The sequence below is a fragment of the Mesocryomonas lacus genome, from assembly GCF_055730105.2.
In genome coordinates, this window is sequence record NZ_JBUZWF020000009.1 from 1 (window position 1) to 110,053 (window position 110,053).

Annotated in this window: 111 protein-coding genes, 1 tRNA gene and 1 pseudogene (1 of these 113 cut by a window edge); 45 read left to right on the top strand and 68 right to left on the bottom strand. The window is 66.8% G+C overall.

The window, feature by feature from the left end; genetic code table 11:
• The first annotated feature begins 824 nt into the window (after positions 1-824).
• The gene (locus tag ACZLZQ_RS22405; protein ID WP_472951332.1) at positions 825-2,747 is read left to right on the top strand and encodes a M23 family metallopeptidase; all 1,923 of its coding nucleotides are present in this window, start codon (positions 825-827) and stop codon (positions 2,745-2,747) included.
• Positions 2,748-2,952: 205 nt separating this feature from the next.
• Here the strand turns inward: ACZLZQ_RS22405 and ACZLZQ_RS22410 are convergent, their stop codons facing one another.
• From ACZLZQ_RS22410 to ACZLZQ_RS22440, 7 genes are all read right to left on the bottom strand, one after another.
• Positions 2,953-4,317, bottom strand: a complete 1,365-nt coding sequence (locus ACZLZQ_RS22410; protein WP_472951334.1) for an extensin-like domain-containing protein — start codon at positions 4,315-4,317, stop codon at positions 2,953-2,955.
• Complete coding sequence (locus tag ACZLZQ_RS22415; RefSeq protein WP_472951336.1) at positions 4,314-5,480, bottom strand: L,D-transpeptidase family protein; 1,167 nt, start codon at positions 5,478-5,480, stop codon at positions 4,314-4,316. The genes ACZLZQ_RS22410 and ACZLZQ_RS22415 overlap by 4 nt, the downstream gene beginning before the upstream one ends.
• A gap of 118 nt (positions 5,481-5,598) precedes the next feature.
• Positions 5,599-7,092 (bottom strand): L,D-transpeptidase family protein, encoded by a 1,494-nt coding sequence (locus ACZLZQ_RS22420; protein WP_472951338.1) that lies wholly within the window; start codon positions 7,090-7,092, stop codon positions 5,599-5,601.
• A gap of 223 nt (positions 7,093-7,315) precedes the next feature.
• Positions 7,316-8,464 carry a BaiN/RdsA family NAD(P)/FAD-dependent oxidoreductase gene (locus ACZLZQ_RS22425; RefSeq protein WP_472951569.1) on the bottom strand — a complete coding sequence of 383 codons (1,149 nt, stop codon included), beginning with the start codon at positions 8,462-8,464 and terminating at the stop codon, positions 7,316-7,318.
• Positions 8,465-8,583: 119 nt separating this feature from the next.
• The gene (locus ACZLZQ_RS22430) at positions 8,584-9,336 is read right to left on the bottom strand and encodes an amino acid ABC transporter ATP-binding protein (protein ID WP_472935771.1); all 753 of its coding nucleotides are present in this window, start codon (positions 9,334-9,336) and stop codon (positions 8,584-8,586) included.
• Positions 9,333-10,013 carry an ABC transporter permease subunit gene (locus tag ACZLZQ_RS22435; RefSeq protein ID WP_472951340.1) on the bottom strand — a complete coding sequence of 227 codons (681 nt, stop codon included), beginning with the start codon at positions 10,011-10,013 and terminating at the stop codon, positions 9,333-9,335. The genes ACZLZQ_RS22430 and ACZLZQ_RS22435 overlap by 4 nt, the downstream gene beginning before the upstream one ends.
• A 93-nt stretch (positions 10,014-10,106) precedes the next feature.
• A complete protein-coding gene (locus ACZLZQ_RS22440; protein WP_472935773.1) occupies positions 10,107-10,865 on the bottom strand; it encodes an amino acid ABC transporter substrate-binding protein in 759 nt (252 codons plus the stop codon).
• Positions 10,866-11,077: 212 nt separating this feature from the next.
• On the opposite strand from ACZLZQ_RS22440, the gene ACZLZQ_RS22445 reads away from it, so the two are divergent.
• From ACZLZQ_RS22445 to ACZLZQ_RS22455, 3 genes are all read left to right on the top strand, one after another.
• Positions 11,078-12,490 carry an APC family permease gene (locus tag ACZLZQ_RS22445; RefSeq protein WP_472951342.1) on the top strand — a complete coding sequence of 471 codons (1,413 nt, stop codon included), beginning with the start codon at positions 11,078-11,080 and terminating at the stop codon, positions 12,488-12,490.
• A 284-nt stretch (positions 12,491-12,774) separates the two neighbouring features.
• A complete protein-coding gene (locus ACZLZQ_RS22450; protein ID WP_472951344.1) occupies positions 12,775-13,479 on the top strand; it encodes a hypothetical protein in 705 nt (234 codons plus the stop codon).
• A gap of 57 nt (positions 13,480-13,536) precedes the next feature.
• Complete coding sequence (locus ACZLZQ_RS22455; protein ID WP_472951345.1) at positions 13,537-14,325, top strand: alpha/beta hydrolase; 789 nt, start codon at positions 13,537-13,539, stop codon at positions 14,323-14,325.
• A 57-nt stretch (positions 14,326-14,382) separates the two neighbouring features.
• Here ACZLZQ_RS22455 and clpB read toward each other — a convergent pair whose 3' ends face one another.
• From clpB to ACZLZQ_RS22485, 6 genes are all read right to left on the bottom strand, one after another.
• Entirely contained in the window at positions 14,383-17,004 is a 2,622-nt protein-coding gene (gene clpB, locus ACZLZQ_RS22460) for an ATP-dependent chaperone ClpB (RefSeq protein WP_472951347.1), read from the bottom strand.
• Positions 17,005-17,208: 204 nt separating this feature from the next.
• Positions 17,209-18,495, bottom strand: a complete 1,287-nt coding sequence (locus ACZLZQ_RS22465) for a DUF4167 domain-containing protein (RefSeq protein ID WP_472951349.1) — start codon at positions 18,493-18,495, stop codon at positions 17,209-17,211.
• A gap of 415 nt (positions 18,496-18,910) precedes the next feature.
• Complete coding sequence (gene prmC / locus ACZLZQ_RS22470; RefSeq protein WP_472951351.1) at positions 18,911-19,777, bottom strand: peptide chain release factor N(5)-glutamine methyltransferase; 867 nt, start codon at positions 19,775-19,777, stop codon at positions 18,911-18,913.
• Between the two features lie 6 nt (positions 19,778-19,783).
• Complete coding sequence (gene prfA, locus ACZLZQ_RS22475) at positions 19,784-20,863, bottom strand: peptide chain release factor 1 (RefSeq protein ID WP_472951353.1); 1,080 nt, start codon at positions 20,861-20,863, stop codon at positions 19,784-19,786.
• Positions 20,864-20,938: 75 nt separating this feature from the next.
• Complete coding sequence (gene ptsP, locus ACZLZQ_RS22480) at positions 20,939-23,206, bottom strand: phosphoenolpyruvate--protein phosphotransferase (RefSeq protein WP_472935925.1); 2,268 nt, start codon at positions 23,204-23,206, stop codon at positions 20,939-20,941.
• 115 nt (positions 23,207-23,321) lie between these two features.
• Positions 23,322-24,575, bottom strand: a complete 1,254-nt coding sequence (locus ACZLZQ_RS22485) for an aspartate kinase (protein WP_472935781.1) — start codon at positions 24,573-24,575, stop codon at positions 23,322-23,324.
• A 320-nt stretch (positions 24,576-24,895) separates the two neighbouring features.
• Here ACZLZQ_RS22485 and ACZLZQ_RS22490 point away from each other — a divergent pair, with 320 nt between their 5' ends.
• From ACZLZQ_RS22490 to ACZLZQ_RS22505, 4 genes are all read left to right on the top strand, one after another.
• Entirely contained in the window at positions 24,896-25,315 is a 420-nt protein-coding gene (locus ACZLZQ_RS22490; protein WP_472951355.1) for a helix-turn-helix domain-containing protein, read from the top strand.
• A gap of 93 nt (positions 25,316-25,408) precedes the next feature.
• Positions 25,409-26,152: a bifunctional 2-polyprenyl-6-hydroxyphenol methylase/3-demethylubiquinol 3-O-methyltransferase UbiG gene (gene ubiG / locus ACZLZQ_RS22495; protein WP_472951357.1), complete on the top strand. Its 744-nt coding sequence runs from the start codon at positions 25,409-25,411 to the stop codon at positions 26,150-26,152.
• A gap of 172 nt (positions 26,153-26,324) precedes the next feature.
• On the top strand, positions 26,325-26,798 hold the full coding sequence (locus ACZLZQ_RS22500) for a hypothetical protein (protein WP_472951359.1): 474 nt from the start codon (positions 26,325-26,327) through the stop codon (positions 26,796-26,798).
• A 240-nt stretch (positions 26,799-27,038) separates the two neighbouring features.
• Positions 27,039-27,509, top strand: a complete 471-nt coding sequence (locus ACZLZQ_RS22505; protein WP_472935785.1) for a Dps family protein — start codon at positions 27,039-27,041, stop codon at positions 27,507-27,509.
• A gap of 156 nt (positions 27,510-27,665) precedes the next feature.
• Here the strand turns inward: ACZLZQ_RS22505 and ACZLZQ_RS22510 are convergent, their stop codons facing one another.
• The 7 genes from ACZLZQ_RS22510 to ACZLZQ_RS22540 form a co-directional block, all read right to left on the bottom strand.
• Positions 27,666-28,544 carry a hypothetical protein gene (locus tag ACZLZQ_RS22510; protein ID WP_472951360.1) on the bottom strand — a complete coding sequence of 293 codons (879 nt, stop codon included), beginning with the start codon at positions 28,542-28,544 and terminating at the stop codon, positions 27,666-27,668.
• A gap of 122 nt (positions 28,545-28,666) precedes the next feature.
• Positions 28,667-28,960, bottom strand: coding sequence for a DUF1289 domain-containing protein (locus ACZLZQ_RS22515; protein ID WP_472951362.1), 294 nt, complete (start codon positions 28,958-28,960; stop codon positions 28,667-28,669).
• A gap of 26 nt (positions 28,961-28,986) precedes the next feature.
• Positions 28,987-29,259: a DUF1289 domain-containing protein gene (locus tag ACZLZQ_RS22520; RefSeq protein ID WP_472951363.1), complete on the bottom strand. Its 273-nt coding sequence runs from the start codon at positions 29,257-29,259 to the stop codon at positions 28,987-28,989.
• A gap of 156 nt (positions 29,260-29,415) precedes the next feature.
• Positions 29,416-29,826, bottom strand: a complete 411-nt coding sequence (locus ACZLZQ_RS22525) for a DUF1178 family protein (protein WP_472951364.1) — start codon at positions 29,824-29,826, stop codon at positions 29,416-29,418.
• Positions 29,823-30,701 carry a carbon-nitrogen hydrolase family protein gene (locus tag ACZLZQ_RS22530; protein ID WP_472951365.1) on the bottom strand — a complete coding sequence of 293 codons (879 nt, stop codon included), beginning with the start codon at positions 30,699-30,701 and terminating at the stop codon, positions 29,823-29,825. The genes ACZLZQ_RS22525 and ACZLZQ_RS22530 overlap by 4 nt, the downstream gene beginning before the upstream one ends.
• A gap of 85 nt (positions 30,702-30,786) precedes the next feature.
• Positions 30,787-31,044, bottom strand: coding sequence for a glutaredoxin 3 (gene grxC, locus ACZLZQ_RS22535; protein ID WP_472935791.1), 258 nt, complete (start codon positions 31,042-31,044; stop codon positions 30,787-30,789).
• 29 nt (positions 31,045-31,073) lie between these two features.
• Entirely contained in the window at positions 31,074-31,862 is a 789-nt protein-coding gene (locus ACZLZQ_RS22540; protein ID WP_472951366.1) for a ComF family protein, read from the bottom strand.
• A 132-nt stretch (positions 31,863-31,994) separates the two neighbouring features.
• Here ACZLZQ_RS22540 and ACZLZQ_RS22545 point away from each other — a divergent pair, with 132 nt between their 5' ends.
• A complete protein-coding gene (locus ACZLZQ_RS22545; protein ID WP_472935793.1) occupies positions 31,995-32,879 on the top strand; it encodes a methyltransferase domain-containing protein in 885 nt (294 codons plus the stop codon).
• A 156-nt stretch (positions 32,880-33,035) separates the two neighbouring features.
• On the opposite strand, the gene ACZLZQ_RS22550 is transcribed toward ACZLZQ_RS22545, so the two are convergent.
• The 6 genes from ACZLZQ_RS22550 to ACZLZQ_RS22575 all read right to left on the bottom strand — a co-directional run bounded on the left by ACZLZQ_RS22550 (position 33,036) and on the right by ACZLZQ_RS22575 (position 37,258).
• A complete protein-coding gene (locus ACZLZQ_RS22550) occupies positions 33,036-33,239 on the bottom strand; it encodes a Flp family type IVb pilin (RefSeq protein ID WP_472951368.1) in 204 nt (67 codons plus the stop codon).
• Positions 33,233-33,541 (bottom strand): hypothetical protein, encoded by a 309-nt coding sequence (locus tag ACZLZQ_RS22555; RefSeq protein WP_472951369.1) that lies wholly within the window; start codon positions 33,539-33,541, stop codon positions 33,233-33,235. Before ACZLZQ_RS22555 ends, ACZLZQ_RS22550 begins: the two co-directional genes overlap by 7 nt.
• Before the next feature lie 157 nt (positions 33,542-33,698).
• Positions 33,699-34,106: an 8-oxo-dGTP diphosphatase MutT gene (mutT, locus tag ACZLZQ_RS22560; protein ID WP_472935796.1), complete on the bottom strand. Its 408-nt coding sequence runs from the start codon at positions 34,104-34,106 to the stop codon at positions 33,699-33,701.
• A gap of 84 nt (positions 34,107-34,190) precedes the next feature.
• Positions 34,191-34,967, bottom strand: a complete 777-nt coding sequence (locus ACZLZQ_RS22565; protein WP_472935797.1) for a GNAT family N-acetyltransferase — start codon at positions 34,965-34,967, stop codon at positions 34,191-34,193.
• Positions 34,948-36,189 (bottom strand): bifunctional glutamate N-acetyltransferase/amino-acid acetyltransferase ArgJ, encoded by a 1,242-nt coding sequence (gene argJ, locus ACZLZQ_RS22570; RefSeq protein ID WP_472951370.1) that lies wholly within the window; start codon positions 36,187-36,189, stop codon positions 34,948-34,950. Before argJ ends, ACZLZQ_RS22565 begins: the two co-directional genes overlap by 20 nt.
• A 112-nt stretch (positions 36,190-36,301) precedes the next feature.
• Complete coding sequence (locus ACZLZQ_RS22575; RefSeq protein ID WP_472951371.1) at positions 36,302-37,258, bottom strand: peptidylprolyl isomerase; 957 nt, start codon at positions 37,256-37,258, stop codon at positions 36,302-36,304.
• Between the two features lie 392 nt (positions 37,259-37,650).
• Between ACZLZQ_RS22575 and secA the strand changes: the two genes are divergently transcribed.
• Entirely contained in the window at positions 37,651-40,353 is a 2,703-nt protein-coding gene (secA, locus tag ACZLZQ_RS22580) for a preprotein translocase subunit SecA (RefSeq protein ID WP_472951373.1), read from the top strand.
• Between the two features lie 77 nt (positions 40,354-40,430).
• Here secA and arsC read toward each other — a convergent pair whose 3' ends face one another.
• Entirely contained in the window at positions 40,431-40,778 is a 348-nt protein-coding gene (gene arsC / locus ACZLZQ_RS22585) for an arsenate reductase (glutaredoxin) (protein ID WP_472935801.1), read from the bottom strand.
• A 146-nt stretch (positions 40,779-40,924) separates the two neighbouring features.
• On the opposite strand from arsC, the gene ACZLZQ_RS22590 reads away from it, so the two are divergent.
• Entirely contained in the window at positions 40,925-41,446 is a 522-nt protein-coding gene (locus ACZLZQ_RS22590) for a copper chaperone PCu(A)C (protein WP_472951374.1), read from the top strand.
• A 202-nt stretch (positions 41,447-41,648) separates the two neighbouring features.
• Here ACZLZQ_RS22590 and ACZLZQ_RS22595 read toward each other — a convergent pair whose 3' ends face one another.
• From ACZLZQ_RS22595 to ACZLZQ_RS22610, 4 genes are all read right to left on the bottom strand, one after another.
• On the bottom strand, positions 41,649-42,659 hold the full coding sequence (locus ACZLZQ_RS22595) for a L,D-transpeptidase family protein (protein ID WP_472951376.1): 1,011 nt from the start codon (positions 42,657-42,659) through the stop codon (positions 41,649-41,651).
• Between the two features lie 304 nt (positions 42,660-42,963).
• Entirely contained in the window at positions 42,964-43,917 is a 954-nt protein-coding gene (locus ACZLZQ_RS22600; RefSeq protein ID WP_472951378.1) for an acetyl-CoA carboxylase carboxyltransferase subunit alpha, read from the bottom strand.
• 180 nt (positions 43,918-44,097) lie between these two features.
• Entirely contained in the window at positions 44,098-45,093 is a 996-nt protein-coding gene (gene xerD, locus ACZLZQ_RS22605; protein ID WP_472951380.1) for a site-specific tyrosine recombinase XerD, read from the bottom strand.
• A complete protein-coding gene (locus ACZLZQ_RS22610; RefSeq protein ID WP_472951381.1) occupies positions 45,090-45,269 on the bottom strand; it encodes a hypothetical protein in 180 nt (59 codons plus the stop codon). Before ACZLZQ_RS22610 ends, xerD begins: the two co-directional genes overlap by 4 nt.
• A 204-nt stretch (positions 45,270-45,473) precedes the next feature.
• On the opposite strand from ACZLZQ_RS22610, the gene ACZLZQ_RS22615 reads away from it, so the two are divergent.
• From ACZLZQ_RS22615 to ACZLZQ_RS22630, 4 genes are all read left to right on the top strand, one after another.
• The gene (locus ACZLZQ_RS22615) at positions 45,474-46,043 is read left to right on the top strand and encodes a shikimate kinase (protein ID WP_472951382.1); all 570 of its coding nucleotides are present in this window, start codon (positions 45,474-45,476) and stop codon (positions 46,041-46,043) included.
• Position 46,044: 1 nt separating this feature from the next.
• Entirely contained in the window at positions 46,045-47,169 is a 1,125-nt protein-coding gene (aroB, locus tag ACZLZQ_RS22620; RefSeq protein WP_472951384.1) for a 3-dehydroquinate synthase, read from the top strand.
• A gap of 104 nt (positions 47,170-47,273) precedes the next feature.
• The gene (locus ACZLZQ_RS22625) at positions 47,274-47,522 is read left to right on the top strand and encodes an AbrB/MazE/SpoVT family DNA-binding domain-containing protein (protein WP_472951386.1); all 249 of its coding nucleotides are present in this window, start codon (positions 47,274-47,276) and stop codon (positions 47,520-47,522) included.
• Positions 47,515-47,907: a type II toxin-antitoxin system VapC family toxin gene (locus ACZLZQ_RS22630; RefSeq protein WP_472951388.1), complete on the top strand. Its 393-nt coding sequence runs from the start codon at positions 47,515-47,517 to the stop codon at positions 47,905-47,907. Before ACZLZQ_RS22625 ends, ACZLZQ_RS22630 begins: the two co-directional genes overlap by 8 nt.
• Positions 47,908-48,011: 104 nt before the next feature.
• On the opposite strand, the gene ACZLZQ_RS22635 is transcribed toward ACZLZQ_RS22630, so the two are convergent.
• Positions 48,012-48,713: a YoaK family protein gene (locus ACZLZQ_RS22635; RefSeq protein WP_472951390.1), complete on the bottom strand. Its 702-nt coding sequence runs from the start codon at positions 48,711-48,713 to the stop codon at positions 48,012-48,014.
• On the bottom strand, positions 48,710-49,018 hold the full coding sequence (locus ACZLZQ_RS22640; protein WP_472935810.1) for a BolA family protein: 309 nt from the start codon (positions 49,016-49,018) through the stop codon (positions 48,710-48,712). The genes ACZLZQ_RS22635 and ACZLZQ_RS22640 overlap by 4 nt, the downstream gene beginning before the upstream one ends.
• A gap of 146 nt (positions 49,019-49,164) precedes the next feature.
• On the opposite strand from ACZLZQ_RS22640, the gene ACZLZQ_RS22645 reads away from it, so the two are divergent.
• The 4 genes from ACZLZQ_RS22645 (at position 49,165) to ACZLZQ_RS22660 (ending at position 54,284) form a co-directional block, all read left to right on the top strand.
• Positions 49,165-49,779 (top strand): J domain-containing protein, encoded by a 615-nt coding sequence (locus tag ACZLZQ_RS22645; protein ID WP_472935811.1) that lies wholly within the window; start codon positions 49,165-49,167, stop codon positions 49,777-49,779.
• Positions 49,780-49,972: 193 nt separating this feature from the next.
• On the top strand, positions 49,973-50,959 hold the full coding sequence (gene cobS / locus ACZLZQ_RS22650; RefSeq protein WP_472951392.1) for a cobaltochelatase subunit CobS: 987 nt from the start codon (positions 49,973-49,975) through the stop codon (positions 50,957-50,959).
• Between the two features lie 386 nt (positions 50,960-51,345).
• The gene (gene cobT / locus ACZLZQ_RS22655; protein ID WP_472951394.1) at positions 51,346-53,256 is read left to right on the top strand and encodes a cobaltochelatase subunit CobT; all 1,911 of its coding nucleotides are present in this window, start codon (positions 51,346-51,348) and stop codon (positions 53,254-53,256) included.
• On the top strand, positions 53,253-54,284 hold the full coding sequence (locus tag ACZLZQ_RS22660; RefSeq protein WP_472951396.1) for an esterase-like activity of phytase family protein: 1,032 nt from the start codon (positions 53,253-53,255) through the stop codon (positions 54,282-54,284). Before cobT ends, ACZLZQ_RS22660 begins: the two co-directional genes overlap by 4 nt.
• Before the next feature lie 310 nt (positions 54,285-54,594).
• Here ACZLZQ_RS22660 and ACZLZQ_RS22665 read toward each other — a convergent pair whose 3' ends face one another.
• Together ACZLZQ_RS22665 and rpmB are read right to left on the bottom strand one after the other, a co-directional pair.
• A complete protein-coding gene (locus ACZLZQ_RS22665) occupies positions 54,595-55,272 on the bottom strand; it encodes a queuosine precursor transporter (protein WP_472951571.1) in 678 nt (225 codons plus the stop codon).
• Between the two features lie 88 nt (positions 55,273-55,360).
• Entirely contained in the window at positions 55,361-55,663 is a 303-nt protein-coding gene (gene rpmB / locus ACZLZQ_RS22670) for a 50S ribosomal protein L28 (protein WP_472935815.1), read from the bottom strand.
• Positions 55,664-55,926: 263 nt separating this feature from the next.
• Between rpmB and ACZLZQ_RS22675 the strand changes: the two genes are divergently transcribed.
• Both ACZLZQ_RS22675 and yddG read left to right on the top strand, forming a co-directional pair.
• Complete coding sequence (locus ACZLZQ_RS22675) at positions 55,927-56,709, top strand: DUF3108 domain-containing protein (protein ID WP_472951397.1); 783 nt, start codon at positions 55,927-55,929, stop codon at positions 56,707-56,709.
• A 91-nt stretch (positions 56,710-56,800) separates the two neighbouring features.
• Complete coding sequence (gene yddG, locus ACZLZQ_RS22680) at positions 56,801-57,700, top strand: aromatic amino acid exporter YddG (protein WP_472951573.1); 900 nt, start codon at positions 56,801-56,803, stop codon at positions 57,698-57,700.
• Between the two features lie 33 nt (positions 57,701-57,733).
• Here the strand turns inward: yddG and ACZLZQ_RS22685 are convergent, their stop codons facing one another.
• Positions 57,734-58,180, bottom strand: a complete 447-nt coding sequence (locus ACZLZQ_RS22685) for a cupin domain-containing protein (RefSeq protein WP_472935817.1) — start codon at positions 58,178-58,180, stop codon at positions 57,734-57,736.
• Positions 58,180-58,944, bottom strand: coding sequence for a hydroxyacylglutathione hydrolase (gene gloB, locus ACZLZQ_RS22690; RefSeq protein ID WP_472951399.1), 765 nt, complete (start codon positions 58,942-58,944; stop codon positions 58,180-58,182). The genes ACZLZQ_RS22685 and gloB overlap by 1 nt, the downstream gene beginning before the upstream one ends.
• A gap of 216 nt (positions 58,945-59,160) precedes the next feature.
• On the opposite strand from gloB, the gene ACZLZQ_RS22695 reads away from it, so the two are divergent.
• The 3 genes from ACZLZQ_RS22695 to ACZLZQ_RS22705 all read left to right on the top strand — a co-directional run bounded on the left by ACZLZQ_RS22695 (position 59,161) and on the right by ACZLZQ_RS22705 (position 62,630).
• Positions 59,161-59,904 (top strand): class I SAM-dependent methyltransferase, encoded by a 744-nt coding sequence (locus ACZLZQ_RS22695; RefSeq protein ID WP_472935819.1) that lies wholly within the window; start codon positions 59,161-59,163, stop codon positions 59,902-59,904.
• A 311-nt stretch (positions 59,905-60,215) separates the two neighbouring features.
• Positions 60,216-61,379 (top strand): N-acetylmuramoyl-L-alanine amidase, encoded by a 1,164-nt coding sequence (locus tag ACZLZQ_RS22700; RefSeq protein ID WP_472951401.1) that lies wholly within the window; start codon positions 60,216-60,218, stop codon positions 61,377-61,379.
• Between the two features lie 267 nt (positions 61,380-61,646).
• Complete coding sequence (locus ACZLZQ_RS22705) at positions 61,647-62,630, top strand: aldo/keto reductase (protein ID WP_472951402.1); 984 nt, start codon at positions 61,647-61,649, stop codon at positions 62,628-62,630.
• A 60-nt stretch (positions 62,631-62,690) separates the two neighbouring features.
• Here ACZLZQ_RS22705 and ACZLZQ_RS22710 read toward each other — a convergent pair.
• The 4 genes and pseudogenes from ACZLZQ_RS22710 to metX all read right to left on the bottom strand — a co-directional run.
• A pseudogene (locus tag ACZLZQ_RS22710) lies at positions 62,691-62,897 on the bottom strand (BrnA antitoxin family protein); the annotation flags it as partial.
• A 6-nt stretch (positions 62,898-62,903) separates the two neighbouring features.
• The gene (locus ACZLZQ_RS22715) at positions 62,904-63,149 is read right to left on the bottom strand and encodes a BrnT family toxin (protein ID WP_472951404.1); all 246 of its coding nucleotides are present in this window, start codon (positions 63,147-63,149) and stop codon (positions 62,904-62,906) included.
• A gap of 120 nt (positions 63,150-63,269) precedes the next feature.
• Positions 63,270-63,923 carry a methionine biosynthesis protein MetW gene (metW, locus tag ACZLZQ_RS22720; protein WP_472935824.1) on the bottom strand — a complete coding sequence of 218 codons (654 nt, stop codon included), beginning with the start codon at positions 63,921-63,923 and terminating at the stop codon, positions 63,270-63,272.
• Positions 63,920-65,101, bottom strand: a complete 1,182-nt coding sequence (gene metX / locus ACZLZQ_RS22725; RefSeq protein WP_472935825.1) for a homoserine O-acetyltransferase MetX — start codon at positions 65,099-65,101, stop codon at positions 63,920-63,922. The genes metW and metX overlap by 4 nt, the downstream gene beginning before the upstream one ends.
• Before the next feature lie 164 nt (positions 65,102-65,265).
• On the opposite strand from metX, the gene pheA reads away from it, so the two are divergent.
• The 5 genes from pheA to ACZLZQ_RS22750 all read left to right on the top strand — a co-directional run bounded on the left by pheA (position 65,266) and on the right by ACZLZQ_RS22750 (position 68,913).
• Positions 65,266-66,072, top strand: coding sequence for a chorismate mutase (pheA, locus tag ACZLZQ_RS22730; RefSeq protein ID WP_472935826.1), 807 nt, complete (start codon positions 65,266-65,268; stop codon positions 66,070-66,072).
• Positions 66,073-66,117: 45 nt separating this feature from the next.
• On the top strand, positions 66,118-67,227 hold the full coding sequence (hisC, locus tag ACZLZQ_RS22735) for a histidinol-phosphate transaminase (protein WP_472951406.1): 1,110 nt from the start codon (positions 66,118-66,120) through the stop codon (positions 67,225-67,227).
• Positions 67,224-68,180, top strand: coding sequence for a prephenate/arogenate dehydrogenase family protein (locus ACZLZQ_RS22740; protein ID WP_472951408.1), 957 nt, complete (start codon positions 67,224-67,226; stop codon positions 68,178-68,180). Before hisC ends, ACZLZQ_RS22740 begins: the two co-directional genes overlap by 4 nt.
• 135 nt (positions 68,181-68,315) lie before the next feature.
• The gene (locus tag ACZLZQ_RS22745) at positions 68,316-68,606 is read left to right on the top strand and encodes a ribbon-helix-helix domain-containing protein (RefSeq protein WP_472935829.1); all 291 of its coding nucleotides are present in this window, start codon (positions 68,316-68,318) and stop codon (positions 68,604-68,606) included.
• A complete protein-coding gene (locus ACZLZQ_RS22750; protein ID WP_472951410.1) occupies positions 68,593-68,913 on the top strand; it encodes a type II toxin-antitoxin system RelE/ParE family toxin in 321 nt (106 codons plus the stop codon). Before ACZLZQ_RS22745 ends, ACZLZQ_RS22750 begins: the two co-directional genes overlap by 14 nt.
• Here ACZLZQ_RS22750 and ACZLZQ_RS22755 read toward each other — a convergent pair.
• The gene (locus ACZLZQ_RS22755) at positions 68,910-69,938 is read right to left on the bottom strand and encodes a DUF2125 domain-containing protein (RefSeq protein ID WP_472951412.1); all 1,029 of its coding nucleotides are present in this window, start codon (positions 69,936-69,938) and stop codon (positions 68,910-68,912) included. The genes ACZLZQ_RS22750 and ACZLZQ_RS22755 overlap by 4 nt on opposite strands.
• 56 nt (positions 69,939-69,994) lie before the next feature.
• Here ACZLZQ_RS22755 and ACZLZQ_RS22760 point away from each other — a divergent pair, with 56 nt between their 5' ends.
• Positions 69,995-70,513, top strand: coding sequence for a gamma-glutamylcyclotransferase (locus ACZLZQ_RS22760; RefSeq protein WP_472951414.1), 519 nt, complete (start codon positions 69,995-69,997; stop codon positions 70,511-70,513).
• 88 nt (positions 70,514-70,601) lie between these two features.
• Here the strand turns inward: ACZLZQ_RS22760 and ACZLZQ_RS22765 are convergent, their stop codons facing one another.
• The 4 genes from ACZLZQ_RS22765 to ftsE form a co-directional block, all read right to left on the bottom strand.
• Positions 70,602-71,378, bottom strand: coding sequence for a lysophospholipid acyltransferase family protein (locus ACZLZQ_RS22765; RefSeq protein WP_472951416.1), 777 nt, complete (start codon positions 71,376-71,378; stop codon positions 70,602-70,604).
• A gap of 97 nt (positions 71,379-71,475) precedes the next feature.
• On the bottom strand, positions 71,476-72,093 hold the full coding sequence (locus ACZLZQ_RS22770) for a YdcF family protein (RefSeq protein ID WP_472935834.1): 618 nt from the start codon (positions 72,091-72,093) through the stop codon (positions 71,476-71,478).
• Positions 72,094-72,335: 242 nt separating this feature from the next.
• Positions 72,336-73,322: a cell division protein FtsX gene (locus ACZLZQ_RS22775; RefSeq protein ID WP_472951418.1), complete on the bottom strand. Its 987-nt coding sequence runs from the start codon at positions 73,320-73,322 to the stop codon at positions 72,336-72,338.
• Entirely contained in the window at positions 73,315-73,974 is a 660-nt protein-coding gene (ftsE, locus tag ACZLZQ_RS22780) for a cell division ATP-binding protein FtsE (protein ID WP_472935836.1), read from the bottom strand. The genes ACZLZQ_RS22775 and ftsE overlap by 8 nt, the downstream gene beginning before the upstream one ends.
• A 199-nt stretch (positions 73,975-74,173) precedes the next feature.
• On the opposite strand from ftsE, the gene ACZLZQ_RS22785 reads away from it, so the two are divergent.
• The 3 genes from ACZLZQ_RS22785 (at position 74,174) to ACZLZQ_RS22795 (ending at position 75,894) form a co-directional block, all read left to right on the top strand.
• Positions 74,174-74,830 (top strand): hypothetical protein, encoded by a 657-nt coding sequence (locus ACZLZQ_RS22785; RefSeq protein WP_472951420.1) that lies wholly within the window; start codon positions 74,174-74,176, stop codon positions 74,828-74,830.
• Positions 74,827-75,366 carry a hypoxanthine phosphoribosyltransferase gene (gene hpt / locus ACZLZQ_RS22790; RefSeq protein WP_472951422.1) on the top strand — a complete coding sequence of 180 codons (540 nt, stop codon included), beginning with the start codon at positions 74,827-74,829 and terminating at the stop codon, positions 75,364-75,366. The genes ACZLZQ_RS22785 and hpt overlap by 4 nt, the downstream gene beginning before the upstream one ends.
• Positions 75,367-75,477: 111 nt before the next feature.
• Positions 75,478-75,894, top strand: a complete 417-nt coding sequence (locus tag ACZLZQ_RS22795) for a response regulator (protein WP_472935839.1) — start codon at positions 75,478-75,480, stop codon at positions 75,892-75,894.
• Between the two features lie 6 nt (positions 75,895-75,900).
• Here the strand turns inward: ACZLZQ_RS22795 and ACZLZQ_RS22800 are convergent, their stop codons facing one another.
• Genes ACZLZQ_RS22800 through tlpA form a run of 3 tightly spaced genes read right to left on the bottom strand, consistent with a single transcriptional unit; the run spans position 75,901 to position 77,240 of the window.
• The gene (locus ACZLZQ_RS22800) at positions 75,901-76,299 is read right to left on the bottom strand and encodes a type II toxin-antitoxin system VapC family toxin (RefSeq protein ID WP_472951424.1); all 399 of its coding nucleotides are present in this window, start codon (positions 76,297-76,299) and stop codon (positions 75,901-75,903) included.
• Positions 76,296-76,517 carry a type II toxin-antitoxin system VapB family antitoxin gene (vapB, locus tag ACZLZQ_RS22805; RefSeq protein ID WP_472951426.1) on the bottom strand — a complete coding sequence of 74 codons (222 nt, stop codon included), beginning with the start codon at positions 76,515-76,517 and terminating at the stop codon, positions 76,296-76,298. Before vapB ends, ACZLZQ_RS22800 begins: the two co-directional genes overlap by 4 nt.
• 60 nt (positions 76,518-76,577) lie before the next feature.
• A complete protein-coding gene (gene tlpA, locus ACZLZQ_RS22810; protein ID WP_472951428.1) occupies positions 76,578-77,240 on the bottom strand; it encodes a thiol:disulfide interchange protein TlpA in 663 nt (220 codons plus the stop codon).
• 36 nt (positions 77,241-77,276) lie between these two features.
• Between tlpA and argH the strand changes: the two genes are divergently transcribed.
• From argH to tam, 5 genes are all read left to right on the top strand, one after another.
• The gene (gene argH, locus ACZLZQ_RS22815) at positions 77,277-78,683 is read left to right on the top strand and encodes an argininosuccinate lyase (RefSeq protein ID WP_472951429.1); all 1,407 of its coding nucleotides are present in this window, start codon (positions 77,277-77,279) and stop codon (positions 78,681-78,683) included.
• A 58-nt stretch (positions 78,684-78,741) separates the two neighbouring features.
• Positions 78,742-79,041 carry a hypothetical protein gene (locus ACZLZQ_RS22820; RefSeq protein WP_472951430.1) on the top strand — a complete coding sequence of 100 codons (300 nt, stop codon included), beginning with the start codon at positions 78,742-78,744 and terminating at the stop codon, positions 79,039-79,041.
• Between the two features lie 71 nt (positions 79,042-79,112).
• Positions 79,113-80,381: a diaminopimelate decarboxylase gene (gene lysA / locus ACZLZQ_RS22825; RefSeq protein ID WP_472951432.1), complete on the top strand. Its 1,269-nt coding sequence runs from the start codon at positions 79,113-79,115 to the stop codon at positions 80,379-80,381.
• A 148-nt stretch (positions 80,382-80,529) separates the two neighbouring features.
• Complete coding sequence (locus ACZLZQ_RS22830; protein WP_472951434.1) at positions 80,530-83,280, top strand: TIGR02302 family protein; 2,751 nt, start codon at positions 80,530-80,532, stop codon at positions 83,278-83,280.
• 64 nt (positions 83,281-83,344) lie between these two features.
• Positions 83,345-84,133, top strand: a complete 789-nt coding sequence (gene tam / locus ACZLZQ_RS22835) for a trans-aconitate 2-methyltransferase (protein WP_472951436.1) — start codon at positions 83,345-83,347, stop codon at positions 84,131-84,133.
• A 182-nt stretch (positions 84,134-84,315) separates the two neighbouring features.
• Here the strand turns inward: tam and ACZLZQ_RS22840 are convergent, their stop codons facing one another.
• The 9 genes from ACZLZQ_RS22840 to ACZLZQ_RS22880 all read right to left on the bottom strand — a co-directional run bounded on the left by ACZLZQ_RS22840 (position 84,316) and on the right by ACZLZQ_RS22880 (position 94,029).
• Positions 84,316-85,197: a 3-hydroxybutyryl-CoA dehydrogenase gene (locus ACZLZQ_RS22840; protein ID WP_472935848.1), complete on the bottom strand. Its 882-nt coding sequence runs from the start codon at positions 85,195-85,197 to the stop codon at positions 84,316-84,318.
• Between the two features lie 185 nt (positions 85,198-85,382).
• The gene (locus ACZLZQ_RS22845; protein ID WP_472951438.1) at positions 85,383-86,312 is read right to left on the bottom strand and encodes an electron transfer flavoprotein subunit alpha/FixB family protein; all 930 of its coding nucleotides are present in this window, start codon (positions 86,310-86,312) and stop codon (positions 85,383-85,385) included.
• A gap of 25 nt (positions 86,313-86,337) precedes the next feature.
• Positions 86,338-87,087 carry an electron transfer flavoprotein subunit beta/FixA family protein gene (locus ACZLZQ_RS22850; protein WP_472951440.1) on the bottom strand — a complete coding sequence of 250 codons (750 nt, stop codon included), beginning with the start codon at positions 87,085-87,087 and terminating at the stop codon, positions 86,338-86,340.
• A gap of 247 nt (positions 87,088-87,334) precedes the next feature.
• Positions 87,335-88,066: a rhomboid family intramembrane serine protease gene (locus tag ACZLZQ_RS22855; protein ID WP_472951441.1), complete on the bottom strand. Its 732-nt coding sequence runs from the start codon at positions 88,064-88,066 to the stop codon at positions 87,335-87,337.
• A 104-nt stretch (positions 88,067-88,170) separates the two neighbouring features.
• Entirely contained in the window at positions 88,171-91,284 is a 3,114-nt protein-coding gene (locus ACZLZQ_RS22860; RefSeq protein ID WP_472951443.1) for an autotransporter domain-containing protein, read from the bottom strand.
• A 489-nt stretch (positions 91,285-91,773) separates the two neighbouring features.
• A complete protein-coding gene (locus tag ACZLZQ_RS22865) occupies positions 91,774-92,214 on the bottom strand; it encodes a DUF3291 domain-containing protein (protein ID WP_472951444.1) in 441 nt (146 codons plus the stop codon).
• Between the two features lie 2 nt (positions 92,215-92,216).
• A complete protein-coding gene (locus tag ACZLZQ_RS22870; RefSeq protein WP_472935854.1) occupies positions 92,217-92,789 on the bottom strand; it encodes a cob(I)yrinic acid a,c-diamide adenosyltransferase in 573 nt (190 codons plus the stop codon).
• 73 nt (positions 92,790-92,862) lie between these two features.
• Positions 92,863-93,054 carry a twin transmembrane helix small protein gene (locus tag ACZLZQ_RS22875; RefSeq protein WP_472951446.1) on the bottom strand — a complete coding sequence of 64 codons (192 nt, stop codon included), beginning with the start codon at positions 93,052-93,054 and terminating at the stop codon, positions 92,863-92,865.
• A gap of 81 nt (positions 93,055-93,135) precedes the next feature.
• Positions 93,136-94,029: a DMT family transporter gene (locus tag ACZLZQ_RS22880; protein ID WP_472935856.1), complete on the bottom strand. Its 894-nt coding sequence runs from the start codon at positions 94,027-94,029 to the stop codon at positions 93,136-93,138.
• Positions 94,030-94,323: 294 nt separating this feature from the next.
• Between ACZLZQ_RS22880 and ACZLZQ_RS22885 the strand changes: the two genes are divergently transcribed.
• A complete protein-coding gene (locus tag ACZLZQ_RS22885) occupies positions 94,324-95,280 on the top strand; it encodes an AEC family transporter (protein WP_472951447.1) in 957 nt (318 codons plus the stop codon).
• Between the two features lie 49 nt (positions 95,281-95,329).
• Here the strand turns inward: ACZLZQ_RS22885 and gluQRS are convergent, their stop codons facing one another.
• Positions 95,330-96,202: a tRNA glutamyl-Q(34) synthetase GluQRS gene (gluQRS, locus tag ACZLZQ_RS22890; RefSeq protein ID WP_472951449.1), complete on the bottom strand. Its 873-nt coding sequence runs from the start codon at positions 96,200-96,202 to the stop codon at positions 95,330-95,332.
• Positions 96,203-96,274: 72 nt separating this feature from the next.
• On the opposite strand from gluQRS, the gene ACZLZQ_RS22895 reads away from it, so the two are divergent.
• On the top strand, positions 96,275-96,961 hold the full coding sequence (locus ACZLZQ_RS22895; protein WP_472951451.1) for a DNA-3-methyladenine glycosylase family protein: 687 nt from the start codon (positions 96,275-96,277) through the stop codon (positions 96,959-96,961).
• Positions 96,962-97,103: 142 nt separating this feature from the next.
• Entirely contained in the window at positions 97,104-97,664 is a 561-nt protein-coding gene (locus ACZLZQ_RS22900; protein ID WP_472935860.1) for an HNH endonuclease, read from the top strand.
• A 49-nt stretch (positions 97,665-97,713) separates the two neighbouring features.
• Here ACZLZQ_RS22900 and ACZLZQ_RS22905 read toward each other — a convergent pair whose 3' ends face one another.
• On the bottom strand, positions 97,714-98,235 hold the full coding sequence (locus ACZLZQ_RS22905; RefSeq protein WP_472951453.1) for a disulfide bond formation protein B: 522 nt from the start codon (positions 98,233-98,235) through the stop codon (positions 97,714-97,716).
• A 177-nt stretch (positions 98,236-98,412) separates the two neighbouring features.
• Here ACZLZQ_RS22905 and ACZLZQ_RS22910 point away from each other — a divergent pair.
• Positions 98,413-98,497: transfer RNA gene (locus ACZLZQ_RS22910), tRNA-Leu, on the top strand.
• 118 nt (positions 98,498-98,615) lie between these two features.
• On the opposite strand, the gene ACZLZQ_RS22915 is transcribed toward ACZLZQ_RS22910, so the two are convergent.
• Positions 98,616-100,382 (bottom strand): putative bifunctional diguanylate cyclase/phosphodiesterase, encoded by a 1,767-nt coding sequence (locus tag ACZLZQ_RS22915; protein WP_472951455.1) that lies wholly within the window; start codon positions 100,380-100,382, stop codon positions 98,616-98,618.
• A gap of 594 nt (positions 100,383-100,976) precedes the next feature.
• Here ACZLZQ_RS22915 and ACZLZQ_RS22920 point away from each other — a divergent pair.
• Positions 100,977-101,771 carry a phosphodiesterase gene (locus ACZLZQ_RS22920; RefSeq protein WP_472951456.1) on the top strand — a complete coding sequence of 265 codons (795 nt, stop codon included), beginning with the start codon at positions 100,977-100,979 and terminating at the stop codon, positions 101,769-101,771.
• 28 nt (positions 101,772-101,799) lie between these two features.
• On the opposite strand, the gene ACZLZQ_RS22925 is transcribed toward ACZLZQ_RS22920, so the two are convergent.
• The 4 genes from ACZLZQ_RS22925 to ACZLZQ_RS22940 form a co-directional block, all read right to left on the bottom strand.
• Positions 101,800-102,309, bottom strand: a complete 510-nt coding sequence (locus ACZLZQ_RS22925; protein ID WP_472935864.1) for a hypothetical protein — start codon at positions 102,307-102,309, stop codon at positions 101,800-101,802.
• 45 nt (positions 102,310-102,354) lie between these two features.
• Positions 102,355-103,626, bottom strand: a complete 1,272-nt coding sequence (locus tag ACZLZQ_RS22930; RefSeq protein WP_472951457.1) for a GNAT family N-acetyltransferase — start codon at positions 103,624-103,626, stop codon at positions 102,355-102,357.
• Entirely contained in the window at positions 103,623-105,047 is a 1,425-nt protein-coding gene (locus ACZLZQ_RS22935; protein WP_472951459.1) for a flippase, read from the bottom strand. Before ACZLZQ_RS22935 ends, ACZLZQ_RS22930 begins: the two co-directional genes overlap by 4 nt.
• A 228-nt stretch (positions 105,048-105,275) precedes the next feature.
• Entirely contained in the window at positions 105,276-105,821 is a 546-nt protein-coding gene (locus ACZLZQ_RS22940) for a DUF924 family protein (protein ID WP_472951460.1), read from the bottom strand.
• A 92-nt stretch (positions 105,822-105,913) separates the two neighbouring features.
• Between ACZLZQ_RS22940 and ACZLZQ_RS22945 the strand changes: the two genes are divergently transcribed.
• Positions 105,914-106,162, top strand: a complete 249-nt coding sequence (locus tag ACZLZQ_RS22945; RefSeq protein ID WP_472951462.1) for a sulfurtransferase TusA family protein — start codon at positions 105,914-105,916, stop codon at positions 106,160-106,162.
• A gap of 75 nt (positions 106,163-106,237) precedes the next feature.
• Here the strand turns inward: ACZLZQ_RS22945 and ACZLZQ_RS22950 are convergent, their stop codons facing one another.
• Both ACZLZQ_RS22950 and ACZLZQ_RS22955 read right to left on the bottom strand, forming a co-directional pair.
• A complete protein-coding gene (locus ACZLZQ_RS22950; RefSeq protein WP_472951464.1) occupies positions 106,238-107,407 on the bottom strand; it encodes a CobW family GTP-binding protein in 1,170 nt (389 codons plus the stop codon).
• A 5-nt stretch (positions 107,408-107,412) separates the two neighbouring features.
• Positions 107,413-108,654 (bottom strand): D-alanyl-D-alanine carboxypeptidase family protein, encoded by a 1,242-nt coding sequence (locus ACZLZQ_RS22955; protein ID WP_472935928.1) that lies wholly within the window; start codon positions 108,652-108,654, stop codon positions 107,413-107,415.
• 160 nt (positions 108,655-108,814) lie between these two features.
• Here ACZLZQ_RS22955 and ACZLZQ_RS22960 point away from each other — a divergent pair, with 160 nt between their 5' ends.
• On the top strand, positions 108,815-109,984 hold the full coding sequence (locus ACZLZQ_RS22960) for a M20 aminoacylase family protein (protein WP_472951466.1): 1,170 nt from the start codon (positions 108,815-108,817) through the stop codon (positions 109,982-109,984).
• 17 nt (positions 109,985-110,001) lie between these two features.
• Here ACZLZQ_RS22960 and ACZLZQ_RS22965 read toward each other — a convergent pair whose 3' ends face one another.
• On the bottom strand, positions 110,002-110,053 hold the end of the coding sequence (locus ACZLZQ_RS22965; RefSeq protein WP_472951576.1) for a CreA family protein. Its footprint extends 443 nt past the window's final position; the window shows 52 of its 495 coding nt (coding positions 444-495); its start codon lies beyond the right edge, outside the window; the stop codon is at positions 110,002-110,004.

The following is a 110,053-nucleotide window of genomic DNA, read 5'->3' on the forward strand; positions in this document are numbered from 1 at the left end:
ACCGTCGTGGTGACGTTTGGCGTCCAGCAAGTAATTGCTATCGTCCGGTCGAGACCGCCAACTCGGCAAATCTCTTAAAATGTTCAAGCAGCAGAGGCGCCAATTCGAACCGCACCGGCTAATTCTGCCGATCCAGTTCTTCGCCAACCCGTCTGGTTGGCCCCGGCGCCGCGCCGTCTCGATGTCCGCTGTATAGGCCCCGCCCCTCGTTTCTGTCAACGACCTTTTCGCAAAATCGTCGCAGAGAACCCAAAACCCCATGTTTTGCAGGGCTTCCAGACTGTCGCTTTTTAGGGAACCCTTTCGACTCCCGGCGTGTCGCTCACCTCCAATCTGTGCGCGTCAAGCGAACGCGCCCCCCCCAAAGGTCGAACTTTTGGCAAAACCTCGCCCGTCTTTGCCGGTGCATCCGTTAGATCGCCAACGGACATTAGCCCTTCGTCTTGGGCGGTTAGAGCTGTCCGGCAATTCGCAGGAATTCCCGGACCCAGACGCCCGCCTACCTATCGGTCTCCGAAGGGAACTGCAGATCGTCTCCCAGAGGATCGGAATGGCTCCCTCTTCCCTCTTCCCTCTTCCCTCTTCCCTCTTCACTGTTCCCTCTCTCTGTCTTCGCCCCTTCCCCCATCTCATCCCGTCGCCCCTTCCTGACTGCATCCATTGTGGGAACCACCGTCGGCGCCGCTCCCAGCATTGACAGTCCCGCGCTGCGCCGGGTTAATCGCCCCATTCGTTCAGCGGCGCGGCGCCATGCCCCGGCCGCCGGTCGCGATTTCGCCACCATGATCGCCGATGGCCGGGCTGACACCCAACCAAGGAAGTGAATGAGCCAGGATTCGCCCCGTCGACCCGAGTTCGGAAACGAGCCGCCGCTTCTCGCAGATCGGCGACGGCGTCCGGACCGTCGCCAGGTCTCGGTACGCTGGCTGGCCGGAACCTTGCTCACCGGTCTCACCTCGAGCGCGCTGATGGGCATCGCGCTCTCGGCCGCACTCGACGGGCGCCATACGATGGCGAGCCCCGCCGCGGCCGCAACCGCCGCAGCCTCGCTCGACGCCACCTCGGAAAAAGGCGAGCGCGTTTTCGCCACCGCCATCCCGATGACCAAGAGCCGGCAGACCCTCGAACTCTCGACCGTGACGCGCGAGGGCGACCGCGAGGTGATCCGCACCCTCCCCTTCGCCTACGTCAACATGTCGCTCGCCGCCCGCCACACCACCAATGTCGACTATCCCGCCTTCGACGCGATGAAGGTCTTCGCCGAGGACGGCGATGCCGCCCCGGAGGTCGAAGCGGATGCCGCGCAGATCTATGGCGGCAAGACCGAGAGCGAGATGAGCCTCAAAATGGAGCCGTTCGACTTCGCCGACCTCGACGAGAGCGGCGAGATCGACGACCAGCAAGCCGAGGCGCAAGTGCGGGGCATCGCGCCGACCTTGTCTTACGATCCCGTCAAGGTCGCCTCGCTGGAGCCGGTCGACCCGCTGCGCTTTGCGCTCGAAAGCGACGCCCAGGATTACGAGCCCGGCTCGGCCTTTCGCGTCATCGAGGAGAACGTCTCGATCGCCGCGCCGAACGCACCGGCGGAGATCCCGCTCTACAACGAGGAGATCATCCCCTTCTCCACGCAGAAGACCATCCTGTCGGCGCTCACCGAGGCCGGCTACGCAGATAACGAGGCGAGCTATCCTGCCGAGAGGCTGGCCGACGTCCTCTCGACCAAGGTGCTCAACGCCGACAACGTCATCCGCGTCGGCGCCGAGACCGAGGGCGGCGTCCGGCGGATCGTCCGTCTCTCCGTCTACCGCGGCGATACCCATATCGTCACCGTCGCGGAAAACGATGCGGGGCGCTTCGAGCCGGCGGCCGCCCCGGATGTCAGTCATTCCGTCGCCGACGCCTTCGACGAAAACACCAGCGAAGGCCAGCGCGCCGACATGCCGAGCGTCTACGACGGCATCTACCAGGCGGCCCTGTCCTATGGCCTTAACGAACGCCTATGCCAGCAGCTCATCCGCATGCTGGCCTCGGAAGTCGACTTCCAGGCCCGGCTGGGGCCGAAGGATCACCTCACCGTCTTCTATTCGCTTGAAGAGGGCCAAGAGTCGGCGACCGACGCATCGGAAATCCTTTTCGTCGAAGCCAATTTCGGCGATGTCGCGAAGAAATATTACCGCTTCCGGGCGGAGGGCGACGACCACAGCGACTATTACGACGAAGAAGGCCGCAGTTCCCGCCAGTTCCTGCTGCGCAAGCCGGTCCCGAATGCCCGCATGAGTTCGCCCTTCAGCACCGGCCGCAAGCATCCCGTTCTCGGCTACACCCGGCCGCACTGGGGCGTCGACTGGGCGGCGCCGCAGGGAACGCCGATCCTTGCCGCGGGATCCGGCGTCGTCGAGACCGCCGGCTGGACCAATGGCTACGGCCGCCAGACCATTCTGAAGCACGCCAACGGCTATGAGACGTCCTATTCCCACCAGAGCGGCATCGCCAAGGGCGTTATTCCGGGCGCCCGGGTCCGGCAAGGCCAGATCATCGGCTATATCGGCTCAACCGGCCTCTCGACCGGCAACCATCTGCATTACGAGGTGATGGTCAACACCACGAAACTCGACCCGATGCGCATCAAGCTGCCCTCCGGCCGCGTGCTGCAGGGGGAGGAGCTCGAAGTGTTCAAACGCGAACGCGATCGGATCGACAACTTACTGATGGACCGTGATGACCCAGCCAAGGTCGCCGCCCGGTAGGATTTGCGCGCCTCAGCACTGGACAATGATTTTGCGCTACACCGTGTAATCGCGCCAGCCGCCGAAACATTTGAAGCGCTTCTCAGGGCTAACCATCGGCGTGCCTTGGGAGAGGACAGCAACCTCTCCACCCGATTTCAAGGTTCGGCCCGACCTTGCGGAGCCGGCCTTGTCCCCGCAACTTCCCCCGCCCCTTGGACAAACTCTACTTGCAGTAGGTCGCGCCATTGTTGCGAGCGGCGATGTCGAGGTGGAAATGGGTATCGTGGTCTGAATCGGTGCCGGGTCCGAGGACCGTCTTGAACGGGCCGCAAGCGGCGGCGCGGATGGAATCCTGGAACTTCGCCTCCGGGCTCCCCGCCGGCTTGGCCGCAACGCCGATCTCCTCACCCTTGTCGAAAACGAAGGACGCGATGTCGATCGCACTGCCGCGCGCGTGTTCGGAAATGCCCTTCTCGCTGGCACGCGGACGGCAGACATAGGTCGAGGCGTGCTTGAATTCGGTGAGCTTGCGGTCTGGAAGATCGGCCTTTGCCGCGGGGACGACGCCCTTCGTCATCCAGTCGTCCAGTGCCAACGCCGTGCGGCACAGCATCTGCGTCTTCGGCGACACCGTGATGCCGGAAGACAGGCGGGTGACGGCGACGGGCCGAAGCACGCCGCATTCGCCTTCGGAAATGCTGTCGTCGACGGTGAACTCGACGCCGCGCTTCTTCAGCTCGGTCTCACAGGCCTCGGCGTCCTCCACGGCAGCAGCGGCGAGAACCGCTGCGGCTGGACTGACCGCTGTCGTGCGCGACTTCAGCTTCTCCGTCGAATTCGGCGCCGCATCTTCATCCGCCGCTTCTTCAGTGGACGGGGTCGGCTTGGCCGGCTTCTGCGGTTCGACCTCAACTGCTGGCTTTGCCTCGCCCGGCGCGGCCGGCCGCTGGTCCGGCACCGGAATTTCATCCACCGGCTTCGCCGCCGTCGCCGCCGGGTCGGCGGGTGTCGTCGCGGCGGGATCAGTTGCCTGCGCAACGCCGGCATCGGAGTCGATCGAGGGTTTCTGCTCCGCCTTTTCGGCCTCTGCTTCCGGCTCGACGGCCACTGCCGGCTCGGCCGGTGCTTCCGATTCAACCGGGGGTGCGGGTGACGCCTCGGGCTTTGGCACGTCTTCGGCGCGTGGTACGGGCGGCGTGGCCTCAGCCGCGGCTGGCTGCACAGCGACTATCTCGGACGGCGCCTTCGTGTTGGCCGCATCCGGCACCATTGCGTCAGCATCCTTGGTGGCAACAGCGGCAGCCGTTGCTGCAGCGGCAGCGGCAGCGGGGACCGCTGCGTCTGCAGCCGTGGCCGGGCGCTGGTTCGGAACCGGCACGGCACTTCTCGCCGACGCCTTGGGCGCCGAGCGTTTCGACTGGTGACGTCGGGTTGTCGCCTTGCGCGGGGCCGGCTTGCCGAACAGACGCTCCAGCGGATTGGCGTCGGACCACGGCAGCTTTTGCGCTACCGCCGGCGCCGCATCCGTGAAACCAGCAATGCTGAGAATGGCGAGAACCGCAGCGCTGCGGCGCAACGCCGACCTCATTCGCTAAACTCCACCACGGTCTTTGCGGGCTGCACCATCTTCGACAGCGCCTGCGCATCCCAATTTGTCAGCCGAACACAGCCATGGCTTGCCGTCTTGTCGATCTTCGAGGGATCAGGCGTGCCGTGGATGCCGTAGGTCGGCTTCGACAGGTCGATCCAGACGATGCCCACGGGTCCGTTCGGGCCACCCGGCAGCGTCAGCTTCTTGTCGTTCTTGCCTTGCTGGAAATTCTTGTCGGGGTTGTACTCATAGGTCGGCTCCTGGGCACTGCCGTTCACCTTCATCGTACCCGATGGCGACGGTGTGCCTTCCGAACCGATGGTCGCGGGATCCATCAGGAGGATTTTGCCATCCTCGTCATAGGCGATGAGTTCGCCGAGGCTTTTGTCGACGACGATCTTGGCAACCTTGCCCTCGGGAGCGGCACCGGGATCGACCACCAGTACTTCCTGGCCGACGGTCGCCTGGTCGATCTTGGGATTGAGCCGGCGCAGCAGCTTCTCGTCCATATGGAAGCGCTCGCCGAGCATTTCGGCGACGTCGCGGTAGCCAAGCCACTCGAGCTTGGCGAGCTTGGCGTAATCGGTCGGCAGGTCCGGAACGAAACGCTCATCGAGATCAGCCTGGGTCAGGCGGTAGACCTGCATGCTCTTGGCGCTATCGGCCGAAAGCGCGGCCCAGAACTCAGGATCGGCTTTGCCGTCCGCCTTGAGGTCATGCATCTTCTCAAAGGCCTTGATCGCCTTTTCTGTGTTGCCACCGGGCATGCCGTCGATGACTCCAGGCGAGGCGTGCGCGCGGTCGAGGAGCACTTGCATCCGGATCAGAAATGGATCGGGAACATCCTCGGGCTTTTCGGCGATGCCGGGATCGACGGCCACGGCCTGCTGGTCGGCAGCCGGCGCATCGGCGGCCTGTTCGCGGGCCATCGTGTCGACGGTGGAGTCCGCCTCGCCCTCGATCACGTCCTTGGCTTCGGCGGCGGTTTTGACGCGGGCCTGCCATTCCTCGAACGTCGCCGTATCAATCGCACCCGGCGACAGGTCGGGCGCGCTGGTGGATGGCGGTGGCGGCGCGGCTGCCGGGTCAGGGGTCTGCGCCTGCGCCACCGAGGAAAGAAGGAGGCTGATCAATACCGAGTGGATGAACTGTGGCCGCATGTCTGTCTCCGCCTGTTTTGCAGGGGGTAACGTGCAGAAGCCTACTCCGCTCCGGGGTCTTCAGCTTATCTTATCAAACGGTGCCGGCTTCCCCTGCCGCCCCGATGGCGGCCCCGCGCTACTCGATAAACTCGACCGTGACGCCCGGCTTGACGAGCTTCGCGAGTTCCTGCGCATCGAAATTCGCCAGGCGCACGCAGCCATGGCTGTTGGTCTTGCCGATCTTCGAGGGCTCCGGCGTCCCATGGATGCCATAGGTCGGCTTCGACAGCGCGATCCAGACCGAGCCGACCGGTCCGTTCGGGCCGGGGGGGATGGTGAGGATCGACTTGTTCGAGCCTTGGGTGAAATTGATCTTCGGATTGTAGGTGTAGTTCGGGTCGAAGGCGATGCGGCTGACCTCGACCGTGCCGCTCGGCGACGGCGTATCGGACGAGCCGATGGTCGAGGGATAGGCCGCGATGAGCCGGCCCGCGGCGTCGTAGGCGCGTACTTGCTCGCGGCCCTTGTCGGCGATGATCTTGGCGACCGGCTCGGTGACGTTTGCGCCGATTGCGGTGACCTTCAGGATCGTGCCTGGCCGGTTGAAGTCGGCGCCAGGGTTGATCGCCTTCAGATAGTTCTCGTCCATATGGAAACGCTCGCCGAGCATCTCGCTGACGCGCGTATAGGCCATCGCCGGCAGCAGCGCCTTCTCGGCATAGTCGTCCGGGATGGAGGCGACGTAGGGACCGGCGATGTCCTTCTCGGTGATGGTGTAGCTGACGATCGCGGGACCGCCGGTGGAGTCCAGCTCTTCGGCGAGCGCCTGCGAATTGGTCGCGTCGAGCCTTGTGCCGAACTTCTCCTCATAAGCGGCGACCGCCTTGTCGACATTGCCGCCCATGCGCCCGTCGATCACGCCGGGCGAGATGCCGGCACGGTCGAGCAGCACCTGCAGCGCGGCGATCTGCACCGAGGCATTCTTGCCTTTCGGGCCGGCCACGGACGGAGCGGGCCGGGATTCCGGCGCGGTGGTCTCGTTGGGATAGACGATCGCCGGGTTGCCTTCGGGCATGTCGATGGCGCCGCCCGCATCGCCCGGCAACTGGGAGTCAGGGGGCAGCTGGGAGTCGCCGGGCAAGCCGGCATTGCGCTGACCGCCGGAAAGGCCGTCATCGCCGGGCTCGGGAAAGGCGGAGTCATAGGTCGGGTCCGGCAAGGCCCCTCTCTCGACCGGCGCGTCATAACGCGGATCGGACCGTTGATCGGCACGGCGGGATCTGAAGCCGGGATCGATGCCGGGAACGTCGTCCGCCGGACCTTCCAGGACAAGGTTCGGGTCGTTGGCGGGCGGCGCACCCAGCCGCGCCGATCCGTTCCCGCGCGGGCGGAAGCCGCCACGGTCCGGCTGCTCAACGCCAATGATGCGGCCGCGCGCGTCGACGGTCACCCGCCGGCCGTACTCGTCGATAAAGCTCTCGGCCCGCCGCGGGGGAGCGGCGTCGTCGCCATTCCCGTCATAGATCGGCAGATCGTTCGGCTCGTAATACTGTGCCAGCGACGGCGTGGACGAAAGCGCCGACAACGCCAGCGCCACGAGCACGGCGGACGGCACAGTGACTGACTTCATCTGAACTCTCCACGCAGAGCAAGGCGGCCCGCCCCGACACCAACGGCTGCCGTAGCACCCCAAGCTGTCCCGGGGGTTACCAGATCGCAAATGAACCCGGCATGAAGAAGGCGTCCGCGAGAGGTCCGGCGGCCCGGTCGGCTCCGCTTTCGGCGGGGCAGAGGACTGGCCACTCGACCGATCCTTCGTCTTGCCCGCCCGATGGTCTGGCAGGTGCAACCGCTCAGGCGACCTGCCCGGCGCTCCAGCCGGAGGCCCAGGCCCACTGGAAGTTATAGCCGCCGAGCCAGCCGGTGACGTCGACAACCTCGCCGACGAAATAGAGCCCGGGCACGCTACGCGCCTCGAGGGTGCGCGAGTCCAGCTCGCTGGTATCGACGCCGCCGAGCGTCACCTCGGCCGTGCGGTAGCCCTCGGACCCCGCCGGCTTGAACCGCCACTGGTTGACCGCAAGGACAACGCCGCGCAGCAGCTTGTCGGACCAGTCGGCCAGGTTCTTCGGCCCGGGATGCGCCTCGGCGATCCGCTGGGCGAGGCTTTTGGGCAGGAAGGCGCCCAGCGCCGTCTGCAGCGCCTGCCGGCCGTTTTCCGCCCGCGCGGCGCGCAGGTCCGCCAGCACGTCGCGCTCCGGCAGCATGGCGACCGAGATCTCGTCGCCCTCGCGCCAGAACGACGAGATCTGCAGCATCGCCGGCCCCGACAGGCCGCGGTGGGTGAACAGCAGCGCCTCGGCGAACGTCGTCTTGCCGTGCGAGACGGTCGCGTCGATGGCTGTGCCCGACAGCGGCTTCAGCCGCTCCAGCGTCGGCGGATCTAGCGTCAGCGGCACCAGCGCCGGCCGGACGTCGGTAACCTTCAGGCCGAACTCCCGCGCCACGTCGTAGCCAAAGCCAGTGGCGCCCATCTTCGGGATCGACTTGCCACCGGTGGCAATGATCAGCGAGCTGCACTCGACTGGCTCGGACCCGCGGCTGTCATGGCTTAGCACCGCCGAGAAGCCGTCGTCGGTCTTGCGAATGCGACCGGCCGAGGTGCCAAGCCGCAGCTCGGCGCCCGCCTCCCGCATCTCGGTCATCAGCATAGACACGATCTGAGCGGCCGAGCCGTCGCAGAACAGCTGCCCCAGCGCCTTCTCGTGATAGGCGATGCCATAGCGCTCGACGAGGGCGATGAAGGCGCTCGCCGGATAACGCTTCAGCGCCGAGATGCAGAAGCTCGGATTGGCGGAAAGGAAGTTCTTCGGACTGGTGTGCACATTGGTGAAGTTGCACCGCCCGCCGCCGGAGATTCTGATCTTCTCGCCGGGCGTTGCCGCGTGGTCGACCACGAGCACGCTCCGCCCCCTTTTGCCGGCCTCGGCGGCCGCCATCATCCCGGCGGCACCGGCACCGATGACCAGAACGTCGATTTTCACGTGAGCACTCCAAAAGGTCGGCGCTGCAGGGCGCTCCGCGTCATGTGCCGACGACCGACCGTCCGGTCAAGCACCCCTCAGTCCACCGCCCCCGTCAGCGTCTTGACGAAGCGCATGGTGCGCGGATCGCGCGGGGTCTGGAACAGCACCGCGGGCGGCCCTTCCTCGACGATGCCGCCGCCCTCGAGGAAAGCGACGCGGTTGGCGATCTGCCGGGCGAGGCGCAGGTCGTGGGTCGCCATCAGCATGGTCATGCCTTCGCCGGCGAGCGTGCGGAGGACCTCGACGACCTCGCCCGCGAGTTCCGGATCGAGCGCGGAAGTCGGCTCGTCGCAGAGCAGGAGTTTTGGCGATGCCGCCAGCGCCCGGGCGATGGCGACGCGCTGCTGCTGGCCGCCCGACAGCGTTGCCGGCCAAGCCTCGGCCTTATCAGCCATGCCGACCTTCTCCAGGAGTTCCATCGCCCTTGTCCGGGCCTTTTCCTCCGGCCATTGCGAGACGACGACCAGCCCCTCCATCACATTGCCGATCACCGTGCGGTGCGGAAACAGCTGAAAGTTCTGGAACACCATGCCGGTCTGCCGCCGAACCGCCAGAATGTCGGCCTTGGAGGGTTTGTGTGCGGCGTCGAAGGTCAGCCGGAGGGTGCCGAGCTCGAGCGTGCCGGCCTCCGGCATCTCCAGAAGGTTGACGCAGCGCAGCAGCGTGCTCTTGCCGCTGCCGGAAGGGCCGATCAGCGCGGTCACGCTGCCCTCGGTAATGTCGAGGTCGACTCCGCCGAGGACGACATTGTCGCCGAAGCGCTTGCGGATACCGGAAAGGCGGATCATCGGCCGGTCTCCAGAAAGCCGCCATAGCGGCCGTAGTGCTTTTCAAGCCGTGCCTGAAGAGCCGAGAGAACCGAGGAGACCACGAGATAGAGCAGCGCCGCCTCGATGTAGAGGATTAGCGGCTCGTAGGTGGTCGCGACGATCCGCTGCGCCTGCTGGAAGAGTTCCGGCACGGTGATCGCGGCGGCGAGCGAGGTATCTTTGACCAGCGAGATAAAGGAATTGGACAGCGGCGGTACCGCCACCCGCGTCGCCTGCGGCACGATGGTGTGCATCAGCGTCTGCCTTCCGGTCATGCCGATGGCATAGGACGCCTCCCATTGCCCGCGCGAGACCGAGGTCAGCGCCGCCCGGATGACTTCCGACGTATAGGCCCCGACGCTGAGGGTGAAGCCGATCAGCGCCGCGGGAAAGGCGTCGATCAGGATGCCGACGCTCGGCAGGCCGTAGAAGATGACGAAGAGCTGCACCAGAAGCGGCGTGCCGCGGATGAACCAGACATAGAACCGCGCGAGCAGAGCGAGCGGCTTCGGCGCGAACAGCCGGGTCAGCGCCGTGACGAAACCGAGCGCGAGGCCCAACACGAAGGACAGCACCGCCAGCGGCACCGAAAAAACCAGTCCGGCACGGACGAGGGGCCAGAGCGAGTCCAGCATGAGCTGCAGAAAGGGCGGCAAGCGTGTTCCCCGAAAGACAAGACGGCCGACCGGAAGCCGGTCGGCCGTGTGGTTGAGCCCAGTGTGCCGCGAGGCGCGCGGCGACGCCAGCCGTTACTGCGAGACGTCGGCGCCGAAATACTTCTGCGAGATCTTGCCGTAGGTGCCATCCGCCTTGATCGCGGCCAGCGCCTTGTTGATCTCGGCGACCAGGGGCGCATTGTCCTTCTGAACAATGATGCCGGAGGCGGCCGCATCGTCCTGCGTCGCGACCACCGCGACGCCGGCATTCGGCTGCTTCTTCTTGAAGTCGAGATAGGACAGGTTGTCGTTGATCGTGGCATCCGCCCGGCCGGTCAGAACCAGCTGCACCGACTGGTCGAAGCCGTCGGTCCCGACGAGCTCGGCGCCGGCGCCTTCAGCAATCTTGCCGTAGTTCGAGGTCAGCGACTGCGCCGCGCGCTTACCCTTGAGATCGGGGAAATCCTTGATCGGGCTGCCTTCCTTGACGATCAGAACGGCCTTCGAGACGATGTAGGGGTCGGAGAAGTCGAAACGCGCCTTGCGCTCCTCGGTGATGCCCACCTGGTTGATCACCGCATCATAGCGGTTGGAGGCAAGGCCGGCGATCAGGCCGTCCCACTTGCCCTCGACGAACGCTGCCTTGACGCCGAGCTTCTCGGCAACCGCCTCGCCGATCTCGACGTCGAAGCCGACCAGCTTGCCGGACGTGTCGTGGAAGGTGAAAGGCGCGTAGGTGCCCTCGGTGCCGATGCGCAGGGCGCCGCTGGATTTGACGTCCTCGAGGCTTCCGGCGCTGGCGAGTGCTGCGCTGGCGAGAAGGGCGGCAAGGGTGGCGGCGACGAGTTTCATCCGGTGAGTCCTTAGGCAGGGAAGAGGTGTGACGATAGTCAGAAGATCGGAAATGCGTCAGGGTTCCTCAAGGAATGGATTGGCGTTCCCCCGCCGATCCGTAGCTTTTCCGTCCGCCTCGGTCCCTGGCGCCGCCCGGCCTAACCGTTTGACAGCGCCTAAAGCCCGACACTAATCCTAGCTGATAAATAGTTGGCCAGGGAGACGCCGAGATGACCGACATCACACAGCCGGCCGGGAGCGGGGCGGCAGTCGAGCCGGCGCTGCATCGGGTGATGGGGCCTTGGCTGCTCCTCCTCTTCATCGTCGGCGATATTCTCGGCACCGGCATCTACGCGCTCACCGGACAGGTCGCCAAGCAGGTCGGCGGCGTGGTCTGGCTGCCTTTCCTCATCGCCTTCGTCGTCGCCCTCATCACCGCCTTCAGCTATCTCGAGCTGGTGACGAAATACCCGAAAGCGGCAGGCGCCGCGCTTTACGCCCACAAGGCCTTCGGCATCCACTTCGTCACCTTCATCGTCGCCTTCGCCGTGATGTGCTCGGGCATCACCTCCGCCGCCACGGCTTCGCGGGCCTTCGCGGCCAACATGTCGACGGCTTTGGGGATGGGGCTCGAGGGCGGTATCGGCATCACGCTCATCGGGCTCGCCTTCATGGCGATCGTCGCCGTCGTCAACTTTCGCGGCGTCGGCGAGAGCGTGAAGGCGAACGTCGTCCTCACCGTCGTCGAACTGACCGGCCTTTTGATCATCATCTTCATCGGCTTGTGGGCAATCGGGCTCGGCCAGGGCGACGTCTCGCGCGTCATGCAGTTCGGCGGCGCCGCGGATTCGACGGTGTTCTGGTCGGTCATCTCCGCCACCACGCTCGCCTTCTTCGCCATGGTCGGCTTCGAGGATTCGGTGAACATGGCCGAGGAATGTAAGGACCCCTCCAAGATCTTCCCGAAAGTGCTCCTCGCCGGCCTGATCATCACCGGCGTGATCTATGTTCTCGTCTCCATCTCGGCGATCACCCTCGTCTCGCCGGAGGATCTTGGCGAAGGCGAGACGCCGCTATTAAAAGTCGTCTCGGCCGGCGCGCCCAGCTTTCCGCTCTGGATCTTCGGCTTCATCACCATGTTCGCGGTCGCCAACTCGGCCCTCATCAACATGCTGATGGCCAGCCGCCTCGTCTACGGCATGAGCCGCGAGCACGTCCTGCCGGCAGCGCTCGGCAAGGTGCATGCCACCCGCCGCTCGCCCTACATCGCCATCGGCTTCACCACGCTCCTCGCTTTCGGCCTCATCACCTTCGTTGGCGAGGTGCCGGCGCTCGGCGGCACGACGGCGCTGCTGCTCCTTTGCGTTTTCACCGTCGTCAACATCGCCGTCCTGGTGCTGCGCAAGGACCCGGTCGAGCACCAGCATTTCCGCACGCCGACCGTACTGCCGATCCTCGGCGCTCTCGCCTGCGCCTTCTTCGCCGGCCCCTGGACCGGCCGCGACACGGTGCAATATTCGATCGCCGGCATACTTCTGGCCATCGGCGTCGGCCTCTGGATCGTCACCGTCCTCGTCAACCGCGCCGTCGGCACCGGCCGCGATGCCGATCAGCCGGCCATGGTAAAAAGCGGTGCCCCCTAAACTAGAGCGCGGCTTCTACCGCAGCCCACCAAGGAGCTCTTTCATAACTGGGGTTCCTGCGTTTGCCACGGTGGGCAAGGTCATACCCATCGCCGAGTGCAACCTGCCTGCGGAAGACATGCGCGGCGATATCCCGCGTCGCCTTCTTTCGGCCCATGGCATGCCCCCGGAGAAACAGCAGAGACGACCTTTAGATACCTAAAAACACTGGTCACCTCTTCACCTTCCGGGACGCAGTTCGCCATGACAGGATCGCTGAAGCCGCGGGCAACGGGGAGAGGGCTATGGACGACCTGGGCAACGCCGCAGCGACCGTCGAAGCATTGGACATCGGCGGCATGATCGCGGCAATTGCCGCCTTGGGCGTTGCCGCGCAGGGTCTTGTCGACTCCAGCAAGTTCTTCAACGGCGGTATCTCGCGTGCGGGCTTGGGCTTCATCAAGAAAGCCCTCGCGCCGTTCGAGCGCGGACTGGAGATCGCCGCGGGGCCCGATCCCTTTACGGCGATCGAGGCCAACTGGATCAATGGTGTCCAGAAGGACGAGCAGAAACAGGCCACGCTGAACCTGATCCGCTTAGGCCTTACCGGCACCACGGCCAGCCATCTGGCGACGGACATAGAAGCGGTTGACGGCACCCGCTTGCAGATGGTCGCCGAGAAGCTTGAGGCCGGCACGACGCTTGAGGAGGCCGACCTTGCCCTCCTCGCCCGCTTCGATTCCGTTGTTGATGTCCGCCTGTCGGCCGCCTACGAGCGCGCAGACCAGTACTACCGCAACAGCGCCAAGCTTGCCGCCGGGGTCGTCTCGCTCTGTCTCTCGCTGATCGCCGTGACCGCCAGTCCCGGAATCACCGGCTATCATGGTTTTGCGGAAATAATGGTCGCGCTGCTGATCGGCCTGATCGCCGTGCCATTGGCGCCGGTCTCGAAGGATCTGACCTCAGCCGTTTCCACCGCGGTAAAGGCCCTCAAGCTCGGCAAGGCCTGAGCGATGACGCTTTTCATCAACTTCCGCGAAAAGCGGATCAGCGGCGGCACACGGTCGGTGCCGGAAATCTTCGAGGGAAACCCCGATGATGGCTACCGGCCGGTTCCGGCAAACCGTTTTGCCGAGCGCGTTGCAGGCCGGGATCTTTTGATCGCCACCCATGGCTTCGACAACACCTGGACGGACGGCGTTTTCGCCCTGTCCAGGCTCGAAGATGCGCTGAGGCCGCATTCCTTGCCCGCCAGCACGCTGTACGCCGCTGTGCTCTGGCCGGGTGATTCCTACGCCTGGAAGCTCGGCTATCCCAGCGAACGCCGCACCGCTGTCACCTGCGGCAGAAATCTCGGCGTCTTCCTCAACATCCATGCCCGGGCATCCGGCAGCCTTTCCTTCGCCAGCCACAGCCTCGGGGCCCGCCTGGTGCTGGAGGCCGCCCGGCATACCGTGCTGCCGATCCGTCTGATGTGTCTCATGGCGGCAGCCATCGAAAACACCTGCCTGTTCCAAGAATATAGCGATGTCGGGTCCAAGGCCGACGCGATCGCCGTGCTCTCGTCGCGCGAGGACCGGGTCCTGCGTTGGGCGTTTCCGGCCGGTAATCTGGTGTCGGCAGTGCTGAACCCGACGGCCAACCCGCTGTCGGCCGCGCTCGGCTATGCCGGACCACGCAATCCCATCGGCAAGACCACTAAATCCTATCCGATCGCACCGGCCGATCGATACGATCATGGCGATTATCTGCCCCCGAGCGGTCCGAACGATCCGCTCGCTCCGCCGGGAGACTGGGACCGCCCTTCCCGCTTCCTGGCCAACGCTTTGCGCAATGCCAGCCAAGCCTGGCCGTGAAGGAACGGCTGCCTCGCCCGCTGCCGCATCTTTCGGGATGCGCAGCGGGCGAGCCGATCAGGCCGCGACGCGGTCGCCGGCGACGCCGGCTTTCGAGCCGACGACATAGAAACCCAAGCGGTCGGCGCCGGCGGTGATCTTCACCACCGACTCGTCGCGGATCTCGCCGAGCAGGATCTTCTCGGCGAGCGGATCCTGCACCTCGCGCTGGATCACCCGCTTCAACGGCCGCGCGCCATAGGCCGGGTCGTAGCCGCGCTCGGCGAGCCAGGCGCGGGCGCCCTCGTCGAGGTCGATGACGATCTTGCGGTCGACCAGGAGCTTCTCCAGCCGCTTCAGCTGGATGTCGACGATCGCCCCCATCTCCGCCCGCTTGAGGCGATGGAAAAGGATGGTCTCGTCGACGCGGTTGAGGAACTCCGGCCGGAAGGCCGAGCGCACCACCTGCATCACCTGCTCTCGCACGCTGTCGGTATCAACGTCGTCCGGCAGGCTTGTGAGGTATTCCGCGCCAAGATTGGACGTCATGATGATCAGCGTGTTGCGGAAGTCGACCGTCCGCCCCTGCCCGTCCGTCAGCCGCCCGTCGTCGAGCACCTGCAGGAGAACGTTGAAGACGTCGGGATGCGCCTTCTCGATCTCGTCGAAGAGGACGACCTGGTAGGGCCGGCGGCGCACCGCTTCGGTCAGCGAGCCGCCCTCCTCGTAGCCGACATAGCCGGGAGGCGCCCCGATCAGCCGCGCGACCGAGTGCTTCTCCATGAACTCCGACATGTCGAGCCGCACCATCGCGGTCTCGTCGTCGAACATGAACTGCGCCAGCGCCTTGGTCAGCTCCGTCTTGCCGACGCCGGTGGGGCCGAGGAGGATGAACGAGCCGATCGGCCGGTTCGGATCCTGCAGGCCCGCCCGCGCCCGCCGCACTGCGCGCGAGACCGCCTGTACCGCCTCGCCCTGGCCCACGACGCGCGTTCCGATCGCGTCCTCCATGCGGAGCAGCTTGTCACGCTCGCCTTCGAGCATCCGGTCGACCGGAATGCCGGTCCAGCGCGAGACGACCTGCGCGATATGGTCGGGCGTCACGGTCTCCTCGACCATCGAGGCGGCACCGCCAACCTCGTGCGCCTCGGCCTCCGCCACTTCGCGCTCGAGCTTCGGGATCTCGCCATAGGCGAGCTCGCCGGCGCGCTGGTACTCTCCCTGGCGCTGGGCGATGGCGAGGTCGTTGCGGGCCTCGTCGAGCCGCTTCTTAAGGTCTGCGGCGAGCCCGAGCTTCGACTTCTCTGCCTGCCAGGTCTGGGTGATCCGGTCGGACTCTTCCTCGAGGTTGGCAAGCTCACCCTCCAGCCGCTCCAGCCGGTTGCGCGAGGCGTCGTCGTCCTCGCGCCGCAGGGCCTCGCGCTCGATCTTCAGCTGCATGACGCGCCGGTCGATCTCGTCGAGAACCTCGGGCTTGGAATCCACCTGCATGCGCAGGCGCGCGGCGCCCTCGTCGATGAGGTCGATCGCCTTGTCCGGCAGGAAGCGGTCGGTGATGTAGCGGTTCGACAGCTGGGCTGCTGCGACCAGCGCCGAGTCGGAGATCCGCACCTTGTGGTGCTGCTCGTACTTCTCCTTCAGGCCGCGCAGGATCGAGATCGTGTCCTCGACCGTCGGCTCGGAGACGAAGACCGGCTGGAAGCGCCGGGCGAGCGCCGGGTCCTTCTCGACGTGCTTGCGGTACTCGTCGAGCGTCGTCGCGCCGACGCAGTGCAGCTCGCCGCGGGCCAGCGCCGGCTTCAGGAGGTTGGAGGCGTCCATCGCCCCGTCGCCCTTGCCCGCTCCGACCAGCGTGTGCATCTCGTCGATGAACAGGATGATGCCGCCGGCCGCCGAGGTCACCTCAGACAACACGGCCTTCAGCCGCTCCTCGAACTCACCGCGATACTTCGCCCCGGCGATGAGCGAGCCCATGTCGAGCGCCATCAGCTGCTTGTCGCGCAAGGATTCCGGCACGTCGCCGTTGACGATGCGCAGCGCGAGTCCCTCGGCGATCGCGGTCTTGCCGACGCCGGGTTCGCCGATCAGCACGGGATTGTTCTTGGTACGGCGCGACAGGACCTGGATGGTGCGGCGGATCTCGTCGTCGCGGCCGATCACCGGGTCGAGCTTGCCCTCGCGGGCGTCCTTGGTGAGGTCGCGGGCGTATTTCTTCAGCGCGTCATAGCCTTGCTCGGCGGAAGCCGAGTCGGCGGTGCGACCTTTGCGCAGATCGTTGATCGCCTCGTTCAGGCCTGCCGCAGTCACGCCGGCCTTTTCAAGGATCGTCGCGGTCTTCGCCGACTTCTCGACGGCGAGCGCCAGAAGCAGCCGCTCAACGGTGACGTAGCTGTCGCCCGACTTCTTGGCGATCTCCTCGGCGGTCGCAAAGATCTTCGCCAGCGGCTGCGAGAGATACATCTGCCCGTTGCCGCCGGAGACCTTCGGCATGGCGGCCAGCGCCGCGTCCACCGCCAGCCGCACGTCCGCCGCGCGTCCGCCGGCCTTCTCGATCAGGCCTGCCGCCATGCCCTCGCTGTCGTCAACCAGCACCTTCAGGAGATGCTCGGGGGTGAACTGCTGGTGGTCACGCGTCGTTGCGGCGGTCTGGGCGGCCTGGATGAAGCCGCGCACCCGCTCGGTGTATTTTTCCATGTCCATCGACGAATTCTCCTGTAGGCGCGGCACCCGTCCGGCATGGCGCGCAAGTGGAGGCTGGCTCCCGTCATCGGCGAGCCGTCCGCTCTGGAATATGGGGGCCTCCCGACGCGGCCGGAAGAGGAAGCGGCTTGCCGACCGGAAACAAAAACGGCGCCGGGAGTAACCCGGCGCCGTCCTGTATATTCTAGTGAGTGCGTGTCCCGATCAACCGTTCGAGGCCATCAGGAAAGCCGGCAGATGATCACCGCCGTCGTCACCGCCGCCGGATGAATCATCATCGGGCTTCTTCTTCTTCGGCCGGCCCGGCTTGCGCTTGACCTTGGCCTCGCCCTCGACAGGCGCGGCGTCGGACACCGGTGCATCGACCTTCGCCGAAGCCGGCGCTGCAGCGGCTGGCGCCTCGGCGGGTGCCGCGACCGGCGCAGCCGGCGGCGTTACGGGCGTCTCGGCCTGCGGCGACGTTGCGGCAGCCTGCGACGGTTCGGCCGCTATCGGCTGGGAGGTTTCGGGCTGGCCTGCATCTGACGCGCCGGCAACACTGGCCTCGTTCTCGCCAAGCCGTGCACGGCGCGGACGGCCGCGGCGGCGTGGCTCGCGCTCGGCGTTCTCGCCGTCATTGCGCGGCCGAAATTCCTCGGCCGGCGCATCGACGCGGGCGATGTTCTCGCCGGAGGCGACCGCAGGCTGCTCGTTCTGGACGCGGGGCTCTACGAAAGGCTGAGGACCGAGACCGCTCGGTGCCGGCCGGTTGTCGCTCCGAGCCTCGCGGCCTTCCCGGTTCTGACCGTTCTGGCCATCGCGGTTCTGGCCATCGCGGTTCTGGCCATCGCGGGCCTGATGGTCGCGCGCGAATTCCCGGTTTCCATCGCGGTTCTCGCGGTTGCCGTCGCGGTTGCCGCGGTTTCCGTTATTGTCGCGGTTGCCGTTGTTCTCACGGTTACCGTTACTGTCGCGATCACGGGCCTCGCGGTTGAATTCGCGGTTGCCGTCCCGGTTGCCATTGGCATCCCGGTTGCCATCACGGTTCCGGTCGCGGGCGAACTCGCGGTTGCCGTCGCGCGGCTGGTTCTGGTCGCGGGCGTTCTGCTGGCCGTTGCCCTGCGGGCGGTCCTGCTGGCCCTGCGGCGGCTGGCGGTCCTGGGCAGGCTGCTGGTTGCGGTCCTGCGCGTCGAAGCTGTCCTCGCCGCCCTCCTCGTCGTCGCCGTCGTATTCGGCTTCGTCCTGCTGCAGCTGGAACGTGCCTTGCGCCGCCGCGACGATGCGGCCGTAATGCTCGGCGTGCTGGAGATAGTTCTCGGCCATCACGCGGTCGCCGGATGCGGAAGCGTCGCGCGCCAGCGTCGAGTATTTCTCGGCGATGTGCTGCGCCGTGCCGCGAATCTTCACGTCGGGGCCATTCGACTCGTAACTCCGCGAGAGCGGGTTCGGCCCTTTACGACCGCGTCCGCGCATGCGCTGCTTGTTCTGCTGCTGCTGCTGTCCTGGCCTCATGCTCTTCCTGTCTTTGGATATCCGGCCTTCAGGCCAGTGAGCCCCTTGCCGCGGGGTGCTTCGTCACGCTGGAGGAAGCGTCGCGGCACACGATCGGCTGCGGTCAGTCGCTGCCAGTATCGAGATTGATGTTTCGGTTAAGCCGATCGATTCCAAATCGACGGTATCACGGACGGCAGTCATGCCGTTTTCCGAGCGCCTGGCATCCCGACCGGTCCGGCGGACCGAGATGCGCGGGGCGTTCCCCCTCGAATATTCCGTAACGCCTGCAAATCTAGTGGCTTCGCTGCGCAGCCACAAGCCTTATTTACTGGCGTCCGACTTAAAGCTTAACGTCTCCAACGGTTTTCCGCCCGATATCGACGCCGGGAGAGCACGGTCCCCGTCTCGCCGAGGCGCCTTCCCGAATCATCGGTCAGGCATGTCGGCGGAACCAGAGCGCTCGGGCTATGCCGCTGAGATCATCTGCCGATGCGGCGAGATCAAGGCTGCTTCGTTCGAATATCTGGCAGACATCGCTTGCCTGACCCTGACCGATCTCCATCAGCGCATCGCCGTCCGGCGCGAGAAGCGCTGCCGCCTGCTCGGCGATGGCACGGTAGGCGTCGAGGCCGTCCGCCCCGCCATCCAGCGCGCGCATCGGGTCGTGCGCCCGGACTTCGCGCGACAGCCCCGCGATTTCGGCGCTGCGGATGTAGGGCGGGTTGGAGACGATGATGTCGATCGGCCCGCGGAGCGCCGAGAGGTAGTCGCCGACGAGGCCGAGGAAACGCCCGCCGACGCCGGCCGCTTCGGCATTCTGCCGCGCCGTCAGCACGGCGCCCGGCGAAAGATCGAGTGCAACGACCGCGAGTTCGGGATAGAGCGCGAGCAATGAAACGGCGATTGCCCCGCTGCCGGTCCCGACATCCACCAAAAGGCAGGTTCCTCGCGTCGCCAGCACCCGCTCGATCGGCTGGCGGCAAAGGTCAACGAGGATCTCGGTGTCCGGCCGCGGCTCCAGCGTGTCCGGCGACAGCACGAAATCATGCGCGTAGAACGCCCGCCGGCCGATGATCCGGTGAACCGGCTCGCCTGCGAGGCGGCGCGCGACGAGGCGGTCGAGGAGTGCCTCTTGATCGGGGGTAGCGGCGGCGTGACCGCGCAGGATCAGCCCGGCGGCATCCAGCCCGAAAGCGAACGAGAGCAGCAGCCGGCTGTCCAACTCGGCTTCCACCGTTGCCGGCGCCAACTGCCTGCGGGTGCGGGCATGCAGTGCGGCGATCGTCTCGGGGGTCGACACGCCGGCCTAGCTTTCGTTGCCGACCGAGGCGAGGAGGCTGGCCTGGTGATCGGCCGTCAGGGCGTCGACGAGTTCGCCGAGCTCGCCCTCCATCACCTTGTCGAGCTTATAGAGCGTCAGGTTGATGCGGTGATCGGTGACGCGGCCTTGCGGGAAATTATAGGTGCGGATGCGCTCGGAGCGGTCGCCCGAGCCGACCTGGCTGCGCCGATTCTCGGAGCGCTCGTCGTCGGCGCGCTGGCGCTCCATGTCGAAAAGCCGCGCCCGCAGCACCTGCATCGCCCGCGCCCGGTTCTGGTGCTGCGACTTCTCGGCCGAGACGACCATGATGCCGGTCGGCAGATGGGTGATGCGCACCGCCGAGTCGGTGGTGTTGACGTGCTGGCCGCCCGAACCAGAGGCGCGCATGGTATCGATGCGGATGTCCTCGGCCTTGATGTCGATGTCGATGTCCTCCGCTTCCGGCAGGACGGCCACCGTCGCCGCCGAGGTGTGGATGCGCCCGCCCGACTCGGTTGCCGGCACCCGCTGGACGCGGTGGACACCGGACTCGAACTTGAGCCGGGAGAAGACGCCCCGGCCGTTGATGGAGGCAATGACTTCCTTGTAGCCGCCGACTTCGCCCTCGCTCGCGGAGAGAACGTCGACCTTCCAGCCATGGGTTTCGGCATAGCGCTGGTACATGCGGAACAGGTCGCCGGCGAACAGCCCGGCCTCGGACCCGCCGGTGCCGGCGCGAATTTCGAGGATGGCGCTCTTCTCGTCGGCGGCGTCCTTCGGCAGCAGCAGCAGCTGGATTTCCTCCGACAGCGCCGCCTCCTGGTCGCGCAGGTCGGAAATCTCGGCCGAGGCTAGATCGCGCATCTCCCGGTCCGATGCCGGGTCGTCCATCATCGCCCGCATGTCCGCGAGATCTGCCTCGATCCGCCGGTAGCGGCCGATCGCGGCGACGATGCCCTCCATGCCCGCATATTCGCTGGCAAGCGCAGCAAAGCTCTCGCGGTCGCCGCCCTTGGCCATTTCGGCCTCGAGATAGGAGAAGCGGCGAACGATCTCGTTCATCGTGTCAGAAGGCAGAACTGCCATGTCGTCCCAAGCGTCGGTAAGAAAGGGGGCACACGTGCCGATCGGCCGCGCGCTCAGCGTCCGTGCGAAGGACCGCTAATAGGGGATCGCGTGCGCTTCGGCAAAGCTCGTCAGCAATTGCCGCATCGAGCCGCTGCGGTAGCGGTCGGCGATATGGGCGTCCATCACCGCCTGCAGCTTGGCCACTGGCAGCTCTAAAAGCATCGCCTTAACCGGCCCGATGGCCGACGGCGTCATCGAGATCGAGCGGAAGCCGAGGCCGATCAGCGCCATGGCCGACAGCGGCTTGCCGGCCATCTCGCCGCAGAGGGTGACCTGGACCGAATTGCGCCGGCCGGCGTCAAGAATGCTCTTCAGCGCCATCAGGAACGGCGGAGACAGGTCGTCGAACCGCCCCGCCATCCGCGCATTGCCGCGGTCGACGGCGGAGAAGAACTGGAAGAGGTCGTTCGAGCCGATCGAGACGAAGTCGACAAGTTGCATCAGCTCGTCGAGCTGGAACAGCAGCGAAGGCACCTCGATCATCGCGCCGATCTTCAGGCGTCGCGGCATGACATGGCCGAACTTGGTGAGATGCTTGAACTCGCGCGAGATCAGATCGCGGGCCTGCCGCAGTTCGGCCAGCTCGGTGATCATCGGGAACATCACGCGCAGCTCGCGCCCGGCGGCAGCCTTCAGAAGCCCGCGCAGCTGGGTGCGCATGAGGCCCGGCCGGTCGAGCGCGAGGCGAATGGCGCGGTAGCCGAGCGCCGGGTTCTCCTCTGCCGACTGGTGGAGGTAGGGCAGGATCTTGTCGCCGCCGATGTCGAGCGTACGGAAGGTCACCGGCATCGAGCCGGCAGCGTCGAGGACGGCCGCGTAGAGACGCTCCTGCTCGCTCGCCTTCGGCATCGAGGACGACACCATGAACTGCAGCTCGGTGCGGAACAGGCCGATGCCCGTCGCGCCGGAGGCGCTGAGCTGCGGCAGGTCGACCAGCAGGCCCGCATTCATCAACAGGTGGATCTCCACCCCGTCCTTGCTCTCGGCAGGAACGTCCCGGAGGGCGCGGTACTGCTCCTGGCGCTTCGCCCGGAACTGCACCTTCTCGACGAACACGCCCTCCACCTCGGCGGTCGGGCGCAGGTGCACGCCGCCATCGTCGCCGTCGATGATGATGGCGTCGCCGTTCTCGGACATCGAGACCACGCCCTTGGCCTGGCCGACCACCGGAAGGCCGAGCGCCCGGGCGACGATGACCACGTGGCTGGTGGCGGTGCCCTCTTCGAGGATCAGGCCGCGCAGCTGGTCGCGGCGATAGTCGAGCAGCTCAGCGGCGCCCATCGAGCGCGCGACGATGATCGCGTCCTTCGGCCCGTCCTCGCCGCCAGCGCCCTCCGCCCGGCCCATCAACTGGCGCAGCAGGCGGTTGGCGAGATCGTCGAAATCATGCAGCCGCTCGCGGATGAACGGGTCGGTCATGTGCATCATGCGCGCGCGCATGTCGCTCTGCACCTTCTCGACCGCCGCCTCGGCGGTCAGGCCGTTGCGCACCGCCTCCTCCAGCCGGCGCACCCAGCCGCGATCGTGCGCGAACATGCGGTAGGCCTCGAGCACCGCGCGGTGCTCGCCCTCGGCCGCGATGTCGCGCCGCGACAGCATGTCCTCGATCGATATCCGCAGGAACTGCAGCGCCTTTTCGAGGCGGGTGATCTCGGCGTCGGCATCCTCGTTGAAGAGGTTGGTCACCACCACGCGCGGCTCGTGCAGCACGACATGACCGAGCCCGATGCCCTCGGACAGCGCAACGCCGTTGAACGAGACCGGGCGCGACAGGTCGAGGACGACGCCCGGCCGCGACAGGCCGGCAAGGCTGCCGGCGGCGATCATCTCGGCGACGACCATGGCGACGGTCTCGAGCGCCTCGACCTCCTCCTCGCGGTAGACCCGCTTGGCGCGGTTCTGGACGTCGAGCACGCCCAGCGTCCGGCCGGCGCGCAGGATCGGCACGCCGAGGAAGGCGTTGAACGGCTCCTCGCCGGTCTCGGGCAAAAAGGTGAAGGCCGGGTGCTTCTGCGCTTCGGGCAGGTTCAGCGAGCGCGCGGTCGCGGCGATGGTGCCGACCAGCCCCTCTCCCAGCCGCAGCTGCGCAAGGTGCACGGAACCGGGATTGAGGCCCTCGGTGGCGTAGAGCTCGAGAACCGCGTCGGCGCGCAGCACGTAGAGCGAACAGACTTCCGCCACCATGTTCTGGGCAATCTGGCGGACGATCTCGTCAAGACGCGCCTGCGGCTCCAGGGGCTCGGCCATGAGCTCCCGGATCTTGCGCATGAGCACGCGTGGTCCTGACGAATCGCTTCTGATCAACGCCGTCTTCCAACTGCCGGTCCCGAGGAACCTGCCTTCCGGTCCGTTCGCCCGCCACCGACGCGCGCAATTTCAGCGGGCGACACCCTTTCTCAGGGGTGCATCGCCCGGCTCAAGCTTTGTCGAGACCGTACACCGAATGCAAGCTCCGAACGGCAAGTTCGGAGAACTCGCCATCGATCAGGATGGAGATCTTGATCTCGGACGTCGTGATCGCGCGGATGTTGATGCCGCGGTTCGCCAGCGCCTTGAAGGCGGTGGCGGCAACACCGGTATGGCTGCGCATGCCGACGCCGATCACCGAGACCTTGGTCAGGCCGAGCTCGCTCTGGATCACGTCGAAGCGCATTTCGGGCTTCGCCTTCTCGAGGATCGCCGTCGCCTTCGGCAGGTCACTCGCCGGGACCGTGAAGGTCATGTCGGTGCGGGTGCCGTCCTCGGAAATGTTCTGGACGATCATGTCGACGTTGACGCCGGCGTCCGCCAGCGGCCCGAAGATCGCCGCGGCGACGCCCGGCTGGTCCTCGACCCGCCGCAGCGAGATCTGCGCTTCGTCCTTGGCATAGGCGATGCCGGTCACGACCTGCTGTTCCACGATTTCATCCTCGTCACAAATGAGCGTTCCAGGCGGGTTCAAGACGTCGCCCATTCCCGGTGCATGCGGGTCGTCGAAGGACGAACGCACGAACAGCCGGACCTTGTGCACCATGGCGAGCTCGACCGAGCGCACCTGCAGGACCTTGGCGCCGAGCGACGCCATTTCCAGCATTTCTTCAAACGAGATCTTCGCCATCCGCCGCGCCTTGGGCTCGATGCGCGGGTCAGTGGTGTAGACGCCGTCGACGTCGGTATAGATGTCGCAGCGGTCGGCCTTGATCGCCGCGGCGATCGCCACCGCCGAGGTGTCGGAGCCGCCGCGGCCGAGCGTCGCGATCCGGTTGTCCGGCGCGATGCCCTGGAAGCCGGCGATGACGGCGACCTGGCCCTCGTCGAAGCGGCGGACGAGTTCCGAGCCGTCGATGTCGAGAATGCGCGCCGCGCCATGCTGGCCGTCGGTCTTGATCGGCACCTGCCAGCCCATCCAGGAGCGGGCGTTGACGCCCATCGCCTGCAGCGCGATGGCGAGAAGCCCGGCCGTCACCTGCTCGCCCGACGCCACCACGGCATCGTATTCGCGGGCATCGTGCATGGCCGAGGCCTCGCGGCACCAGGCAACCAGTTCGTTGGTCTTGCCGGACATGGCCGACACTACGACGGCGACCTGATGCCCGGCATCCACCTCACGTTTCACGTGCTCCGCGACGTTGCGGATGCGGGGAATGTCGGCGACCGAAGTGCCGCCGAACTTGAGGACGAGACGCGCCATGGAGATGCTAGCCTGGACGGCGGACGGCAGAGATGTCCGCGGTGTGTCGATAGGACGCTTCCGGGAACGCCTTCCGAGCCCTCCCTGCAGCGGCCGGGAGTTAGCGGATATGCGCGGCGACTGCAAGAATAGGCGTCGCGGGCCCCTGCGCCGGCCACGCCTCAAGTCGCCACCAGAGGCATGGAATACGTCTGCAGACCGGCCGCGCGTATACGAACTGGAAGCCATTCCCGGCTTTTCCCGCCGATAGCGGCTCGACGGCAACCTGATGTTTCGTCAAGGCGGCTAGACTGACCGCCGACAACACGGACGCCTTGCCCATGAAACGCCCGCTCAAAGTGCAGATCATCGTCACGCCCGGCGGCGAGCGCATGGCCATTCTGCCAGAGGCGGAGCTGGACGCGTTGCTTGCCCTCGTCGACAACCCGGCTGTTGGGCCGGCGGACGGGCCGGCGTACGGGTCAGCGGATGAGCCGGCCGGAGACGACTTCACCGCAGCACTCGCGAGCGAAATGGAAGAGGTCGTGCCGTCGGGCTTTCTCGACCGGCTGCTGTCCGGCGCCAACCCGATCAAGGTCTGGCGGGAATATCGCGGCCTGTCGATCATCGACCTCGCCGAAACCACCGCTGTCCCCGCGCCCCGTCTTCTCGATCTTGAAGCAGGCAGCGCGGCCGGCAGCCCCGCCGAGATCCACGCCATCGCCATCGCGCTGAAGCTCGCCGTCGACGACCTCGTCTGACGCTTAGCATCGGTTGCCGGCGACCGCCGGCGCTTGACTTTCGCCGCCGGGGGCGAACATGCGGGGGGACGACAAGCTGACGGGACCAAGACGATGAGCGACGCGCGGCAGACGACGATCGACGATGGCGAAGTCGAGCGCTTTTCCAGACTCGCCGCGGAATGGTGGAACCCGGCGGGCAAGTTCAAGCCGCTGCACAAGTTCAACCCCGTGCGCCTTTCCTATATCCGGGAGCAGCTCGGTCTTAATTTCGGCGTCGACCTCGGTTCATCCCGGCCGTTCGAAGGGCTCAGCGTTCTCGATATCGGATGCGGAGGCGGGCTAATTTCCGAGCCGGTAGCGCGGCTCGGCGCCCGGGTCGTCGGCGCCGACGCCTCGGCCACCAACATCGAGGTGGCCCGCCTCCACGCCGTTCAGAGCGGCCTCGACATCGACTACCGCGCGACCACTGCCGAGGCGATCGCCGAAGCCGGGGAAAAGTTCGACGTCGTGCTCGCGCTCGAAGTCGTCGAGCACGTCTCCGACGTCCCCTACTTCCTGACCTCCTGTGCCGACATGGTGAAGCCCGGCGGGCTGCTCTTCGTCGCCACCATCAACCGGACCTTCAAGGCCATGGGCTTTGCGATCATCGGGGCGGAATACGTGCTGGGCTGGCTGCCGAAAGGCACGCACCAGTATTCCAAGCTCGTCCGCCCGGAGGAGATCCGCGCGCCCGTCGAGGCCGCGGGCCTCTCGATGATCGACGAGACAGGCATTGTCTACCACCCGCTCGCCGACGCCTGGCGCCCGTCGAAGGACATGGACGTCAACTACATGGTTCTCGCCCGCCGCGCCTGAGGGTCGGCCGTCTGCCCTTACCGGTCCAGCCTTGCCGTTTGGGGGCTGGATTGCACGCGGACGTGTGCGGCCATACCCCCGCCGGGCAGGCCCCCCGATTGCTTCGCCTGTCGCTCAAGTTTATACGCAAGGCGCAGACGGCATTCCGGTTGAGTCCCAGGATCTCTTGGCAATGGCAGCAGCACTGAAGCAGGCAGACACCAACGCGGGCAACGAGACCATTCTCGCCTTCCCATGCGCGACGGCTGCCCGCATCATCCCGTCGTTCGAGCCCAGCGCCGCCGAGCGCATCAACCTCGACCGGCTGCGCTGGCTGGCGCTGCGCAGTGTCATCGCGCCGCAACCCGATCTCGAGCGCGCTTGCCTCCTTCTCTCCGGCGAGACCGACGTATCGCTCTCCCGCTATGCCAACGCCTTCTTCCACGGCCTTGCCAACAAAGGACGCCGCCAGATGAGCTTCTACCGCCCCGGCGCCAAGTCCGTCGGCGAGGACGAGACCTGGCTGCTGCGTCTGGTGTCCGCAACCCGCCGGGGCGACGAGCCTGGCGCCCGCGCGCTAATCGCCTGGCGCGTGCAGCCCGAGGCGCAGCGCTGGATGCGCTTCCTCTCGGCCGGCCTCGTCCGGATGCTCGACAGCGCCGAATAGGGCGCCCGAAGCCTACCTTGCTACCCTTTGCTTCTGAAGATCGGCGATCGCCCTCGTAGCGGTTGTCGAGGCACGTCGCGGCCGCACTGCTGCTGACCGGCTATCTGTGCGCCGGTGCGCCACTTCTCCCCCCATCCAGTTTAGAATGATTCAAAAAAGGATTGCCAAAGGGAGATCGGCAGCCTAGTTTAGAATTATTCCACGACAAGGACCGGCTTGCCCGGTCACAAGGAGACACCCATGGGACTGACCGCCGCCAAGATCGAGCCGACCGCCAAGGAAGAGATCGTCCAGGGCCTGACGCAGGCGCTGGCTGAGACCTCCATCGAGACGATGAAGGCGCAGAACTTCCATTGGAACGTCACCGGCATGTCGTTTGGCCCGCTGCACGAGCTGTTCCAAAAGATCTACGAGGACCACTTCGAAGGCCAGGACCTCCTCGCCGAGCGCATCAAGCAGTTCGACGTGCACGCGGAAGGCCGTTACTCCGTCTACCTCGCCCGCAGCGCGGTGAAGGAGCATGACGGCCACGCCGACGCCAAGGAGATGATCGCCGCCCTCCTCGCCGACCAGGAGCAGATCTCCTCGACGCTCTCGGCTCTCTGCGAGATCGCCGACCAGCACGGCGACTGGGCGACGAACGACCTTTCGACCCAGCGCATCGAGGCCCACGACAAGTTCGCTTGGATGCTCCGCGCGCACCTGAAGTAGGCCACGAATTTTTCGTCAGAAATGCGAACGGCCCTGCCAGCAATGGTGGGGCCGTTTTCTTTGAAACGACCTGTCTGTCAGGCGCACTTTTGCGGGCATCGGCCAGGCGAGGCCGCGGCCGCGCCTTCCCGCAAGCTATTCGGCAGCGATCGCGGCTTACCGGATGGTCGCCCGGACATAATCGCCGCGCAAGACGACCGATGGCCTGGCGCCGACGGCGTTGGGCAGCGCGCTGTCGACCATCGCGGCCTTGGCTTCCACCGTGTAGCTGATCGCGGTATCGGCGGCGAAGCTGAGATAGCTATCCTGGCTGACGGCAGCGATCACCAGCGTTTCGTCCGCCTGCGTTCGATCGAAGCTCAGATGCGAACGAAGCGCCGCAGCCTTCAGCTGGACAGAACCGGCATGCCCTTCGAGCGTCACGTCGGCAGCCTTGTTGTCGAGCGCGATGGTCGCGAAGTCGCCGACGAGCTTCACCTGCGACGCCGCCTGCTTGATCGAGATCGAGACCTCCTTGGGGACGTTCCCCTTCAATTCGACTCGACAGGCAGCGGTATCAAGCCAGGAGGATGTGCTGGCATCGACGAACAGCGTCGTGTCCTTCAGGGACATGCGGCTTTCGGTTCGGCAGTCCGTATTGGACCAGATCGAGTTCCAATGCGCGAACCACCCCGAGCGCTTGCCGCCGAGGGTGGCGGTAAAAAGCTCGCCCTCACGGGTGGTCAGGTCGATCGCACTGGCATCTCCAGTGATGCGAATGGCGGTAACGGCCGAAAGGTTCAACGCCGGCCCCGTCGGCAACGCTTCGTCGGCTAGAGCAGACAGCGCCGGGGGCGATGCGGCGCAAAAGAGAAGAAAGGCGATCATCCGGCTATTCATAGGTCGGTTCCCATCATGGCTGTGGCGTGATGGGAATGGCCGACAAACGGGCGCCCTGCGACCTCGATCGCGATGAAGGTCGATCCGGATCGCGATCGAGGGCCCATTGACGATGATCGTGTTCGAGGCCGGCCTCCTCAATTGGTCGAACTTCAACCGGGAATTTCGCGCGTCACCGGCGTCAGCCCAACAGCTCAGTGGACAGCGAAAACGCCTTAGCGTGCGCTAAACCGGTAGCCATGCCTGTCTACAGACGGAGCATGTGTCTGATGTGAGCGTCAGCCGACGTCTGCGTCATCATCGCGGATCGGGCATTCCACCCCCTCCATCGCGCATTTGCGCCGGTACGACATCACCCAGAAGGCCGGGTTGCGCGTTGCCTCGGCCAGCCGGCTCATCAGCGCCTCGATGAATTCCTTCTTCGCCTCGCCGCTGCCGTTGCGGGGAAACGCCTGCTTCTCTTCCTTGGTCATGGCGCAGCCGACGCAGCGGCCTTGGCGCTTGTACTTGCACACGTCGACGCAAGGGCTCGGCGCATCGGCCCAGAGGGCGAGATCGGTTGTGTCGGACATCACGGTTTCCTGTGGCGGCGCGGGGGTCAGGCAGCCTGGTCGAGCTTGTCGAGCGGACAGGGGGCATCCTTGCGCTCGCATTTGCGCCGGTACATCCGCGTCCAGTAGGGCAGCCGGCCGGCGCTTTCCAGGCGAGCTGCGAGTTGCAGGAAGAAGGCCTGTTTCTTCGACTTCTTGCCGAGGCGCTTATACGCCTTCTTCTCCGGCTTGGTCATGGCGCAGCCGATGCAGCGCCCTTCGTCGCGGAACTTGCACACGTCGATGCACGGGGAAGGCGCGTCCGCCCAGGTCTTGGCCAATCGAGGTCTCCGGATGTTTCGTTCCGCGCCGGGCGGGCCGGGCGGTGGCGGGCGAGGCCCCGCCGCAGGTTGTTGCCGGGTGTCCGCTGAAACGCCCGGCGCTCTCTCTTGCCGATCCAGCGCGTCCCTTGCGCGTCCGGGAGGACGCGGGGCGTTCTAGTTCTTGTCTTCCGGTAGCGGCGGCAGCGGCATCACCGCGATGCCCTCCTCCACCAGTCCCTTGACGTCGGGCAGGCTCGCCTCGCCAAAAATCTGGCGCTGCGGGGTCTCGCCATAGTGGATCCGGCGCGCCTCCTCGGCGAAGGCCGGGCCGACATCCTCGCCCTTGGCACGCACGGCGCGGCCGATCTCGTGGAGCTTGGCGATCACCGCCGCCGCCTCGGCCTCGCTCGGGCCCTGTCGGGTCGAGACCGCCGGCCGCATCAGGCTCTTCGACACCGCGCCGGAGCCGCAACTGGGGCAGGCGACCAGACCGTCCGCCGTCTGCCGTTCGAAATCCTCGCTGGACCGAAACCAGCCGTCGAAGCCATGCCCCGCCGGCTCGCAGCGGAGCGCGAACTTGATCACTCGGCGGCCTCGGCGGCTGCAGCCGAACCTGCACCGGTCGGCGGCGCCGCGAAGTCGCGCGCGTTCTTGAGGTTCGGCACCTTGCGGCGGGTGGCGGCGACCATATCGGTATCGATCTCGGCCAAGGCGATGCCGGGCTCCGCCCCGTCGACCTCGGCGATCACCTTGCCCCAGGGGTCGATGATGATCGAATGGCCATAGGTCTCGCGGCCGTCCTCGTGCACCCCGCCTTGCGCGGCGGCGATCATGAAGGCGCCATTCTCGATCGCCCGGGCGCGCAGCAGCACGTGCCAGTGCGCCTCGCCGGTCTGGCGGGTGAAGGCGGCGGGCGCGGTCAGCACCTCGGCGCCGGCCAAGGCTTCGGCGCGGAACAGCTGGGGGAAGCGCATGTCGTAGCAGACGCCAAAACCGATCCGCACCGAGCCGCCCTCTAGTGCAAGATCGGCGATCCCTGCAGCCGCACCTGGCCTGTAGGTCGCCGATTCCCGCCAGCTCTCACCATTGTCGAGATCGACGTCGAACATGTGGATCTTGTCATAGGTGGTGAGGCGCTTTCCGTCCGGCCCGAACAGGAACGCACGGTTGGCGATCATCCCGTCCTCGACCGCGACGGCGACCGAGCCAACATGGATGAACACGCTATGCTTACGCGCAAGCTCCGCGGCGGTCCGCACGATCACATCGTCTGCCTCGCCCTTTAACTGGGCATTAAGTCCCGCGCGGTCGCGCTGCACCATGCCGGTCATCTCCGGCGTCTGCAGATAGGTGGCGCCCTTGGCGACGGCATCGGCCACCATCGCGGCCATCACCTCGGCATTGGCCTTGGGGTCGACGCCCGAGCGCATCTGCAGGACGGCGGCGGCAAACTTAGTCATGGGAAATCCTGCAGGTTGCGGAAGGCGATGCGGCCGGTGGGAAGCCGGCCCGTGACTAGGCCGCGAAAAACGAAGGCTCTGCCTGTCAGGCCGCCAGCATCGGGTCGAGCTTGCCGCCGCGGTCGAGCGCGAAGAGGTCGTCGCAGCCGCCGACATGGGTGTCGCCGATGAAGATCTGCGGGAAGGTCGTGCCACCGTTCGCCCGGGCCAGCATCTCCCGGCGGATCTCGGGCTCGTGCGTCGCATCCTTCTCGTCGAAGGCGACGCCCTTCTCGGTCAGCAACTGCTTGGCGCGGGCACAGTAGCCGCAGAACTGGCGCGTGTAGATGGTGACGTCGGGCATGGCTGCGTCCTGGTGAAAAGGTTGAGACTTCAGATATGGACGGCACCCTCTCCGACCGCAACCCTTGCAAACGTCAACACGTCGACATCCCGCGCCCCGGCGCGCTTCAGCGCCCGTGTCGCGCTGGCGACGGTGGCGCCGGTGGTGAAAACATCGTCGATCAGCAGCACGCGCCGCCCGGCCACGAGCGGCTTGCAGCGCCCGGGCACGGCAAAGGCGGCGCGCACGTTCGCCTCCCGCTGGGCGCGCCCGAGCCCGACCTGGCTGCGCGTCGCCTTGACGCGGACCAGCACCCTCGGCTGGTAGCGGAGGACGTGGCCGCGCCCGGCCTCCAGCCGCACCAGCTGGCGGGCCAGCTCGGCCGCTTGATTGAAGCGACGCCGCCACAGCCGTGACGCATGCAGCGGCACGGGCACCACGAGATCGGCCGCGTCGAGGAGTTCGCGGCCGGCCCGCGCCATCCAGGCGGCCATCAGCAGCGTGAGATCGATGCGGTCGCCGTATTTCAGCGACGCCACCAGCCGTGCCGCCAGCCCATCATAGAGTGCGGCCGCCCGCAGCCGCGCGAAGGGCGGCGGGTCGGCGATCGCCTCGGGCGACACGAGGCTGGCGCCGATGTCGCCGGCAAACCCCGCCTCGAAGGCGAAGGGCGTGCCGAGCACCGCGCAGAAAGGCGGCTCGATGAAGCCGACGCCGGCCCAGCAGCCGGCACAGAGGGCATGCGCTTGCCCGATGGCCGTCTGGCAGCCGGCACAGACCGGCGGAAACAGCAGCTGGCCCAGTGCCGCCGCCAGCCAGCGGGCCCCGCTCTGCCGCATTCCGATCCCCGCCCTCCGGTTGGGAGGCGCCCTTCGCCGGGCGTCCTTAGCTTGACGTCGATGCAAGAAGCTTGACGTTACGCCGTGCGTCATCAGCTACAAGCCGGCGTCGACCTCGAAATTGGAAGCTGGATGAACACCCCTCTTTTCGACCGTGCTCTGCTCGACCGCCGCCGGCGCCGTGTGGCGCTCGACCCGAAGGCTGCCGAGGCCCGCTTCCTCTTGCGCGCGGTCGCCGCCGAGCTCGCCGAACGGCTGTCGCTGGTCGAGCGCCGGTTTCCGCTCGCCGTCGACCTTGCCGGCCATTCCGGCGAGATGGCGGGCCTCCTCGCGGCCGGTGGCCAGGTCGACACCGTCGTGCGGGTCGAGCGCGATGCGGCACTGCTCGGCGGCACTGGCCTGTCGGTCGTCGCCGACGAAGAGGCGTTGCCGCTCGCAGAGAATGCCGTCGACCTCGTCGTTTCCGCGCTGTCGCTGCATCTCACCAACGATACGCCGGGAACCCTCGTCCAGATCAAACGCTGCCTGAAGCCGGACGGACTGTTCCTGGCGGCGCTTCTCGGCGGCGAAACGCTGAGCGAACTGCGCGCCGCTCTGCTTGCGGCGGAGGCGGAGATCGTCGGCGGCGTCTCGCCGCGCGTCGCCCCCTTCGTCGACATCCGCGACGCCGGCGCGCTGCTGCAGCGGGCGGGCCTCGCGCTGCCGGTCACTGACCAGGACCGGCTGACGGTGCGCTATGCCTCGATGTTCGAGCTGATGCGTGATCTGAGGGCCATGGGCATGGCGAACATGCTGACCGAACGCAGCCGCGTGCCGAGCCGGCGCCGGCTGTTCCTGCGCGCCGCGGAAATCTACGCCGACCGCTATTCGGATCCGGACGGGCGGGTGCGGGCGACCTTCGACATCGTCTATCTCTCCGGCTGGAAACCGCACGACAGCCAGCAGAAGCCGCTGAAGCCGGGCAGCGCGAAGGCGAGCCTCAGCGCGGTGCTGAACGATCGGTCGGGCAAGCTCTGAGCACCGGCCGCTTGGCGGGAGACGAACGCCCCCTCTTATCGCGGACAGAGGAACCGCAACGAGGTCACCCGACTGTTCGTCGCCAGAAAGACAGACGCTAAAAGTCGAGGCTATCCAGGATCCCGTCGACCGGACGGGCCTGTCGCTATGCCAGCTTTATTTCGCCAGGCCGTTCGCGACGTTCTGGAAGATGGTCTGGAGGCTGCTGCCGATCTGCGAGACGAAGGCAACGATCGCGAGGCCGATGAGGCCGGCGATCAGCGCGTACTCGATCGCCGTCGCTCCCGCGGTATCATCGATGAAGCTGCGGCAGCGCGACATCAGCCGCGCCCTCAGCGAAGAAGGTCTACCGTTCAGCATGCGCCGCGCTGCGTACCATCGGGGAACAGTAGGCAAGGGCCAGCCTTGCCATCCCACAGAACGCTGCGGCTCTCGACATAGGTGTTCTTGCCGGCATTTCCGGCCGAGCCGGTGACCGTCGGATCCAGCGCCTGGCCGCGCTCGGCGACGCTGATCTTCGCGTGGCGGTCGGCGGAGGGGACGACGATCAGCGCCAGCGCCGCGGCGATCGAGCCGAACAGCAAGGTGGCACGAAAGAGGCCGGTGCGGGCCTCGGCGAGGGCGCCGGCATTTCCCGTTTTCGGCTGGCCGCTGTCTTTCATGGTCACCCCCCGGATGTCGGCGGCGCCCGGCAAGGACGCGGCGCTTTTGCAACACTCTGGGATTGTGACGGAAAGCCGTGAAAAATCGCTTAAGGCCGCCGCCGGTCCTTCAGCAAAGGTTAGGGTCTGGGGCAGGCTTCCCCTGCGGCAGTTTTTCTCAGATGAGGTCGATGAGGAACGGGATCAGCGGCGCGTCGGCCGGGGGCATGGGATAGTCGCGCAGGTCCTTCGGCCGCACCCATTTCAGCCGCTGCCCCTCGCGCGGCTGGGCGATGCCCTCATAGCGACGGCAGACGTAAAGCGGCATCAAAAGGTGGAAGTCGGGGTAGAGATGACTGGCGAAGGTCAGCGGCGCGAGACACGCGGCTTGCGTCGTGACGCCGATCTCCTCCTGGAGTTCGCGGATCAGCGTCTCCTCGGGCGTCTCGCCGGCCTCCACCTTGCCGCCCGGAAACTCCCAGAGCCCTGCCAGCGACTTGCCTTCCGGCCGCTCGGCGATCAGCACGCGTCGGTCGGCATCGATCAGCGCGCAGGCGGCAACGAGGAGGATGGTCTTCGCAGGCATGATGGTTTCCTCAACGTTTGCCCCCGCCGGAGGCGGAGAAGCCGCGGACGGACCGTCCGGGCGGGTCACCAGCAGGCCGCGTCGTCAGGCCGGCGGCGAGCGGTAGATGTAGCGATAGGCCTCGACGAAACCGAGATTGCGGTAGAGCGCCAAGCCCGCTGTGTTCTCCGCCTCGACCTGCAGCCAGCCGGTGCGTGCCCCCTTGTGCAAGGTGTGGCGCAGCGCAGAGGCCACGATGTCGCGCCCGATGCCCCTCTGGCGGCTGCCCTCGGCCACGGCGACGTCGAGCACGCCCGCAAGGTCGTTGTCGTGGATCGCCAGCGCCACGGCGATGGCCTTTCCCGCTTCCTCCTGCACGAACAGGCCGGCGGGGGGGCGGATCGATTCCAGGATCTCGGTCAGGCCTTGGCGCATGTCGTCGGAGCGGTCGTGCACGGCAAGGCTCGCAGTCACGTAGCGCCCGAGGTCCTTGGTCGGGATCCGGTCGATGGCGCTCGACAGGTCGAGCGCGGCGAGGTCGGCGGTGAAGACGATGGATTCGGCGAAGCGCGACCAGCCCGCGCGGTCGAGATGCTCGATCAGCGGCGTCGGCGCCAGCGGCGACTGGCGGAACACCAGCGGCCGGCCCGCCGCGGCGAAGCGCTCCGCCGCCCGCTCGATCCGGCCCTCGATGTCGGAATGGTCGGACGGGTCGAGCGGATTGACCGAGTTCAGCCGCTTGGCGGGAAAGCTCTTGGTCAGCCGCACCGCCCAGGTGCCGTCATAGACGGTGGAGGTGGCGGGCCAGGCCCGGAAGCCGGCGGCCTCCAGCCGGCGGACGACGGCGAGACGCTTCATGAACTCAGCTTCGATAGTCGCCATTGATCTCGACATATTCCTTCGTGAGATCGCAGGTATAGACCGTCCAGCGCCCGGCGCCGAGACCGAGCTCGACCCGGATCGGCACTTCCGGCCGCTTCATCACCGCCGCCGCCGCCGCCTCGCTGTAGTCGGGATCGCGCTCGCCGTTCACCGCGACGCGCACCTCGCCGAAGGAGATCGTCAGAAGGTCGCGGTCGGCGGGCTCGCCGGCCTTGCCGACGGCCATCACGACGCGGCCCCAGTTGGCGTCTTCGCCGGCGACCGCCGTCTTCACCAGCGGCGAGTTGGCGATCGACAGCGCGATGCGCTTGGCGGAGGTGTCGCTGACAGCGCCCTCGACCGTCACCTGGATCTCGTGCCGGGCGCCCTCTCCGTCGCGCGCCACCTGGCGGGCGAGGTCGAGCAGCATGTCGGCGAGCGCCAGCTTGAAGTCGGAAAGGCGCGGGTCGGCGCCGTCGGTGATCTCCGGGCAACCGCGGGCGGCTGCCGCGCCGGTCGACAGCAGCAGCAGCGTGTCGGAGGTCGAGGTGTCGCTGTCGACGGTGACGGAGTTGAAGCTCGGCTCGACGGCAGCCGACAACATCGCCTGCAGCGCCGCGGAGGAGATCGCCGCGTCGGTGGCGAGGAAGGAGAGCATCGTCGCCATGTCAGGCGCGATCATGCCGGCACCCTTGGCGATGCCGTTCAAGGTAACCGCCACGCCGTCGATCTCGACCGTGCGGGTGGCAACCTTGGCATAGGTGTCAGTCGTCATGATCGCGTCGGCGGCGTCGCGCCAGCGGTCGCCGGTCGCCTCGCCAGCGAGGCCTTCCAGGAGGTGCGCGAATTTGCCGGCATCGAGCGGCTCGCCGATGACGCCAGTCGAGGCGAGGAAGACCTCGCCGGTCTTGCAGCCGACCGCCTCGGCGGCGGCGACCGCGGTCATCGCCGTGGTCTCGCGGCCCTTGCGGCCGGTGAAGGCGTTGGCATTGCCGGAATTGACGACGATCGCGCGGACGCTCCCGCCCTTCAGGCTGTCACGGCAGAAGTCGACCGGCGCCGACGGGCATTTCGACTTGGTGAACACGCCGGCAATGCCGCCGGGCGCGTCGAGCACCATCAGGAGCACGTCGGTGCGGCCCTTGTACTTGATGCCAGCGGCGCCGGTGGCGATGCGCAGGCCCTCGATCACCGGCATGTCGGGCGTGGCCGTGGGGGCCAGCGGGGAGACGCTCACGCTCATGGTCGTTCCTTCTCGGGAAGCCTTCTGGAGATCGCGCTGTCGCCGGCCGTCCGGCTTGCGGACCGGCGGAAGAGAGCATTGTCCTCTTCCGCCGGCAGTCGTTGTTTTACTCTTACTGGGCGGGCGCGGGCGCCGTGGCGGGGGCATCGCCCTCGGCCGGGGCCATTTCTGCCGGAGCGCCCTCAGCCGGCGCTGCCTCACCGCCGGCCGGTGCGCCGTTGGCGATCGACTTCTCCATCGCCTCGACCTGCGTCTTCACCTTCGGGTCGACATACTCGACCTTCAGGTCGTCGCGGGCCTTCTGGACGATGGCCATGTACTTCTCGCGCATCAGCACCTGGCGAACCTGGTCCTTAACGTCGTCGAAGCTCGGCTGCGGCTGCGGCCGCTTCTCGGTCACCTGAATGACGTGCCAGCCGAACTGGGTCTCGATTGGCGCCTCGGTATACTTGCCGACCTCGAGCGCATAGGCAGCCTTCTCGAAAGGCGGCACCATCTGGCCGGGACCAAAGAAGCCGAGATCGCCGCCCTCGGGACCGGACGGGCCGGCCGATTTCGACGCCGCCAGCGTCATGAAGTCAGCGCCGGCGTCGAGTTCCTTGATCACCGCCTCAGCCTCTTCCTTGGTCTTCACCAGGATGTGGCGGGCATGGACTTCCTCGACCGGCTTCAGCTTCGCGAGCTCGGCGTCGTAGCGTGCCTTCAGCTCCTCATCCTTGATGCCGTCGACGCCCTGCTTCTGGAAATAGGCGTTGTGCAGCGCCCGCTCGCGCAGAAAGGCGATGCGCGCCTGCACCACCGGGTCCTTCTCGATGTCGGTCTTCTCGGCTTCCTGGGCGAGTGACTTGATGTCGATCAGGGCGGACAGCACGGCCAGCTTGCGCTGCTCGGGCGGCAGCTTCTCGAACTGCTCGCCGAGGTCGCCGGCGGCGAGCGTCAGGTCGCCCTCGGTAATCGACTGGGTGCCCACCTTGGCCACGACGTCGGTGTCGGCGGCGCTGGCCGGGAGGGCCATGCCCGCCAGCGACAGGCTGGTCGCGGCAAGAAGAAGCGTGATGATACGGGTCATAAAGTCAGTTCCTCGGATTTCTCGGGCGACACGGATGCCGGCCTCTCGGCGCGGGCCGCTCTTTGAACGCGTGGTTGGAAGTCCTTGCTTTGCGGTCTTTTGAAGGCCGCACGGCGCCGGCAGGCGGCGTTGACATCGCTTTGCCCCCCTCTTATCTCTCTCGCGTCATCAAAGTCCAGCCGCAGGTCCCGACACGCGACGCCGATGACGGGAAACGGCAGCATGCTCACGCGATGTGTAACTCTTTGATCCCTAACGTTTAATCCGTTCGGATCGGCTGGGATCGGGATAGCGGCGCACGGCCTCTTCGGCCGAGACCGGATCGCCCTGGACCCGTCGGCAGACAATGAAGACGTCAGGTCGCACCGCTTAATCTTTGGAAAGTCCTGATCATGGTCAGTTTCGGCGGCTTAGCCCGCAAGTTGCTTGGTTCGTCGAACGACCGCGTCGTGCGCAAGTTCGATTCCTTCGTGCGCGAGATCAATGCTCTGGAGCCCTCGCTGGTCTCCCTCAGCGACGATGAGCTGCGCGGCCGCACTGCGACCTTCAAGGCCGAGATCGCCGCCGGCAAGCCGGTCGACGACCTTCTGGTGCCGGCCTTCGCGACCGTCCGCGAAGCCGCCAAACGCGCCCTCGGCATGCGGCATTTTGACGTGCAGATGATCGGCGGCATGGTGTTGAACCGCAAGTCGATCGCCGAAATGCGCACCGGCGAGGGCAAGACCCTCGTTGCGACGCTTCCGGTCTACCTCAATGCGCTCGCCGGCAAGGGCGCGCACGTCGTGACCGTCAACGACTACCTCGCCACGCGCGACGCCGAGTGGATGGCCAAGGTCTACCGCTTCCTCGGCCTTTCCGTCGGCATTATCACGCATGGCCTCAGCGACGACGAGCGTCGCGCGGCCTATGCCTGCGACATCACCTACGCCACCAATAATGAGCTCGGCTTCGACTACCTCCGCGACAACATGAAGTATGACCGCGGTCAGATGGTCCAGCGCGGCCACCACTTCGCCATCGTCGACGAAGTCGACTCGATCCTGATCGACGAGGCGCGCACGCCGCTGATCATCTCCGGCCCGCTCGACGACCGCTCGGACCTCTACAAGACCATCGACACCTTCATCCCGCAGCTCGGCAAGGAAGACTACGAGCTCGACGAGAAGCAGCGCCAGGTCGCCTTCACCGAGGACGGCACGGAGAAGCTCGAGCGTCTCCTGGAATCCGCCGGCCAGCTGGTCGGCACCTCACTCTACGACATCGAGAACGTGGCGATCGTCCACCACGTCAACAATGCGCTGAAGGCGCACACGCTGTTCCAGCGCGACAAGGACTACATCGTCCGCAACGACGAGATCGTCATCATCGACGAGTTCACCGGCCGCATGATGCCGGGCCGCCGCTTCTCCGAGGGCCTGCACCAGGCGCTCGAAGCGAAGGAAGGCGTCACCGTCCAGCCCGAGAACCAGACGCTCGCGTCGATCACCTTCCAGAACTATTTCCGCATGTACGGCAAGCTCGCCGGCATGACCGGCACGGCGTCGACGGAAGCGGCCGAATTCGGCGACATCTACGGCCTCGACGTCCTGGAGATCCCGACCAACCTTCCCGTCAGCCGCATCGACGAGGACGACGAGGTCTACCGCACCGCCGAGGAGAAGTTCCGGGCGATCGCCAAGGAGGTCGCCGAGGCCTCGAGCCGCGGCCAGCCGACGCTCGTCGGCACGACGTCGATCGAGAAGTCCGAGCTGCTCGCCGAGCGCCTGCGCGAGAGCGGCCTGAAAGACTTTCAGGTGTTGAACGCCCGCTATCACGAGCAGGAAGCGTACATCGTCTCCCAGGCCGGCGTGCCGGGCGCGGTGACCATCGCCACCAACATGGCCGGCCGCGGCACCGACATCCAGCTCGGCGGCAATGCCGACATGCGCATCGAGCACGAGCTGAAGGACATGCCGGAAGGTCCCGAGCGCGACGCCGCCGAGGCCGCGATCAAGACCGACATCAAGCGGCTCAAGGAGATCGCCCTCAAGGCCGGCGGCCTCTACGTCCTCGCCACCGAGCGGCATGAGAGCCGGCGCATCGACAACCAGCTGCGTGGCCGCTCCGGCCGCCAGGGCGATCCCGGCCGCTCGAAATTCTTCCTGTCGCTGCAGGACGATCTGATGCGGATCTTCGGTTCCGAGCGCATGGACACCATGCTCACGCGCCTTGGCCTGAAGGAGGACGAAGCGATCGTCCATCCTTGGATCAACAAGGCGCTGGAGAAGGCACAGAAGAAGGTCGAAGCCCGCAACTTCGACATCCGCAAGAACCTGTTGAAGTACGACGACGTGATGAACGACCAGCGCCGGGTCATCTTCGACCAGCGGCTGGAGCTGATGGATTCGAGCGACCTGTCCGAGACCATTTCGGACATGCGTATGGCGACCATCGACATGATCGTCAGCCGCCGTATTCCCGAGCGGGCCTATGCCGAGCAGTGGCAGACCGCCGAGCTCCGCGAAGACGCGCTCGATCTGTTGAACCTCGACCTGCCCATCCAGGCCTGGGCGGACGAGGAGGGCATCGACGAGGAAGTGATCCGCGAGCGCATCATCGCCGCTTCGGATGCCGCCTATGCCGAGAAGCGCGAGCGCTTCGGCCCGGAGATGATGACCTATGTCGAGCGTTCGGTAGTCCTCCAGACCATCGACGCATTGTGGCGCGAGCATCTCGTCAACCTCGACCACCTGCGCTCGGTCGTCGGCTTCCGCGGCTATGCGCAGCGCGATCCGCTGAACGAGTACAAGTCGGAAGGCTTCGAGCTGTTCGAGACCATGCTCGGGCACCTGCGTGAGCGCACGACCTCGCAGCTGATGCGCGTCGAGATCGTCCGACAAGAAGAGCAGCCGCAGGACGATATCCTGCAGCTGGCAGAAGGCCACCACATCGACGCCGACACCGGTATCGACGAGTTCGCCCCGCCGACCGACAGCCTGACTGCCGGCGAGCCGGGTACCGAGGATGCGAGCCTCTGGGGCACCGTCGGCCGCAACGAGCCATGCCCTTGCGGCTCGGGCAAGAAGTTCAAGCACTGCCACGGCGCCTACGCCTGACAGCAAAAAGGCGGTCGCTCGGCGACCGCCTCTTCCAGCCAGAGCGGGCGCGCCGGCCGCGCCGCCAGCAAACTCTTCTACAGGATCGCCTTGACGTCATCGGGCGACCGGCAGAGCCGCACGCCCCTTTCCGTCACGACGATCGGCCGGTTGATCAGGATCGGATGCTCGATCATCTGGTCGAGGATTTCCTCGTCGTCGAGCGCGGGATCGTCGAGGCCGAGCTCGGCATAGGGCGTGCCCTTCTTACGCAGCAAATCACGCGGCTTCAGTCCCATGACGTCGAGCAGTTCGATCAGCGTCTCGCGGCTCGGCGGCGTCTTCAGATATTCGATGATTTCCGGCGTCGCGCCTGCGGCCTCGATGGCGTCGAGCGCCGCCTGCGAAGTCTGGCAGTCGGGATTGTGATAGATCGTCACAGCCATGCATGTCTCCGGATGATTGCGGCGGGCGCCGCGGTTGTGCGAGAGAGTTTCAGGAATCACCGGGTCAAGCCAGCCGAAATCGGCGGGTGCGGTACCCCGACCAGAATGCCTGCCGGCTTCGTCGCCGGGCCGACGAAAGAGATCCCATGAAACGCCTTGCCGCTGCAGCCTTCGCCTTCCTGATGCCGATCGCGGCCCTCGCCGAGCCCGTCGCCGGCCAGGCATTGCAAGGCGACATCGCCATTTCCGGCGGCTTCACCCGCGCCATGCTGCCGAACCAGCCGGTCGGCGGCGGCTATCTCACCATCCGCAATGCGGGTGCCGCCGACCGCCTGCTCGGCGTGGCGACCCCGCTTGCCCAGAAGGGCGAACTGCATGAGATGTCAATGAAGGGCGAGGTGATGTCGATGCGCCCCCTACCGGACGGCGTCGATGTGCCCGCGAACGGCACCGTCGCGCTGAAGCCGGGCGGCTTGCACATGATGTTCACCGGCGTCACCACGCCGTTCAAGGCCGGCGACACGGTGCCGGTGACGCTCAGCTTCGAGAAGGCGGGAAAGGTCGAGGTCGTCCTGCCGGTGCTCGGCGTCGGCCAGTCGCCGGAAGCTAGCACCGCGGAGGGGGATGCAATGCCGGGCATGGGCCACACGCCGGGCATGAACCACTAAGGTTCGGAAGTTCCGAAGCGAGGGGCGACAGCTCTTGTCGCCTCTCCAAGAAGCGCCGTCACTCAAGCCACTGCGCGACGAGCATGATCGGCACGGTATTGTGACGCTTAGTGGCGCAAGCTGCCTTCGTGGCGGGAACAGCTTGCCGGATGCGGCGCCCGCATCATAACCAGCCTGCGCCCTGCCCCGGTGATACCGCTGATTACTTCCGGCCGAGCATGCCGTCGAACACCGTTGCCTTGCGCACCTCGATCGGCTTGCCCAGCCGGTCGTAGCCCTCGCGGCGGTGCTGTTCGTTGGCATAGGCATCGGCAGTGATCGGCGAGCCGGTCTTGTAGCTGAAGGTCGAGACCGGCGCGAAGTCGGTCGGCTTCATCAAGGCGACCAGCTTGTCTTCCTCGGCCTGGTCGGCAATCCGCTTGGCCGCGACCTCTGCCGTCTCCGTCACCACCGGGCACTTGCCGGCGGCGTCGAGCTTCTGCCCGTCCTCAAGCTTGGGGTCGAAGACGTAGCGCTTCTCGCAGACGCCGACGTCCGGCACCTTCTTGGTCAGCTCGAAAAGATCCGAGCCTTCCTTCAGCATCTTCCAGAAGGCGTAGTGCTCGGACTGCCGGTGGCGGGCCATGTTCTTCGGCGTCATCCGGAACGGATAGGCCTGGATCTGGAACGAGCGCTGGCCGCCGGCGAAGCTGTCGCGGGCCAGCGCATAGAGCTCCTCGACCTGCCAGTCGTCCATGGCGTAGCAGCCGGACGAATTGCAGGAGCCATGGATCATCAGGTTCTGGCCGGTGCTGCCATTGGCGCGGTCGTACTGGTTGGGATAGCCGATGTTGACGGCCAGATGGTGCTGCGAGCCGGGGTTCAGGCTGCCCTGGGTGACGGTGTAGAAGCCCTCGGGCGCCTGGCGGTCACCCTCGACGCGCTTCGGCCCGAGCTTGCCGGACCAGGCGCAGATCGCATAGGTTTTCAGGAGTTCGTACTGGCCGCTGGTCTTCTGCTTCCAGACCTCGAGCTGCGACTCTTCCTTGTAAAGCCGCACCAGGATCGGCGACTTCACGCCCATGTCCTTGAGCTTCATCTCCTTGACGAGGGCAGCGGGAACCGGCGCATCCGGGCCCATGAGGTCACCGAGATCGGCGCCCGGCTGGCAAGCCGACACCACCATCATGCTGGCCGCAAGTACCGCTGCGGTCACCAGGCGTCTGACGAGCATCCCCGTACCCTCTTTGAGCAAGGACCCACTCCCTGCGCCCGATCTTCCGGCGAACCGGCCCCCGATCGGCATCTGGCGTCCCTGTCCCGGCCAGCGCTCGGGTTAAGGACAAGTTATCTCTTTTTGGCCTTGCCGCCTTAACAGGCGGTTAAGACCTTGGCGTCTTCACGCGAGCGCGCGCGAAAAGTGCCGCGGCGCTCGAAATTTCCCTGTGAGTTCACCACAAAACCGAGAGGGCGGCCGTGGCGAAAAAGCCACGACCGCCCTCGATAGTGAATGCCATGCCGCAGAACGCGGAAGAAAGCTACAGATTGCGGCCGATCGACAGGAACTTTTCGCGCCGCTGCCGCCGAACGGTCTCGCCGTCGAGCACCGTCAGTTCAGCCAGCGCCGCGCGCAGCCGGTCGGCTGCGAGGTCGATCGCCTCGTCGTTCTGGCGATGGGCGCCGCCGAGCGGCTCCGGCACGATCTCGTCGATGACGCCAAAACCCTTGAGGTCCTGCGCGGTGATCTTCATCGCCTGGGCGACGTCCTGCGCCCGCGTCGCGTCGCGCCACAAGATCGAGGCGCCGGCCTCCGGCGAGATGACGCTGTAGATCGCGTGCTCCAGCATCAGCACCCGGTTGGCCGCGGCGATGGCGATGGCGCCGCCCGAGCCGCCCTCGCCGATCACCAGCGAGACGATCGGCACCTTGAGGTTGAGGCAGGCCTCGGTCGAGCGGGCGATGGCCTCGGCCTGGCCGCGCTCCTCGGCGCCGATGCCGGGATAGGCGCCGGCGGTGTCGACGAGCGTCAGCACGGGGATGCCGAAGCGCTCGGCCATCTCCATGATCCGAACCGCCTTGCGGTAGCCTTCGGGCCGCGCCATGCCGAAATTGTGCTTCAGCCGTGTCTGGGTGTCGGAGCCCTTCTCCTGCCCGATCACCGCGACCGACTGGCCGTCGAACCGGCCGAAGCCGGCGACGACAGCCAGATCCTCGGCGTAGAACCGGTCACCGGCGAGCGGCGTGAAGTCGGTGATCATCCGGCCGATATAGTCGAGGCAGTGCGGCCGGTCGGGATGGCGCGCGACTTGCGTCTTCTGCCAGGGCGTCAGCTTCTTGTAGAGATCGACCAGCGCATCGCGCGAGCGCTTCTCCAGGCGGCCGATCTCCTCGGTGACGTCAACGCCATCCTTGTCGGCGCCGATCTCCTTCAGCGACAGGATCTGCGTTTCCAGGTCGGCGACCGGTTTTTCAAAATCGAGATAGTTGTGCATGAGCGACCGAGGCCGTCCTTTTTCTCGCGGGGAACAGCCTCTTTCCGTCGCTCGGATCGAGCGTTTGCCGGGGACCGGCAACGTCGGCCGGGGGCCAGGAACAGAGGGTTCGAGTTGCGGCGCAAACTGACGACATGGCCCCGGCTTGTCAAGAAATCCGCCGCACCCGCAGTCCTCGCCTCAGCCGCCGCTGATCTCCGACAGCGGATGGTGGTCGGAAACCAGGCGGATCAGGCGTTCCTCGAGGACATGGGTATAGATCTGCGTCGTCGAGATGTCGGCATGCCCGAGCAGTTCCTGAACGGCCCGGAGATCGGCGCCGTTCTGCAGGAGATGGCTCGCAAAGGCATGCCGCAACACGTGCGGCGACACCCGCGAGGCGGGGATGCCAGCGCGGCCCGCCAGCGCCTTCAGATCGCGGGCGAAGGCTTGGCGCGTCATGTGACCGCTTTCCGAGAGGGCCGGGAAGAGCCAGGGCTGGTCCGCCGCATCCGCAGCGCGCGGCACTGTGGCGGCTGCCCGCATCGCCTCGCCAAAGCCCTGCAGCGCGTCGCGGGCGCGCTCGCCGATCGGCACCATCCGCTCCTTGTCGCCCTTGCCGCGCACAATGATCAGCCGGTTCTTCGACCGCAGCACCGAGCGCGGCAGACTGACGAGTTCGGAAACGCGCAGGCCGGTCGCATAGAGCACCTCGACCAGCGCGTGCATCCGCATCGCCCGCACCAGCGCCAGCCCCGAAAGATCCGCCGCACCGGCGGCGGCCGCCGCCGCGTCGATCAGCCGGTCCACCTCGGCCTCGCTCATAATCTTCGGCAGCGGTCGGGCCTTGCGGGCCGTTTCGATCGGTCCCGTCGGATCGTCGCCGCGCATCCCCTCGGCATAGAGGAACTTGTAGAACTGCCGCAGCGAGGACATCCGTCGGGACTGGCTAGAAGCAGCAAAACCGCGCGCCGCCAGATCGGAGACAAAGCCGCGGATGTCGTCGGTCGTGGCCGAGGCGAGGCTTGCGCCCTCCCCGGCCAGGAAGCCAGCGGCGTCATCGAGGTCGCGGCGATAGGCGTCGAGCGTGTTCTCGGCCGCACCGCGCTCGACCGCCATCATCTCGAGGAAGGTCTCGATGTCGGTGGCATCGCGGCGGACTGGCGGCTTCCGCGCCGGCGCGGTTGCGGTCTTCACGGGCGGGGCACCATCGGCTGGCCCGTTGGCGGCGGCGCCTTCAGCTGGTTCAGCGGCAGGTCGATGACCACGGCGTGCGGCGTCGGCTCGACGAGGTAGACGAGCGCCGCCATCACCGCGAACACCGTTCCGGCAAGGATCAGAAGCACCGTCAGCAGTCGGACGAGGGTGGGCATGACGGATACGCCATTCTATCGGAGACAGGGCATGGTGATCGTTTCGCGAAGCTTACCGCGCTTTCGTTTAAAGATTGCCGTATTCGGCGCAAGCGCCAACCCCACCGGCAGATCCCCGTCCGGAACTTGGGCAGGCCTGGAACTTGACGGGAAGAGGGAATTCCTGTCTCCAAGATCGAGGATCAGGGACGACAGAGACCGACGATGAGGAGTGCACCCCGCCCGGACCAGGGGCTCGACATATCGGCGCGGCTGCGCGGACGCTGCATCACGCTGATCGGCCTGATGGGCGCCGGCAAGTCGACCGTCGGGCGCAAGCTCGGCCAGGTGCTCGACTTGCCGTTCCGCGATGCCGACACCGAGATCGAGTCGGCCGCGCGCATGTCGGTTTCGGAGATCTTCAAGGCCTATGGCGAGCCGGAGTTCAGGGCGCTGGAGGCTCGCGTCGTGTCACGACTGGCGCAGACTGGACCGCTGGTGCTGGCCACCGGCGGCGGCGCCTACATGGCCGAGGAGACGCGGACCATGCTGCGCGAGAAGGCCATCACCATCTGGCTGAAGGCCGATCTCGACGTCCTCATGGAGCGCGTCTCGCGCCGCGCGACGCGCCCGCTGCTCCTGGCCGCCGACCCGCGGGCGGTGATGGAGGGGCTGATGGCCCAGCGCTATCCCGTCTACGCCGAGGCCGACATCACCATCCAGTCCCGCAACGTCCGGCGAGAAGTGATCGCCGACGAGATCGTCGACGCCCTAGACCGCCATCTGGACCGATAGCATGAGTTTTGCGCAAGCCGAGCCCCGCACGGTGCGGGTCGACCTCGCCGACCGTTCCTACGACATCCTGATCGGTGAGGGCCTGATCGCAGGGGCCGGCGCGGCGATCGCCGCGCGCCTCCCCGGCATCCGCGTCGCCGTCATCACCGACGAGAACGTCGCGGCTCTGCATCTTCCGCCGCTCCTCAGCTCGCTCGCCGCGGCCGGGATCGAGGCGGCGACGCTGGTCCTGCCGGCTGGCGAGACGACAAAATCTTTCGCCCAGTTGCAGGTCGCCGTCGAGGCGGTGATCGGAGCCCGGCTCGAGCGGGGCGATGCGGTCGTGGCGCTCGGCGGCGGCGTCATCGGCGACCTCTCGGGCTTTGTCGCCGGGATCGTTCGGCGCGGCATGCGCTTCGTGCAGATCCCGACCTCGCTGCTGGCGCAGGTGGATTCCTCGGTCGGCGGCAAGACCGGCATCAATTCGCCGCAAGGCAAGAACCTCGTCGGCGTCTTCCACCAGCCGGCTTTGGTGCTCGCCGATACCGGGGTGCTCGACACGTTGAGCCCGCGCGAATTCGCCGCCGGCTATGCCGAGGTGGTCAAATACGGGCTGATCGACCGGCCGGATTTCTTCGACTGGCTGGAGCGGAACCGCACGGCGGTCTTCGCTGGCGGCCCTGAACGCGCCGAGGCGATCGCCACGAGCTGCCGGGCCAAGGCCGAAGTCGTCGCCGCCGACGAGCGCGAGAACGGCCGCCGCGCCCTCCTGAACCTTGGCCACACCTTCGGCCACGCGCTGGAGGCGGCCTGCAGCTACGACACGGCGCGGCTGGTACATGGCGAGGCCGTCTCGATCGGCATGGCCTTGGCCCACCGCTTCTCGGTCCGGCTCGGCCTCTGCAGCGGACAGGACGCCGTCCGCGCCGAGCGTCACCTGCAGGCCGCCGGCCTGCCGACGACCATCGGCGAAATTCCCGGCGACGGCTTCTCCACCGAAACCCTGATGCGCGCCATCGGCCAAGACAAAAAGGTCAGCCGAGGCCGCCTCACCTTCATCCTCACGCGGGGCATCGGCGAAGCCTTCATCGCTGGCGATGTCGATCCTGCGGACGTATCGGCGTTCCTCGCCGACGAACTGGCCTGAGCCGAGGCCAAGACAAGCAGCGTCTCGATTTGTCGGCCCTCGATGCGACAAGCGTTCCAGGATGAATTATAGCTTGGGGGACGAAGTTAGGAGCGGCGAGAGCGATGGACGCGCGGAAGGTCAAGGTGACGGAGGGCGGTAGGCTCGTCATCCCCGCATCGTTCCAACGCGCACTCGGCATCTCCCCCGGCGACACGCTCCTCATGGACATCGAAGCGGGAGAATTGCGGCTCCGCTCGATCGCCGTGGCGCTCCAGGAGGTTCAGGCACAGGTTCAGGCGTTGAATCCGACGGGACGCGTCCTGTCGGAAGAGCTGATCTCGGACCGCCGCCTGGAAACGGAGAATGAGTGAAGGTTACATCCTCGATGCTTCCGCCGTCCTTTGCCTGATCAACGGCGAGACGGGAGCCGAAAGGGTCGAGGCGGCTCTGGCGGGGGGCCTGATGTCTGCCGTGAACCTTTCCGAAGTCGTTGCTAAACTCTCTGACCTCGGGCTCGACCGGAGCGGGGCGGAGCGTCTGCTGGCATCTCTCGATCTCACGATCGAAGCCTTCGATACCGACGCCGCCTACTCCGCCGGCAGCTTCCGCTCCGAGACCAAGAGTTTCGGTCTGTCCTTCGCAGACCGTGCCTGCCTGGCGCTGGCACAGCGCAAGGGACGCACCGCCCTGACAGCGGATAAGGCTTGGAGCGAGGCCGGAAGAGCCATCGGCGTCACCGTCGAACTGATCCGGTAAGGCGCTCTTCGATCAGGTGGTCTCAGCCACGGAACAAGGCTTATCAAGACCGACAGCGCGAAGGCTCTTCTGCCGAAGCGAGTACGCCAAACGGTCCGCCTCCATCACCCAGCAAAATACTGCCGTCTCCAGCGGGCGGGGATGAGCAGCGAAGCGACGGCAATCACCGCGGCAAAGCCCGCCGACAGCCAGATCGCTAGCGGGCCGATAAGGCCGAAGGCGATCGCGCCGACGACGGCGCCGCTGAGCATGCCGCACCAGGGAACGATCTCGAACCACCAGTTCGGCACCGCGCGGCCGAGCAGGCGCCGTCCCAGGCCCCGGCCGAAGCGCGACAGCGCGCCGGAGACGTAGGTCACCCCCAGCGAATGGCCCTCGACTCGCTCCATCGCGACGTTGACGGCGCCCATCGCGAAGACGAGGAGAATGACCGAGAGGCGCTCCAGCCCCTGTCCAGAGAAGCCCGCCGATGCGAGGAGCAGCGCGGCGACCAGCCCGACGATGACGCCGTGCCGGCGTCCGGTGAGATGGGCGAACAGAACGCCGGCTGCATTGCCGAGGACGAAGACGAGAACGAGCACCGCGAGATGCAGCACTGCCGCGATCTGCAGGCTGCCAGTCGCGACGGCGAGCCGCGTCGTATTGCCGCTCATGAAGGAGACGAAATCGCCGGCGATGAGGAAGCCGACGGCGTCGGTCATGCCGGCAAGGCAAGACAACGCCGCGGCAAAGCTCAGCCCGACCGCGGTGCGGCGGCGGCGGTGCGCGGTGCGCCGGGCGGCGCGGGCTGAGAGCAGCGCGGTCAACGCCGCGTCGGCTCGCCCGGTGCCTTCGCCTCGATGGCCAGCGCGTGCACGCCGGAAACCAATTCGTCGGCCAGCGCCTTGTTCACGGCACGATGCCGGTCGATACGGCTCAGTCCGGCAAACAGGGAAGACACGATCATGACGCGAAAATGCGTACCCGCCGACCCATCGAAGCCAGCATGATGCTCGCTCGCCCCATGGTGGTGACCGGCATGCAGGTGGCTTTCGTCGATGACTTTGAGACTATCCGGGGCAAATGCGTCCGCCAGCTTGGCCTCGATCGTGTCGCGGGAATACAGCGTCATTCCGGGTTCCGATGCAAAGAGGGTTGGTTGAGGCGAGATTGCCGGTCCGCAGGAACCGACAATCGCCGCTTCGGCCCGGCTTCCCGGACTTTTTCGCATCTGTCAATTCTTGTTCGGCTCCTGCCGGCGCACCATAATCCATCCCGATGAAACTCGATTCCAAATATTTCGACGGCATTCGTGTCCGCCCCAGCCGCAAGGCTGCAGAGAAGGCGCGCGCGCCCGACTGCTCGTGGGATGGTTGCAAGGAGCCCGGCACCCACAAGGCGCCGCGGGGACGCGACCACGAGGGCCAGTACCTCAACTTCTGCGTGGACCACGTCCGCCAGTACAACAAGTCGTACAACTACTTCTCCGGGTTGAACGACACCGACATCCAGACCTACCTCAAGGATTCGCTGACGGGGCACCGTCCGACCTGGACGATGGGCGCGGCGACCGGCGACACCGCGACCAACCAGGCGCCGCCGCGCGCCAAGCGCTGGACCGGCAAGGCCAAGGACCCTTTCAACCTTTTCGAGGGCGACGCGGCGGCCGCACGCGCGGCGGCCAAGGTCAAGAAGGTGCGCTCGCTGGAATCGAAAGCCTTCACGACGCTCGGCATCCCCGAAGATTCGTCTGGCGAGACGGTTCGGACGCGCTATAAAAGCCTGGTGAAGCAATATCATCCCGACGCCAACGGCGGCGATCGCGGACACGAAGACCGGCTGCGCGAGGTCATCCAGGCCTACAAGCTCCTGAAGCAGTCCGGTTTTTGTTAATCGCTGAACGGAAGCCCGTGTGTGGCGACCGGCAACTCCGCCGGCTGCTGGCGCGGCTTGAACACAGCAGCGGCATCTCGGTGCCGAAAGGGCATTTCGGTGCCGGCAACTCTGCCCGCGACGGCTCCCGGCGTCACTGAGGCAACAGACACGGCACCGCGCCAGCATGGCCGCGCGGGCCTTTGGAGGCGTGATGACTGCAGCGGTTCAGGACGTGGCTCGGCTCCCGGATACCACGATCTCCGTCCGTGAAACCTTCGGTTTCGACAGCAACCTGATGGTCCCGGCCTATGCCGAGGCGGACAACCACGTCCCGGACCTCGACCCCGATTACCTCTTCGACAAGCAAACGACGCTGGCGATCCTCGCGGGCTTTGCGCGCAACCGCCGCGTCATGGTCTCGGGCTTCCACGGCACCGGCAAGTCGACGCACATCGAGCAGGTCGCCGCCCGCCTCAACTGGCCCTGCGTGCGCATCAACCTCGACAGCCATGTCAGCCGCATCGATCTCATCGGCAAGGACGCGATCACCGTCCGCGACGGCATGCAGGTCACCGAATTCCGCGACGGCATCCTGCCTTGGGCCTACCAGCACAACGTCGCCCTCGTCTTCGACGAGTACGATGCCGGCCGACCCGACGTGATGTTCGTGATCCAGCGCGTGCTGGAGGCCTCCGGCCGCCTGACGCTGCTCGACCAGAGCCGCGTCGTGACGCCGCACCCGGCCTTCCGCCTGTTCGCCACCGCCAACACGGTCGGCCTCGGCGACACCACGGGCCTCTACCACGGCACGCAGCAGATCAACCAGGCGCAGATGGACCGCTGGTCGATCGTGACGATCCTGAACTACCTGCCGCACGACAAGGAAGTCGACATCGTCCTCGCCAAGGCGAAGCACTTCCAGACCAAGGAAGGCAAGGTCCAGATCTCGAAGATGGTCCGCGTCGCCGACATGACTCGCTCGGCCTTCGTCAACGGCGACCTGTCGACGGTGATGAGCCCGCGGACCGTGATCACCTGGGCCGAGAACGCCGAGATCTTCGGCAATATCGGCTTCGCGTTCCGGCTGACGTTCCTGAACAAGTGCGACGATCTGGAGCGGGCGCTGGTGGCGGAGTTCTATCAGCGGGCGTTCGGGGAAGAGCTGCCGGAGTCGAGCGCTAACGTGGTGCTAGACTAGGTTTCGACGCGGTGAAAGCGGAATCAAACGGCGTGAGACGTCAGGCCGGATCAGGCGTCGCGAGACGTCAGGCTAAAGTGCACGCCTTCTGACCGCGAAGTGAGGACGCTCTGACCGCACAGGGACACGCCGTTTGAACATCGTCATCCTCGGGGCCTTGGCCCCGGGGACCCATGCCGAGACGTCACCGCACCAAGACCAGCGATAATGACATCACGGTGACTGCCGCCGCGGCTGTGTTCAACGCCACGGCATGGGTCCCCGGCCTGCGGCCGAGGATGACGAACCTGAGAGGTTGGCGCTTCGGTACAGGCGTCGCACCGCCGAACACGACAGACACGGCAACGGCGCTCCGCCGCCCCACACGAGAACAAGGCCCGGATAGCATGTCCCGCATCGGCGACAATTCCAAACCCGGCAATGCCAAAGGTGGCATCGATCGCGAGCCGTTCCGGCGGGCGGTCGCCGGCTGCATGCGGGCGATTGCCGGGGATGCCGAGCTCGAAGTCACCTATGCCAGCGAGCGGCCGGGGCTGAACGGGCCGCGCGCTCGCCTGCCCGACCTGCCGAAGCGCGTCACCCAGAACGACATCGCAGTCACGCGGGGCATGGCCGACGCCATGGCGCTGCGGCGCGCCCGGCACGACAACAAGATCCATGCCACCCTCGCGCCCGAGGGCAAGAGCGCGCGTGCCGTGTTCGACGCGGTCGAGCAGGCCCGCGTCGAGGCGATCGGCGCCAATGCCATGCTCGGCGTCGGCGACAACCTCGCGGCCATGCTCGAGGACAAGTATTTCCGCTCCAACCTGCAGGACGTCACCGACCGGGCCGAGGCGCCGCTGGAAGATGCCGTGGCGCTGATGGTGCGCGAGCGCCTGACCGGCCGCGAGATCCCGCCGAGCGCCCGCGCCGTCGTCGACGTCTGGCGCGACTGGATCGAGGAGAAGGCCGGCGAACGGCTGGAGCGCCTGCCGAACGCGGTCGAGGACCAGAAGGCCTTCGCACGCGCCATGCGCGACCTCCTGGCGGCGATGGAGATGGCTGAGGAACTCGGCCAGGAGCAGGACGGCGAAGACAGCGACGACGACCAGGAACAGGGCGACAACCAGGAACGCGACAGCGACGAGGGCGGCGCCGAGAAGGAGGCCGGCGAGGACGAGGCGCGCGCCGAGGATTCGGAATCGCAGTCTGAAAGCGAGGACGCGGCCGAGGCCGAGGAGTCCGAGGTCACCGCCGACGACCCGGTCGACGACGACAGCCAGGACACCGAGACGCCCGGCGAATCGCGCCGTCCCAACCAGGCCATGTCGAACATCTCGGCCGAGATCGACTACAAGCCCTATACCCAGGCCTTCGACGAGATGGTCGGCGCCGAGGAGCTCTGCGACGAGGCCGAGCTCGACCGTCTCCGTGCCTTCCTCGACAAGCAGCTGACCACGCTGCACAGCGTCGTCGGCCGCCTCGCCAACCGGCTGCAGCGCCGGCTGATGGCGCAGCAGAACCGTTCCTGGGATTTCGACCTCGAAGAGGGCTATCTCGACAGCGCCCGGCTGACGCGCCTTGTCATCGATCCGATGCAGCCGCTCTCCTTCAAACAGGAGCGCGACACCGCTTTCCGCGACACCGTCGTGACGCTTCTCATCGACAATTCCGGCTCGATGCGCGGACGGCCGATCACCGTCGCCGCCACCTGCGCCGACATTCTGGCGCGCACGCTGGAACGCTGCGGCGTCAAGGTCGAGGTGCTCGGCTTCACGACGCGCGCCTGGAAAGGCGGCCAGTCGCGCGAGGCCTGGTTGAAGGCCGGCAAACCGCAAAAGCCAGGCCGGCTCAACGACCTCCGCCACATCGTCTACAAGTCGGCGGACGCGCCCTGGCGGCGGGCCCGGCGCAATCTCGGCCTGATGATGCGCGAGGGCCTCCTCAAGGAGAACATCGACGGCGAGGCACTGGTCTGGGCGCACAACCGCCTGCTCGCCCGGCCGGAGCAGCGGCGCATTCTGATGATGATTTCGGACGGCGCGCCGGTCGACGATTCGACACTGTCGGTCAATCCCGGCAACTATCTCGAGCGGCACCTGCGGGCGGTGATCGAGGAGATCGAGACGCGCTCGCCGGTCGAGCTCCTGGCGATCGGCATCGGCCACGACGTCACCCGCTACTACCGCAAGGCGGTGACCATCGTCGACGCCGAGGAACTGGCGGGCGCGATGACCGAGCAGCTGGCCGACCTCTTCGCCGACGACAGCGCCGGCGGCACCCGCCGGGCCCCGCGCCGCGCCGGCAGCAGCAGGTGACAGGCGCGCTGAGACGCTACCGCCGGCGCCTCGGGGCGCTGGTAGGACTTGCCGTGGCGGTGGTCGCGACGGGCGGCCCGGCCCGGCCTGAGGGCAAGGCGCTGACCATCCAGTCCTCTGTCATCGAGCGCTTCGACAAGCGGTCGGCAGACGGGCATACCGGGGCGCTGCGCTATCTCGGCGGCTTCCGCTACAGCGCCGCCGATCGGCGCCTGCAGGGGGTCTCCGCCGTTCGGCTTCGGGAGGGCGGCACCCGCCTTCTCGCGATCACCGACACCGGCTACTGGCTTGCGGCAGCGATTCGGCGCGATGCCGAGGGTCGCCCTGTCGGCTTGGACGAGGCGGAGATGGCGCCGATCCTCGATGCCGAGGGTGAGCCGCAGACGCAGCGCAAGGGCCTTGCCGACGCCGAGGGCATGGCGATTGATGGCGACAGAGTGCTGGTCTCGTTCGAGCAGAGGCATCGGATCGCGGCCTATGCCGACCCCGCCCGTCCTTTCGACAGCAAGGCCGAGGCCGTCAAGCTGCCGATTCCCCCACGCGAGCTGCGCACCAACCAAGGGATCGAGACCATTGCCATCACGCCGAAAGGTGCAGCCGGGAGCCCCCGGACGGTGATCGTCTCCGAACTCTCGCTCGACCGCGAGGGCAACCTCTTCGCCGCGATCCTCGGGCCGAGAGGCGGGATGTTCAAGGTCAAGCGCGAGGAGCCTTGGTCGGTCACCGACGGCGCCTTCCTGCCGGACGGCGACCTGCTGCTGCTGGAGCGGCGCTACCAGGGTTTCGGCCGCATCGGCATGCGCATCCGGCGGATTTCCAGCGCCGACATCAAGCCCGGCGCCCTCGTCGACGGCCCTGTCCTAATGGAGGCAGGCCCCGCCGAGGAGATCGACAACATGGAAGGGCTCGACGCCTGGGTCACCCCGACCGGCACCACCGTCATCTCCCTCGTTTCCGACGACAACGGCTCGTTCTTCCAGCGCAACCTCTATTTGGAATTCGCGCTGGAGGATGCTGGCGCCAGCTGAGGACGTGCACTAGGCGCGGCCATACGCCGAAGCACCAATAGCCCCGTCCCAAAACCCGTAGCGCTCCCCCGAACATCGTCATCCTCGGCCGCAGGCCGGGGACCCATGCCATGGCGTCAAAGCGTTGATCCGCTGCCGGAATGCGGCGTCCCCGCGACGGCATGGGTCCCCGGGGACAAGTCCCCGCGGATGACGACATCATCGGGTTTACGACAGTTTTAGAACCTTGGTGACGCGAGCGATATCAGCTCAAAACTAGAACAGCCCGCTCGTCGCCGCTTAGCGCACCCGATTCGCCGCGTCCCCCGCTCTAGCCGGCGACGCCGATCGGACGGTACGGCATGAAACGCTGCATGATGATGCGGTAAGGCATCAGCGCCAAGACCGCGATGGCGAGCTTCACACTGAAATCGCCGATCGCCCAAGAGATCCAGCGGGGTGCCTGCGTGGCGAAGGCACCGAGCAGCGGCGCGGCCTGCAGCGAGAACTCGTCGGTCGGGCCCAGCAGCCAGAACGGCGCGAAGGCGAGCGTGAAGAAGGTCAGCGTATCGACCACCGAACCCGCCACCGACGCGAACGCCGGCGCCCGCCACCAGCTGGCGCCCCGCCAGCGGTTGAAGACGGCAATGTCGAGCAACTGCGCCATCAGGAAGGCGGTGCCCGACGCGAGCGCGATTCGCACCAGCCGATCGCCGGCCGTCGGGTACGGCAGCAGGCCGAGGTGGAACAGCAGCGGCGGTGCGAGGATCGAGGCGAGAATCGCGACGGCAAAGCCCGCATAGACGATTCGCCGCGCGACCACCGGGCCGAAGCGACGGTTGGTGAGATCCGTGACGAGGAAGGCGAAGGGATAGGTGAAGGTGCCCCAGGTCAGGATGTCGCCAAGGGCGAGTGTCCCGACATGCCCCGCCAGCGGAAACTGCACGAGAATGTTGGAGGCGAGCACGATCAGCGTCATGGCTGCCAGTGGCAGCGCGAAGGAGCGCAGGTTCATTTTTTTATCCTGGGGTGATGGAACCAGAAAACCGGGCGCCTTTCGGCACCCGGTTCAAAAACTTAAGTCGAGACCGAAAGGCTCAAGCGGCGACCGTGGTGGTCTCGGCCAGCTTCTTGGCGATCTGGCGCTTCAGAAGGCGGGCCTTCTGCGACAGCTCGAGCTCGCTCGACTTGATGAGGAAGGCGTCGAGGCCGCCGCGGTGCTCGACCGAACGCAGGCCATGGGCCGAGACGCGAAGACGAATGCGCTGGCCGAGGGCGTCGGAGATCAGCGTGACAACCGACAGGTTCGGCAGGAAGCGGCGACGCGACTTGTTGTTCGCGTGGCTCACATTGTTGCCGTATTGGACGGCCTTGCCGGTCAGTTCGCAAGCGCGCGACATGGGTTACACCTTTCAAGCTCGAAACGGCCATCGCGGAGCGCCGCCGATAGGAACACGGCGCGATCATCGTCCACGAGGCATGATCGGAATTGGTGCGTGCTATAATCCGACACCGGCGCTTCGTCAACCCGACGACGCCTCGGCGCCGCCCGCGAAAACGCCCTAACGGCAGAATTCAGCCCTATTCATCCGCCAGGGAACATGGCACGCATGGGCTGACGCGGCGCGCAGCCGATTTCGTCGACACTCCGGGAAGCCACGGCATGACGCATTTCCACAGGGCGACCGCCGCTCTCTTCGCCGCGCTCGCCTTGGCGCCGCTGGCGCCAGCCGAGGCCGCCGCGCAGACTGTTTCCTCGCGCTACAACGTCTCGCTGATCGGCCTGCCGGTCGGCCGCGCCAGCTTCGATACCACGATCGACGGCAGCCGCTACAGCATCAAGGGCACGCTCGGCTCGACCGGCCTTGCCGACATCTTCTCGAAAGTCGCCGGCACCAGCTCCGTCAGCGGCACGATCAAAGGCGACAAGGTGCTCGCCACCAGCTACGGCCTCGACTATTCCAGCGACAAGAAGACCTATCGCAGCGACGTCACCTTCCGCAGCGGCCGCGTCGCCTCGGTGGATATCGCACCAAAGATCACCAAGCCGAAGAAGGATTACGTCCCGGTCTCGCCCAAACACCTTCTGTCGGTGGTCGACCCGCTGAGCGGGCTGATGCTGAAGGGCAAGCCGACAACGCTCTGCGACCGCACCTTGCCGTTCTTCGACGGCTGGTCGCGGCTCGACCTCGTGCTGTCGCCGGCTGGCACCAAGACCTTCACCACCGACGGCTATTCCGGCGACGTCACCGCCTGCAACGTCCGCATCAGCCCGGTCAGCGGCTATCGCGCGACCTCGAAGGGCGTGAAGTTCATCCAGCGCCAGACGATCGAGCTCTGGTTCGCGCCGATCGGCACGACCGGCATCTTCGCCCCGGTCTACGCCCGCATCCCCACCGAGATCGGTCCCCTCACTTTCCGCGCCGCGACCTTCGCGAAGGGATAGTGGCAGGGCGGGATGGGTCGCCCGCTTACTGGCCGCCCCTTCTCACTCCGCCTCCCCGCCTCTATAGCCGAAGCCACGCGAATCCGAGGGAATCACCGTGGCGACATTGCTGGGCTTTTCGGCCGTCCTGATGTGGTCGCTGCTGGCGATGCTGACGGCGCGCAGCGGCGCGGTGCCGCCGTTCCAGATGAACGCGATGACCTTCGCGATCGGCACGCTCGTCGGGCTTGGCTGGCTTGCCTTTCGCAACCGCGACGGCACGCCGCTGGCGACGACCTTTCGCCAGCCACCGGCAGTCTGGGGCCTCGGCATCGTCGGGTTGTTCGGCTATCACGCGCTCTATTTCGCCGCCCTGCGCAACGCGCCGGCGGCGGAGGCGAGCCTCATCGCCTATCTCTGGCCGCTGCTGATCGTGCTTGGCTCGGCGCTGCTGCCGGGCGAGCGGCTGCGCTGGTACCATTTCGCCGGCGCGCTGCTCGGGCTCGGTGGCGCGGCGCTGATCATCCTCGGCAAGGGCGATGCCGGCTTCTCCGGCAAATACGCCCTCGGTTACAGCCTCGCCGCGCTGTGCGCCCTGTTCTGGTCGGCCTATTCGCTGCTGTCGCGCCGTTTCGGCGACGTGCCGAGCGAAATCGTCACCGGCTTCTGCGCGGCGACGGCGCTGCTTTCGGTGATAGCCCACCTCGCCCTCGAGACGACGGTCTGGCCAACGGATGCGGGGCAATGGGGCGCGGTACTGCTGCTCGGCCTCCTGCCGGTGGGTGCCGCCTTCTACGTCTGGGACCATGGCGTGAAGCACGGCGACATCCAGCTGCTGGGCGCGGCGAGCTACGCCGCGCCGCTGCTGTCGACGCTTGTCCTGGTGCTGGCCGGCGAAGCCGAGATCACCGGCGCCGTGGTTGGCGCCGCGGTACTGATCACCGTCGGCGCCGCCCTTGCTGCCTTGCCGCTGTTCAAGCGGCTCTTCGACAAACGCTCTGCAGTTTCCTGAAATCTCGCAACCGCGCGTCGCACAGCGTTCTCGTCAGCGGCGCGGGCGCGGCGTCGGGCGCCAGTTCGGCGGTGCCATCTCTAGGCTCTCGAACTGGAAGCCGGGCGAGACCGTACAGCCGACGAGGGTGAACTCGCCGAGCGTGGTGGCCGTCTGCCACGCGCCGGCCGGTACAACGAGCTGCGGCATTTCGTTCTCGGAAAAATTCGGCCCGAGCCGGTGAGCGGAGGCGTCGTGGCCGTTCGGCGAGAGGGTGATCACCATCGGCGCGCCGGCATACCAATGCCAGACTTCAGCCGCATCGGTGACGCGGTGCCACTCCGACGTCTCCCCGGCCTCCAGCATGTAGTAGATCGCGGTCGAGCGGGGACGGCCGGACTCGTCCACCGCCTCGTCGCGAAAACTCTCACGGTACCAGCCGCCCTCCGGATGGGGTTTAAGGCCGAACTGGCGGACGATCGAAAGCGCCTTGGAGCTCATTAGTAGCCGTTCCTCTTTTCACGCAGCATGGCAAAGGTCGCGACCGGGTCGGCGGTGCCGAGTTCGGCCATCAGGTCGGGATTGTCGGCGCGCAGGAAGGGGTTGGTGTGTTTTTCCTGGCCGAGCGGGACCGGCAATGTCGGCTTTCCCGCAATGCGCAGCCGTTCAACTTCCTCCACCCGGTTGCGCAACGCGGTGTTGCCGGGGTCGACATCGACGGAGAACCGCGCATTGGTGGTCGTGTACTCGTGTCCGCAGTAGAGCGCGGTGTCGTCCGGCAGCTCCCGCAGCCGCTGCAGCGAGGTCCACAGCATGGCAGCATCTCCCTCGAACAGCCGCCCGCAGCCGAGCGAGAACAAGGCGTCGGCGGCGAACAGCGCCTTCGCCCCCGACAGGTAGTACGAGACCTCGCCAAGAGTGTGGCCGGGCGTGTCGATCACCTCGACGTCGATGGCGCCGAGGGTCAGCCGGTCGCCGCCGGTCACGGTGCGGTCGATGCCGGGGATCTTCGCCTTCTCCTTCTCCGGACCGATGATCTCGCAGTCATAGGCGGCCTTCAGCGCCTCGTTGGCGGCGACATGGTCGGTGTGGTGGTGGGTCGTCAGGATGTGCGTCAGTGTCCAGCCTTCGGCTTCCAGCACCGCCACGATCGGGGCCTCTTCCGGCGCGTCGATCGAGACCGTCACCCCGGAAGAGGCGTCGTGCATGAGGACGCCGAAATTGTCGCTTCGGCACATGAACTGGCGGATGTCGATGTCGGCCATGTCGGTTCCTTGGAGGGAGGATGCGACAGGAGCTAGCGCGCGATGCCGATCCGGGGAGTGCGCCTTTCCTCAGCCGGCGAAGAGGGCCGGCCACGCTCCGCTGTTTCCCGCAGCGAACTCAGGTGGTTCGCCGGCGGATGAAGTTTTCTTCACCCGGCGCTGCACGGATGGGGCTATAGACGGGGGACCGCATCCGCCGGAGCAGCCCCGCTGAGCATGAATGCCGATATCGTCGATCTCCGCGACTTCTATTCGGGCCGCCTCGGTCAGGCCGCGCAAAGGGCGATCGCCGCCGGGCTGACGCCGATGTGGCAGCCGATCCCACAGGAGCGCCTCCTCGGCCTCGGCTATGCCCTGCCCTATCTCGACCGCTTCTCCGCCGATTGCGAACGCGCGCTCGCCTTCATGCCCGCGAGCCAAGGCGCGGTGAACTGGCCGCTCGGCGCGGCGTCGCGCACTGCTCTGGTCGGGGCCGAGGAACTGCCGCTCGGCGACGCCGCGATCGACCGCATCCTCCTCGTCCACGCGCTGGAGTTTGCCGAGAGCCCGCTCGACATGCTCAGCGAATGCTGGCGGGTGCTGGCGCCGGGCGGGCGCATCGTCATCGTCGTGCCGAACCGGCGCGGCGTCTGGACGCGCTTCGAGCACACGCCCTTCGGTTCCGGCCGGCCGTGGTCGCGCGGACAGCTGCTGCGGCTTCTGCGGGAAGCGATGTTCACGCCGACCGCCTGGTCCGACGCGCTGCTCTTTCCGCCCTTCCAGCGCCGCACGCTCCTCGGCCTCGCCCCGGCGCTCGAGCGCTTCGGGCGCAAGCTCTGGCCGCTGTTTTCCGGCGTCATCCTGATCGAGGCGACCAAGCAGGTCTATCGCGGCGTGCCGGTGGCGTCAGTGCGGCGCGAGCGGCGACGGGTGGTGAAGCCCGTGCTGGTGCCGCAGGGCGCCGGGGCGCACCGGCGCTAGAGCATCCGAAAGGATAGAGCGCCCTTTGTGCGTCTTTACGGACGCTTGGCGCTCTAGTGAGTGCCGGCGGCATCCTTCAAAGCGGTAGGTCAGACCTTACCCAAGCATCCACGCCACCCTGGACACATGCGCTGCGGCTTGGCGAAACGCCCGTCTCCGCATTGTCGCGGACGCGCTCATGGTGCGCGCCCGCCGAAGACGCTTGGCCGGATACACATTTCCCAAGGGAAGGTTCATGGACGCTGCGAGCGCACTGTGCAATCATGGATTGCAGTCCACTTATCAGTCTTGGCCGTTTAATGGAGCTCATTATGGGTACGCCAGAGCAGCGCCTTGAATCCGCAAAATCCATTCTGAACTTCGAAGCCCGGAGAGATGCGCGCGGCCATCTCGCCGTCTACCACCTCCCCATAGAGGACGGCGGCGGCACCTACGAAGTCGCCGGTATTAACGAGAAATACCATCCGGACGAGGCCGCGCGGCTGGCCTCTCTGATCGGGGAAGGAAAACACGATCAGGCCGAAAGCGAGGCGATCGAGATCATCGCCAAGTTTACCGATGTGGTGTCGCCCTGGTGCGACGTGTTCGCCATCGAATGCTATCTCCGAGACTGCACCTTCAACCGCGGCCCGCGGGGCGCTGCACGAATACTACAACGTGCGGTAGAAGTTGAGGACGATGGCGATATCGGCCCGCTAAGCAAGGCTGCCATCGCTAACCGGAAGAGGAACCCCAACGCCTTTCTCACTGCGCTGCGGGCGGCCCGTGAAGACTACGAGCGCAAAGTGGTCCACCGCGACGAAGGCAGCATTTTCTGGAACGGTCTGGTCAACCGCTGGAACAAGGCCTTGGCTTTCGCGCAGGGCTTCGTCGTTGCGCCGGCACTGGCGCTCGACAGGACGCAGGCTGGGCAACCACCTGAAACGCCGGCTGGCGCAGTCTGCGAGAGCTGCGGTCCGGACGCCGATACCTTCGCGAAGCCCATCGTCCATCGGTGGGAGCCCACCTCCCACCAGTCCAGCCGCAACAACAGGGATATCGACCGGGTCGTCATTCACTACACGACGTCCAGAAACATCGAGGGATCAATCTCCTGGTTCAAGCATGGCAGCCCGCGCACCTCTGCCCATTACATCGTGGGGCAGGACGGCGCGCTGGTTCAGATGGTCAACGACAGCGACCGCGCGTGGCACGCAGGCAATGCCGATATGAACGCCCGGTCCATCGGCATCGAGCACGTGGCCGCCGCGGGCGATCGAATCACCGGCGCGCAGGCCAAGACATCGGCGGCGCTGATCGCCTGGCTTATGGCGGAGTACAACGTCGACAAGGATGGCGTCATCCCGCATTGCTGCGTCAAAGACACCAGTTGCTGCGGCGATCTGTTCCAGGATTTCGGTGGCGGTGCCGGCAAGTCCTGCGACGTGCAGAAAGGGGCGCTTCACAAGTGGATGACGTCCGTGGGGATCAACTGACTAAGTGGACGTTGCGGCAAGGGACGAAGAGGAGCGACAGCCGGAGAAGAGACACAGAACAGCGTCCTTCGTGCGAAGCGGCATCAGCACTTTGCGGCCTTGCGAAAGAAGATCCACTCGAACATCGGAAGCATGGGATCTACAGCGTCCTCCTGAGAACCGCGCCCCGGCAACGCCGTGCGCCTTATCGCACGGGCGGCGTTGTAGGATGACGGATGACCGCGTCGCCCTACTTGAACCTTCATCCGACCACAGGAAGGTTCATCCATGGAAAAGCGCACACTCGGCCGCAATCTCGACGTCTCGGCCCTCGGCCTCGGCTGCATGGGCATGTCGGAATTCTATGGCGAGGGCGACGACGCCGAATCAATGAAGGTGATCCAGCGGGCGATCGGGCTCGGCGTCAGCTTCCTCGACACCGCCGACATGTACGGCGTCGGCAAGAACGAAGAGCTGGTGGGCAAAGCGATCAAGGGACGGCGCGACGACGTCGTGCTCGCCACCAAATTCGGCAATGTGCGCGGACCGAAAGGCGAGCGGCTCGGCATTTCCGGCCGGCCGGAATATGTCCGCAGCGCTTGCGAGTCGAGCCTCCGGCGGCTCGGCGTCGAGGTGATCGACCTCTACTACCAGCACCGCGTCGACCCCAACACGCCGATCGAGGAGACGGTCGGCATGATGGGCCGGCTGAAGGACGAGGGAAAGATCCTGCATCTCGGCCTCTCGGAAGCGGCGCCCGAGACCATCCGCTGCGCCCACAAGGAGCGCCCGATCGCCGCGCTGCAGACGGAGTATTCACTCTGGAGCCGCGAGCCGGAGGAGGAGATCCTGCCAACGGTGCGCGAGCTCGGCATCGGCTTCGTGCCCTATTCGCCGCTCGGCCGCGGCTTTCTCACCGGCAAGTTCAAGTCCGAGGCGGATTTGGCCGAAGGCGACTTCCGCAAGGGCTCGCCGCGCTTCTCCGGCGAGAATTTCGCCCGCAACCTGAAGCTCGTCGAACTAGTGGAATCGATCGCCGCCAAGAACGGCGTGAAGGCCGGTCAGGTCGCGCTGGCCTGGGTGCTGGCGCAGGGCGACGACATCGTGCCGATCCCGGGGACCAAGCGGGTGAGCTACCTCGAGGAGAACGTCGCGGCGGCACGGGTGGAATTGTCGGAGGCGGATCTGGAGGAGCTGGGTGCGGCCTTCCACAAGGACGCGACGGCCGGGACGCGGTATCCGGAGGCGGGGATGAAGGCGGTCAATCTCTGACAGACGGCTTTGCGGAAATCGATGCCTTGAGCGCGGCATCGATTTCCCTCGCCAGTCGGGTCCGGATGATCTGAAGTGATGGAGCACGTCTCTGCTCAGCCGAATTGACACGAGCTCCGTCTCTTCGCCCCTGCCAGCAATTTTCGTATTCGGAAAAGCCGCCAGAACCTCTGCCGGCAACCCGCTGGCCGGCACGGCACGCCGGAAGTCGCCGTCCGTCCACTCCGGATTCTCGTCATCGATGATCGGTTCAAGATCGCGGGACATGGCGCTTCATTTCTCTCGCATGCGCCCGGCGCAGGCCGATCGCCCGAATATGTCCCTCGCGCAGGACATAGACAAGGCAGTGGTCGATTCCGTCGACCTGGCCGTAGGCGCGGAAACGGGACTCGCCTCGCCGTAGTCGTAGCGGTCGTCCGCCACGACGGCCTCGATGGCGAAGTCTACCGCCCGGGCGAGTGAAATGCCGTGTTTCGCGACGTTCACCCTGTCCTTGTCCGGATCGAAGCTGACGACCATGGCAGCCCCTGTCGCCCCAAGAGCATCCTGCCATTGGATGGACTCACTCAATCAAGGAAAGATGCTCTAGACTCAAAAAGATAGAGCGTCCTTTGTGCGTCCTTTCGGACAAACGGCACCCTACCGGCTCAGCACGAACACACCCTGCTGGCCGAACAGGTTCCAGAACGCCCAGGGCATCCGCATGCCCATCTTCTGGCCGGTGCCGTTGATCGCCACGGCCGTTTCGATGCGGGCACCGATCTCTTCGGTCAGCTCGACGAAGTCGCGCATGGTGCAGAAGTGGATGTTCGGGGTCTCGTACCAGGAATAGGAGATGTTCTTCGTGACCGGCATGCGGCCTGTCAGCCCGAGCGACAGCCGGATCGACCAGTGGCCGAAGTTCGGGAAGGAGACGATCGCCCGCTCGCCGATCCGCAAGAGCTCCTGCAGCACGATCTTCGGGTTGCGGGTCGCCTGGATGGTCTGCGACAGGATGACGTAATCGAACGCATCGTCGGGGTAGTAGACGAGGTCGCGGTCGGCATCGCCCTGGATCACCGACAGGCCGCGGGCGACGCATTCGTTGACGCCGGCCTGGCTGAGCTCGATACCACGACCGTCGACCTTGCGCCGCTCCTGCAGCAGCTGCAGCAGCGCCCCGTCGCCGCAGCCGACGTCGAGGACGCGGCTGCCCGGCGTGACGAGATCGGCGATCAGCTGCAGGTCGATACGTGTCTCGGCCTCGGCCGCGACGGTGGCGCTGGTCGGAAGAGGCGGCTGGATCGGGGTCATGCGAGACCTCTCAGACGAGCGGCCGACGAGATGAAGCCATCGATCGCCTCGAAGAAACGCGGCTCTTCCAGAAGGAAGGCGTCGTGGCCGCGGTCGGTGTCGATCTCGACGAAGGAGACGGAAGCGGCCGCCGCGTTTAGCGCATGCACCACGGCGCGGTTCTCCTCGGTCGGGAACAGCCAGTCGGAGGAGAAGGAGACGAGGCAGAAGCGGGTCGTCGTGTTGCGGAAGGCTTCAGCTAAGCTGCCGCCGAACTCCGCGGCGATGTCGAAATAGTCCATCGACCGCGTCATGTAGAGGTAGGAGTTGGCGTCGTAGCGGTCGACAAAGGTCATGCCTTGGTGGCGCAGATAGCTTTCGATCTGGAAGTCGGCGTCGAAGCCGAAGCCGAGCTGCGTGCGGTCCTGGAGATTGCGGCCGAACTTGCGCTGCAGCGCGGCCTCCGAGAGATAGGTGACGTGCGCGGCCATCCGCGCGACGGCGAGCCCCTTGTGCGGACGCGTGCCCTCGATGATGTAGCGCCCTTGCCGCCAGTCGGGATCGGCCATCACCGCCTGCCGGCCGACCTCGTGGAAGGCGATGTTCTGCGAGGAATGCCGGGCACCGGTGGCGATCGGCAGCGCGGCGAACACCCGGTGCGGGTAGCTCACCGTCCATTCCAGCACCTGCATGCCGCCCATCGAGCCCCCGACGACGGCGAACAGCGTGTCGATGCCGAGCCGGTCGACCAGCATCGCCTGCGCCCGCACCATGTCGCGAATGGTCAGCACCGGCAGATCGATGCCGTAGGGCTCGCCGCTGGCCGGATCGATCGAGGCCGGTCCGGTCGAGCCCATGCAGCCGCCGATGACGTTGGAGCAGACGACGAAGTAGCGGTCGGTATCGATCGGCCGGCCCGGACCGACCAGCGCGCTCCACCAGCCGGGCTTGCCGGTGACCGGATTGGTGCTCGCGACATACTGGTCGCCGGTCAGCGCGTGGCAGACGAGGATGGCGTTCGAGCGCTCGGCATTCAGCGCGCCGTGCGTCGTATAGGCGATTTGGAACGGCGCGAGGTCGCGGCCCGCATCGAGCCGCAGCGGCTCGTCCGGGCCGAAACGTGCGACGAGGCTGGACGGGTGCCGGGCCTCGCGGCGGGCGGCGTCCTCGGTCTCGTCCCGGGAGATGGTGTCGGTCATATCGGTCGATCTTTGCTCGGTCGGTCGCGACAATCACCATGCGCGCGGCGCGGACGCAAGCATCGGGCGGTGCCGTGCGTGCCACAGGACGGCACGCGGCTTTGCAAGTTCGCGGTTGCGCCGATAGAAGAACCGCCGACAGGATCCAATCCAGAGGTGAGACGATGACGGTCGCCACGGCGTCAGACCCTTCGAGGCTGGCGGAACTCCGCGCCAAGATCGACGCGATCGACGAGTCCGTGCACCGACTGCTGATGCAGCGGGCGATGGTGATCGACGAGCTGATCCAGGTGAAAGGTACGGCACGCAACGGCGCCGCCTTCCGCCCGGGGCGCGAGGCCGACATGATGCGCCGGCTCGCCGCCCGCCATCAGGGCCATCTGCCGCTGACGGCGATCGAACACCTCTGGCGCGAGATCATCTCGACCTTCACGGCGCTGCAGGCGCCGTTCGACGTCGCGGTTTCGCTGGGCGGCCACCCGGTGGCCGCGGTCGAGGCAGCACGCTTCACTTTCGGCTTCTCGGTGCCGCTTAAGGCGTGCCCGGCCGCCGGCGACGTCGTCGCCTGGATGGAGGAAGGCGGCGACCGGCTCGGCGTTATCCTGCTGCAGGAGGAGGCCGGCGCCTGGTGGGATCGGCTGCGCACGGCGCAGATCGTCGCCCGCCTGCCCTTCTTCGAGGCCGGTCGTCGCGAGGCCGGCGTGCCGGCGCTGGTGCTGGCCCCGCCGCTGGCCGATCCGGTGCCGCCGGAGATCGCCTGCTACGCGGTCCGAGGCCAGTCTGGGGCGGTCGATGCCCTTGTCGCAACGCTCGGCGCCGAGAGGTTGGCCAGCCACCGCGACGGCGATCACGTCTCGACGCTGATGGCAGCGCCCGACAGCGGCACGGCCAGCGCGGCGATGGCCGCGGCGGCAGGTCTCGACATCGCCGCCGTCGGGGGGTATGCGGCACCGCTCGGCATCGACGCCTGAACAGCCGCCCCGCGCGCGCTTCTCACAGAGTTCAAGGACACTGACATGGCACCCGTTTTGCGGCCGGTTCCCAAGCCCGGCATCATGGACATCACGGCCTATGTCCCCGGCAAGAGCGCGGCCCCAGCCGGGGTGAAGCTCCACAAGCTGTCCTCCAACGAGACGCCGATCGGCCCTTCGCCCAAGGCACGGGAAGCGATGCAGGCGAGCCTCGACCATCTCGAGCTCTACCCGGATCCGCAGGCGAAGGCGCTGAAGCAGGCGATCGCCGAGACACACGGGCTGAACCCGGCCAACATCTTCTGCGGCAATGGCTCGGACGAGGTGCTGGGCCTCCTCTGCGCTGGCTACCTCGCGGCGGGCGACGAGGCCATCTACACCGAGCACGGTTTCAGCGTCTACGACGTCTACATCCGCGCCGCCGGCGGCGCCCCGGTGATCGCCCGGGAAACCGATGCGCGCGCCGACGTCGATGCCATCCTCGCCTGCGTCACCGAGCGCACGCGGCTGGTGTTCCTCGCCAATCCGAACAACCCGACCGGCACCTACATCCCCTTCGACGAGGTGCGGCGCCTGCAGGCCGGCCTGCCGCCGCACGTCATCCTGGTGCTCGACGCCGCCTATGCCGAATACGTCCGCAAGAACGACTATGGGGCCGGCATCGAGCTGGTGTCGGAGGTGGAGAACGTCGTGATGACGCGCACCTTCTCGAAGATCCACGGCCTTGCGGCGCTCCGCGTCGGCTGGATGTACGCGCCCACCGCCATCATCGACGCGCTCGACCGAATTCGCGGGCCGTTCAACCTTAACGCCCTCGCCATCGCGGCGGGCGCGGCGGCGATCCGCGACCGCGCCCATGTCGAGAAAGCCGTCGCGCACAATGATGAATGGCTGGACTGGCTGACGGCTGAATTGACCGCGCTCGGCCTTGAGGTCACGCCGAGCGTCGCCAACTTTCTGCTGGTCCATTTCCCCGACACGCCGGGCTTCGGCGCGGTCGAGGCGGATGCCTTCCTCACCGCACGCGGCTACATCCTGCGCGGCGTCGCCGGCTACGGCTTCCCCAACGCGCTCCGGATGACCATCGGCACCGAGGAAGCCAACCGCGGCGTCGTCGAGACGCTGCGCGAATTCCTTGGCAAGGCACCGGCATGAGCGAGCCCCTGTTCGAGCGCGTCGCGCTGATCGGCATCGGCCTGATCGGCTCGTCGATCGCCATCAACATTCGCGACAGAGGCCTTGCCCGGCACGTCGCGATCTCGACACGCAGCACCGCAACGCTCGCGCGCGCCGAGGAACTGCATCTCGGCACCAGCTACCACGCGGAGGCCGCCGAGGCGGTGCGGGATGCCGACCTCGTCATCCTCTCGGTGCCGGTCGGCGCCTCGGGTGCGGTGACGCAGGCGATCGCGGCCTCGCTGAAGCCCGGCGCCATCGTTTCCGACGTCGGCTCCGTCAAAGCCTCGGTGGTCGAGCAGATGCAGCCGCACCTGCCGGCGAACGTCCATTTCATTCCCGCCCACCCGATCGCCGGCACCGAGGAATCCGGACCGGATGCGGGCTTCCTGACCCTCTTCGAAAACCGCTGGACCATCCTGACGCCGGTGCCGGACACCGATGGCGCCGAGGTCGACCGGCTGCGCGCCTTCTGGAGCGCCTGTGGCGCGCGGGTCGAGGTGATGACGCCGGAGCACCACGACCTCGTCCTCGCCATCGTCAGCCATGTGCCGCACCTCATCGCCTACAACATCGTCGGCACGGCTGCCGATCTCGAGACGGTGACGCAGCAGGAAGTGGTGAAGTTCTCGGCCTCCGGCTTTCGCGATTTCACCCGCATTGCCGCCTCCGACCCGACGATGTGGCGCGACATCTTCCTCAACAACCGTGACGCGGTGCTGGAAATGCTCGCCCGCTTCTCGGAGGACCTCGCCTCGCTGCAGCGCGCGATCCGCTGGGGCGACGGCGACGCCCTGTTCGACCTCTTCACCCGCACCCGCGCCATCCGCCGCTCGATCGTCGAGGCCGGTCAAGACACCAACGAGCCGAACTTCGGCCGCCAGCCGATCCGACGGGACGTGTGGAACGAGGACGGCGAGCCCAAGAGGTAAATTTGCCAACGGCCGACCCCAGTTGACCAAGATACGTATCGGTGGTTTCGTCGTGTCGCTTCGCGGTCTTGTGTCAGCACTGATGCCGATCGTCCGGAATGATGGGTACGCACAATGGCAGGGAAAGGTCACTCCATGCCTGAAACCGACAACGATCGCATTATGCTTAAATCGGAAACAATGCGGCTTGTCCACGAAGCGGTCGACGCGGGCGAGTTCGGGTCGACATCAGACGCGCTTGAGGATGCTGTGCGCGTCTGGCAGCGCGGGCGTATCGAGAACATAGAGCGTCTGGACGCAATCCGGGAACGCATCCATCGCTCGCTCGCCGACCCTCGCCCAAATCTGACAAGGGCCGAAGTCGAAGCAGAACTCGAGCGTTTCATAGAAGAACGGGCGCTAAGTTCGCGCCATGTGGCGCGCTAAAGTCGTCTATCGACCTGAAGCGAACGCAGACGTCCAGCGGATACTGACCGTCGTCACGGAACGCAGCGGCAGTGCGATCGTCGCCCGTCGCTTTGTCGACCGTATTTTGGCGCGCTGCGAGAAAATCGGTGATGCGCCGCATGGGGGTCGACCGCGCGATGATCTAGCGCCGGGGCTGCGCACCGTTCCCTTCGAGCGAGTAGCGGTAATTTTCTATTGCCTGACTGACGTCGTCGTCATCTCGAACGTCTTCTACGGCGGCAGGGACTACGAAGTGTTGTACCGGCCAAGCGAAGACGCGTCTTAATCTAACCGCGGAATCCGCCCGAGCGGGATCATGCCGAGTGCCGCCTTGCCGTCGCGGACGGTGATCTGCATCGTCGTCTTGCCGTTTTCGGTGCGGCCGGCGAAGGCGATGCCGGAGGCGACGGTGGAGGCAAGGCGCGCGAGCTGCGGTGCGGCGGCAGTAACCAGCGAGACGACGCCCTCGACGTCGGCGACCACCACGGTGAAGTCGCCCGAGACGCGCTTCTCCGTATCGACGCTGAACGGGCCGGAGACGGTGGCGCTGCCGGCAGCGCCTGGGAGGACGATCGAGAGGGTGCGGATCGCGCCGGACTTGCCGGCGAGGGCGTCACCGAGCGTCTGGCCCTCGCGCTGACCTGCCAGCCAGTCGGCTGCGCCTTCCACCGTGACGTCGGCCGCAACGTCGAAGGCGGGAACGGCGGCCAGCTGTGGGGCCATCAGCCGGATGCCTCTGTCGGTGACGGCGACGTCGAGCGCTCCATCGCGGCGGCGGGCATGCACCTCGACATGGTCGGACTGCACCATCGGCTGGCGGGCACCGGCCGGCTGGTTGAGCGCGATCTTCGGCGCTTCCAGCACCAAAGCGAAATGGTCGATGCCGGCGGTCCAAAAGCTGGTGCTCGACTGCGCCAGCGCCCAGGTCACCTCGAAGGGCGGCATGCCGCTTGCTGCGATGGTGAGCGGTCCGTCGAGCTCGGCGACGACCTTGTTCGGCTGGTAGATCTGCGCCGCCGTTCGCAGAGCGCCGCCATCGGCGCGGAAATTCTTCTCGGGCGCGTCGATGTCGAGCGCGTCGCAGCGAAGGCCGAGCCGGAAGGGGTAGCCGAAGACGCTCTGATTCTCGCAGCCGATCCGCACCCCTTGCCCGCCGGCCGTCTCGATCCCGGCGCGGACCGCGCGGTCGAGCTGGTTGGCCAGATAGTACCAGGCACCGGACAGGGCCGCCGCCAGAAGCACCGCCACGAGCGCGATCCAGACGAAAGGGCGAAACGACCGGTTTTTCACCGGCAAGCTTGACGGGGCCATGCTCTATCCTCTCAGTGCCACCCCATCCCGGAAAGAGACGAGGCGATCCGACCGCAATGAACGATCTATGGGTTTTTGGCTACGGCTCGCTGATCTGGCAACCGGGCTTTGCCTTCGAGGAGCGGGTGAAAGCGCGTTTGGCCGGCTATCGCCGCTCGCTCTGCATCCGCTCGACGGTGCACCGCGGAACGCCGGAACGGCCAGGGCTTGTGTTCGGCCTCGACCGTGGCGGATCTTGCATCGGAATGGCGTTCCGGATCCACCACGAGGACCGGGAGGCGGTGACGGCCTATCTGCGTGAACGCGAACTTGTGACCAACGTCTACACCGAGCGCACGCTGTCGGTGCGCCTGCTCGACGGTCGCCAGATCCAGGCGACGGCCTTCGTGGTCGATCGCGGTCACAGCCAGTATGCGGGCAGCCTGTCGGTCGACCACGCCGCGGAGATCGTCGCGCGCGGGCACGGACGCTCGGGCGCCAATGTCGACTATGTCCGCTCGTCACTGCAGGAGATCCAAGCGCTCGGGTTGAAAGACACCTGGCTGGAATCCGTTGTAGCCCGGCTGCCGTCCTGATCCGGGAAAGCTAATCTCAAATGGCCGTCGACACCAGGAGACGCTGGCGGCCGCCCGGCTCTGGGGGAAGACGACAGGCCTCGAAGCCTCAGGCCTCTTCTGCGAGCCGCGCGGCGATGAGGTCGGTCATCGGCAGGTCGGTCCGTCCGCGATAGGCCTCGCGAAGTTGTGCGTTCGAGCGGCCCTCAATGGCGCCCTTCAACCCACGCAGCATCTGGTGGCGGTCCAGCCCCGGCGGCAGCGCGGGCATGAACTCGGCCTGCACGGTACCGGCGCGGCGCAGGAAACTGTCGCGCGGCCAGAACACGCCGGAGTTCAGCGCCACCGGCACCAGCGGAACGCCGAGCTGGGAGTAGAGGAAGTGGACGCCCGGCTTGTAGTCGGGCTCGGCCCCTGGCGCGGTGCGCGTTCCCTCGGGAAAGATGATGATCTGCCGGCCTTCCGCCACTGCCCGGGTGGCGCCAACGAGGATCGACTGCAAGGCGGCGCCCCGCTTCTCCCGGTCGACGGGGATCATGCCGAGCCGGCGCGAATACCAGCCAAACAGCGGGATCTTCATCAGTTCCTTCTTCAGGATGAAGGTCGGCCGGTCGAGTTCGGGCACCAGCGCGAAGACTTCCCAGAAGGCCTGGTGCTTGGCGGCGATCAGCGCCGCGCCCGGCGGAATGTTCTGCCGGCCGGAGAATTCGGCCTTCGTGCCGGTGATCACCTTCAGCAGCCAGAGACTGGTCTTCGCCCAGCTTTTCGTCACCCACCAGATCACGCTCTCACGCCCGAAAAACACCATGGGCGCAAAGAGCACCATGTGGCCGATCAGGTTGAGATAGAATAAGGCCGTGAAGACGAACGATCGCAGGGCGGTCATCGTGGCAAGGTTTCCGTCTGAGGGGCACAAGCTGCGCCGGGCCGACGCGCGCGTGCACGATGCCGTACGAAGCCCATAGCCGCCATCGATGGCGGCATCAAGACGGGCGCTTGACCGCCGAACCTGCGGAGAACAGCGCCCGCGGCGCCTCGACACCCGCGGCAAGTCGCAGCCGGGTGGCGATGAGCTTGGCGTACTCGACCATCAGGACCTTCATGCCGAGGGCTGTCGGCACGGTCTGGGTCGACCAGAGATCGCCGCGTGCCACCGGATAGGGACGGATCACCGAGACATGGGCAAAGCGCTCGAACTCCAGGAGCGTGCGCGGCATGTGGTAGTCGGAGGTAACGAGGATGAGTTCCTTAAAGCCGAGATTGCGCGCCCAGAGATCGGCCATCTCCGCATTACCGACGGTGTTCAGTGCGTCGTAGTCGAGGTCGACGCAGCAATCGAACCAGCCGCGGTCGGTATCGGTCAGCTTGGAGAGGGTTGCGATACTCGTTCCGGGATTGACGCCCGAGATGAGCAGCCGCTTGGCACGGCCTTCCTTCAACAGGTCTATCGCCTGGTCGACGCGCAACGCGCCACCGGTGAGAACGACGATACCATCCGCCGACTGAACGCGCTGCGGAGTGTTCAGCGATGCGACTTCCTGGGTGAAGCGCAGGAACCCGCCGCCGAGATAGCCAAGCCCGAGAAGGCTTGCGGCCGCCACCGTCAGCGCCAGCTTCCGGCGCCTGCTGCCCCGACTGCCCTTCCCTCTATCCAGGCCCTTGCGAGCATCACCCGCCGCCGGCCGACCGGCGTCGTGAGACGCCGCGTGCCGGGAGGAGAAGGGAGCTGAGAACGACGACATCTGGATTAAGCTGGGTTCCGTTTCGGTGGTGTAAAGGGTGGGCGCAAATGGTTAACGATTTGGTTTGAGGCCCCGATCGAGGACCGGCGCGTCAGCGATATTCATGCTTCGACCGGCGAAATCATATCGATCGCGGCGAGTTGCCGCTTCACCGTCAATCGCGAGGTGAACGCAGTGAGACCGCCGACTGTTGCAATCAGCACAACGACGCCGGCATAGCCCCTCCAGCCGATGGCGAAGGAGCCGAACAGCGCGCTGATCTGGTCGGCCTCCGGCGTTGCCTGGTTAGACTGGGTCCAGAACCCCATCAGGACGAAAACCATCAGCGCGACGGATCCGCCGGCCATCGCCCCGACGAGGCCTAGCTTCAGGAAGTGGCCCTGGAATTCCGCGGCGATGAAGCTCGACCGCGCGCCGACGAAATGCAGCACCTCGATGATGTTGCGGCTGCCTGACATTGCGCCGCGGGTAGCGAAGATCACCGTCAGGACGGTCGCGATCATCACCAGAATGAGGATCGCCGCGCCGATCAGCACGGTGGCGTTGGCCATTGAAACGAGGCGTGACACCCAGGCGCGGTGATCGTCGAGGCTGGCCTGCGGCACGGCCGCGACAAGCTTGGCCCGAAGTGCGGCGAAGTCGGGCTGGGCGGATTCGTCGATGGCGACGAGCACCAGCCGCGGCACCGGCAGATCGTCGAGGTCGAGACCTTCGCCGAGCCAGGGCTCGAGCAGCCGGCCGGTGGCAGCATCGTCCATGATGTTGGCGCTGGCGACGCCCGGCGTTGCCAGCGCGATGCCGCGCACCGTCTCCAGCGCCTTTCGCATGTCGAGCCCGTCGTCGGGGCGCACCTGCACGGTGATCTCGCGTGAGATCTGGCTCTCCCAGACCGAGGCGGTGTCCGAGACCAGCGTCACCGCGCCGAGCGTCAGGCTGGCGAGAAAGGTCATGATGCCGATCACCGTCATCAGCGCCCGGCCGGCGACATTGCCGGGCGGCACGATCGGCGTCGGCTTGTCGACCTGCCGTCGGGCAAAGCGGCGGATCCGGCCGCGCAGTCCGGCAACGAGGGCCTTGCGGTCAATCATAGATGTCGAGCCTGCCGTCGGACAGGATCAGCCGGCGCGCCTCGACCTGGTCCATCAGGCCGAGATCGTGGGTGGCGATGATGACGGCCGTGCCGGTGCGGTTGAGCTCCATGAACAGGCGCAGCAGCCGGCGGGCGAGCGGCGGGTCGACATTGCCGGTCGGCTCGTCGGCGAGGAGGATGTCGGGCTGGTCGATCAGCGCCCGGGCGATCGCCGCGCGCTGCTTCTCGCCGCCCGAGAGCACCACCGGCAGCGCGTTCATGCGTTCGCCGAGGCCGACCCATTTGATGAGGTCGATGACATCCTGGCGGTAGCTCGCCTCCTCCTTGCCGCGCACCCGGAGCGGGAGCGCGACGTTCTCGTAGGTGGTCATGTGCTCGAGCAGCCGGAAATCCTGGAAGACGACGCCGATGCGCCGGCGGATCGACGGCAGGTCGGCGCGCGAGAGAGTCGAGGCGTCCTTGCCGAGCACGGTGATCAGCCCGCGCGTCGGCTTCAGCGCCAGGAACAACATGCGCAGCAGGCTGGTCTTGCCAGCGCCCGAAGGGCCTGTCAGGAACTGGAAGGACTGGCGCTTGATCTCGAACGTCAGGTCGCGAAGCACCTCCGGCCCCATGTCGTAGCGCAGCCCTACATTCTCGAAACGTATCACACGATGCCTTTCCCGTGGCCGCAACGGACGCCGCCGGCAGGAACCCCTGCCCGCCGTCCTCGCCGTCGCCGCATGCTACTCTCAAACGCCGACAGTGTGTTCATTTCTGGCCGGCGCCGCCGCCAGGCTCCGGCACCCGCTTCACCCTTCGTTAACCATCATTCCTTACCTCATCCTAAACGGAACGGAGGAATCCGCGATGACGGAGCATCTCAATCGCGGTTCGGCCCGCCCGCGGCCAGCCCTGGTGATCGACGGCGAGGCGGTGCTGATCGCCCGGCATGCACGAGCCAAGCCGGTCGACGGCGAGGCATGGGCCGAAGCGCCCGCGCGCGCCGTCCCGCCCGCCTCCTCCGGCAGGTCCCGGCCGCAGCCGGCGCGGCGGCGGGCGCCGCCTGCCCCCGACCTTCTGTTCCAAGGCGCACCGCGCAAGGGCTTCGTTGCTTCGGCTGAAGGGCCGCGCTCCGTCCTCCCGCGCTCCGTCTGGATCGCCGGGCTGGTGACGCTGGCAGCCCTCGTGCCGCTCGCCGCGGTTTCTGTCTATACCGGCTCCGACGGCAGGGCGCCTGAGGTCACGGCGCTGTCGCAGCCTTCCGGTCCGTCATGGTCCCCTGCCCCGACCGTCGCAGCCGCAAGACAGGCCGACAAGCCGATCCGGATCCTCTATGCCACGCCGGCCGTGGCACCGACGCGTCTCGCCTTTAGCGGGGATACCCACCCGGCACCGCTTCCCGGCACGCTCGGCGGCGTCTATTCTGTCGCCGCCGGCCCTCACCCGGCCGGCGTCGCGCGGCTCGGATCCGTACAGAACGTCCGCGACCTCAAGAACGCCGCCCGAAGGACACCTGCCGAATGATCACCGTGCGCGGCCGAGACATCGAGACGCTGTTTTCGCAGGAGGCGATCGCCGCCGAGATCGAGCGCCTGGCCGGCGAGATCGCCCGCGGGGCGCCGGAGGACCTGTTGGTGGTCGCCGTGCTGAAGGGCTCCTTCGTCTTCGCCGCAGACCTCATTCGCGCTTTGCACCGCGCGGGGGTCGCGCCGGAGGTCGAGTTCATCTCGCTGTCGAGCTATGGCGCTGGTACCACCGGCGGGACAGTACGCGTCGTGCGCGATGTCGAGACCGACGTCGCCGGGCGGAGCGTCCTGATGATCGACGACATCCTGGAATCCGGCCGTACCATCAAGTTCGCCCGCGACCTGATGCTCTCGCGCGGGGCGACGGCCGTCGAGGTCGCCGTGCTCCTCGACAAGCGGATGAAGCGCAAGACCGACATCGAGGCGGATTATACCGGCTTCGACTGTCCCGACCATTTCGTCGTCGGCTATGGCATGGACGTCGCGCACGCCTTTCGCGAACTCCCCTTCGTCGGGCGGGTCGTCGACGCCTGATGCGAAGAGCGACAGGGTCAGGCCGGCGCAAGCCCGCCCTGCCATGCAAGACCTTTAGGCAAGACCGCATTGCGCCGCTTGCCCTTTCCCCACGTGTGGAAGGATAGAGTCATGGCCCGCATCCTGGTGGCCGAAGACGATGCCGGCGTGCGCCTTCTGGTGACCCGCGCCTTGCGGCTGGAAGGCCACAGCGTCGTCGCGGTGGAAGACGGCGAATATGCGCTGGAGCGGCTCGTCGAAGACGACGGCGCCTACGACCTGTTGCTGTCTGACATCCGCATGCCCGCGATGACCGGCATCGAGTTGGCTCACGCGACGCACCGGCAATGGCCCGACCTGACGATCCTCCTGATGACCGGCTATGCCGAGCAGCGCGAGGCCGCCGAGGACCTGATGCGCATCGTCGCCGGCGTCGTCGACAAGCCGTTCACTCTCAGCGAGATCAGAGAGCGGGTGGATGCGGCGCTCGGACCGCGAAGCGCGGCGGCGGAGATGGGCGAGGACGTGCCGCTGCGACGGTACGGGTAATGGACCCTACCAGTCCTCGCTTCGCAGTCCCTCGACCCGCGAGAACTCGCCCAAATTGCCGGTCACGACGACCAGCCCGCGGCTGCGAGCATGGCCGGCGATGAGAAGATCGTAGGCACCGATCTGAAGACCCTGTCGCTGAAGCGACATCCTGATCTCGGCAGCATGCGTCGCGGCATCTTCGTCGAAAGCGAGGACGGCCATACGCCCGGCCAGCCTGTTCACGTCGCGGCGGCTCTCAGCTGGCCGCGCAGATTTCTCGGCGCCGAACAACAGCTCGGTCAGGACAACCGTCGAGATGCACAGTGCATCAGCCTCTTCGTTGAACTTTTCGCGCAGGTACGGCGGACGATCACGCAGAACCCGAATACAAAGATTGGTATCCAGCAGATACCGCAGGCTCACAGCGCGTCTCGCTCTTGCACCGGCGGGTCCTCCGGCTCCTCGATTATGGTGCCTGACTCGAGGAAGAAATCGTCCCAGGCGGCATCGGCGGGCGTGATGATCCGGCGAGGGCCATCGCGGATAATGACCACCTCCGTCACAGTGTCGGGAAAGGCAACGTCCTTGGCGAGCCTGACGGCCTGCGTCTTGTTCGACTTGAACAGGCTCGTCCGGGTCATAGAATGCTCCCTTAAAACAGGACACATATACAAGCGGTATATATCCACAGCGACTGCTTCCTACAAGCTTCGCGCCTTCACCGCCTGGACCATGCCGATGGCGTCCGGGCTCGCCCATTCGGCGGGTCCGGTGATGACGCCGCGGGCGCAGCCCTTCGCATCGACGATCAGGCTGACCGGCAGGCCGATGGTGACGCCCTGGGCCTTCAGGTCGTTGAACACGGCCATCGTGTCGTCGCGGTAGAACGGCAGCGCCTGGATGCCGGTGTCGGCGTAGAAGGCCTTCGGCGTATCGACGGAGCCGAGATCGACATTGATCGGAACGACCGCGAAGTCATCGCCGCCCTGGCTTTTTTCCAGCGCGTCGAGCGCCGGCATCTCGGCCCGGCAAGGCACGCACCAGGTGGCCCAGAGGTTGACCAGCAGCGTCTTCCCGGAGAACTCGGCGAGCGTCACCGGCGTGTCGTCGCCCTTGCGGAAGGCGAGCGTCGAGGCGTCGAACGGCGTATCCAGCGGCGTCACGGCCGCGACCTCCCCCTTGGCGGTATCGTTGAGCGCTTGCCGGAAGCCCTCGCTCGCCGGGCAGTTGCCGGCGAGCGCTTGATTGCCAGAGCCCGCCTCCATCACGTATATGCCGACGGCGCCCGCGAGGACGCCGGCGACGAGGGCCAGGACGCCGACAAGGGCGAAGCGGCGGCGTGGCGTTGCGTTCTGTTGAGACATGGCTGACCTTTTCCAAGCGTATTCGAAAGAACCGAGATGACCGAGAAGACGGCGGGCAACGAGATGTGGGGCGGCCGCTTCGCCTCGGGCCCCGACGCCATCATGCAGGAGATCAACGCGTCGATCGATTTCGACAAGCGTCTCTTCCAGGAAGACATCGCGGGATCCAAGGCCCATGCGGCCATGCTCGCCGAACAAGGCATCATCACGTCCGAGGACGCCGCGGAGATAGCACGCGGTCTCGACATGATCCGACAGGAGATCGAAAGCGGCGCCTTCACGTTTTCGCGGGAACGCGAGGACATCCACATGAACGTCGAGGCGCGGCTCGCCGAAATCATCGGCCCGGCGGCCGGCCGGCTGCACACCGCCCGCTCGCGCAACGACCAGGTCGCCGTCGATTTTCGCCTCTATGTCAAACGCGCCTGCCAGGCGGCGGAGGACGCCTTCACCGGCCTGATCGAGGCACTGCTCGACCGGGCCGAAGAGCATGCCGAGACGGTGATGCCGGGCTTTACCCACCTGCAGGTCGCCCAGCCCGTGACCTTCGGCCACCATTGCCTCGCCTATGTCGAGATGGCCGCGCGCGACCGTTCGCGCTGCACCGACGCGATCGAGAGGATGGACTGGTCCCCGCTCGGCGCGGCCGCCCTCGCCGGCACCGGCTTTCCCATCGACCGCCACCAGACGGCGTCGGCGCTCGGCTTCCGCGGCCCGACCCGCAACTCCATCGATTCGGTGTCCGACCGCGACTTCGCGCTCGAATTCCTGTCGATGGCCGCGATCGCTGCCGTGCATCTCTCGCGCTTCGCCGAGGAACTGGTGATCTGGTCGACGCCGCAGTTCAACTTCATCCGGCTGTCCGATGCCTTCTCTACCGGCTCCTCGATCATGCCCCAGAAGCGCAATCCGGATGCGGCCGAACTGGTCCGCGCCAAGACCGGGCGCATCAACGGCGCGCTGGTCTCGCTGCTGACGGTGATGAAGGGCTTGCCGCTCGCCTATTCCAAGGACATGCAGGAAGACAAGGAACAGGTGTTCGACGCGATCGACAGCCTGGCCCTCGCCCTTGCCGCGGCCACCGGCATGGTCCGCGATCTCGTCGTCAACGTTGAGGCGATGCGCAAGGCCGCCGGCCATGGCTTCTCGACGGCGACCGACCTTGCCGACTGGCTGGTGCGCGAGATCGGCTTGCCCTTCCGCGAGGCGCACCATGTGACCGGGCGCGCCGTGGCGCTGGCCGAGGGCCGCGGCACCGGGCTGGAGGATCTCTCCGTCGAGGATCTGCAAACGCTGGAGCCAAGGATCACCGATGCCGTCTTCGCCGTCCTGGGCGTCGACGCCTCCGTGCGCAGCCGGACAAGCTTTGGCGGAACCGCACCCGACAACGTCCGCCGCGAGATCACCGAATGGCGTCAGCGCCTTGCCGCCGCGCGGGGGTGATTTCTCCGGCGGGAGAAGCTATCAAGGGCGCGGGGAAGCGCTGGGGATGAATGCGACGATGAAGACCTTCAGGCTTTCGATGGTAATTTTGGCAGCGGGTCTCGCCTTGGCCGGCTGCGGGCGCAAGAACCTGCCAGTGGCTCCAAGGCCCGTCACCGCGCCGATCACCTCAGGCGGCAGCGCCGGCACCAGCACCAGCCTGGCGCCGGTCCCGACAGGCTCGAGCGAGGCCGCGACCTTCCAGCGGGCGCAGCGCCTCGGCGCCAATGACAGCAACCTCAACGTCTCGCCGGCGGAAGTCAGCCGCAATACCAAGGCCGAGAAACAGAGTTTTCCGCTGGATTTCCTGCTGAACTGACCCCCCCGACGCGATCGACGTCCGCACGGCCCGCCCTAACGGGCGCGCCCGGCGTTCCGGATGCCCTGACGATGAACCATTTCGAGTACCGCGACGGCACGCTCCACGCCGAGGACGTCGGCATCGCCGAGATCGCCAATGCGGTCGGCACGCCGTTCTACTGCTATTCCACCGCGACGCTGACCCGGCACTACCGCGTCTTCGCCGAGGCCTTTGCCGATATCGACGCGCTCGTCTGCTACGCCATGAAGGCAAATTCGAACCAGGCGGTGCTGACGACCCTCGCCCGCCTCGGCGCCGGCGCCGACGTCGTCTCCGGCGGCGAACTGCAGCGGGCGCTCGCCGCCGGCATCGCGCCGGAGAAGATCATGTTCTCCGGCGTCGGCAAGACGGCGGACGAGATCGACCAGGCGCTCAGCGCCGGCATCTTCTGCTTCAACATCGAGTCCGAGCCGGAACTGGAAATGGTCTCCGCCCGCGCCGTGGCGCTGGGCAAGACCGCGCATGTCTCGTTCCGGATCAACCCCGACGTCGACGCCAAGACCCACCACAAGATCTCCACCGGCAAGAAGTCCGACAAGTTCGGCATCGCCTTTGACCGGGCGCTGCCGGTCTATGCCCGGGCGCGCGACCTGCCGGGCATCGCGGTGTCCGGCATCGACATGCACATCGGCAGCCAGATCACCGATCTCGAGCCGTTCGACCTTGCCTTCGGCAAGCTCGCCGGTCTCGTCGGCGAGCTTCGGGCCGCCGGCCATACGATCAGCCATGTCGACGTCGGCGGCGGACTGGGCGTTCCCTACCGCGACGACAACACGCCGCCGCCGCTGCCGGTCGAATATGCCGAAACGGTCAAGCGCCACGTCCGTGGTCTCGGTTGCAAGGTGGTGTTCGAGCCCGGCCGGCTGATCGTCGCCAATGCCGGCATCCTCGTCTCCAAGGTGCTCTACGTGAAGGACACCGGCGACAAGGTCTTCGTCATCGTCGACGCCGCGATGAACGATTTGATCCGGCCGACCCTTTACGAGGCCTGGCACGACATCCGGCCGGTGACCGAAAGCCTCGGCGCCCCGCACATCACCGCCGACATCGTCGGCCCGGTCTGCGAGAGCGGGGACTTCATGGCGCACGACCGATCAATCCCGGTGGTCGCGGCCGGCGACCTCATCGCCATCGCCTCGGCCGGCGCCTACGGCGCCGTGCAGTCCGGCACCTACAACACGCGGGCGCTGGTGCCCGAGGTGCTGGTGAACGGCGACGCCTTCTTCACGGTCAGGCCCCGCCAGACCGTCGAGCAGCTGATCGCCCTCGACCGCTTGCCGCCCTGGCTGGAAGACTGAAGCCTGTCGGCTACCCGCGGCGGAATGCTCGGCGAGTCCGAAACCACTGCAGGGGCTGACGGACCGTTCACAGATCGGTCACCGCCTCGCCTTCGCCGCAAAAAATGCTAGGCTGGCCGCTGGACTGCACCAGACGAGATCGGGCCGAATGCCGAAAGATTCCAAGAAGGTCGCGTCCGCCGCCATGCCCGCCGACGCGGCACGGCTTCGGTCGACGCGCCGTCTGGCCGGGGCAGCAATGCTGTTCGAGAAGATCTGGCCGACGCTCTTTGCGCTCGCATCGATCCTCGCGGTCTTCCTCGCCTTCGCCTGGTTCGGCCTTTTTGCCCTGCTGCCGGGCTTTCTGCGCCTTGCCGTGCTGGTGGCGTTCGCCGCCGCGGCCGGGCTGACGCTGTGGCGCGCGCGCGGGCTGCGCCTTGCCTCCCCGGCGGCGATCGACCAACGCATCGAGAGCCGCAGCCGGCTCGACCACCAGCCGCTGCAGGTGCAAGCCGACCGGCCGACCGGCACGGACCCGATCGCCCTCGCCCTCTGGCACGAGCACCAGCGCCGCATGGCGCTGCGGCTGCGCCATCTCACCGGCGGTACACCGGAGACCCGGACGGAGCGGCTCGACCCTTACGGGTTGCGCGCCATCGCAGCACTGCTGCTCGTCACCGCCTTCGCGTTTTCCTACGGCCCGGTCGGCGGCCGCCTGACCGACGCCTTCGCCTCGCCTGAAGCCCCGCCGCTGCTGGCGGCACGCGTCGATGCTTGGGTGACGCCGCCGTCCTACACCGGCCGCGCGCCGATCTTTCTAACCGATGCGGCGCTCGCCGGCGCCCGTGCGGAGACAGCCGACAGCCCGGCCGCCGCGATCGAGGTCCCCGAGGGCAGTGTGCTGTCGGTGCGGGTGTCCGACGGCAGCGACACCAAACTGACCTTCACGCCGGAGGGTAGCGACGTCGCCGAGGACATCGAACCAGGTGGCTCCGCCGAACCTGCAGCCACGGATGCGAAGTCTCCCGCTGCGAACACCACACCCGGCGGCAAGGCCGACGCCGGCTCGCCCGTCAATGCTGGCGCCGTCGCTCGCCCCGCTCCCGGCCAAGACACGGCGGAACGGCCGGCGGCGGGCGAATACGACGTGCCGCTCGCCGACAGCGGCACCGTTCAGCTCGCCTCGACCTTCCGCACATTCGGCGACTGGCGTTTTACCGTAACGCCCGACGCGCCGCCGACCATCGCCTTCACCGACGAGCCGGCTGCCGGCCGCAAGGGCGCGCTGGAAATCCCGTTCAGCGTCGGCGACGACTATGGCGTTCGGAAGGGAACGGTGGCGATCGAGGTGCGCGGCGCGCAGGCGGTCGGCGCGCGGCCGTTGGTTCCCGTGCCGGAGATCACGCTTTCCCTGCCGCGGCGGACCAAGGGCGAGGCGAAGGGGCGCACGTCCATCGATCTGACCGAGAGCCCCTATGCCGGCGCCGAAGTTGGCATGACCCTCGAAGCGACCGACGATGCCGGTCAGACCGGACGGTCCGAGACCAAGATCCTGACCTTGCCCGAGCGGCCGTTCTCCAACCCACTCGCGCGGGCGGTGGTCGAACAGCGGCGGATCCTGGCGCTCGACGCCAATGCCGTGCCGCGGGTCACCGAAATGCTGGACGCGGTGACGCTGCGCGGCGAGGACTTCATCGAGAGCGCCTCGGCCTATTTGTCGCTGCGCGCCGTCCGCAGCCGCATCGCCAATGCCGAGGACGACGCGACGCTGGTGTCGGCGCTTGACTTCATGTGGCAGATCGCGTTGGGGATCGAGGACGGCAACCTGTCGCTTGCCGAGAAGAAGCTGCGCGACGCCAAGGAAAAGCTCGCCGACGCGATTGAAAAGGGCGCTGATGACGCCGAAATCGACAAGCTCATGGCCGAATTGCGCGAGGCCATGCAGGAATACATGCAGGCGATGGCCGAGGCGATGAAGAACCAGCCGCCGATGAGCCAGGAGCAGATGCAGAACGCGCAGGAAATCCGCCCGTCCGACATCGAGAAGATGATGGACCGAATCGAGGATCTTGCGAAGTCGGGCTCCAAGGACGCCGCCCAGCAACTGCTTTCCGAACTGCAGCAGATGATGGACCAGATGCAGGCGATGCAGCAGCCGGGTCAGCAGCAGCAGCAGGATGGCCAGCAGAACGCCATGCGCCAGCAGATGGACAAGCTCGGCGAGATGCTGCGCCAACAGCAGGCGCTGAAGGACAAGACCTATGAGCTCGGTCGCAAGCAGATGCAGCAGCAGATGCAGGACCAGATGGGCGAAGGGTTGAACAACGAGCCGCAGCCGGGCGAGCAAGGGCAGCCTGGTGAGCAGCAGGCTGGGAAGCCAATGACGGCCGAGGAGCTGAAGCAAGCGCTGGAGGATCTGAAGAAGCAGCAAGGCCAGCTGCAGAAGGATCTTCAGTCGCTACAGGACGGCATGAAGGGCATGGGCATGGAGCCCGGTGAATCCCTCGGCGAGGCCGGCAAGGCGATGGGCAAGGCCGAAGGCGCGCTCGGCGAGGGCAATGACGGCGAGGCGGTCGGCCAGCAAGGTCAGGCGATGGAGGGCCTGCGCCGCGGCGCCAAGGACATGATGCAGCAGATGCAGCAGGCGATGCAGCAAGGCGAGGGCCAAGGCCAGCAGCCGGGCCAGCAAGGGCAGATGGGCCAAGGCTTCAGCCAAGGCCAGCAGCGCTCCGGCCGCGATCCGCTCGGCCGGCCGCGCTCGACGCAAGGCGCAGACTTCGGCCAGGACGTGCGCGTGCCCGACGAGATCGACACGCAGCGCGCCCGCAAAATCCTCGACGCGATCCGCAACCGCCTCGGCGACGCGCTGTCCCCCCAGCTTGAACGTGAATATCTGGAACGGCTGCTGAAGACGCAGTAGCCCGTCCTGGCGCGTCGCGCTTTTCTACCGGGATGGCGGCGCGTCCCGATATCGAAAGCATGGCATGACCACACCCAAGTCCGACTGGGCGCCAGCGCTCTACCTCCGCTTCGAGGAGGAGCGCACCCGCCCCGCCCGCGATCTTCTCGACCGCATCCTGCTGCCAAACCCGCGGCGTGTCGTCGATCTCGGCTGCGGCCCCGGCAATTCGACCGAGCTTCTGGCGAGGCGCTGGCCGGACGCTGAGATTCTCGGGCTCGATACCTCGCTGGCGATGATCGAGGCGGCCCGCCAGCGCCTGCCGGAGTGCCGCTTCGAGATCGCCGACATTTCGGCATGGTCGCCGGAAGAGGCGCCCGACGTGATCTTCGCCAATGCGGTCCTGCAATGGGTGCCCGACCACCAGCAGCTCCTCCCGCGCCTTCTCGCGAGCCTCGCGCCGGGCGGCGTGCTGGCGATCCAGATGCCGGACAATCTCGGCGAGCCCTCGCATGTCGCAATGCGCGACACCGCGGCGGAGCCGGCGTTCGAAGCCTACACCACGGCGGCCGCGGGCGCCCGCACGACCCTCCCGCCGCTCCCGGTCACCTATGACGACCTTGCAGCGGATGCCGACTTGGTTGATGTCTGGCGGACCATCTACCACCACCGCATGGACGACCCGGCGGCGATCGTCGAATGGCTGAAGGCGACGGGCTTACGACCTTTTCTCGATGCACTCCCGGCCGAGTTGCGACCGGCGTTTCTGGAAAGCTACGCGGCGAAGATCGATGCCGCCTATCCCCAGCGCAGCGACGGACGCCGGCTGCTGGCGTTTCCGCGGATCTTCATCGTGGCGCAGCGGACACGTTAGCCTCGTAGATCAGTCTTCCGTCATCGGGGTAAGCTGGCGCCCGCTGGCGGCAGGGTAAAACCGCGCTGCTTGGCGGCGGTCATGCCGATTGTCCGGATCCGTCAAGGAAGGACATGAGACATCCGGCTAAATTCCAAGTCAACGGAGGCCAATCGCGCGTTCGAATGCCCGGCCACCGAGCCCTATCGCGTCGGGACCGGCACCTCGCCGCGGTAGTCGTAGAAGCCGCGGTGGGTCTTGCGGCCGAGCCAGCCGGCCTCGACATATTTCACCAGCAGCGGACACGGCCGATATTTCGGGTCGGCAAGGCCGTCGTGCAGGACCTGCATGATCGACAGGCAGGTGTCGAGGCCGATGAAGTCGGCCAGCTGCAGCGGGCCCATCGGATGGTTGGCGCCGAGCTTCATGGCGGTATCGATGCCCTCGACCGAGCCGACGCCCTCGTAGAGCGTGTAGATCGCCTCGTTGATCATCGGCAGGAGGATGCGGTTGACGATGAAGGCGGGAAAATCCTCGGAGACGGTCGTCGTCTTCTCGAGGGTGGCGACGAACTGCTGGGAGGCCTCGAAGGTCGGGTCGGCGGTGGCGATGCCGCGTACCAGCTCGACCAGTTTCATCACCGGCACCGGGTTCATGAAGTGGATGCCGATGAAGCGTTCCGGCCGGTCGGTGGCGGCGGCGAGCCGGGTGATCGAGATCGACGAGGTGTTGGTGGCGAGAATGGCGTCCGGCTTCAGCACCGGGCAGACCGTGGCGTAAATCTTGCGCTTGATCGCCTCGTCCTCGGTCGCCGCCTCGATCACGAGGTCCATCTCCGCGAGATCCTCGACGGCCCTTGCCGGCGCGATGAGGCCGAGCGCCGACAGCCTCTCCTCGGCCGAGATCTTGCCGGAGGCGCGCTGGCGGTCGAGCGTCGCGGCGACCGTGGCAATGCCTTTCTCGGCCCTCTCGGGCGAGACGTCGTAGAGCACGACGCCATAGCCGGCGAGGGCGACGACATGGGCGATGCCCGCCCCCATCTGCCCCGCCCCGACAATGCCGATCTTCCTCAGTCTCTCCGACATCCGTCCATCTTCCGCGTTGATTTTTTCGGCCCGCTCGCCTTGCGGCCGGTTCAGTCCCGCCCGGCCTGGCGCCGGCGCTAAAACAAACAAGGCCCCGCATCGCTGCGAGGCCCACAATCCTTTCACAAGCCTTCGCTGAGCGAAAGCGGTGAAATTTCCAATCCCCGGCAAGCGGGGCATCACGGCTAGAGCTTGGACTGCAGCTCCGGCAACAGCGTGAAGAGATCGCCGACGAGGCCGTAATCGGCGACCTGGAAGATCGGTGCTTCCTCGTCCTTGTTGATGGCGACGATGACCTTGGAGTCCTTCATGCCCGCGAGATGCTGGATCGCGCCGGAAATGCCGGCGGCGATGTAGAGGTCGGGCGCCACCACCTTGCCGGTCTGGCCGACCTGCCAGTCGTTCGGCGCGTAGCCCGCATCGACCGCCGCGCGCGAGGCGCCGATGGCAGCGCCCAGCTTGTCGGCGAGCGGCAGGATCAGCTCCTCGAACTTCTCCTTGGAGCCGAGCGCCCGACCACCCGACAGGATGATCTTGGCCGAGGTCAACTCCGGCCGGTCGGAGGTCGCCAGGCGATCCTCGACGAAGACCGAGAGCCCCTTGTCGGCCACGGCCTCGACCGTCTCGATCTCTGCCGAACCGCCCTCGCCCGTCGTCGCGAAGGACGCGGTGCGGACGGTGACGATCTTCTTGGCGTCCTGCGAGGTCACGGTCTGGATGGCGTTGCCGGCATAGACCGGCCGCTCGAACGTATCGCCACTCACCACCTTGGTGACGTCCGAGATCTGCATGACGTCGAGGAGAGCCGCAACGCGCGGCAGGACGTTCTTCACCGTGGTGGTCGACGGCCCGACGATCGCGTCATATTGGCCGGCGAGGCTGACGATGAGGTCGGCCAGCGGTTCGGCGAGGAGGTTGGCATAGGCCGGCGCATCGGCCTGCAGCACCTTGGAGACGCCCGATAGCTTGGCAGCGGCGGCGGCAACGTCGCCGACGCCCGCGCCGGCGACAAGCACGTGGACGTCGCCGCCAAGGGCGGTCGCCGCGGTCAGCGCCTTGGCGGTCAGCTCGGACAGGCCGTGCGCATCGTGCTCGGCGATGAGAAGCGTGGTCATAGCGAGTTTCCTTTCATCGCAGAAGTCAGAGGACGCCGGCTTCGCCGCGCAGCTTGCCGATCAGCTCGTCGACCGAGGCGACCTTGATGCCGGCGCCGCGCTTGGCGGGCTCGACGGTGGACACGACGGTCAAGCGCGGGGTGACGTCGACGCCGTAGTCGGCCGCGGTCTTTTCCTCCAGCGGCTTCTTCTTCGCCTTCATGATGTTCGGCAGCGAGGCGTAGCGCGGTTCGTTGAGGCGCAGGTCCGCCGTGACGATCGCCGGCATCGTCAGCGCGACGGTCTGCAGGCCGCCATCGACTTCGCGCGTTACGGTCGCTTTGCCGTCCGCGAGCTCCAGCTGGTTGGCGAAGGTGCCCTGGCTCCAGCCGAGCAGCGCCGCCAGCATCTGGCCGGTCTGGTTGCAGTCGTCGTCGATCGCCTGCTTGCCGAGGATGACGAGGTCCGGCTTCTCGACCTCGACGACGCCCTTCAGGAGCTTGGCGACGGCCAGCGGCTCGGTTGTGCCCTCGACCTTGATCAGAATTCCGCGGTCAGCGCCCATGGCGAGCGCCGTGCGGAGCGTTTCCTGCGCCTGCTGCGGGCCGATTGAGACGGCGACGATCTCGGTCGCCACGCCCTTCTCCTTCAGCCGGATGGCCTCCTCGACGGCGATCTCGTCGAACGGGTTCATGCTCATCTTGACGTTGGCAAGGTCGACGCCCGTGCCGTCCGGCTTCACGCGGATCTTCACGTTATAGTCCACCACCCGCTTGACGGCGACGAGGATCTTCATCCCGGAACTCTCCTATGACGCGCCCGCGCGGGGCGGGCCAAATGACGGCGGGGATGGCGTGCGTGCGGCTGGCTGCCCCGGTGAATCTGTCCGACCCGATATGATATTTTGACGTAAAGGTCAAAGAAAGGCACCGCAGATGCGGCGATCGAGATCAACTGTGCAAGGGTTTTGAGCCTTCCAATCCGATCTTTCAAGTCTCGGCGCGGCAGCGGCGCGCCTGTCCGCGACGTCGCTCGAATTGACCTCAGTCGTCGAGCACCGGGGGCTTGGCGAACAGCGGCACGCCGCGCCGTCGCAGGACCAAAGTGAGCATCGCCCCGGCAAAGATCCCGCCGGCATGGGCACCATAGGAGACCTCCTTGTCGCCCAGCGCCAGCATGGTGAACTGGTAGCCGATCCACAGCACCAGGAGGACGTAGGCCGGCAGCTTCAGCGGCACGCGGCCGAAGGCCAGCACCCAGATCCACACGCGCGGGTGCAGCATCAAATAGGCGGCCGCGACGCCCGAGACCGCGCCCGAGGCGCCGAGCAGCGTCGCCTCCGATTCCGGCATCGACCAGGCATGGGCCGCTGCCCCCGCCGCGGCGCAGAGAAGATAGAACAGGATGAAGCGGAGGTGCCCGAAGGCATCCTCGACATTGTCGCCGAACACCCAGAGAAACAGCATGTTGCCGAGAAGATGCCAGAAGTCGAGGTGGAGGAAGGCGTAGGTGACGAAGGAAAACTCAGTCGGCTGGAGGAGATATTCCGGCGACAGCGCGGCATAGCCGTTCACCACCGCGGGAATGAAGCCGTAGGCCAGCTCCGTCCCCGAAACATAGGCGCCGGTCTCGCCGGAAAACGACAGCGCGAGATAGAGCCCCGCACTCAGGAGGACGAGGCCGAGGGTGACGAACTGGAAGCGAATGCTTCGCAAGCGGTTGTCGTCATAGAACGGCAGGAACATTCGCAGCCCGGGGCAAGTGGAGACCGCCATCAAGCCTTGGCAGTCGCCGGAATGCAATGGTCGGAGGACCCGCGACGCCGCGTCCACCGCCGGGTCCGCCGTCCCGCATCCGGCGGAACGGCGCATCGAAAGGCTCAGAAGGCGAGCGAGAAGTCCAACCGCGCGCCGTTGCGCTGCGTGCCGTCGCCGAACTGCCCCTCATAGGACAGGCCAAGGCGGGCATCCTTGCCGATCGCGACGTCGATGCCGGCCCCGAGTAGCGCCGCATTCTCGGCGATCGGGGCGCCGACCACTGTGAAATTACCGGTGCCGGCGAGCGCCAGGCGAGCCGAGGGATTGGTGTCGCCGAAGGCATGCCGCCAGCCGACGTTCGCCGTCAGCGCGGCGTCGATGCCCGGACCTGCAACGGCGCGCGAGAAGCGGAGCCCCAGCGTCGAGAACGTGGTGTCGAGATCCCCGTCCGCCGCCGACAGGGCCGCCGCGCCGCCGCGCTCGGAGAAGCCGTCGACGTCGAGCGAGACATGCGCAAGGCCGGCATACGGCTCGAGGGTGGCGAGGGCCGTATCGAAGCGGTAGCTCGCCTCGCCGAAGACCTGCAGCGCCCTCGCGTCATAATCGGCGGAGAGCTGGTCCGACAGGCCAGCGAAGCCGAGCGAGCGGTCGGTGTCGATGGCATGCCAGGTGTTAATCACCCCAGCGCGCAGGCCGAGCGCGCCGACGCTCGTGCCGGCATAGACGCCGAGGTGGTAATCATCGGAATCGGCCGAGAAGCCGCGGCCGTCGACGTCGAAGCCGGTCTGGCCCCAACCGGCGACAAGGCCGATGCGCATCGTGTCGGCCATCTCGGCATCGATGCCGACGAGGAAGCCGCCGCCGTCCGTGTCGGTCGAAGCGGTGCCGCCGTTGCCGTCGGTAGCACTCCAGGCACCGTAAGCCGTGCCCCAGGCTGCAATACCGCGGGGGTCGGGATAAGACGGGTCGCCGGCGAGAGCGGCAGCAGTGCTTTTGCCCGCAGAGATGCCGCCTGAGGCTGCGCGCAGCCGGTCACTGACGATCCCGCCGAGCGAGAAGGACTGCTCGACCAGGGCGCCACGCAAGGCAGCATGGCCTTCGCCGGAGAGGCTGTCGAAGGCCGCATTCGCCGCCTCGGCATCGAGCAGCACGAGGGCGTCGTAGACGTCATTGCCGAAGGTCAACCTGTCGACGCTTGTCGCCACCGCCCGCTGGTTGCGCGTCGCGGCGACGTCGGCAAAGCCGATGTCGTTGCGGTCGAGGCGCAGCGAAACGCTGGTCGCGGTGTAGCCGAGCGTCGGCGACAGGAAGGTATAGCTGGAGGTCGCCTGGCCGAAGCTGCCGATGACGCCGCCAGCCGCGTTGAGGATGGTGTAGGCGGCGGCGGGGCGATAGGTGCCGTTCTCGCCGACATGGAGGACCGACGCGCCGTTCAGCGTCGCCGTGCCGGTGACGTCGACGCGGTCGCTGGCCGTGCCTAAGGGATCGACCTCGACCGCATAGACAGAGGCCGCCGCGAAGGTGAGGTTGCCGTCGACGGTGAGCGTGCCGACCGAGTTGCCGGGAGCAAGACGCGCGCCATCCCCAAGAACCGTCGTCCCGACGGTGCCGCTGCCGCCGAGCGTGCCGCCAGCATCCACCGTGACGCCGCCGCCGAGCCGGCCGTTCACCGACAGAACGCCCTCCTCGATGCGTGTCGCGCCGGCGAAGGCCGAGCCGTCGCCGGCATAGATGAGGCGCCCGCTGCCGTCCTTGACGAAGGCGCCTTGCCCCGACAGGGTATTGGAGAGCGTCGTCGTCCCCGCGGTGTCGAGGACGAGCGTCGCATCCGCCGTGATGGCGCCGCTGCCGAAAGCCGCGCCCGACGTACCGACCAGGCGGCCGCCGGAGACGAGGGTTCCGAAGGCATAGGTGTTGAGCCCGGCCAGCGTCAGCTCACCGGTCCCGGTCTTCACCAGCCCGCCCGGTCCCGAGATGTCGTTCAGCCAGCGGTCGGCGGCGGCATAGCCGCCCTTGGCGGCGTCCATGTCGACGGTGACCGTCTGTCGAAAGGCGCCATAGCCGCCGGCGGCGGCGAAGAGGTTCAGCCGGTCGTAGCCGAGCCCGTTGTCCAGCGGGCCACCGGAGGCGTTCTCGGTCGTCGCCAGCACTTCGCGCCGCTGCTCGGCGGAGAGGTAAGAGAAGCGCGTCTCTAGCAGGACCTCGGCATTCAGCGGCACCACGGGGGCTGCATTGGTCGGCCCGATCGCGGCGAAGCCATAGGTGGTCATGGCGTCGTAACGGGCCTTGTCGACCTTGAACTTCGCATAGGCCTCGGCCGCCGACGTCTTGGGATAGCAGAGCGAGACCGAACCGCCGCAGGACGTGGCGAAATAGGCCTGCGCCTGGTCGTAGGCCTCCTGGCGCAGCACCGGGTTCGCCATCAGGTTTTCGATGGCATAGAAGGTCGCGTGCATGCGCCCGCCGATGACGTCGAGGGCCGAATGCATGCCGGCGACGACGCGGTTGTCGCCGAGCTCGGCCGCGCGCAACACGAGATCCGAATACTGCTGCGGCACCGCATAGGCGAGACCGAGGCCGGCGAGGAAGGCAGCATTGGTGTGCCCGCTCGGAAAGCCGCCATCGGTCTGTGGCGTCGTGCTCTTGGCCGGCCGCAGCGAGGGCTGCACGATCGCCTCGAGGCTCTGGCCGTCGAGCGACTGGCGATACGGCCGGGGATAGCTGTAGGTCTCCTTGCCCGGCGTCGTGGTGGAGTTCGAGCCACGCAGCGCGCCGACGAGGTCGACCACCTTTCCGAGCGCCGACTGGCTGGAGCCGAGGCCGTTGCCGGCATCGTCGAATTTCTGCGTCAGCGCCGCCGCCGGCCGGTCGGTGATGGTGGTGAAGGCGCCGGTGGCCGTCCTGAAACGATCGGCCAGCGGGCCGAGGCCGCTCGTCATGCTGTAGTTCTGGTCGCGGCGGTCGTCGAGATAGGCCGCGGTCTCCTGGGCATCCGTGCGCGCGCCGGTCTTCTCGATGCTGATTTCGAGGTTGCGCCGGAGCGTGGCCTCGCCCGCCGGCTTGATCGAACCGGTGTTCCAGGTCGCGCCCGGCGTCCACAGCGTGTCGAAGCCCGACAGGATCCGCACGGCCGCGCCGCGCGGTGCCGCGACATAGGCCTGTTGCGCCAAGGCCGGGCCGACACCGACGAGCGCGGTGGAGGCGAGCGCCAGAGCAATAAAAGCTGGATGGGTCATGATGTCGGGCGCCTGTTGTCCGGAAGGGTTCGTCCGGAGCGCTAGACACGCTTCATCACAGGTTGATGATAGTAAGCCTGTATTCCTGATTATCGCGGGGAGCACGGGCTGTCCGATGCTGCTTGCCCCGCCGATGTGGCCTTGATGCCGCAGCGTGGACCATGGTGGCGCAACCGCGAAGAGGCACCGCAAGGTGGCAGGCCGGCTCCACCATCACATTTCGACTAAGCACCCTCGTTGTGGGCTTTAAGGCCGCGAGTTTTCAGGCCGCAGACCCCAACGGTCGTCATCCTCGCGCGCAGGGCGAGGACCCATGCCTCTTCTTCTCCATCATTGGTTCGGTAAAGGGAACGGCAGGCCGCTTCCACCGTCGTAGTGGTCTCCCACGCCTTGGCATGGGTCCCCGCGCTGCGCGCGAGGATGACAAAACTTTAGGGGGCGGCGCTATGATAGCTTAGAAGTTGCAGGCTCTGTTGGACCTGAGAGACGCTAATGATCGCGCTGCCGGACCCGCAGAAGCCTGCCCGTATAACCGCGGGGCGCGGCGAAGGTCATGGACTGATGGTCGGGGCTGGGGTGGCGAACCTTCGAGGGGCGTCCGTCCGAGCGCATGCGTGCCTCCGCCTGATGCCAGTCGGGCAGACCGTCCTCGTCCGTTTCCCAGTGCACGACGGACGCCTCGTCGCACCAGGCGGCAAGCTTCGGCATCGCCTTGCGGTGCGCGCCGTTCAGCATGTAGGCCCGCATCGCCTCGGCATCGTCCCAGCTGGTCAGCGTCCAGAACGTCCAGCCGCGGCCGGGCAGCAGCGATCCCGCCCGGAAACCCGGTGCCTGCTCGGCCTGGCGCTGCGTCCGGAGGGCGTGCGGCACGAACAGCGGCAAGAAGCGCCAGGAGCGAAGCTTGAGCCGGGTGACGCTGATGAATGGCATGATCAGCGGCTGGCGCCGGGCACCCAGAGCACGTCGGCTCGGCCTTCGTCATTGGCGATCCGGGCGGCGACGAAGAGGTGGTCGGACAGGCGGTTGATGTAGGTCATCGCCGCCGCCGAGACGGTTTCGCCCTCGGTGCGCACCAGCGCCACCATCAGCCGCTCGGCCCGCCGCGCGACGGTGCGGGCGAGATGGAGATGCGCAGAGGCCGGCGAGCCGGCGGGCAGGATGAAGCTCTTCAGCGGTGCGAGGCGCGCGTTCATCGCGTCGATCTCGCGCTCCAGCCGATCGACCTGGGAGGCGACGATCGCCAGCCGCTCATAGGGCAGCGGCTCGGGCGTCTCGGGCGTCGCCAGATCGGCCCCAAGGTCGAAGAGGTCGTTCTGGATGGTGGCGAGCATCGCGTCGAGCTCGCCCTCGGTGTAGAGCCGCGCCATGCCGATCGTGCCGTTCAACTCGTCCACGGTGCCGAAGGACTCGATGCGCAGATCCGACTTCACCCGCCGCTCGCCGCTGCCGAGCCCCGTGGTGCCGTCGTCGCCGGTGCGGGTGTAGATCTTGTTCAGCTTGACCATGCGGGAAAACTCTCCGTCGAAATCGCGGGCGGAACGGGGTGTTGCCGCGGCCCTTCGTGGCGCAACGCCGGCATTACGACCTGGAGAACCAGAGCGCGCCGACCATGATCAGCACGGCGATCGCCTGCAGCAGCACGCGCCAGCGCATCAGCTTCTGCGAGGTCATGCCAGACCCGCCGCGCATCATGTTGATGAGGCCGAGCAGCAGCACGATCGCCACGGCGATCATCACGACCAGAGCGAGGATGGAAAGGGTATCGGACATGGCGGCTTTCGGCTCCCGGGCTTGGCCGGTGATATAGGCCGGAACGGCGCGATAGGCGAGCCGCCGCCGCGCGCCCGGCGATCATGTCGCGGCGGGGGTCTCGGCCGCGGGCTTCTGGCGCCAGGTGGCGGCGGCGACGCCGAGACCTGCGAGCGCCATGCCGAAGAGCTGCAGCGGCGTCAGCGTCTCGCCGAACAGGAAGAAGGCCATGACGGCGGTGACCCCCGGCGTCAGGTACATCAGCGACGTTACCCTCGACACGGCGCCCTCGCGGATGAGGTAGAGCAGCAGGAAGACCGCGCCGATCGACAGCGCGACCACCAGCCAGGCTAGGGCGAGGACGAATTCGTGCGCCCAGTCGATCACCCGCGTCTCGAACAGAAGCGAGGCCGCCGCCATCGGCAGGAGTGCGCCGAGATACTGCAAGGCGGTGCCGACGCGCAGGTCGACGCTGCCGACGAAGCGCTTCTGCCAGATCGTCCCGACCGAGATCGCCACCGCCGCGATCACCGCCGGCACCAAGGTGATGGGCCCGAGGCCGCTGCCGGCATGGATCTTCGGCAGCACCACGAGGAAGACGCCGAGGAGCCCGACGGCAAGGCCGAGCCAATGCCGAGGCCGGATTGTCTCGCCTAGGAAACTGCCGGCGAGGACCGCGGTGAGAATGGGCTGCAGTCCGACGATGAGCGCGGCGATGCCTGCCGACAGACCGTGGCGGACGGCAAAGAACACCCCGCCGAGATAGACGCCGTGGATCAGTGCCCCCGCCAGCATGGCATGCAGCGCCGGCCGAAAGCCCGGCCAGCCGTTCGAGACGGTCGCGGCGATCGGCGCCAGGATAGCGAAGGCGATGACGAAGCGCAGCGCCAGGAAGGTGAAGGGCTCGGCATGCGGCATGGCATAGCGGGCGCCGACGAAGCCGGTCGACCAGAGCACCACGAAGACGGCGGGAAAGAAAGGAAGGAGGCGGTGCACGGCATTCCTCTTTGATCCGCAGGCGGGATCGGTGACTGCCCCAAGGCCGAAGCTGGCGCCGGGAGATCGGGGCCGATGGCAAGGCTCGGGTCGAAGGCGGTCCAGGCAGGACATGCCCGCCGGCGATGCACGGAACGCGTAACCGTGCCGCCGGACGAGCGGTAGCAGCGGCAGGCCCGCTCGGGAAGCACATCCGCCACAGGCCAGGCGACAAAGTCCCGCCCTGTCGCTGCGGCAATTGCGCCGCCAGACGGCAACGCGTATCGCGGCAGGCAGCAACGCCGAGCCGCCGCCATGCAGATCATCCTCAACGTCATCCTGCCGATCTTCGCAGTGATCGCGATCGGCTTCCTCGCCGCGCGGTTCAAGCTTCTGGCCGGCGAGGTCGGCGACGCGCTGTCGAAGTTCGTCTTCGTCATCGCCGTGCCGACGCTGCTGTTCCGCACGCTCGCAACCGCCTCCTTCGGCGACGTCAATCCGCTCTGGCTCTGGGTCTCCTACTTCACCGGCGTGATCGTCACGTGGACGCTGGCCTCGCTCTTCGTGCGCAGCTTCATGGGTGCCGACCGCCGCGCCGGCGTCATCGCCGGCATTTCGGCAAGCTTTGCCAACACGGTCTTCGTCGCCATTCCGGCGGTGCAGCGCGCCTATGGCGACCCCGGGCTTGAGCCGCTGTTCCTGATCATCTCCGTCCACCTGCCAACGATGATGATCATCGCGACGCTCCTGATGGAGCGCGCCGCCGAGCGTGACGCCGCCGCCGAGGGCCGACCGATGCGCAAGGTGACGGTCACGGCGACGATCCGCCAGGTGCTGGTCAATCTCGGCCGCAACGGCATCGTCATCGGGATCCTCTGCGGCATCGCCTGGCGGCTGACCACCATCCCGCTGCCGGCCGAAGCCGAGGAGGTGGCGCGGCTGATCGGCTCGACGGCCGGCCCGGTCTCGCTCTTCGCCATGGGCATGTCGCTGACACGCTACGGCCTGCGCGGCGACCTCCTGAGTTCGATCGTCGTTTCCGTGCTGTCGCTGACGCTGATGCCGGGTATCGTCTACGCCATCGGCGTCGAACTCCTGCCGCCGCTCTGGCTGAGGGTCGCCGTGCTGACCGCCGCCTGCCCCGCCGGAATCAACTCCTACCTCTTCGCCGTCTACTTCAAATCGAACGAGAAGCTGGCCGCGACGACCATCGTGGTGTCGACGCTGATGTCGGTGGTCAGCCTCGGCGCCTGGCTCGCGATCCTAGGATAGGGCGTCCTGTGCCCCAAAGTGGCCAGCAAGGACGCAGAACCCCACTACACTAAAGCCCTACCATCCGCCGGATGTCCTCGGCCGTCAGCCCCGCTGCCCGGAGCGAGGCGAGCGAAACGTCACGGGCGCTCTTCGACAGCTTGCGGCCATCGGTGCCGAGGATGAGGGCGTGGTGGTGATACTGCGGCGCGGGCAGGCCGAGGAGCGCCTGCAAGAGACGGTGGACCGACGTCGCGTGGAACAGGTCGCGGCCGCGCACGACATGGGTGATGCCCAGCAGCGCGTCGTCGACCACCACGGCAAGGTGGTAGCTCGTCGGCATGTCCTTGCGGCCGAGGACGACGTCGCCCCAGGCGGCGGGGTCGGCGGCGATCTCGCCGGTGTCGCCCTCTGGCGATCCGCCGCTCTCCGCAAAGGACAGGGCGCCGAGGCCGGCCAGCGCCGCCTGCATATCGAGCCGCCAGGTGAAGGCCTCGCCGGCCGCGATGCGCGCCTGCCTCTCGTCGTCGGACAGGCGGCGATCGAGGCCGGGATAGAGCGGCGCGCCATCGGGATCGCGCGGCCACGGCGTGCCTTCCTCCTCCTCGTGCCGCCCGGCGGAGGCGCGGATCTCGCCCCGCGACATGAAGGCGGGGTAGACGAGGTTCTCGCCCGCCAGCGCGTCGAGCGCCGCCTGGTAGTCGCCGAAATGACGGGACTGGCGGCGTGGCGTCTCGTCCCAGTCGATCCCGAGAAAAGCGAGGTCGTCGACGATGCCGCGCTCGAAGGCCAGCGTGCACCGGGCCCGGTCGATATCCTCGAGGCGCAGAAGGAAATCGGCACCGGCGTCCCGCGCCAGTCGGTGGTTCAGCAGTGCGGACAGCGCATGACCAAGATGCAGCTCGCCGTTCGGACTGGGGGCGAAGCGGTAGCGGCTCTTCATCAATGTCCTCTCCATCCCGGTTGTTGTCGGAAACGGGTGGCCGGCCTGCAGGCTTTTGGCAAGAATGCCGCGATGATTCTCTCCGACGAAGACCTCGCGCGTGAACTCGCCGCGCTCGCCCTTCTCGACCCGGCGCTCGGGCCGGCGATCGCTGCCGCTGGCACTGTTCCGCTGCGGCAGACGCCGGGCGGCCTGAAGGGGCTGGCGGGCGTGCTCGTCGGGCAGCAAGTATCGCGGGCGAGCGCGGCGGCGATTTTCGGGCGGCTCGAGACGCTCATCGACCTCGACGACCCCGCCGCGATCCTCAAGGCGACGGAGGCGGACTTCCGGGCCGCCGGCATGTCGCGCGGCAAGCAGGAGACACTCCTCGGGATCGCTTCGGCTTGCCTCTCGGGCGCGCTCGACTTCGAGCGGATGGCGCGCGGGGAACCGGCGGCCGCGATCGCCGAGCTGACGGCACTGCGCGGCATCGGCGCCTGGACGGCCGAATGCTTCCTGCTGTTCTCTGCCGGCCATCCCGACATCTTCCCCGCCGGGGACCTTGCTCTACAGGTTGCCGTGGCCGAAGCCCTCGGCTGGCCGGCCCGCCCGAAGGAGAAGGCGCTGGCGGCATCGGCGGCGCGGTGGGCGCCGCACCGCTCGGCCGCCGCACGGCTGTTCTGGGCCTACTACGCCGCCGTCACCCGCCGCGATGCCACCCCGACCGCTGCGATCCCCGCAGATCCCCTGCCGCTAAGGAAGGGCCGGCTTCCGCGCTGATTCGCCGCGGACACTTCGGCCAACAGGAAAGCGTGAGCGTAAAGTCTTGCAGCGCCTGCCGGACAGGCTTCACAAAGGCGACACGATAGGACACCATAGTCCCGGCAAACAGACGCAAGTCGTTTGGTGAAGGAGACTGTCCTTGACGATTGCAGTGGCGCAGAACCTATCCCCGGCGCTCGTTCTGAACGCAGACTTTCGCCCGCTCAGCTACTATCCGCTGTCGCTCTGGGGTTGGCAGGACGCCATCAAGGCGGTCTTTCTCGATCGCGTGACCATCCTCGCCGAATATGACCAGACCGTCCGCAGCCCGAACTTTACCATGCAGCTTCCCTCGGTCGTCTGCCTCAAGTCTTACGTCAAGCCAGCCCGGCATCCGGCCTTCACGCGTTTCAATGTCTTCCTGCGCGATCGTTTCCAGTGCCAGTATTGCACCTCGCCGAACGACCTGACCTTCGATCACGTCATTCCCCGCTCCAAGGGCGGCCTGACGACGTGGGAGAACGTCGTCGCCGCCTGCTCGCCCTGCAACCTCAAAAAGGGCGGGCTGATGCCGAAGGACGCTGGCATGCTGCCGCACCAGAAGCCCTACCAGCCGACGGTGCACGACCTGCACAATAACGGCCGCCTGTTCCCGCCGAACTTCCTGCACGAAAGCTGGCTCGACTATCTCTACTGGGATTCCGAGCTCGATCCGGAATAGGCTGAAGCCAGGCGGCTCTATCAGGCCGTCGTCATTCTTGGTCCGGGCGTCAGGTGCGGACGGCCTTCCCGAAAGCCGCACGCAGCGCGATGCCAGCGAACAGCAGCGAGGCAAGGACGTTCCAGCCGGCGAAGGAGAGGCCGAGGAACCGTCCCGCCGCCTGGTCGCAGGCCGGCGGGTGGACGCCGTCGATGGTCGACAGGAGGTCGACGGTGAGATCGGCATTGCCCGCAGCCGCGCAGCCCGACGGCCCCAGCCAGAAATGCCATTCGACGCCGGCGTGATAGATGGCAAGACCGAGACCGTAGAGCATGGCCAGGCCAACAAGGCCGATCAGCCCCCGGGTGACACCGCCGGGGGCGCGTCGCACGCCGGCGACAACCGCGACCAGCGCCAGCACGATGGAGACGTAGTAGGGCGTGCGCTGCTCGAGGCAGAGGGCGCAGGGGATGTAGCCGAAGGCATGCTCGAACACGAGCGCGGTACCGACCGTCGCCGCGCAGCCGACGAGGAGAACGAGCGCCGCCAGCGTCTGGGGCCGGCCGGCTGGCTGCGAGAGGCGTGCGTCCATGCGTCGATCTCCGGGAAGCACCGGGACGCCGCCCGGATCGCCCCTCCTCTAGCACCCGCCGCATCGGCGCGAAACGGCGACGCGCCGTCGCCAGCGACAGTGCGTCAGCGGCTTCACTCCCCACTGGACCAGCGCGGCCGATCTATGGCATGAAACGCTTGCAGTCGAATGGTCCCCGCGGGCGTGGTGGAATTGGTAGACGCGCCGGACTCAAAATCCGGTTCCGCAAGGAGTGTCGGTTCGATTCCGACCGCCCGCACCACCGTTCCTGAACCAGCTCTCCATCTTCTGACCGCTTTCGACGTTTCGATGCGTCCAACGGTGACGGCAGCTGCGTCGATGAAGGACGACGGCTTCAGGCCGGCGGCACCGCGCGGTGGCTAGGCCGCCAGCGCGCCCTGGCGGAAGGACGCGGTCCAGGCCGCGAAGTCAGAGGCTTCCATCGGCCGGGCGAAGAAATAGCCCTGCGCCTCCTCGCAGCCCATCTCGGCCAGAAGATCGGCGGCGGCGGCGGTCTCGACCCCCTCCCCGACAACCCGGTAGCCGAGCTCGTGCGAGAGCGTGATCATCGAGCGGACGAGCGACTGCTCGCGCTCACCCTCCTCGATATCCCTAACGAAGCTCTGGTCGATCTTGACGACATGCGCCGGGAGCTTCTGGAGGTAGGCGAGACTGCTGTAGCCGGTGCCAAAATCGTCGATCGACAGCTTGATCCCGGCCGCGGCGAGCATACTCAGCCGGTCGAGCGCATTTTCCGCATCCTTCATCACGGCGCTCTCGGTGACCTCAAGTTCCAGCCGGTCGGGCTGCAAGCCGTGCTCGGCGACGACCGCGAGCACGCGCTGGACGAAACCCGGATCCTCAAGGTTGCTGGCCGAGACGTTGACGGACAATTGCAGGTCGATCCCCGCCGCCTGCCAGTCCTGGATCTGACGAACGGCCTTGCGGATCACCCAGTCGGTCATCGCATGGGTATGCGAAGACGGCTCGATGACCGGGACGAATTCGCCCGGCGCGATGGCGCCGAGCGTCGGGTGGCGCCAGCGCAGCAGCGCCTCGGCGCCGACGCACTGCCGGGTGGCGAGATCGATCCGCGGCTGGAAGACAAGCCGCAACTGGTCATCCGCGCCGAGGGCGGCCTGGAAATCCTGCAGCAACGTGAACCGCCGGGTATGCGCCGCATCCGCCTGGGGATTGTAAAGTCCAACGGTCAGCGAGGCGTTTCGGGCCTCCTCGACCGCGGACTGGAGGGCGCGCAAGAGGTCCGTCGGCGCGGTGTCGCCGAAGACCATCGGCGCCACGCCCGCGACCACTGTCATCAGGAATTGCGTGCTTGATTCCAGGCCAACCTTTGCAAGGGTCGACCGGAGAAGGGGCACATACTCGCTTTCCACCGCGCCTACCGGGGCAAGGTAGGCAAACTGGGTCGCCGAGACATGATAGCCGGCACGGCCCGGTCCAAGCGTGCGCGTAAGCCGCAGGGAGGCTTCGCGCACGATCTTGTCGACGCTGGAGGGGCCGAGCACGCGGGCGTAGTTGCTGAGCTGCGTGTTCTCAGCGAGGTCGACGAGGACGGCCAGCCGCCTCTGGCCGCCATGATCACGCGCCATGTCCTCAAGGTCATCCATGAACTGGTTGCGGTTCGGCAAGCCACTGATGGGATCGACGCGGCCGAAGGCGTGCTGCAACTCGATCTGAGACATGACCATGGCCGCCAGGTCGGTGAGCGCGGCAGCCTCTGCCGTCGACACGGTGCGCGGCTCGGTGCCGAGGACGCAGAGCGCGCCGAGGCCGAAACCGTCCCGCGTCACCAGCGGTGCGCCGGCATAGAAGGCGACGCCGTTCTGGGCGAGATGGCTGTCAGCGTAGCAGGGATCGGCCGCGAGGTCTGGAATAACCAGCAATTCCCGCGTCTCCGCCACCTCGGCGCAAGGCGCGTTCTTGCGGGGGATGGAGTCATGTGGGACGCCGACACGCGACTTGAACCACTGGCGATCATGGTCTGTGAGGGATACCGCGGCAACGGGCAGGTTGAAGATCTGGCTCGCCATGCGCGTGATTCGGTCGAAGCTCTCGCTGGCTTCGGTATCAAGCAGATTCAACTGGTGAAGCGCGAGGAGGCGCTCTGCCTCAGGGGGATTCTGCATCGGGGGGTATCCAAGCCTTGGCATTTGCGCCCTACCGAAAACGACACAGGTTCGGTAGCCGGAACCCTAATAGCGGGCACCACCTTAACACTCAGCAAAAATAACAGATCGACTTTTGGAGCTGTACGGAAAAACCGTGCTTACTAAATAAGATATGGGTTCCAATATGGAGAATTCAATAATTTGGAGTCGAAAGCTTTTCACGTTACAGTAAGATATACCTTCGTTGCACAGCCCTGACGGAAACCCGATCACTGGGAAGAAGCGTCGGCCGCCGGCGGCGCTAGGCTCGGCCCATCGCCGCAGGTTCAGGAGGCGCCGTCTCGACGGGCGAGCGGGCCGCTGCCTTCCGCCGCGCGGCGAAAGTTCTTGCCATACGCCTTGCGCTCAGCGGGCCCGAGTTCGCGCATCAGAGGCGAAAACGTAAATGAAACACCCGAGCCGCCCAAAGTACCCTTGCGGACGGCGAACAATTTCGAGTGCTTCCGCAGAGTATCTTCGTCTCTATGAGCCAACCCGCGCTCTTCGCAGGCCATCCAATTCGCCGGTCGCGCGGATGGCCCACGAAGGCCGCTGACGGTTGGGAAGGCCGCCATGATCATCGCCCAGATTTCCGACCCGCACCTGCGCCAGCCCGGTGTCCTCTACGAAGGCCTGGTCGATTCCAATGCCATGCTGGAGGAGGCCGTCGCGGCCGTGAACGCGCTGGTGCCGAAAGCCGACATCGTCCTCCTGTCGGGCGATGTGGTGGATGAAGGAAGCGCTGTGGAATACGCCCATGCGCGCGATCTCCTGGCGCGCCTCGAAGCACCGCTCGCGGCCCTTCCGGGCAATCACGACGAGCGCGAGGCGTTTCGCCGGGCCTTTGCCGACCAGCCTTGGATCGCCCGCGACGGACCGATGCACCTGGTCATCGAGGAGGCAGGCCCGGTGCGCATCGTCGGGCTCGACGTCACGGTGCCCGGCGCACACCACGGCCTGTTCGATGCGGTCGCGGCGGACTGGCTCGACGCAACGCTGTCTAGCGCGCCCGGGCGGCCGACGATCGTCATGATGCACCAGCCGCCGATCGCCTGCGGCGTTGGCTATCTCGACGACTACCGCTGCTTCGGTGCAGCCCATCTGGCGGCGGTCATCGGCCGGCATCCCCAGGTCGAGCGGATCATCTGCGGCCATGTGCACCGCATGATGCAGCAGCGCTTCGCCGGCACCTTGCTGCTGACCGCCCCCAGCACGACCACCGCGATCGCCCTGCGGCTCGGCACCAACGCCGAGCCCGCCTCCTTCGTCGAGCCCCCTGCCTTTCTCCTGCACCACTGGCGAGACGGCGGGCTGATCACGCATGTGATGCCGATCGGGACCTACCGAGGCCCCCTGCCCTTCGCCTGAGCGGCCGTCGAACCGATAGGCGCGTGCGTCAGTAGCCGTTCTGTCGGAACCAGGCGGCGTCGGCGGGGTCGCTGACCATCAGCCAGTCGGCCTGACAGAGCAGCTCTACCTCGTTCGTGACGACGGTGCCCTGGACGCCGTGGGTGTGGGTCGCCAGCTGCATCTCGCCCGACCATCGCATGCGGATGATGTTGCCGTTGGCGATCTTCATGAAAGACTTGATCGGCTTCTTCGACAGGTCCGTGGCGAGGAAGGTCGGGCCGTCCTCGTCGAGGCAAGGGAAGGCGCCGGCGAGGTTCTGAGACCATTTCGCCGCATCCGCCAGCATGCGGGTGACGTCGCGCACATAGGGCGGGCGCTTGCTCGTCTTGCTCGAACGCAAGAGATAAACGTCGGTCTCGATGTCGATCAGCCGCTCGTTGGAGACGATGGCGCGTGCATCGTAAAGCGCGAAGACGATCTTCGAGGCGCTGATCCGGTCCAGCGGCTCCCGCAGCAGTTTGCCGAAATCGGCGAGATCCTGTTCGAGTGTTCGCATCGTCCTGCCTTCACCTCGTTGCGGCAACGGCTGAAAGTGCCTGGCTCAGCCGATCCCCAGCGCGTTCTTGATCCGCCGGCGCAGCAGCCGGGCGACATTGGTGGCCGCGCGGGCCTTGACCAGCCCGTTGGCGGCGCGTTCGACCCTGCGGCCGCTCTCCGGCGTCAGGCCGATCACCAGCGTCTTGATCGGTATCCGGCCCTTCCACAAGCGATTCATCAGGAAATGATCGGGAACGGCACAGGAATCGGCCCTGAGCACCGCAGGATCGGCCAGGAGGGCCTCGCTCGCCATCAGCATCATCTGTAGTCCCGGCGAGGCCGCGGCATAGCGCTCGTCATAGCCCATCTTCCAGGCGAAGGCCTCGCCGCCGACGACAAAGCTGACGAGGCTGGCGATGGCGACGCCATCGAGCCGCAGCGTGAAGATGCGCGTGCGGTCGGCATCGGCAAGCTTGTTGACCGCCTCGCGGGCGAAGGCGGCACGGTAGCGGTCCATGATCAGGGCGCTGCGCTCGCGTCCTTTCCAGCCGCTGGCCTCGATCGTCAGGAACTCCTCCATCGCCGCCAGCACCTCGGAAGGCGTGCGGGCGACGTCGAAGCCGAGTTCCCCCTGTGCGGAGAGCAGGCGGCGCTGGCGCTGCACCTCGCGCCGACGCTTCGGCGACAGCGCGTCAGCGAGCGAGGCTCCCTTGATCAAGGCGGCCCGATCGAAAGCGTTGACCGCGGTCATCGGCAAGCCGAGCGCGCCGACCGCCTCGGCCATGGTGCGGGCGAACGGCTCGTCGATCCGCAGGTCCGGGATCACCATGACGTCGGGCAGCTTTAGCTCCGGCCGCCGCAGCGTGACGAGCAGGCTCGTGAGCGTCGCCTGCGGATCGTCGCTGTCGACCAGCGGCGTGCCGAGCGGGCCGAAAGGATGGGTCCAGGCGCGGATCGCCATCGGCCCGCCGAGCATGCCGATCCGCTCGATCGAGAACGGCATCAGGAAGCGCAGGCGGCTCCGGCGCGGGCCCTCGTCGCGTGCCACCATCAGCCGGACATGGCGCTCGTCGAGCCGCGGCATGGCGGGCACCAGGAATTGCGGGGCGAAGAACACGTTCTGGTCGATCGCCCGGCGCGTCAGGAAATCCAGTTCCGCGGCGAGGTCGAAGGCGGCGGCCGGCGCATAGATCGAGAAACGGCGCTTGCCGTCGCCCGACGCGACCTCGACATTGGCTTCCGGATTATCCAGCGGCCGGTCCTGGTCGAGCAGCGCGATCGCCGGCGCAGCGCTCGGCGAGGCCAGCATTTCGTCGACGAGCGGCTTGCTGCTCATGCCCCGCTCCCCCGGATCGCTGCATCGCGCGGCCGCGCCAGAATGAACAGCTTCAGGCCGAGGCGCCGATAGGCGACGGCGTAAAGCGCCCCTGCCTCGAAGACCATAGCGATCGCCGTCGACGATGCCGCGCCGTAGAGGCCATGGCGCGGGATCAGGACGATGTTCAGGACGACGTTGACGATGATGGTCGCGAAGTACACGGCGGCGCACGCCTTCTGCTCGCCCGACATGGTCAGGACGCTCTCGGCCGGACCGACCGTCGCCCGCGCGAGCACACCGATGATCAGGATGAACAGCAGCGGATAGCCCTCGTCGAATTCAGGCCCGAACAGGCCGAGCAAGAGGTCGCCGCACACCAGCATCAGAACCGCCATGGCGAGCGAGGGCCAGAACGTCCATCGTATCGTCTGGTGGATGAAGCTTTCGTAACGCTCGGCGTCACCGGAGTGCCGGTACTGCGAAAAGCGCTGCGCTGCGCCCGCCTTCACCGCGAAATAGACGAAGTGCACCAGCGCCAGCGTCTTGACGCTGGCATAGTAGACGGCGACATCGGCCGGCGGCAGGAAGTGACCGACCATCAGGATGTCAACATTGGTGAGCAGGTTGAAGAATCCCTCGACCAGGAAGATTGGCAAGGCGACCGCCATCCAGCGCCGCATGTCGTTTTCGCGCAGGCCCGGCCCCGCTTCCCGGCTGGTCTTGCGGTGGACAAGCAAAAGCTGTCCGAGCGTCGTCACCCAGGTTGCCACGAGCAGGCCGAGCACCGCGGTATCGGCATCAGGCGCAAGGCCGCCGAAACGCGTCAGGACCGCCATGGCGGCGATGATGAGCAGCGGCCGGACGATGAAGGTCGGCAGCAGCGCGAGGCGCGACAGCGAATGCGCGCGCGCGGTACCATCGAGCACCTCGCCCAGCGCCATCACCGGCAGACAGAAGGCGCCGAGCACCAGCGGCAGCAGGTAGTAGCCGGGAACGGCATCCCGGAAGAGCCAGAGGGCGGCAAGCCCGATGGCGGTGAGAAGGGTCGCCGAGGCCAGCGCGAACAACCGGCTGGCGAGGAGAATGCCGCGCAGGAGATCGATCTGGTCCGTCGCCCGGTATTCGGGGGCGAAGCGGATCACCGCGGTCTGGAAGCCGAGACAGGCGAGGCCGCCGAGGATGACGCTGGCGACCAGCACGAAGACGAAGATGCCGTATTCGTCGCTGCCCATCCAGCGTGCCAGGAGAACCTGGCTGAAGAAGGCGATGGCCGCCGAGACGACCCGAATGGCGAAGGCGAAAAGAGCGATGCGGGCCGAAACCGCCTGCTCGGTATCGCCGGAGAGGGCGAGGTCGAGACGCACGAGAGACGGCCGCAGCCATCCCATCAGCCGCAGCGGCATCACATGCCCTGCGAGTCTCTCGATCGACAATACCACGCTGTGCCCGTTCCCCTGGGATCGGCAGGATCTGAGGTCCGACACTAGGCGCCCAGGCTTAAGATTTGGTCGCGTGGACGGGGTCAATTATAAGTCAGGCAACCAAAAAGTCCGGTCTTCCGCTTCGCTCACCGCCGATCAACAAGGCCGCTCAAGCTTTGCGGCCGATGCGGCGCCGTCGAAAGCCCGAGCGGAGCTGGCGCCGAGAGCTTGTTGCTGCCGTCGCGGTCAGCCTGCAAAACCGCCCTCGCCGAGATAGGCAGTCTCCTCGGGCGTCGACGGGCGATTTAGGATCGCATTGCGGTGCGGGAAGCGACCGAAACGCTCGACGATATCCCGGTGCTCGACGGCGAAGGAGACGTTGTCGGGGCCGATCTCCTCCATCCAGGCGACGCAAGCCTCCTGATCGCCCAGATCCTCCGAATGCATCAGCGCCATCGGGAAGAACTGGTTGACGTCGTCGCCGACCGTCAGGTGATCGCCCCGCCCGAGGGCTTCTTTGGCGATCGTCCGGGCCTTGGCATCGGTCGCATACATCCGCGAATCGCCGCGGAACATGTTGCGCGGGAACTGGTCGAGCAGGATGACGAGCGCCAGCGCGCCGGTCGGATCCTCCGCCCAGCCGTCGAGCTCGCTAAGCGCCGCACGCTCGTAAATGTCGTGGAAACGCTGGACGATCTCGGCGTCGAAAGCCGCGTCCTTCTCGAACCAGTGGTCGGGGCCGGCGTCGCGCCAGAAATCGACGATGGTCTGGGGATCGATGGCGTAGCTCATGGCAGGATCCGAAAAGTTTTCGCAGGCGGGGGATGTGGAAGAAGGCCGGTCGTCGCTAGATGGGGGTCCGAATGCGGCGGAGACAAGGGTGAATGAACGAAACGGCGGTGGAACTCGACCTGCGCGGCCTGCGCTGCCCGCTGCCGGCCTTGCGCACGGAACGGCAACTGCGGGCGATGAGCGCCGGCGAAAGGCTCGGCGTCCTCGCCGACGATCCGCTGGCGGCGATCGACATCCCGCATCTCTGCCGTCAGTCGGGGCATGTGCTGATCGCCGCGACGACCGAGGCCGATCACCGGCGCTTCCTGATCGAATGCGGCAAGGCGTCGTCCGCCGCCTGAAAGCAAGTCGGCCCGCAGCTGCCGGCCAACGGCCTTCGCGGCGCCACCGGCAACAGACGCCCGCCGCCGTTCCGGTCAGAACGACATGCCGGGCACCGCCAGCGGATTGTCGGTCAGCGCCGCGCGGTCCGGCGCATCGAGGCGCGGCTCGCCGGCGAACGCGGCGAAGAGATCGCGCACCAGCCGCTCGTCGAGCCCCTCGCCGATCAGTACCAGCCGCGAGGCGGGTGCGAAGTCGGCGGGCCAGGCGGCCAGGCGCGCCGGGGGATGCAGGTGGTTGCGCACGCCATGCAGCACCAGCGGCCGTCCGGGATGCTCGATCGTCCGCACGATCGCCTTCATCCGCAGGATCCGGTCGCCTTGGAGGTCGCGCAGGAGGTCCAGGAAAGCCTCGACCTGCGCGGTCGGCAGCGGCGCGGCATGCTGGATCGAGAAGGAGCGGATAGCGCCGTGACGGGCGGCGGCATTGCCGTGCGCCGGCTCGCCGGCAGGAGGGTGCTTGTGCGCATGGGAATGATCGTGCGGCCCGTGCCCGTGCGCATGGTGGTGCGCATCGTGTGCGACCTCGTCGTGTAGCCAGCGGGCGACGTCGGCGGTCTTGGTGGCGGGATCGTAGAGGCCGCAACCCAAAAGCGCCGAGGGCCCCGCCTCGCCGCGCGCGGCATCGAGGATCGGCGCGCCGGGATTGACCGGCCGGACCAGCCGCGACAAGGCCTGCAGCGCGTCGGGGCCGGCGAGGTCGGTCTTGCTGACGACGACCCGGTCAGCGACAGCGACCTGGCGGCGGGCCTCCTCGCGCTCGGCAAGGTTCTGCGCGCCGGCGAGCGCATCGAGGACGGCGACGACCCCGTCCAGTGCGTAGGCCTGCACGAGAGCGGGATGGCCCATCAGCGCGGCCAAGATCGGCGTTGGGTCGGCAAGGCCCGTGGTTTCCACCACGACGCGCGCGAGCTTCGGCAAGCGACCGGTCTGCACCCGGTCGGCGAGGTCCGCCAGCGTGTCGACGAGATCGCCGCGAATGGTGCAGCAGAGGCAGCCGTCGGAGAGTTCGATGATGCCGTCGCGCGCCGTCTCGACGAGAAGGTGGTCGATCCCCGCCTCGCCGAACTCGTTGACGATGACGGCGGTGTCGGTGACGGCGGGATCGGCGAGCAGGCGGTTGAGGAGCGTCGTCTTGCCAGCCCCGAGGAATCCGGTGAGGACGGTAACGCGGATCGGGTCTGAAAGGTCCGCAGCCTTTGGCACGGCGATCAGTTGACGACCCCGCTGCGCAGGCCATCGGCCTCGCCGACGACGCTCGTCTCGCCACCGATGCGCGCGCTCTTTCCGTCCGCTGCGGTATTTTCCGCGGCAGGCGCGACGGACGGCGCGGCGGTGGGAGGGGCCCCGTCCGTCGTCGCATCGTCTGGCCGCCAATGCGGCAGCGGAATGCCATAGCCGGCGATCTGCGAGATACCGGCCTGCACCTTCGGACCGGCCGCAGCGCCGCCGAGGCTGACATCGACCACTGAGGGCGGCCGAACCATCTCGTGCAGCAGCGGCGAGCCGGAATTGTGCTCCGTGCGCTTGGCCTCTTCCTCGCGCTCGGCTGCCCGGGCCTGCTGGCCCGCCGGCGAGCAGATCGCCTGGCTGATGTCGGCGGGCGGCCCGTCGGAGGCGGGCAGCTGCTCGATCATGGTGCCGAGCTTGGCGGTATCGGTCTTGAAGCCGTTCTCCAGGAGATCGGCGGAGATGCGGTCGCGGACGATCGGGCTGTCGGCGCCGAGCACCACGGCGACGATAGTGCGCTTGTCGCGGGTGGCCGAGGCGACGAGGTTGAAGCCGGAGGCGCAGATGTAGCCGGTCTTCATCCCGTCGGCGCCGGCATAGCGGCCGAGCAGCGGATTGGTGTTGCGGATCAGCGCACCGCCGGCCGAGATCGCCTCGACGCCAAAAATCTCGCTGAAGGCTGGAAAGTCGCGACGCAGGTGCATGGCGAGAATGCCGAGATCCTTGGCGCTGGAATACTGCCCCTCGCCCGGCAGGCCGTTTGGGTTGATGAAGTGCGTGTCCTTCATGCCGAGCGCGAGGGCCTGGCTGTTCATCCGGTCGACGAAAGGCTGCAGCGAGCCGCCGCCGATCGTCTGGCCGATCGCGACCGCGACGTCGTTGGCCGACTTCACCAGCATCATCCGCAGCGCCATGTCGAGACGCATCACCGATCCCGGCTCGTAGCCCATCTTCGAGGGCACCTGGGTGGCCGCGTACTGCGTCATCACGACGGGCGTATCGAGCGTCGCGTCGCCCGTCTCCATCGCCTTCAGCGCGAGATAGGCGGTCATCAGCTTGGTGGTCGAGGCGGGATACCAGCGGGCACTGGCATTTTTCGACGACAGAACCTTGCCGGTGGCGACGTCGATGACGACGGACACCTCGGCTTTCGCCGCCGGCGAGGCCAGAACGGCGGCGCCGAGCGCAGCTGCGCCGGCAAGGCGCAAAACGGCAGACGCCATCGTCTTCACGGCTTTTTCCTTCATGTCGAACGGCAGATTATTGCACCTGCGCGCCCTATCTCGCCTCTGTGACGCTCTCATGGCAAGATGGCAAGCCTGCCTAAATAGGACCGGCCGCTCCAGTCTCCGTGATCGCAGCCCTCGTTTTCCGGAAGTTCTTATGCCGCTCAACAACCGCATCGCCGACCGCCAGACCGAGATCACCGCCTGGCGCCGGCATCTCCACCAGAATCCCGAAATACTTTACGAGGTGCACGAAACCGCTGCCTTCGTCGCGGAGAAGCTCGCTGAATTCGGCTGCGACGAGGTGGTAACCGGCATCGGCCGGACCGGCGTCGTCGGCGTGATCCACGGACGCAGCGGCCCGGGCAAGCGGCGGATCGGCCTGCGCGCCGACATGGATGCGCTGCCGATCAATGAGGCGACCGGCCTCGACTACGCCTCGAAGACGGCCGGCAAGATGCACGCCTGTGGCCATGACGGCCATACGGCGATCCTTCTTGGGGCGGCGCAGAGCCTCTGCGAGACCCGGCATTTCGAGGGCAGCGTGGTCGTCGTCTTCCAGCCGGCCGAGGAAGGCGGCGCCGGCGCGAAGGCGATGATCGAGGACGGGCTTCTGGAGCGCTTCGCCATCGACGAGGTCTATGCCCTGCACAACATGCCGGGCATCCCGGTCGGCCATTTCGCGCTCTGCGCCGGCCCGATCATGGCCGCGACCGACGAGTTCAACCTGACGGTCCGGGGCCGCGGTTCGCATGCGGCGATCCCGCAGCAGTCGCTCGACCCGATCCTTGCCGGCGCCACGCTGGTGCAGGCGCTGCAGCAGGTGGTCTCGCGCAATGTCGACCCGCTGGCCTCGCTGGTGCTCTCGGTTACAAAGTTCCAGGCGGGCTTTGTCCACAACGTCATTCCGGACACCGCGCTCGTCGCCGGCACGGTGCGGTCGCTGACGGCGGAAACGCGCGATCTGGCAGAGGCGCGCATCGCGGCCATCTGCCGGGGCGTCGGCGAGACGCACGGCGTCGAGATCGACTGCCAGTACATCCGCAACTATCCGGTGACCGTTAACGATGCCGGCGCTGCCGATTTCTGCGCCGCCGTGGCAGCGGAGATCGTGCCGGCCGCCCAGGTCGACACCAAAGTCGCCCCGCTGATGGGCGGCGAGGATTTTTCCTACATGCTGGAGAAGCGGCCCGGCGCCTTCATCTTCATCGGCAATGGCGACAGCGCGGGCCTCCACAACGCCCGCTACAACTTCAACGACGAAGCCATTCCCTACGGCGTCTCCTACTGGACCCGGCTGGTCGAACGAGCGCTCGCCGGCGCCTGAGCCGGGCCGAGCTTTGCCTATTGCGGCTTGCCCTTGCTCCAGGTCGGGGAGGCCGCGAACAGCGGCACC

Coding starts and splice junctions, on each gene's coding strand:
- ACZLZQ_RS22515 (WP_472951362.1), bottom strand. CDS start 28,960: ATGTCCGACACAACCGATCTCGCCCTCTGGGCCGATGCGCCGAGCCCT.
- ACZLZQ_RS22645 (WP_472935811.1), top strand. CDS start 49,165: ATGAAACTCGATTCCAAATATTTCGACGGCATTCGTGTCCGCCCCAGC.
- ACZLZQ_RS22405 (WP_472951332.1), top strand. CDS start 825: ATGAGCCAGGATTCGCCCCGTCGACCCGAGTTCGGAAACGAGCCGCCG.
- ACZLZQ_RS22450 (WP_472951344.1), top strand. CDS start 12,775: ATGGACGACCTGGGCAACGCCGCAGCGACCGTCGAAGCATTGGACATC.
- ACZLZQ_RS22940 (WP_472951460.1), bottom strand. CDS start 105,821: ATGAGCTACGCCATCGATCCCCAGACCATCGTCGATTTCTGGCGCGAC.
- vapB (WP_472951426.1), bottom strand. CDS start 76,517: ATGACCCGGACGAGCCTGTTCAAGTCGAACAAGACGCAGGCCGTCAGG.
- ACZLZQ_RS22445 (WP_472951342.1), top strand. CDS start 11,078: ATGACCGACATCACACAGCCGGCCGGGAGCGGGGCGGCAGTCGAGCCG.
- ACZLZQ_RS22590 (WP_472951374.1), top strand. CDS start 40,925: ATGAAACGCCTTGCCGCTGCAGCCTTCGCCTTCCTGATGCCGATCGCG.
- ACZLZQ_RS22675 (WP_472951397.1), top strand. CDS start 55,927: ATGACGCATTTCCACAGGGCGACCGCCGCTCTCTTCGCCGCGCTCGCC.
- ACZLZQ_RS22415 (WP_472951336.1), bottom strand. CDS start 5,480: ATGCGGCCACAGTTCATCCACTCGGTATTGATCAGCCTCCTTCTTTCC.
- ACZLZQ_RS22610 (WP_472951381.1), bottom strand. CDS start 45,269: ATGCCCACCCTCGTCCGACTGCTGACGGTGCTTCTGATCCTTGCCGGA.
- metW (WP_472935824.1), bottom strand. CDS start 63,923: ATGACCCCGATCCAGCCGCCTCTTCCGACCAGCGCCACCGTCGCGGCC.
- ACZLZQ_RS22695 (WP_472935819.1), top strand. CDS start 59,161: ATGAATGCCGATATCGTCGATCTCCGCGACTTCTATTCGGGCCGCCTC.
- ACZLZQ_RS22830 (WP_472951434.1), top strand. CDS start 80,530: ATGCCGAAAGATTCCAAGAAGGTCGCGTCCGCCGCCATGCCCGCCGAC.
- ACZLZQ_RS22840 (WP_472935848.1), bottom strand. CDS start 85,197: ATGTCGGAGAGACTGAGGAAGATCGGCATTGTCGGGGCGGGGCAGATG.
- ACZLZQ_RS22870 (WP_472935854.1), bottom strand. CDS start 92,789: ATGGTCAAGCTGAACAAGATCTACACCCGCACCGGCGACGACGGCACC.
- argH (WP_472951429.1), top strand. CDS start 77,277: ATGACCGAGAAGACGGCGGGCAACGAGATGTGGGGCGGCCGCTTCGCC.
- rpmB (WP_472935815.1), bottom strand. CDS start 55,663: ATGTCGCGCGCTTGCGAACTGACCGGCAAGGCCGTCCAATACGGCAAC.
- ACZLZQ_RS22850 (WP_472951440.1), bottom strand. CDS start 87,087: ATGAAGATCCTCGTCGCCGTCAAGCGGGTGGTGGACTATAACGTGAAG.
- hpt (WP_472951422.1), top strand. CDS start 74,827: ATGATCACCGTGCGCGGCCGAGACATCGAGACGCTGTTTTCGCAGGAG.
- ACZLZQ_RS22440 (WP_472935773.1), bottom strand. CDS start 10,865: ATGAAACTCGTCGCCGCCACCCTTGCCGCCCTTCTCGCCAGCGCAGCA.
- ACZLZQ_RS22700 (WP_472951401.1), top strand. CDS start 60,216: ATGGGTACGCCAGAGCAGCGCCTTGAATCCGCAAAATCCATTCTGAAC.
- ACZLZQ_RS22600 (WP_472951378.1), bottom strand. CDS start 43,917: ATGCACAACTATCTCGATTTTGAAAAACCGGTCGCCGACCTGGAAACG.
- cobS (WP_472951392.1), top strand. CDS start 49,973: ATGACTGCAGCGGTTCAGGACGTGGCTCGGCTCCCGGATACCACGATC.
- ACZLZQ_RS22420 (WP_472951338.1), bottom strand. CDS start 7,092: ATGAAGTCAGTCACTGTGCCGTCCGCCGTGCTCGTGGCGCTGGCGTTG.
- ACZLZQ_RS22615 (WP_472951382.1), top strand. CDS start 45,474: ATGAGGAGTGCACCCCGCCCGGACCAGGGGCTCGACATATCGGCGCGG.
- ACZLZQ_RS22575 (WP_472951371.1), bottom strand. CDS start 37,258: ATGACCCGTATCATCACGCTTCTTCTTGCCGCGACCAGCCTGTCGCTG.
- ACZLZQ_RS22465 (WP_472951349.1), bottom strand. CDS start 18,495: ATGAGGCCAGGACAGCAGCAGCAGCAGAACAAGCAGCGCATGCGCGGA.
- mutT (WP_472935796.1), bottom strand. CDS start 34,106: ATGCCTGCGAAGACCATCCTCCTCGTTGCCGCCTGCGCGCTGATCGAT.
- grxC (WP_472935791.1), bottom strand. CDS start 31,044: ATGCCCGACGTCACCATCTACACGCGCCAGTTCTGCGGCTACTGTGCC.
- ACZLZQ_RS22820 (WP_472951430.1), top strand. CDS start 78,742: ATGAAGACCTTCAGGCTTTCGATGGTAATTTTGGCAGCGGGTCTCGCC.
- ubiG (WP_472951357.1), top strand. CDS start 25,409: ATGAGCGACGCGCGGCAGACGACGATCGACGATGGCGAAGTCGAGCGC.
- ACZLZQ_RS22775 (WP_472951418.1), bottom strand. CDS start 73,322: ATGATTGACCGCAAGGCCCTCGTTGCCGGACTGCGCGGCCGGATCCGC.
- ACZLZQ_RS22865 (WP_472951444.1), bottom strand. CDS start 92,214: ATGCCATTCATCAGCGTCACCCGGCTCAAGCTTCGCTCCTGGCGCTTC.
- arsC (WP_472935801.1), bottom strand. CDS start 40,778: ATGGCTGTGACGATCTATCACAATCCCGACTGCCAGACTTCGCAGGCG.
- ACZLZQ_RS22430 (WP_472935771.1), bottom strand. CDS start 9,336: ATGATCCGCCTTTCCGGTATCCGCAAGCGCTTCGGCGACAATGTCGTC.
- pheA (WP_472935826.1), top strand. CDS start 65,266: ATGACGGTCGCCACGGCGTCAGACCCTTCGAGGCTGGCGGAACTCCGC.
- ACZLZQ_RS22925 (WP_472935864.1), bottom strand. CDS start 102,309: ATGCGAACACTCGAACAGGATCTCGCCGATTTCGGCAAACTGCTGCGG.
- argJ (WP_472951370.1), bottom strand. CDS start 36,189: ATGAGCGTGAGCGTCTCCCCGCTGGCCCCCACGGCCACGCCCGACATG.
- secA (WP_472951373.1), top strand. CDS start 37,651: ATGGTCAGTTTCGGCGGCTTAGCCCGCAAGTTGCTTGGTTCGTCGAAC.
- ACZLZQ_RS22860 (WP_472951443.1), bottom strand. CDS start 91,284: ATGACCCATCCAGCTTTTATTGCTCTGGCGCTCGCCTCCACCGCGCTC.
- ACZLZQ_RS22685 (WP_472935817.1), bottom strand. CDS start 58,180: ATGAGCTCCAAGGCGCTTTCGATCGTCCGCCAGTTCGGCCTTAAACCC.
- prfA (WP_472951353.1), bottom strand. CDS start 20,863: ATGGCAGTTCTGCCTTCTGACACGATGAACGAGATCGTTCGCCGCTTC.
- ACZLZQ_RS22530 (WP_472951365.1), bottom strand. CDS start 30,701: ATGACTAAGTTTGCCGCCGCCGTCCTGCAGATGCGCTCGGGCGTCGAC.
- tam (WP_472951436.1), top strand. CDS start 83,345: ATGACCACACCCAAGTCCGACTGGGCGCCAGCGCTCTACCTCCGCTTC.
- ACZLZQ_RS22760 (WP_472951414.1), top strand. CDS start 69,995: ATGAACGATCTATGGGTTTTTGGCTACGGCTCGCTGATCTGGCAACCG.
- ACZLZQ_RS22595 (WP_472951376.1), bottom strand. CDS start 42,659: ATGCTCGTCAGACGCCTGGTGACCGCAGCGGTACTTGCGGCCAGCATG.
- ACZLZQ_RS22425 (WP_472951569.1), bottom strand. CDS start 8,464: ATGATGGCGGCCGCCGAGGCCGGCAAAAGGGGGCGGAGCGTGCTCGTG.
- ACZLZQ_RS22855 (WP_472951441.1), bottom strand. CDS start 88,066: ATGGCGGTCTCCACTTGCCCCGGGCTGCGAATGTTCCTGCCGTTCTAT.
- ACZLZQ_RS22905 (WP_472951453.1), bottom strand. CDS start 98,235: ATGGACGCACGCCTCTCGCAGCCAGCCGGCCGGCCCCAGACGCTGGCG.
- ACZLZQ_RS22705 (WP_472951402.1), top strand. CDS start 61,647: ATGGAAAAGCGCACACTCGGCCGCAATCTCGACGTCTCGGCCCTCGGC.
- ACZLZQ_RS22945 (WP_472951462.1), top strand. CDS start 105,914: ATGAACGAAACGGCGGTGGAACTCGACCTGCGCGGCCTGCGCTGCCCG.
- metX (WP_472935825.1), bottom strand. CDS start 65,101: ATGACCGACACCATCTCCCGGGACGAGACCGAGGACGCCGCCCGCCGC.
- ACZLZQ_RS22715 (WP_472951404.1), bottom strand. CDS start 63,149: ATGGTCGTCAGCTTCGATCCGGACAAGGACAGGGTGAACGTCGCGAAA.
- ACZLZQ_RS22540 (WP_472951366.1), bottom strand. CDS start 31,862: ATGCGGCAGAGCGGGGCCCGCTGGCTGGCGGCGGCACTGGGCCAGCTG.
- hisC (WP_472951406.1), top strand. CDS start 66,118: ATGGCACCCGTTTTGCGGCCGGTTCCCAAGCCCGGCATCATGGACATC.
- gloB (WP_472951399.1), bottom strand. CDS start 58,944: ATGGCCGACATCGACATCCGCCAGTTCATGTGCCGAAGCGACAATTTC.
- ACZLZQ_RS22550 (WP_472951368.1), bottom strand. CDS start 33,239: ATGCTGAACGGTAGACCTTCTTCGCTGAGGGCGCGGCTGATGTCGCGC.
- ACZLZQ_RS22875 (WP_472951446.1), bottom strand. CDS start 93,054: ATGTCCGATACCCTTTCCATCCTCGCTCTGGTCGTGATGATCGCCGTG.
- ACZLZQ_RS22490 (WP_472951355.1), top strand. CDS start 24,896: ATGAAACGCCCGCTCAAAGTGCAGATCATCGTCACGCCCGGCGGCGAG.
- ACZLZQ_RS22555 (WP_472951369.1), bottom strand. CDS start 33,541: ATGAAAGACAGCGGCCAGCCGAAAACGGGAAATGCCGGCGCCCTCGCC.
- ACZLZQ_RS22505 (WP_472935785.1), top strand. CDS start 27,039: ATGGGACTGACCGCCGCCAAGATCGAGCCGACCGCCAAGGAAGAGATC.
- ACZLZQ_RS22625 (WP_472951386.1), top strand. CDS start 47,274: ATGGACGCGCGGAAGGTCAAGGTGACGGAGGGCGGTAGGCTCGTCATC.
- ACZLZQ_RS22795 (WP_472935839.1), top strand. CDS start 75,478: ATGGCCCGCATCCTGGTGGCCGAAGACGATGCCGGCGTGCGCCTTCTG.
- ACZLZQ_RS22765 (WP_472951416.1), bottom strand. CDS start 71,378: ATGACCGCCCTGCGATCGTTCGTCTTCACGGCCTTATTCTATCTCAAC.
- lysA (WP_472951432.1), top strand. CDS start 79,113: ATGAACCATTTCGAGTACCGCGACGGCACGCTCCACGCCGAGGACGTC.
- ACZLZQ_RS22960 (WP_472951466.1), top strand. CDS start 108,815: ATGCCGCTCAACAACCGCATCGCCGACCGCCAGACCGAGATCACCGCC.
- ACZLZQ_RS22755 (WP_472951412.1), bottom strand. CDS start 69,938: ATGGCCCCGTCAAGCTTGCCGGTGAAAAACCGGTCGTTTCGCCCTTTC.
- ACZLZQ_RS22630 (WP_472951388.1), top strand. CDS start 47,515: ATGAGTGAAGGTTACATCCTCGATGCTTCCGCCGTCCTTTGCCTGATC.
- ACZLZQ_RS22500 (WP_472951359.1), top strand. CDS start 26,325: ATGGCAGCAGCACTGAAGCAGGCAGACACCAACGCGGGCAACGAGACC.
- clpB (WP_472951347.1), bottom strand. CDS start 17,004: ATGGACATGGAAAAATACACCGAGCGGGTGCGCGGCTTCATCCAGGCC.
- ACZLZQ_RS22785 (WP_472951420.1), top strand. CDS start 74,174: ATGACGGAGCATCTCAATCGCGGTTCGGCCCGCCCGCGGCCAGCCCTG.
- ACZLZQ_RS22915 (WP_472951455.1), bottom strand. CDS start 100,382: ATGCAGAATCCCCCTGAGGCAGAGCGCCTCCTCGCGCTTCACCAGTTG.
- ACZLZQ_RS22930 (WP_472951457.1), bottom strand. CDS start 103,626: ATGAGCAGCAAGCCGCTCGTCGACGAAATGCTGGCCTCGCCGAGCGCT.
- ACZLZQ_RS22845 (WP_472951438.1), bottom strand. CDS start 86,312: ATGACCACGCTTCTCATCGCCGAGCACGATGCGCACGGCCTGTCCGAG.
- ACZLZQ_RS22895 (WP_472951451.1), top strand. CDS start 96,275: ATGATTCTCTCCGACGAAGACCTCGCGCGTGAACTCGCCGCGCTCGCC.
- ACZLZQ_RS22485 (WP_472935781.1), bottom strand. CDS start 24,575: ATGGCGCGTCTCGTCCTCAAGTTCGGCGGCACTTCGGTCGCCGACATT.
- tlpA (WP_472951428.1), bottom strand. CDS start 77,240: ATGTCTCAACAGAACGCAACGCCACGCCGCCGCTTCGCCCTTGTCGGC.
- ACZLZQ_RS22920 (WP_472951456.1), top strand. CDS start 100,977: ATGATCATCGCCCAGATTTCCGACCCGCACCTGCGCCAGCCCGGTGTC.
- ACZLZQ_RS22640 (WP_472935810.1), bottom strand. CDS start 49,018: ATGACGCTGTATTCCCGCGACACGATCGAGGCCAAGCTGGCGGACGCA.
- ACZLZQ_RS22750 (WP_472951410.1), top strand. CDS start 68,593: ATGTGGCGCGCTAAAGTCGTCTATCGACCTGAAGCGAACGCAGACGTC.
- ACZLZQ_RS22545 (WP_472935793.1), top strand. CDS start 31,995: ATGAACACCCCTCTTTTCGACCGTGCTCTGCTCGACCGCCGCCGGCGC.
- ACZLZQ_RS22955 (WP_472935928.1), bottom strand. CDS start 108,654: ATGGCGTCTGCCGTTTTGCGCCTTGCCGGCGCAGCTGCGCTCGGCGCC.
- ACZLZQ_RS22745 (WP_472935829.1), top strand. CDS start 68,316: ATGCCTGAAACCGACAACGATCGCATTATGCTTAAATCGGAAACAATG.
- ACZLZQ_RS22565 (WP_472935797.1), bottom strand. CDS start 34,967: ATGGCGACTATCGAAGCTGAGTTCATGAAGCGTCTCGCCGTCGTCCGC.
- ACZLZQ_RS22885 (WP_472951447.1), top strand. CDS start 94,324: ATGCAGATCATCCTCAACGTCATCCTGCCGATCTTCGCAGTGATCGCG.
- gluQRS (WP_472951449.1), bottom strand. CDS start 96,202: ATGAAGAGCCGCTACCGCTTCGCCCCCAGTCCGAACGGCGAGCTGCAT.
- cobT (WP_472951394.1), top strand. CDS start 51,346: ATGTCCCGCATCGGCGACAATTCCAAACCCGGCAATGCCAAAGGTGGC.
- ACZLZQ_RS22410 (WP_472951334.1), bottom strand. CDS start 4,317: ATGAGGTCGGCGTTGCGCCGCAGCGCTGCGGTTCTCGCCATTCTCAGC.
- aroB (WP_472951384.1), top strand. CDS start 46,045: ATGAGTTTTGCGCAAGCCGAGCCCCGCACGGTGCGGGTCGACCTCGCC.
- ACZLZQ_RS22740 (WP_472951408.1), top strand. CDS start 67,224: ATGAGCGAGCCCCTGTTCGAGCGCGTCGCGCTGATCGGCATCGGCCTG.